Below are 87,212 nucleotides of genomic sequence, written 5' to 3'. Positions count from 1 at the left end.
CGCCACACGCAGGACACCACCACGGCGGATCACGCGCCACACGCAGGACACCACCACGGCGGATCACGCGCCACACGCAGGACACCACCACGGCGGATCACGCGCCACACGCAGGACACCACCACGGCGGATCACGCGCCACACGCAGGACACCACCACGGCGGGCGCTACCCGCCCGGCGTAACGCGTGTGGCGGCGTCCCCCTGCCAGACCCCCGCTTGCGACGGCGCGCTCGCCGAATGCCGATCTCCCACCCGGTCCCCGGCCGAGGCCGGGTTCCACGACGCTTCGCCTGCCACGGTCCCGAGCCACCGCGGGCAGGCCGTAGCTTCGCGATCCGCCGATCCCCCTCATCGGCCACCGCCCGGCGCCGGAGCTGAGCGATGTGGACTTCGCCGAGTCCCTCACCCCTCGGCGTGGGAAACCGGCTCCGCCCGTAGGGGATCGCACCGATGCCGCCATCGCGGCCCATCGGCTCCAGTGCTGGATCGCGAGCCTGAGGACCCCACGTCGGCACCAAAGCCGACCCGCGCTCGGTCCTCAGGCGATGCGGTCGATGATCAAAGGCGACTCGGTGAACGCCTCGCCGACCTCGTACGCGCCCTCCAGGGCATCCAGGGCCCGGCCGAAACGGTCCGCCGTGTCCGCGTGCAGGGTCAGCAGCGGCTCGCCCTCGCGGACGCGGTCGCCTGGTTTCGCGTGCAGGGTGATGCCCGCCGCGTGCGACACCGGGTCCTCCTTGCGTGCGCGGCCGGCGCCCAGGCGCCACGCCGCCACGCCCACTCCGTACGCGTCCAGGCGGGTCAGTACGCCCGTCGCCGGGGCCGCCACCTGGCAGGTCTCGTTCGCCACCGGCAGTGCGGCGTCCGGGTCGCCGCCCTGGGCGCTGATCATCTGACGCCAGGCGTCCATCGCCGAGCCGTCGCGCAACGCCTCGGCCGGGTCCTTCGCGCCGGTCAGGCCCGCCGCGGCGAGCATCTCGCGGGCCAGTGCCACGGTCAGTTCGACCACGTCCGCCGGGCCGCCGCCGCTCAGGACCTCCACCGACTCCGCCACCTCCACCGCGTTGCCCACGGTGAGGCCGAGCGGCGTCTCCATCGCGGTCAGCAGGGCGACGGTGTTCAGCCCGTGGTCGCTGCCGATGTCGACCATGGTCCGGGCCAGTTCCCGCGCGTCGTCGGCGTTCTTCATGAACGCGCCCGAGCCCGCCTTCACGTCCAGCACCAGCGCGCCCGTGCCTTCGGCGATCTTCTTGGACATGATCGAGCTGGCGATCAGCGGGATCGACTCGACCGTGCCGGTGACGTCGCGCAGGGCGTACAGCTTGCGGTCGGCCGGGGCCAGGCCCGAGCCGGCGGCGCACACCACCGCTCCCGCCTTGCCCAGGACGTCCAGCATCTCCTCGTTCGACAGTGACGCCCGCCAGCCCGGGATCGACTCCAGCTTGTCGAGGGTTCCGCCGGTGTGGCCCAGGCCGCGCCCGGACAGCTGCGGGACGGCCGCGCCGCAGGCGGCGACCGTCGGGGCCAGCGGGAGGGTGATCTTGTCGCCGACGCCGCCGGTTGAGTGCTTGTCGGTGGTCGGCCGGTCGAGCCGGGACCAGTCCATCCGCTCGCCCGAGCGGATCATGGCCTCGGTCCACCGCGCGACCTCGGCCCGGGTCATCCCGCGCAGGAGGATCGCCATCGCCAGAGCGGCCATCTGCTCCTCGGCGATCTCGCCGCGGGTGTACGCGGCGACGGCCCAGTCGATCTGCTCCGGGCTCAGCGAACCGCCGTCGCGCTTGGTGCGGATGACATCGACCGCGTCGAAACTCATGGTCGCGCTCCCCTCCTCACTCGCTCCACGGCCGACTCGTCCCTCGCCGGCCACTCCGCTCGCTCGTCGGCTCGCCGCTCCGTATTCATGGTCGCGCTCCCCTCCTCACTCGCTCCACGGCCGACTCGTCCCTCGCCGGCCACTCCGCTCGCTCGTCGGCTCGCCGCTCCGTATTCATGATCATCTCTCCAGGTCGTGCGGGCCGAACGCGTCCGGTAGTACCTCGCTCATCGGCTGTATGCCGCGCGTGGTCTCCAGCAGCATCGACGGCCCGCCGTGCTCCCACAGCAGCTGGCGGCAGCGTCCGCACGGCATCACCGGGTCGCCGTGGCCCTCGACGACCGACACCGCGACGAGGCGTCCGCCACCGGTGCCGTGCAGCGCCGAGACCAGGCCGCACTCCGCGCAGAGCCCGACCCCGTACGAGGCGTTCTCCACGTTGCAGCCGGTCACGATCCGGCCGTCGTCGGTCAGGCCCGCGGCGCCGACCGGATAGTCGGAGTACGGCGCGTACGCGCGGCTCATCGCCGAACGGGCCGCCTCCCGCAGCGCGGGCCAGTCGATGTCGGCCATCAGTGTCCTCCCCCTCGCCGGTAGCGCATGCCGTCGGCGGCGGGCATCCGCAGCCGCTGCGCGGCGAACGCCAGGACGAGCAGGGTCGTGATGTGCGGGCTGTACGTGACGATCTCCCGCGGCAGCGCGTCGGTCAGGAAGAACCACACGAGCACGCCAGCGCCGACCACGGCCGAGACCGCCGCCGCGACGACCCGCCGCCGGTAGCCGCGCCACACCGCCAGCGCCAGCAGCCCGATGCCGATCAGCAGCAGCATGGCGTGCACCGCGCCGGCGCCGCCGCGCAGCTGCAGCGCGTCGGTGTACCCGAACAGGCCGGCGCCGCCGGCGACCATCCCCGGCCTCCAGTTGCCGAAGATCATCGCGGCGAGGCCGATGTAACCGCGGCCGTTGACCTGCCCCTCCTGGTAGTTCGAGGACGCCACCATGGCCAGGAACACCCCGCCGATGCCGGCGAGCGCACCCGAGATGACCACGGCGGAGTACTTCATCCGGTACACCTTCACGCCGAGCGACTCGGCGGCGACCGGATTCTCCCCGCAGGAGCGCAGCCGCAACCCGAACGCGGTGTGCCAGAGCAGGTAGTACGAGACCGGCACGAGCAGGATGCCGAGGAGCGTGATCGGCGAGAGGTTCGTCAGCACGCCGCGGACCAGGCCCGCCAGGTCCGAGATGAGGATCCAGTGGTGCTTCTCCAGCGAGCCGAGCGGCTTGCCGACCCCGGGCACGCTCCACGTCGGGAAGCTCGGCAGCGGCGGCGACTGCGTCGCCCCGCCGCCCTTCTCGTCGGTGAACAGCAGGTCCGACAGGTAGCGCGTCACGCCGGGCGCCAGGATGTTGAGCGCGACACCGGACACGATGTGGTCGACGCCGAACGTCACCGTCGCGACCGCGTGCAGCAGCCCGCCGACGGCTCCCGCGACGATGCCGCCGAGCAGCCCCAGCCACGGGTTGCCGCTGAAGTAGGACGCGAAGGCGGCACCCCACGTACCGAAGGTCATCATGCCTTCGAGGCCGATGTTGACGACGCCCGAGCGTTCGGACCACATGCCGCCGAGCGCGGCCATGCCGATCGGCACCGCGAGGGCCAGCGTCGCGCCCATGGTGCCGCTGGAGGTGATGTCGGACTCACCGGTGATCAGCCGCAGCAGGATCAGCGCGATGAAGATGCCGCCGCCGACGGCCAGCATCCGGGTCCGGCGCCGCTCGCGGTCGCCGGTGCGCGGCGCCGGAGTCCGGATCTCCTGCTCGATCATGCGGCGACCTCTCCGAGCTGGGCGGCGACATGCCGCTGGTCGATGCGCTGGCCGACCCGGCTGACGACCTCGTAGACGACGACCACCGACAGGAGCACCGCGGCCTGGGTGATCGCCACGATCTCCTTGGGGATGTCGTTGAAGTCCAGGATCTGCGATGACACGTCCAGGAACGCCCACAGCAGGGACGCGAACGCGATGCCGACCGGGCCGTTGCGGCCGAGCAGCGCGATGCCGATCCCGGTGAGCCCGATGCCGGTCGGGAAGTTCAGGGAGTAGGTGTAGGACTCGCCGAGCAGCTGCGGCATGCCGATCAGGCCCGCGATCGCGCCGGAGATGACCATGGCCATGACGACCATGCGCCTGGCGTCGACCCCGCTGGCCACGGCCGCGCTCTGGGAGAGGCCGGTCGCCCGCAGGTCGAAACCGAACCTCGTGCGGTTGATCATGAACCAGAACCCGATGCCGGCCAGGATGGCGATCACCAGGAGGCTGTAGAGCTTCAGGTCGGTGCCGGGGAAGGGCGTACCGGGTACCCGGCCGGAACGGGAGATCGTCTTGGTGCCGATGTTGTTCGGGCCGAGCTGCACCGCGAGCCGGCCCGGATTCAGCAGATAGGCGATGATCCCGGTGGCGATGAAGTTCAACATGATCGTCGAGATGACCTCGCTCACGCCGCGGGTCACCTTCAGCAGGGCGGGGACGGCCGCCCACAGGCCGCCGACCAGCACCGCGACGATGATGATCACGAGCTGGTGGAGCACGGGGGGCAGGGACCACGCGCCGCCCGCCGCCGCGGCGAGCATCGCCGCGAGCCGGTACTGCCCGTCCACGCCGATGTTGAACAGGTTCATCCGGAACCCGACCGCCACGGCGAGCGCGGACAGGTAGTAGCCGGCCGCCTTGTTCAGCGTGTTGACGATGCTGTCCGGCTCCTTGCCGAACTCGAACATCGCCTGGAACGTCGACGGCGGGTTGAACCCGCTGATCGACAGCACGATCGAGGTGATCGCGATCGAGAAGACCAGCGCGACGAACGCCGCGACGAGAGTGCGGGTCCAGGACCTCGCGAACAGACGGTGGATCACGCGGCGCTTTCCTCTCCGGCGCCGGTCATGAGGGAGCCGAGCTGGTCCGGTGTGATGGTGGCGGGATCGGCCTCGCCGACGAGCCGGCCGCGCAGGATCACCCGCAGCGTGTCCGACATGCCGATCAGCTCGTCGAGGTCGGCCGAGATGAGCAGCACGGCGAGGCCCTCGGCTCTGGCGTGCCGCAGGTGGTCCCAGATCGCCGACTGCGCGCCCACGTCGACGCCGCGCGTCGGGTGGGCGGCGATGAGCAGCTTGGGATCGCCGGACATCTCCCGGCCGACGATCAGCTTCTGCTGGTTGCCGCCGGACAGCGAGGCGGCGGTGACGTCGATGTTCGGCGTCCGTACGTCGTAGTCGCGGACGATCCGCTCGGTGTCGTTCCGCGCGCCCTGCCGGTCGATCAGCCCGCCTTTGACGTTCGGCGGGCGGGTCTGGTGGCCGAGGATGCGGTTCTCCCACAACGGGGACTCCAGCAGCAGGCCGTGCCGGTGCCGGTCCTCGGGGATGAAGCCGATGCCGGCCTCCCGGCGCCGCCGGGTCGCCATGCCGGTCAGGTCGGTGTCGCCGAGCCGTACGACGCCGGCGGCGAGCGGCAGCATGCCCATGATCGCCTCGACCAGCTCCGCCTGGCCGTTGCCCTCGACTCCGGCGATGCCGAGGATCTCACCCTCGTGGATGGTCAGGGAGACGTCGTCGACGACCGCGCGGCCGGTGGCGTCGCGTACGGTGACGCCGTCCATGGTCAGGACGGGGACGTCGGTCACGGTCGACTCGCGCAGCTCCGGCACGGGCAGTTCGCTGCCGACCATGAGCTCGGCGAGCTGCCGGGCGGTGACGTCACCGGGCCGCACGGTGTCGACCGTGGTGCCCCGCCGGATGACCGTGATCGTGTCGGCCACCGACAGCACCTCGTCGAGCTTGTGCGAGATGAAGATGACGGTGAGGCCCTCGCGCTTGAGGTCGCGCAGGTTGCCGAACAGCTCCTCGACCTCCTGGGGCACCAGCACCGCGGTGGGCTCGTCCAGGATGAGGATCTTCGCGCCGCGGTACAGCACCTTGAGGATCTCCACGCGCTGGCGGGCGCCGACGCCGAGTTGCTCCACGAGGCGGTCGGGCTCGACGCCGAGGCCGTACTGGTGGGAGATCTCCTCGATCCGCCGCCGGGCCTTCCCGCCGATGCCGTGGAGTCTCTCCGCGCCGAGGACGACGTTCTCCAGAACGCTGAGGTTGTCGGCGAGCATGAAGTGCTGGTGCACCATGCCGATGCCGCGGGCGATGGCGTCGGACGGGCTGTGGAGGGCGACCTCCACACCATCCACCTTGATCGTCCCCTCGTCCGGCCGCTGCATGCCGTAGAGGATCTTCATCAGGGTGGACTTGCCGGCGCCGTTCTCCCCGACGATGGCGTGCACCGTACCGGCCGCGACCTCGATGTCGATGTCGTGGTTGGCCACGACACCGGGAAAACGCTTGGTGATGCCGTGCAGCTCGACCGCCGGCTCAGTGGTGGACATGGGCTGCTCCTACGCCAGTGAGCCCGGGAGGACGGCCGAGCCGGCCGGCCTCCCGGGCCCGAGCACCGAACGCCGTCACTTCTCGGGCGGCGTGATCTTTCCGGAGATGATCTGCTGCTTGAGGTCGTTCAGCGTGGTCGTCATGTCGCCCAGCGCCGACGGGTTGGACGTGGCGTAGTCGATGCCGTCGTTCTTGAGGCTGAAGCGGAGGTCGCCCTTCTGCACGGTGCCGTCGCCGACGCTCTTGACGAAGTTGAACACCGCGGTGTCCACACGCTTGAGCATCGAGGTCAGCACGTACGGCTTCTCCGCCGCCGACGCCGTCTGCCACTGGTCGGAGTCGACGCCGATGAACCACTTCTTCGCCGACGCCGCCGCCTCAAGGGACCCGCTGCCGGACAGACCCGCAGCGACGTACACCACGTCCGCGCCCTGGTCGTACATGCCCTGAGCGATCGTCTTGCCCTTGGCCGGGTCCTTGAAGCCGCTGAAGTCCGGCGGCTGGGAGATGTACTTGATCTGAATCTTGATCTTCGGGTTGATCTTCTTGGCGCCCGCGACGTACCCGGCCTCGAACTTCTTGATCAGCGGGGTCTGCACGCCGCCGACGAAGCCGATGTTGCCGGTCTGGGACTTCTTGGCGGCCGCCGCGCCCACGAGGTAGGAGCCCTCCTGCTCGGCGAAGAGCAGGTCGGTCACGTTCGGCTGCTGGATCGTGTTGTCGTCGACGATGGCGAACTTGGTGTTCGGGTACTTCGGCGCGACCTTGCCGAGCGCCGTGGCGTACACGAAGCCGACCGCGACCACCGGGTTGTAGCCCGACTTGGCCAGCAGCTCGAGCCGCTGGATCTTGTCGTTGTCGCTCTCGCCCTCTTTGGCCTCGAGGTCCTTGACGTCGAGCTTGAGCTCCTGCTGGACCTTCTGCAGGCCGGCGTACGCGGCGTCGTTGAACGACTTGTCACCCCGGCCGCCGACGTCGTAGGCGAGGCCGACCTTCAGGGTCTTCTTGCCGTCGCCGCCGCCACCACCACCGGTGGTCGCCTTCTTTCCGCCACACCCGGCGGCGCTGAGCGCCATGACCGCGCTCGCCGCGACGGCGACTATCTTCACTCCACGGCGCAAGGTAGCTCCTCCGTTAGTACCGGCCCCGCCCGAAATATGCCACTGGCATGAATCTTTTGGACCCTATTGGGCCCCGGGGACCGGACGGAACAAAGCTACCGTGTCGCAACGTGTCCGTTATCAAGGCGAAAGCGCATCGTCACAGGTCAAGCCATATAAACGCGAGTCAGGCAGGCTCACCGACCGGCTCGGTGGCTCCCGCGCGGCGGCTCTCCCACAGCGCGGTGAGCGCGGTGGCCACCATCACGCGGACGCCGACGGCGATGCAGTGCTCGTCGACGTCGAACGTGCCCCGGTGGAGGTCGTACGCACCCGCCATGCCGGGCGCCGACACACCGAGCCGGGCCAGCGCGCCCGGAATCGACTCCAGGTACCAGCCGAAGTCCTCGCCGCCGAGGCTCTGCGGAGTGGTCGTCACCGCGCCGTCGCCCAGCACGCTGATGACCGCGGCGCGGAACATGTCCACGCTGGTCTTCTCGTTGACGGTGGGGGGAACGCCACGGACGTAGTCGAGCTCGGCCTTGACGTCGTACGCGGTGGCCACGGAGTCGAGCAGGGCCTTCATCAGGTCGGGAGCCGAGTGCCACGCCTCGTCGTCGAGGCAGCGCACGGTGCCCTGGGCGACGCCGTCGTCGGGAATGGCGTTGGCCACCGAGCCGGCCGCGATCTGCCCCCAGACCAGGCTGAGGCTGGAACGCGGGTCGACGCGGCGCGAGAGCGCGGCGGGCAGCTCGGTCACGATCTTGGCCAGGGCGTAGACCAGGTCGGCGGTCAGGTGCGGCCGCGCGGTGTGGCCGCCCGGACCGGTGACGCGAACGTTGACCTTGTCGCACGCGGCGGTGATCGGGCCGACCCGCAGGCCGACCTGCCCGACCTCCACGCGGGGGTCGCAGTGGAGGGCGAAGACGCGGTCGACGCCGGCGATGCCGCCGGCCGCCATGACGTCGAGGGCGCCGCCGGGGTTCTCCTCGGCCGGCTGGAAGATCAGCCGCACGCGGCCGGGCACCTGCCCGGCCTCCGCCTGCTGGGCGAAGAACCGTGCGACGCCCAGCATGATCGTGGTGTGGACGTCGTGCCCGCAGGCGTGCGCGACGCCCGGCACCGTCGAACGGTAGGGGACGTCCTTCTCGTCCGGCAGGGGCAGCGCGTCGATGTCGGCGCGCAGCGCCACGACCGGTCCGTCTCCGCAGCCGACCTCGCAGATGAGGCCCGTGCCCTTGGGGAGCGGCACCGGGCGCAGCCCGGCCGCGGTCAGCTCCTCCGCGATGCGGGCGGTCGTGCGGTGCTCGGCGTAGCCGAGCTCGGGGTGCATGTGGATGTCGCGCCGGAAGGCGATCAGCCGGTCTTCCTGACTGGTGAGGTAGGAGTCGAGCTGCGCCCGCAGCCCTCCCGTCCCCGGCTCGTCCGTGGGCTCACCGCCGGGGAGTTCAGATCCCCGCATGTGTCACCTCCCGTGGATTCACGAATCTGTCCTCCCGGAACTCTGTGATGCTGGCGCCGACGACGTCCTCGATCGAGCCGCCGGCGGCGATGATGCCGCGCTGACGCTCGTACGGGGCGCCGTGGTCGAGCACCTCCGAGACGACCTTCAGGTCTTCGGCGCAGCCGAGCCGGTCCGCGATGGGCTCCAGCTCGTGCACCAGTTCGTACAGCTCGTCGCGGAGCGGAGCCGTCGTGCCCTGGTCATCGGTGATGACGATGGCGTCCAGGCCGTACCGCGTCGCACGCCACTTGTTGTCGCGTACGACCCACGCGGCCGGGCTCGGCAGGGTGTAGCCCCGGTCGAGCTGGTGGTCGAAGAGCTCGACGAGCGACTGGCACAGCGCCGCCGCCATGCCGACCTCGCGAAGAGTCGGGATGCCGTCGAACATCCGGATCTCGATGGTGCCGAAGTCCGGATGCGGGCGGATGTCCCACCACACCTCTTTGATGCTGCGGATCGTGCCGGCCCGCAGCAGGGTCTCCATGTAGTCCTCGAACTCGCCCCAGTCGGCGAGCAGGTGCGGCGGCCCGGCCGTGGGGAGCTGGCCGAACACGATCGCCCGGCTCGACGCGAGCCCGGTGTCGCTGCCGCTCCAGAAGGGGCTGGAGGCGGTCAGCGCGAGGAAGTGCGGCAGGTAGGCCGACAGCGCGTTCACCATCGGCACGGCCTTCTCCGCCGAGCGCACGCCGACGTGGACGTGAACGCCGTAGGTCTGGATGCGCCGGGCGAGCCACTGCATCTGTTCGACGAGCTCGGCGTAGCGCTGGACCGGCGCCATGACGGCGTCGCGCCAGTCACTGATCGGGTGGGTGCCGGTGCAGGCGAGCGCGGTGCCCCGCGGGTCGGTGACGGTCCGCAGGTCGGCGATTGACGCGGCGAGGTCGGCGCGGGCCTCGGAGACCGTGTCGCAGATGCCGGTGACGATCTCGACGGTCGACTCCATGAGCTCGTGCCGGATCTTGGGCATCTCCTGCGCCTCGCTGAGGCCGGGCACCGCGGCCAGCACCTCGCGCGCGTCCTGGCGCAGGCGCTTGGTCTCGGCGTCGACGAGCTGAAGCTCCCACTCGACGCCGAGGGTCGCCCCTCGTGATGCGTTGAACTCGATGGCCACGGCCAACCTCCGATCTCAATCCTTGCAGGTTAATGCCGCGCACGTGGCACAATCCGGCCAGGACGTCCCGACGTGGCAGCGATCGCGCGCCGCGCCGGACCAGGTGACCATGATGCCGTCGACGGCACGCGACCTCGCGACGTCTTTGCCCCGCGATGAGCGGTTGACTCAAGCTGAGCACCACTCCGGTCGAACACGCCACCCGTTTCGGCTACGCGCACTCCCTACTAATGATCAAATTGACCATGTCAGGGCGTGACCGCCATGCCCGCCAGCACCCGGCGCGCCAGCTCGGGGTCGCCGCCGACCTCCACGTCGGCCGCGTCGCCCGTCACGCGCCCACCGCCGAGCCGGACGAACGTCTCCCACGCCATGCGGAGCCGTACGGTCGGCTCCGCGTCACCGTCGGGGCCGTCGTGAAAGCGTGCCCGGCGGTCGTCGCCGACGACGACGCGCCAGCGGTGCTCCGGCGTCTCGACGACCACCGTCTGCCCGGGCGCGGCCGCGGCGCGCTTGCCCACGACGTACGGCAGGGAGCCTTCGAGCACCAGGCGCGAGCAGTCCGCCCCGGGTCCGTCGAGGTTGCCCGGCCGGCCGGTCGCCCGGCGCACGTCCTGCTCGTGCATCCAGACGTCGAAGGCCCGGTGACGCATGAAGTCGCCGTAGGCCATGGCCGGCCCGAACGGGGTCGTGACGACCTCGGTCAGGTCGACCGCTCCGGAGCGCAACACGGCGACGCGCCGCTCGATGACGTCACGCAGGTCGCCGAGGATCTCACCCGGCGGGTCGGCGCGGCGTGCCTCGACGTCGAGCTCGGTGTTGGCCGAGGTGCGGGTCTCACCGTCGTCGGCGTCGCCGAGCAGCCAGCGTTCGATTCCCAGGATATGTGAGTACTGATCCTTGACCGACCAGCCCGGACACTCCGTCGGGCGGTCCCAGTCGGCCGCGGTGAGTTCGTCCGCGAGCGCGACCATCGACCGCGCCGCCTGCTCGAAGCCGTCGATGTTCGCCCGCCAGGCCGTCTCGCCCATACCCGCCTCCAGTATCCGGTGGTCGCGTACCCATGGTCGCGCTCGCCTCCTCACTCGCTACACGGACGGCTCGTTCCTCACCGGCCGCTCCGCTCGCTCGTCGGCTCGCCGCTCCGGATCAGTAGGCGTCCGGGGGCACGTACACGCCCCAGACGTCGCGTAGAGCGTCGCAGACCTCGCCGACCGTGGCCCGGGCCCGGAGGGCCTCGCGCAGCGGGTACAGGAGGTTGGCGTGGCCGGCGGACACGTCGCCGCCCTCCGCCTGCGCGCCCTCCTTCTCGGCCAGCGCGCGCAGCTCGTCGAGCCGCCGGCGCACCTCGGCGCCGTCGCGCTCCTCGCGCAGCTTCGCCAGCTTCGCGGCCTGCGCCTCGCCGATCGCCGGGTCGACGCGGAGCGGTTCGTACGGCTCGTCGGCGTCGGTGCGGAACTTGTTGACGCCGACGACGACGCGCTCGGCGTTGTCGATCTCCAGCGCGGTGCGGTAGGCGGAGCGTTCGATCTCGGCCTTCTGGAAGCCCTTCTCGATCGCGTTCACCGCGCCGCCGAACTCCTCGACCCGGCCGATCAGCGCTCGCGTGGCCTCTTCGATGTCGTCGGTCATCGACTCGACGGCGTACGAGCCCGCGAACGGGTCGACGGTCCTCGTCAGGTCGGACTCGTTCGCGATCACCTGCTGGGTGCGCAGGGCGAGCCGCGCCGCCTTCTCGGTGGGCAGCGCGATGGCCTCGTCGTAGGAGTTGGTGTGCAGCGACTGCGTGCCGCCCAGGACCGCACCGAGCGCCTGGATGGCGACGCGCACCATGTTGACCTCGGGCTGCTGCGCGGTGAGCTGGACACCGGCCGTCTGGGTGTGGAAGCGCAGCATCTGCGACTTGGGGTTCTTCGCGCCGAACTCGTCGCGCATGATGTGCGCCCAGATCCGGCGGGCCGCGCGGAACTTGGCGACCTCTTCCAGCAGCGTCGTGCGGGCGACGAAGAAGAACGACAGCCGGGGCGCGAAGGAGTCGACGTCGAGGCCGGACTCGACCGCCGCGCGGACGTACTCCTTGGCGTTGGCGAGCGTGAAGGCGATCTCCTGTACGGGCGTCGCGCCCGCCTCGGCCATGTGGTAGCCGGAGATCGAGATGGTGTTCCAGCGCGGGATCTCGTCGCGGCAGTAGCGGAAGGTGTCGGCGACCATCCGCAGGCTCGGCTTGGGCGGGAAGATGTAGGTGCCCCGGGCGATGTACTCCTTGAGGATGTCGTTCTGGATCGTGCCGGTGAGCTTGTCGCCCGCGACGCCCTGCTCCTCGGCGACGAGCTGGTAGAGCAGCAGGAGCACCGCCGCGGGCGCGTTGATCGTCATCGACGTCGACACCTGGTCGAGCGGGATGCCGTCGAACAGCACTCGCATGTCCTCGATGGAGTCGATGGCGACGCCGACCTTGCCGACCTCGCCGTACGCCATCTTCGCGTCGGAGTCGTAGCCCATCTGGGTGGGCAGGTCGAAGGCGACCGACAGGCCGGCGGTGCCGGCCTCGATCAGCTGGTGGTAGCGCCGGTTGGACTCGGCCGCCGTGCCGAACCCGGCATACTGGCGCATCGTCCACGGGCGGCTGGTGTACATCGTGGGGTACACGCCGCGGGTGTAGGGGAAGGCGCCCGGCTCGCCCAGCGCGACGGCAGGGTCCCAGCCGGCCGGTGCTCCCGGGCCGTAGACCGGTTCGATCGGCAGCCCCGATTCGGAGTCCATGCCATCACCCTTCCGCTCGTCTTCCCGGTGCTCATCCGCGCCGCGGGGAGGTCCACGCCCGCCAGCCGATGGCGCCGAGGACGATCGCCAGCACGATGTTCACACACACCAGGATTCCGTGCACCACGTAGTAGGCCGTGGGCCGGGCCGGGCCGCTACCCAGATTCTTCGCGAGCATGAGCCATTCAAAGATCATGAATGCGGCAAGGCCGAGTACAAATCCTGATGCACGCCGAGAGATGTTCATCGGGCACCATTATCGCGGGTAGACCGATGTGGTCACTCAAGTACCGGTCGTCTAGCGATGGGCCGCCATGAGAAAAGTCGTGTCCTTGTTCGCCGTCTGCGGCACTGCGGGGTATCTGTGCGTGTTCTCCGTACCCGCCGATGCGTCGCCCGCCGCCGTTCCTCCCTCCGGGGAGACGATCGGCGGCAGCAGGCTGGCGAGCCACGGTTACATCCGTGACAAGAGCGTGCCGGAGCCGCCGCACATCGAGGCCTCCTCGTACGTCATCGCGGACCTGGAGACCGGCCGCGTGCTGGCGGCCAAGGACCCGCACGGCCACTACCGCCCGGCGAGCACGCTGAAGACGCTCACGGCGATCACGCTGATCCCCCGGCTCGACCCCAAGCAGAAGGTCCGGCCCTCGCTGAACGCCGTGAACGCCTCCGGCTCGGCGGTCGGCCTGGACGAGAAGATGTCCTACACGGTCGACCAGTTGTTCCACGGCCTGCTGATGCAGTCGGGCAACGACGCCGCCGTCGCCCTGGCCGAGGCCGGCGGCGGGATGAAGACCACGCTCGCGGCGATGAACGCCGAGGCGAAGCGGATCCAGGCGAACGACACGGTGGCCCGTACGCCCAACGGCCTCGACGACGACCCGCCGCTCACCCTGACGCAGCAGCACAGCTCCGCGTACGACCTGGCGCTGATCATGAAGCAGGGCCTCACCCTGCCGGACTTCATCAAGTACGTGAAGGCGACGACCTACCACTGGCCGGCGCCGCCGACCAAGGAGGAACGCAAGAAGGGCAAGAAGACCGGCGGCTGGGAGATCGGCACGCACGACCACCTCCTGGTCGGCAACCACTACTCCGGCATGATCGGCGGCAAGAACGGCTGGACGAGCCACGCGCTGGGCAGCTTCGTCGGCGCGGCGAGGCGCAACGGCCACACGATCATCATCTCCCTCATGCACGCCCAGTCCGACTTCTGGCCCGACGCCCGCGCCCTGCTCGACTGGGGCTTCGCCGAGCGCGACAAGGCCGAGCCGGTCGGCACGCTCGTGAACCCGATCCCGCCGCCCCCCAAGCCCACGCCGAAGCCCGTGGCGCACAAGCCGGCCGCCGACGGACGGACCACGTCCTCCGGCGAACTCGCCTGGTGGAAGATCGGGCTGCCCGCGGGCGCGGCCGTCGCGATCATCGCCGGACTGGCCGTGGGCCTGCGGCGCCGCCGTCGTCCGGCCGCCGCGGGACCGGACCCGTCACCCGCGGACGACGCGCCGCCGTACGAGGCGGGCGCGACCGAGAGCCCCGACGCGGACCCGCCGCGCACCCGGCGCACGCCGCCCGGCGACGTGAAGGTGGCCGGCTCGCCCCTGGACTCGGGCGGTCGCGACCGGCCGGACTCCTGGTCGACGATGCCGAACCCGACGCATGGCCCGGCCGGTGAGCCGGAGTCCGCGCCCGGCGAGGACACGGTACGGGACGACGCGGAGAACGGCCGGGGTTCGCGCGGCCCGTTCGAGCCCCTGGGGGGAAACGGCGGAAACGGCGCGGACGATGGGGACCCGACGACGCCCGACGAGCCGCACGGCGACGAACCGGCGCGCCCCTGAGGCGTCAGGAGTCCTTCTCGGGGGGCTTGGTCTGTTCACGCGCCGTGTCCTCTTCCGGTTCCGGGGGGTTGGCGTCCACCGCCAGGATCACCCGGCGGGTCGCCGTCCACGCGGCGGTGAACAGGATGAACCGCGACGAGAGGTTGATCCACACCAGCAGTCCGACGATCACGGCGAACGAGGCGTACACGGGGTTCCTCATGGTGTGCGCGATGAACAGCGCGCCGACGATCTTCAGCGCCTCGAACCCGACGGCGCCGAAGAGGCATCCGCGCAGCAGGTGCCGCCAGGACGCCTTGGTGCCGGCGAGTGTGGTGAACAGGATGAGGAAGATCACACCGTCGGCGACGACCGCGACGGACAGGGCGATGAGCCGCAGGAGGGTGCCGGCGCCGGTCACGTCCGCGAGGCCGAGCCAGCCGAGTACGGCGTGCGTGGTGGCGGAGGCCGCCGAGGACAGGATCACCGAGGCGAGCAGCGCGAGGCCGAGCAGGCACAGCACGCCGAGGTCGCGCAGCCGGTTGACGACCGGGTTGCCCTCGCCTTCGGCGCCCTGCCAGATCGTACGCAGGGACTCGCGCCAGACCCCGATCCAGCCGAGGCCGCTCCACGCGAGCCCGAGGAGGGCGAACACGCTCGCACCGGCCTTGGCCGAGGCGATCTGGTCGACCGGCAGCCGGTGGGACAGCTCGGGCAGGAGCTGGTCCAGTGCCTTGGCGACGGCGTCGCGGGCCTGCGGGCTGATCGCCACGATGTAACCGGTGACGGCGAACGCCAGGGCGACCAGCGGGAAGAACGACAGGAAGCCGTAGAAGGTCAGCGCCGCGGCCATCCGGTCGCCGCGCTGGTCGCGGTACCGGATGTAGGCGCGGCCGAGGTGGTCGACCGTACGCCAGCGGGCGCGCGCCTGACGTAGCACGCGCTTCATGGCCTCTTCGGCCGAGCTGACCCAGTGACGCATGCTGTCCAGGACCGCCGTCATTTCGACGGACTACCCCGGCGGAGCGCAAAGATTCAGAAAACCGAAACCCGACTTTGGAATCACCCTGAAACGCCGGCGCCGAATGCGAAGTCGCGTTGCGGCCGCCAGACTCCGTCGACGCCGTGCTCGTAAAGCGAGAATCCCCAGACCGGAAATTCCGCCTCATATTCGGACAAATCCTTGAAAGCCCGGTCGAGCAGATCGTCGGACAGGTGGTGGGCGACCGTGACGTGCGGGTGGTAGGGGAAGCTCAGCGCGCGGTCGAGCGGGCCACGGCGTACGCGCAGCTCCAGGCGCTCGCACTCGCTGATCCCGGTGGCCGGCGCCACGAACACCACCGGCGAGATCGGCCGGAACGTCCCCGTGCCGCGCAACAGGATCCGGAACGGCCGCTCCTCCGCCGCCACCGCGCGCAGGTGCTCCTCGATCTCCTCCAGCGCCGCCGAGGCGATCCGCAGGGGCGGGACCAGCGTGATGTGCGTCGGGATCGAGCGGGCGAGCGGATCACCGAAGGACGCGCGCGCCTGCTGGAGCTCCCGGCCGTACGGGTCGGGTATCGGGATGGCCACCCCGATGGTCCGCTCCGCCGGGTCAGGCACGGCCCAGGAACCCGACCCGATCGCGGACGGCGTCCATGGTCTGCCGGGCGACCGCGCTCGCGCGGTCGGCGCCGCGGGCCAGCAGGCGATCGAGCTGTGCTTCGTCGGCGAGGAGCTTCTCGGTGCGCTCGCGAATGGGCGTGAAGGTGTCGAGCACGGCCTGGGCGAGATCCTTCTTCAGCGCGCCGTACCCCTGTCCCGCGTAGCGGCGTTCGAGGTCCGGAACAGAGGTCTCGCTCAATGCGGAGTAAATGCGCAGAAGGTTGGTTACGCCGGGTTTGTTCTCTTCGTCCGCGATGATCTCGGTGCCCGTGTCGGTCACCGCGCGCATCACCTTCTTGCGCAGCGGGCCCGGGTCGTCGAGCAGGTCGAGGATGCCCTGCGGCGACGACGAGGACTTGCTCATCTTCGCCGTCGGCTCCTGCAGGTCGGTGATCTTGGCGGTGGCCTCGGGGATGTAGGGCTCCGGCGTCACGAACGTCTCGCCGAACCGGTGGTTGAAGCGCTGCGCGAGCGTGCGGGTCAGCTCCAGGTGCTGCCGTTGGTCCTCGCCCACCGGCACCTGGTCGGCCTGGTAGAGCAGGATGTCGGCGGCCTGGAGCACCGGGTAGGTGAACAGGCCGATCGAGGTCGCGGAGGTGCCCTGCTTGGCCGACTTGTCCTTGAACTGCGTCATCCGGCTCGCCTCGCCGAACCCGGTCAGGCAGCCGAGGATCCACGCCAGCTCGGCGTGCTCGCGCACGTGGCTCTGCACGAACAGCGTGCTGCGCTCGGGGTCGATCCCGATCGCGAACAGCTGCGCGGCCGCCACCCGGGTGCGCCGCCGCAGCACCGCCGGGTCGTGCTGGACCGTGATCGCGTGCAGGTCGACGACGCAGTAGAACGCGTCGTGCGTGTCCTGCAGGGCGACCCACTGGCGCAGCGCGCCGAGGTAGTTGCCGAGGTGGAACGAGTCAGCGGTCGGCTGGATGCCGGACAGGACGCGCGGTCGCACGCCGTCCGGCCGGGTGGACGGCGGATTCGGCTCGGTGGGCATACGTGAATTCTCTCAGGACTCGTCGGGCTCCGGCTCGGGGACCGGGTCGGGGACCGGTGGAGGAGTGACGCGCACCCGCGCCACCCGCCTCCCGTCCACCTCGGTGACAGAGAGACGATGCCCGCCGACCATGGTCATCTCCCCCACCTGGGGCAGATGACCGAGAACGGCCATGAGGTATCCGGCGACCGTCTCGTACGGGCCTTCGGGCAGCTCAACGCCGGTTTCGTCGGCGAAGTCGTCGATGTTCAGCAGGCCGTCGACGTCCAGCGCGCCGCCGTGCAGCCGCTTCGCGTGGGCGTCCTCGACGTCGTACTCGTCGCGGATGTCGCCGATCAGCTCCTCGACGAGGTCCTCCAGGGTCACGATCCCGGCCGTACCGCCGTACTCGTCCACGACGATCGCCAGGTGGTGGCCCTCGCGCCGCATCTCCGACAGCACCGCCAGCACGCGCTTGCCGGCCGGCAGGTAGAGCACGGGCCGTACGACGTCGCCGACGGGCGTCGTGAGGCCGGACTGCTGCGGGTCGAGCAGGTCACGGACGTGGACGAACCCGACCACGTCGTCGTGGGACTCGCGGTAGACCGGGTAGCGCGAGTGCGGGCTGCCGGCGGCGACCTGGGCCGCCTTGCACAGCGGGGTGGCGGCGTCGAGGAACTCCACCTCGGTACGCGGCACCAGCACCTCGCGCAACTGGCGTTCCCCGGCCGCGAACACCTCCTCGATCAGGTTCCGCTCGTCCGGCGCGATCTCGGTGGTGCCCGCGACCAGCGCGCGCACCTCCTCGGCGGTGATCTTCTCGCGGGAGGCCGCCGGGTCGCCGCCCAGCAGCCGCACGACGAGGTTCGTGGACCTGGACAGCAACCAGATGACCGGGCGGGAGATGATCGCCATCCGGTCGAGGAACGGTGCCACGAGCAGCGCCACGCCCTCGGCCCGCTGGAGGGCCAGGCGCTTGGGCGCCAGCTCGCCGATGACCAGCGTGACGTAGGAGATGATCAGCGTGACGCCGACGACGCCCACCAACCCCGCGAGGCCCTCGGACAGCCCCGTGTGCTCGACCAGGGCCTTCTTGGCGGTGTCGGACAGCGTCACGGCACCGTACGCCGAGGAGAGCAGGGCGGTCAGGGTGACGCCGATCTGCACGACCGCCAGGAACCGGTTGGGGTCGCTGACCAGCCGGGCCACGGCGGCGCCGCGACGGCCACGCTCGGCGATCCGCCGGACCTGGCTGTCACGAAGGGAGACGAGAGCGAGCTCGGACGCGACGAACAGCGCCTCGACCAGAATGAGCGCCAAGACGATGGCGGCGCTCGCGAGCGTCCCCGTCATGGGAGACGCCGATGTCTATGTGGGGCGTCCATGTCCTGGTTGGTTGTCGGAAAGACTAGAGCTGTAAGCGTACCCGTTCATGAATACAGGAGGTCCTGATGAAGCTTCTCGTCACGGGGGGCGCCGGCTACATCGGCAGTGTCGTCGCGGCGAAACTGCTGGAGGCCGGGCACGAGGTCGTCGTGCTGGACGACTGCTCGACCGGGCACGGCGACGCCGTCCCGGCGGGTGTTCCGCTGATCCACGCGACGCTCCGTGAGGCGGCCGGCGACGTGCTCGCGGAGGGCTTCGACGGCGTCCTGCACTTCGCGGCCAAGTCCCTCGTGGGCGAGTCGGTGGAAAAGCCCGGTCTGTACTGGGACAAGAACCTCGGCGAGTCGCTCGCCCTGCTGGACGCCATGCGCGTGCACCGGACCCCGCGCATCGTCTTCTCCTCCACGGCGGCGACGTACGGCGAGCCGGAGCGCACCCCGATCCTCGAGACCGACCCGACCCGGCCGACCAACCCGTACGGCGCGTCCAAGCTCGCCATCGACACGACCCTCGCCGAGTACGCCCGCATGTACGGGATCGGCGGGGTCAGCCTGCGCTACTTCAACGTCGCCGGGGCGTACGGCGCGTACGGCGAGCGGCACACCGTCGAGACGCACCTGATCCCGAACGTCCTCGCGGTCCCCCAGGGGAAGCGCGAGTCGGTCTCGATCTTCGGCACCGACTACCCGACCGCCGACGGCACCTGCGTTCGCGACTACATCCACGTCGTGGACCTGGCCGTGGCGCACCTGCTCGCCCTCGACGCCTGCGCGCCCGGCGAACACGAGATCTTCAACCTGGGCAGCGGCTCGGGGTACTCCGTGCGCGAGGTCATCGACGTCTGCCGTGAGGTCACCGGCGAGCCGATCCCGGCGGTCGAGAGCCCTCGGCGACCCGGCGATCCGGCCGTGCTGATCGCCTCCTCCGCCAAGATCACCGACCGGCTGGGCTGGAAGCCCGAGCGCGACCTGCGGGCGATGGTGGCCGACGCGTGGGAGTTCATGCGGTCCTGAGCCCGCTCGTCAGCGGGTCAGCGGGCCCAGCTCGGCCTGGAGCCGCGCCAGGGCCTGCTGGGGGCCGGTGTCGCCGTGCAGGGCGGCGTAGACGTCCTTCTGGATCGCCGCGGTGACGTCGCCGTAGCGGACGACCTGCGGCCGTGGCCGGGCGCCCTGGATCGACTTCAGCATCGTCGGCAGGTACGGCTGTGCCTTGACCAGGTCGGCGTCGGAGTACAGCGCCGTGAGCGACATGGGATAGGCGCTGGTGAGCCCGAAGCTCTTCTCGGCCTCCTTCCCGGTCGCGTACGCCAGGAAGTCCAGGGCCGTCCGCCGGTGCCGGGAGAAGGACGAAACGGCGAGGTTGTTGCCGCCGAGGGTGGAGGTGCCCGGGCCGTTCAGGCCGGGCAGCGGCGCGACCCCGAACCGGCCGGCCACCTTGCTGGCGCCGTCGGTCTTTCCCGCGGTGGAGTACACATAGCCCCAGTTGCGGTGGAACAGCAGCCGCCCGGCCTCGAAGTCGCGGCGGCCGTTCTCCTCCTGGTACCCGATGGCGGCGCGCGGGATCGTGCCGTCCTTGAAGCCGTTCACGAGGAACTCCAGGCCGTGGAGGGCCTCGGGCGTGCCGAGGGCCGGGCGGCCCGAGGCGTCGATGACCTGGCCGCCCGCACTGGCGACCGCCTCGCTGAAGTTCACGGTGAGGCCCTCGTACTTGTCGTACTGCCCGGCGTAGCAGCCGATGTCCTTGGTCCTGCGGACCTCGGCGCAGTCGGCGGTCAGCTCGGCCCAGGTGACCGGAGGCCGGGTGATGTCGGCCTTCTTCAGCAGGTCGGTGCGGTAGTAGAGCAGCCCCGCGCCGGTCAGCCACGGCACGGCGTACAGCCGGCCGCGGTACTCCCCGGTGCGCAGCGACGGTGCGAGGAAGGCGCCGGTGGGCAGCGTCTTCGCGTCGATCGGTTCGACCCAGCGGTTCGCGGCGAACTCGGCGGTCCAGACGGCGTCGAGCGTGACCACGTCGAACGCGTCGGACTTGATCTGGGCGTTCTGGATGAGCTGCTGCCGCTGGGCGTCGGCGGCCTCGGGCAGTTCGACCACCCTGACCTTCTCGCGCGGGCGGGCGCGGTTCCACACATCGACGATCTTCGTCAGCGCCCCGGTCGGTTCCTTGAACATGGCCCAGGTGATCGGCCCGCGGCCGGAGGAGTCCGCCGACGAGCCGGACGAGCAGCCGCCGGCCAGCGTCACGGCCAGTGCCGCGCCCGCCGCGGCCCAGCGTGCAGGGTTCATGGTCACTCCGATCGGGGGGACGGCTCGGTGAGGGTGACGACGGTCCCGGTGCGCCGCGCGCGCTCGGCGGCCCAGACGAGCCGGTGGCTGTCGAGCGAGGTACGCGCGTCGGTGAGCAGCGGCGCCGGGTCGCCGGCGGCGAGCGCCGTGACGAACGCCTCCACCAGCGCCCGGTCGGCGCCGCCGTGGTCACCGTCGAGCGCGGCCTCGTCGTCACCGGTCTCGACGAGTTCGCGCCGCCCGGTGACGAAGTCGTGGACCGTGAGGCCGCGCCCGTCGCCCTCGATCGCGCCGCGCGTGCCGAAGACACGCGTCCGGCGGGAGCTCATGGGGGTGAACGCCGTGACGGTGAGCGAGGCGGTGACGCCGCCCTCGTACTCGATCATGACGACCTGCTGGTCGGCGACGTCGTTGTCACCGCCGTACACGCATCGCCCGTACGGGCCGGTGCGCAGAGCCTCGCGTACGCCCTCCGGCGAGGTGTCCGCGGTGAGCGCGGTGTGCGGCCATCCCCGTCGCTCCGGCTCGCCGGCCAGACGGAAGTAGATGCGCGGGGCGGAGTACGGGCAGTCGGGCTCGACCGCGCAGTCCAGGCAGCGGTCGGCCGCCCCGGCGGGACGGTTCTCCGGCCGGAAGTGGATCAGGCCGCCGAAGGACGACACCCGCCGCGCCGGCCGTCCGATGACGTGGGCGAGCCAGTCGACGTCGTGGCAGCACTTGGCGAGCAGCATCGGCGAGGACAGGCGCTCGCTGCGCCAGTTGCCGCGCACGAACGAATGGGCGAAGTGCCACCAGCCGACCGGCTCCAGGTGCTGGACGTTGACCACGTCGCCGATCCGCCCCTGGTCGAGCAGGTCCTTGAGCGCGCGGGTGTAGGCGGAGTAGCGCATGACGTGGCAGACGGCGAGCATGACCCCGGACCGCTCGACGGCCTCGGCGATCTTTCGCGACCCGGCCTCGGTGGGCGCCATCGGCTTCTCGAGCAGCAGGTGGTAGCCGAGGCCGGCGAAGGCGACCGCGGGCTCGACGTGCTGGGCGTCCTGCGTCGCGACGATCATCGCGTCGGCGAGCCTGGGCCGGGCGGCGAGGTCCCGCCAGTCGGCGAAGACGTTCTCGGACGGCAGCCCGTGCTCGGCGGCGATCGCCGTACGACGACGCTCGTCCGGCTCGGCCACCGCGACCAGCCGGGCGCGCCCGCCCGCCGCGGCGTGGCGCGCGTAGTCCCGGCCGCGGATGCCCGCTCCTGCCACCGCCAATGTGACCGGCATGCCCTGCCCTCACTTATTAAAGGAAGTTCGTTTAATAATGAGCCGGTCGGTGCTCAAGTCAAGGGAGTGCGTCATGGGAGAGGGCGGCACCCCATCGCGTCTGCGCCGGCTGAACTCCGCCGACGTCCTGGCCGCGCTGTACGCGCGGGGGCCGCGGACGCTGAGCGAGGTCAGTGAGGCCACCGGGCTGTCGCGCCCGACTGTGGAGGACGTCGTCGACGACTTCGTCGGCCGCCGCGTCGTACGCGAACTGCCGCCGGAGCCCGGGGGCGCGGGACGCCCGGCCCGGCGCTTCCGGTTCGCCGCCGATGAGGGGTTCGTGGCCGGCGTCGACATCGGCGTCCACACGATCCTCGTCATGCTGGCCGACCTGGAGGGTGAGGTACGCCACGTCCTCCGTACCGAGGTGAGTCCCTCGCAGGACGCCGGCGGGCGGCTCTCGGCGACCCGCCGGACCCTGGAACGGTGCCTGACGTCGAGCGGGGTGCCCGCCGGCCGCCTTCGCGCCGTCGGGATCGGCACGCCCGGTGTCGTGCGCGACGGCACGGTGACCCTGTGCACGGTGCTGCCCGGCTGGACGGGCCTGAACCTGCCGCGCGCCCTTGGAGCGGTCGCGGAGAACGTCGTCGTGGGGAACGACGCCAATCTGGCGACCGTCGCCGAGCACTGGCGCGGCGCGTCCCGGCATGTGAGCGACGCCGTGTGCCTGCTCGCGGGCAACCGGATCGCCGCCGGCATCCTGATCGGCGGCCGGCTCCACCGAGGCCACCGGGGCGGGGCCGGCGAGCTGGGACTGCTCCCGGTCCTGCGCTGGGAGGGCGCCCCGGACCGGCTGCTGGCGGCCGTGTCCTCGGCCGGCGACCTGGCGTCGGTGTTCGCCGCGGCGCGCGACGGCGAGCCGGAGGCGGTCGCGGCCGTGGAGACCTTCACCGACGACCTGGCGACGGGCGCGGCGGCGCTGCTGCTGGCGGTCGACCCCGCGCTGGTCGTCGTGGGCGGCGGCCTGTCGCGCGCCGGCGACCTGATCATCACCGGGCTACGCGAACGTCTCTCCTCGCTCTGCCCGCACACGCCGGAGATCGTCGCCGGGGAGCTCGGCGACGAGGCGGTCGCGACCGGCGCCGTGTGCATCGCGCTGGAGCGGGCCACCGAGCCGCTGTTCCCCTCCGGCCTGCCGATATGATCGCTGCTCGATTCGAGGAGCGGCGACATGGGCTTCCAGGAGACCTACGGGCGCGAGCCGGACGGGGTCTGGCACGCGCCGGGCCGGGTCAACCTGATCGGTGAGCACACCGACTACAACGACGGTTTCGTGCTGCCGTTCGCGCTGCGCCAGGGCGTCACGGTGGCCGCCGCCCGGCGCGATGACGGGGTGTTCGAGCTGCGTTCGCTGCAGTCGCGCTCGACCACCGAGGTGACGGACCCGACGCCGGGCTCGGTGGACGGCTGGGCCGCGTACGCCGCCGGCGTCGTGTGGTCGCTACGCGAGGCCGGATACCAGGTCGGCGGGGCGTCGCTGCTGATCGACGCGGACCTGCCGCAGGGCGCGGGCCTGTCGTCCTCGGCGGCGCTGGAGTGCGCGGTCGCGGTGGCGCTGTGCGACCTGTACGGCATCGAGGTGCCGCGGCCGGCACTCGCCCGCATCGCCCAGCGCGCGGAGAACGACTTCGTCGGCGTGCCGTGCGGGATCATGGACCAGTCGGCGTCGCTGCTGTGCACCGAGGACCACGCGCTGTTCCTCGACTGCCGCAGCGGCCTGTCGGCACAGGCACCGCTCGACCTGACCGGGCTGACGCTGCTGGTCATCGACACGCGAGCCGAACACGAGCTGGTGGACGGCGGGTACGCCGACCGCCGCACGGCCTGCGAGAAGGCGGCCGAACTCCTGGGCGTACCGGCCCTGCGCGACGTCACCGACCTGGCCGAGGCCCTGTCCCGGCTCGGCGACCCGGTGCTGCGCCGCCGCACCCAGCACGTGGTGACCGAGAACCACCGCGTGGAGGCCACGGTCGGCCTGCTGCGCGCGGGCGCGGCCGGGGAGGTCGGGGCGCTGCTGACGGCGTCACACCTGTCCCTGCGCGACCAGTTCGAGGTCTCGTGGCCGGAGGCCGACGTGGCGGTCGAGGAGTCGGTACGCGCGGGCGCCCGCGGCGCCCGCATGGTCGGCGGCGGCTTCGGCGGCTCGGTCATCGCCCTGGTGCCCACCGCCCGCGCCGAGCGCGTACGCGAGGCCGTGACGGAGGCCTACGCGCGTCGCGGCTGGGCCGAACCACGCTTCCTGGACGCGACCCCGTCCGCCGGAGCCCGCCGCCTACGCTGACTCGCCGCGGATCAGCGTTCCACAGGCCGAGTTCGGCATCGACGTCGGTTCTGAGCCGCGTGGCCATCTGCGCCGACGCCTCCGTGATCTTGGCGGCGGCGGTGACCTGCGTCGGACCGAACGCGGCCCCGCACGTCGAAGGTTCGCGGCGCCCCTGTGGACAACCGCCCGATCTTCGCGTCGGCGGATCATCGAAATCGGCATGACCCGCGCCCTGGAACCGCCATGCTGGGACGCATGCGGCGGTATGACGCGTTGACGGTGTTCCTTCTCCTCGTCGGAGGGGTGATCGTTCCGGTGGCCGGGTGGGTGGCCGGGGCGGTCATGCTTCTCGTCTCCCGGCGGTGGACGTTGCGGGACAAGCTCGTCGGGCTGCTCATCTGGCCCGGTGGGCTCGCCGTCGCGGTCGGGCTCATCGCCTTCTCGCCGACCCGTACCTGCGTCTATGTCGACGACTCGTCCGGACACCACGGACAGTGCACCGGCACGACGATCCCCGGCTGGGTCGGGATTCCCCTGCTCGTGCTGGCGATCGCCGGCCCGCTCGTCACCGCCGTCCACCTCCTGCGCCGCGCGCGGCGGGCCAGGTCGGCTCAGGCCGAATGAACGCGAACGGCCGCCGGGGCGTGCACCCCGGCGGCCGTCGTCCGGTCAGCGTCAGATGAGGCCGAGCTCGCGCACGGCGTCGCGCTCCTCCTCCAGCTCGCGCACCGAGGCGTCGATGCGCTCGCGGGAGAACTGGTTGATGTCCAGGCCCTGGACGATCTCCCACTTGCCGTCCTTGCAGACGACCGGGAAGGAGGACACGAGGCCCTCCGGCACGCCGTACGAGCCGTCCGAGACGACCGCCATCGACGTCCAGTCGCCCTCGGGGGTGCCGTGGATCCAGGTGTGCACGTGGTCGATCGCGGCCGACGCGGCGGAGGCCGCCGACGAGGCGCCCCGCGCCTCGATGATCGCCGCGCCGCGCTTGGCGACGGTCGGGATGAACGTGTCGCGCAGCCACTCGGCGTCGTTCAGCGCCTGGGCGGCGTTCTGCCCGCGGACCTCGGCGTGGAAGACGTCCGGGTACTGCGTCGCGGAGTGGTTGCCCCAGATCGTCATCTTCTTGACGTCGGCGACCGCGGCGTCGAGCCGCTTGGACAGCTGCGCGATCGCGCGGTTGTGGTCGAGGCGGGTCATCGCGGTGAAGCGCTCGGCCGGCACGTCCGGGGCGTGGGAGCGTGCGATCAGGGCGTTGGTGTTGGCCGGGTTGCCGACCACCAGGACGCGCACGTCGCTCGCGGCGCCGGAGTTGATCGCCTCACCCTGCGGCTTGAAGATGCCGCCGTTGGCCTCGAGCAGGTCGCCGCGCTCCATGCCCTTCGTACGCGGGCGGGCGCCGACGAGCAGCGCGACGTTGGTGCCGTCGAAGGCGTGCTTGGCGTCGTCGGTGACGTCGATGCCCTCCAGCAGCGGGAACGCGCTGTCGTCCAGTTCCATCGCCGTGCCCTCGGCGGCCTTGACGGCCGCGGGGATCTCCAGCAGGCGCAGCCGTACGGGAGTGTCGGGGCCCAGAAGCTGCCCCGAGGCGATGCGGAAGAGCAGGGCGTAGCCGATCTGGCCGGCGGCGCCGGTCACGGTCACATTGACGGTCATCGTTGGTTTCTCCTGCGGTACGAGGTCCTCGCCGAGCGCAGAAACTCCGTGGAGGTCTCTCGCCGTCGAGACATTCCACCGGCCAGGCTACCGTGCGGCCTTTCCGGCGGTCTCCGTGGGTACGCGAACGGGGACGCCGCGGCGCGCCGCGACGTCCCCGTCAGTGCGAGAAGCCGGGTCAGGCCAGCTTCTTCTGGAGGTTCTCGTCCAGCGCGGTGAGGAACTCCTGGGTGGTCAGCCAGCCCTGGTCGCCGCCGACGAGCAGCGCCAGGTCCTTGGTCATCTGGCCGCCCTCGACGGTCTCGACGCAGACCTTCTCCAGCGTGTTGGCGAACTCGGTCACCGCGGGGGTGTTGTCGAGCTTGCCGCGGTGGGACAGGCCCCGGCTCCAGGCGAAGATCGACGCGATCGGGTTGGTCGACGTCGGCTTGCCCTGCTGGTGCTGGCGGTAGTGCCGGGTGACGGTGCCGTGGGCGGCCTCCGCCTCGACCGTACGGCCGTCGGGGGTCATCAGCACGGACGTCATCAGGCCCAGCGAGCCGAAGCCCTGCGCGACGACGTCGGACTGCACGTCGCCGTCGTAGTTCTTCGTCGCCCAGACGAAGCCGCCGTCCCACTTGAGGGCCTGGGCGACCATGTCGTCGATGAGGCGGTGCTCGTAGGTGATGCCCGCGGCCTCGAAGTCGGCCTTGAACTCGCTCTCGAAGACCTCGGCGAACAGGTCCTTGAAGCGGCCGTCGTAGGCCTTGAGGATCGTGTTCTTGGTGGAGAGGTACAGCGGGAACTTGCGGTCGAGGGCGTACCGCATGGTCGCGCGGGCGAAGTCGCGGATGGAGGAGTCGAAGTTGTACATCCCCATCGCGATGCCGCCGCCGGGGAACTCGGCGACCTGGAACTCCATCGGCTCCGAGCCGTCGGCGGGCTCGAAGGCGATCGTCAGCTTGCCGGGGCCGGGGGTGACGAAGTCGGTGGCGCGGTACTGGTCGCCGTGGGCGTGACGGCCGATGATGATCGGCCTGGTCCAGCCGGGCACCAGCCGGGGGATGTTGGAGACGACGATCGGCTCACGGAAGACGACGCCGCCGAGGATGTTGCGGATGGTGCCGTTCGGCGACCGCCACATCTTCTTCAGGCCGAACTCCTCGACCCGGGCCTCGTCGGGGGTGATGGTGGCGCACTTGACGCCGACACCGTGCTCCTTGATGGCGTTGGCGGCGTCGACCGTGACCTGGTCGTCGGTCGCGTCGCGGTGCTCCATCCCCAGGTCGTAGTACCGCAGGTCGACGTCCAGGTAGGGCAGGATCAACTGGTCCTTGATGAATTGCCAGATGATCCGCGTCATCTCGTCGCCGTCGAGTTCGACGACGGGGCCCGCTACCTTGATCTTGGGCATGCTGTAGCTGTCCCTTCTTACGCCGTGGTAGCGAGGGCACGATCGGCTCTTGCGCTCCACACTGGTCAGCAGTCCTTCGTTGGGCTCGCTGATGAGGCTATCGGAGCGCCGGCGTAATTCAGCCGCTGGTCCCCTTCGCGACAAATGCGACAAGCGTGATACCGACCGCGGCGGCCGTCATGAGGAACACGTCGAGCCACCTGCGCCGCACCGCCAGCATGCCCACCTGGCTCTCCGGCAGCACCAGCCGCGCGAGCGCCGCGATGAACACCGAGGCGGCGATGAGCATGCTTCCCCGCCGGAAGTGATTAGTGGCCACGACGATGAGGCCGGCCGCCACCCCGCACAGCACGAAGGCGTACGGGAGCCGGCTGAGCCAGCGCGGCACCGCCGGACGTGGCCGCGCCCGGTCACCCCCGCGCGCGGCCGGCGGGGTCGAGGGACCCGGCTTCGGGTGCGGGCCGGCCGGATCCCCCACCGGCCCGGGGGAGTCGGCCGCCCCCGAGCGCGGCTCCGGGACGTAGGGCTGCTGGGTCGACCCGCCCGGCTCAGGCGGACCGTACGGCTCTGACATGGCTCCTATCTTGGCAGCGCGGGACGCGCGGCGTCCGGGGCCCGGCCCTGACAATACGGTCGAGAAGTCCTGTCTCGGTTGTCACGATGGTGTCAATGCGGCCGTGACTTACCGGTCCAAAATGCTCGTCATGCCCCAAGATTCCCGTCGTACTCGTACCTACCGATGAGTAGGATGGTGTGACCATGGCCGGTCCGGGTAACCCGCCAGACAGGGGTCGCTAACTAACTGGGAGGGACCGCCGTGGAGGGCCCGTTCATACGGATCGAGGAGAGCGGCACCGTACTGCCGCTGCGACCCGAGGTGACCACGATCGGGCGGGGGCGGGGTGTCGACATCCGGCTCGACGAGCCCAGCGTCTCCCGGCTGCACGCGGAGTTGATCCGGCGTGGCCCGTACGTCTACGTGGTGGACCTCGGACTCTCACGCAACGGCACACGAGTCAACGGACGGCCGATCGCCCGGCGCGTCCTCGAGGACGCCGACGTCGTCAGCTTCGGCGCCGCCCGCTGCCGGATGGGCGGCATCCCGCGCGAAGACGTCGATCCCGACGTCGAGCTGCGCCGGGCCGTCGCGCCCGACCTGACGCGGCGGGAGATCGACGTGCTCACGTCGCTGTGCCGGCCGGCACTGTCCGACGAGGCGTTCGTGGCGCCCGCCACGGCGCGCGAGATCGCGACCGACCTGGTCGTGACCGAGGCCGCGGTCAAGCAGCACCTGCTGCGCCTCTACCAGAAGTTCCGCATCCCGGAGGGCGCCAACCGGCGCACTCGGCTGGCCAACGAGGTCATCGCACTCGGCCTCGTACGCCCCCTGCCACCGGTGCACGTGCCGCCCCAGGGCGGCCGTACGCCGGAGACCGCCCGGCGCCCGGACGGTCCCCGGCCTGGCGGTGGCGCCGGCGCGGTGGGCGGAGCACCGGGAGCCCCACGTCAGCCCGGCCCGCGGCGTCCGGCCGCACCGGGCGCACCGAACCGCCGCGCGGCGAGCTGACCCGCCCAGCGGCGCTACGCGGCCTTCTCGGCGGCCTCCACGACGTTCGTGAGCAGCATGGCGCGGGTCATCGGGCCCACGCCTCCGGGCATCGGCGCGAGCCAGCCCGCGACCTCGCGGACGCCGGGGTCCACGTCGCCGGTCAGTCCCGCGTCCGTACGGGTGATGCCGACGTCGAGCACGGCCGCGCCGGGCTTGATCATGTCGGGCTTGATGAGACCGGGCACGCCCGCGGCCACCACGACGATGTCGGCGCCGCGGGTGTGCGCGGCGAGGTCCTTGGTGCCCGTGTGGCAGGTCGTCACGGTGGCGTTCTCGGTGCGGCGGCCGAGCAGCAGGCCGAGCGCCCGGCCGACGGTGACGCCGCGGCCGATCACGGTGACGTCGGCGCCGCGGATGGGCACGTCGAAGCGGCGCAGCAGTTCGACGATGCCGCGCGGCGTGCACGGCAGCGCGCCCGGCTGCATCAGCACGAGCCGGCCGAGGTTGACCGGGTGCAGGCCGTCGGCGTCCTTGGCCGGGTCGATCCGCTCCAGCACGCGCTGCTCGTCCAGCCCCTTGGGCAGCGGAAGCTGCACGATGTAGCCGGTGCAGGTCGGGTCCGCGTTCAGCTCGTCGACGACGGCCTCGACGTCCGCCTGCGTCGCCGTCGCGGGCAGGTCGCGCCGGATGCTCGCGATGCCGACCTCCGCGCAGTCACGGTGCTTGCCCGCGACGTACGCGTGGCTGCCGGGGTCGTCGCCGACGAGCACCGTGCCCAGCCCCGGGACGATGCCGCGCTCACGCAGGGCCGCGACACGCTCCTTGAGCCGCGTACGGATCTCCGCCGCGGTCGCCTTGCCGTCCAGTATCTGTGCGGTCACGTGCGCCATTGTCTCAGGCGGCGATCAGCTTCCGAACGACCACCTGCGGCGGCGACGCGGTGGAGGGGGCAGATCGAGGGGATGGGGCGGAGGGGGCTCGACCGGCAGCGGCTCCCCGTCGGGCCCGACGCGGCTCATCGCCTCCATCCGGCCCGCCGCCAGATCGGCGTGCGGGATCATGAAGTCGCCGTTCGGCAGGTCGCCCGCGAAGGTCCGGCCGACGATCGCGGCGGGCAGGAAGGGGCCCACCGGACCGGTCCGGTCATGATCCGGCCAGTCCATCGCGGCCGACTCCCAGCCCCAGGAGCCCGAGGACACCGGCACCGGCTCGTCCGTACCGAGGATCACCCAGTGGTCGGTCCACACCGGCGCGCCGATCCGCGGGACGCCGCCGGTGTGGCAGTCGACGGCGGGCAGTTCGAGGCGGTCGGGGTGGCGCGGGACGTACCAGAGCAGGAGCGGGTCCGACAGGGTCGCGTCGCGGTTGTCGAAGCAGCACAGCGCGATCGCGTGGTCGGGATAGCTCTGGGCGTAGAAGTCGAACAGCGGGCGGTTGGCCGGGATCCGGCGGTGCTCGGGCACGAGACGGAGCGCGTCGGGGATCAGCGAGGCGTTCGTCGCGAGCACGACGGTGTAGATGTCGTGCTCGAACACCTGCACGGGCGGCGGCGCCGCGCCCGCCGGCGCGCCGCCCGGCGCCGGCATGCCGTATCCCACCGAACGCGGCGTGAGCGCGTCGGCCATCTCCCGCAGGATGTGGCGAGCGCCGCTCGTGTCCACGAAGTTGTCCTGCGTCATGCCGACTCCGGGCAGGTGGAGCAGCATGGCGTTCGGGCCGGTGGCGTGGTTGGCCGCGACGTTCTGGTACCCGAGCACGTGCACGAGCCCGTGCTCGGGGTGCCGGACGCGGCCGTGATACAGGATCGTGTCAGCGAACCGCGCCGGCGCCGCCGAGACGCACATCAGTGGAAGAAGTGCCGGACACCGGTGAAGTACAGCGTGACCCCGGCCTTCTCCGCGGCCTCGATCACGTCGGCGTCGCGTACCGAACCGCCGGGCTCGACGATGGCGCGCACGCCCGCCTCGGTGAGCACCTCCAGCCCGTCCGCGAACGGGAAGAACGCGTCGGACGCGCCGACCGAGCCCGACGCCCGGTCCCCCGCCCGCGCGACCGCGAGCCGTGCGGAGTCGACCCGGTTGACCTGGCCCATGCCGACGCCGACGGTCGCGCCGTCGGCCGCCAGCAGGATCGCGTTGGACTTCACCGAACGGCACGCCCGCCACGCGAACGCCAGGTCGCGCAGCGTCGCCTCGTCGGCCGCGGCGCCCGCCTTCAGCTCCCAGGCGGCGGGGTCGTCGCCGGCCGCGTCGATCCGGTCCGTGCTCTGGGTCAGCAGGCCGCCGTCGATGCGCCGGAACTCCGTGACCCCCGCCGGACCCTCCGGGCAGACGAGCAGCCGGATGTTCTTCTTCACGGTGAGCAGCGAGAGCGCCTCCTCGTCGAAGGCGGGCGCGACCAGCACCTCGGTGAAGATGTCGGCGACCTGACGCGCCATCTCCGCCGAGACGGGCCGGTTGGTGGCGATCACGCCGCCGTACGCGGACAGGGAGTCGCAGGCGTGCGCCTTGCGGTGCGCCTCGGCGATGTCGGCGCCCACGGCGATGCCGCAGGGGTTGGCGTGCTTGATGATCGCCACGCACGGCTCGGCGAAGTCGTACGCCGCGCGGCGTGCGGCGTCGGCGTCGACGTAGTTGTTGTAGGACATCTCCTTGCCGTGGAGCTGGTCGGCCTCGGCCAGCCCGCCGGCGTGGGAGGTGTACAGCGCGGCGCGCTGGTGGGGGTTCTCGCCGTAGCGGAGGACGGCCTTGCGGTCCCACACGCTCGCGACGATCGGCGCCCAGCCGCTCTCCTCGCCGACCTCGTCGGGCGCGTAGGAGTTCGCGAACCAGGAGGCGACTGCGGCGTCGTAGGCGGCGGTGTGCGCGTACGCCGCCGCGGCGAGCCGCTTGCGCTCCTCCGCCTCGAACCCGCCGCGCTGTACGGCGTCCAGGACCGCGCCGTACGAGGCGGGGTCGACGACGACGGCGACGCTCTGGTGGTTCTTGGCGGCGCCGCGGACCATCGCGGGCCCGCCGATGTCGATCTGCTCCACGATCTCGTCGGGGCCGGCGCCGGAGGCGACCGTCTCCGCGAAGGGGTAGAGGTTGGAGACCAGCAGGTCGAAGGGCTCGACGTGCAGGTCCTCCAGCTGCTGGACGTGGTCGGGGTTGCGCCGGTCGGCGAGCAGCCCGGCGTGCACCTTCGGGTGCAGCGTCTTGACCCGGCCGTCGAGGCACTCGGGGAAGCCGGTGAGCTTCTCCACCTTCATGACCGGTACGCCCGCGTCGGCGATGCGGGCCGCGGTCGACCCCGTGGAGACGATCTCGACACCCGCCCGGTGCAGGCCGGTGGCCAGCTCCTCCAGGCCGGACTTGTCATAGACGCTGATCAGCGCACGCTTGATCGCGATCCGGGTCACCCGATCCTCACTCTCCTGCTGCTCTCGATGGTCCATCCTTCGCGGACCAGACGGCCCACGGTCCGCACGAGCAGCGGACGCTCGACGTCCTTGATCCGCTCGTGCAGCGCGTCTTCGTCATCGTCGTCGAGCACCGGCACCGCCTCCTGGGCGATGATCGGGCCGGTGTCGACGCCGGAGTCCACGAAATGGGCGGTGCAGCCCGTCACCTTCACGCCGTGTTCGAGAGCGTCGCGCGCGGCCTGCGTGCCCGGGAAGGCGGGCAGCAGCGCGGGATGGGTGTTGATCACCCGGCCGCCGAAGCGGTCGAGGAAACGCGCGCCGAGGATCTTCATGAAACCGGCCGAGACGACCAGGTCTGGGTCGTACTTGTCGACCGCCTCGGTGAGAGCGGCGTCCCACCGGTCGCGCGTCTCGTGGTCCTTGACCCGCTCGACGAACGTCGGCACTCCGGCGCGGTCGGCTCTCGCCAGACCCTCGATGCCGTCACGGTCGGCGCCGACGGCGACGACGCGGGCCCCGTAGGCTGGATCGGCACACGCGTCGAGCAGCGCCTGTAGGTTGGTCCCCGCACCGGAGACGAGGACGACGAGCCGGGCGGACACCGTGACTCCCAGGAGATACGGACGGATTGGCGGGCCGTACCAGCCTATCGGCCGGCGCTCGGCCAGGTTCAGCCGACACCAGGAGGCAGCAGCCGTGATCGAGGTGGCGCCCTCCTCCCGCGCCGCGCGCCGCCCCGTACGGGACACCCGTCCGCAGGCCATAGCGTGACCCCCAAGAGCAGCCGGACCGAACCAGGAGACATCGTGAGCGACGCCCAAGGACCGGGCGAGAGCGGACCGCAGACGCAGCTTCCCGGCCCGCCACCTTCCGCACCCCCGCCCCCGCTGCCGCCCACCCCGGTGGAGCGCGGCGGGATGCGCGCGCTGTCGCTGAGCGTCATCGGCCTGCTGTTGCTGTTCCTGCCGATCCCGGGGCTCGCCCTGCTCGGCCTGGGGCTGCTGGTCGCGGGCGTGGTCACCGGCGTACGGGCCCGCCGCCGCGCCAAGCGCGTCCTCACCCGCGCGCCGGGCGCCATCGGCGGCATCGTCGTCGGCGCGATCGGGCTGTGCTTCGCCGTCGCCGGCATCGCGATCGGCGCGGTGGTCGCGACGGAGTTCAGCGACTACGAGAACTGCCGCTCCTCCGCGCTGACCATCACCGACAAGCAGACCTGCCAGGACCGCTACTTCCCCAAGATCGAGCGCAAGCTGCACCTGCCGGCGGGCTCGATGGACCGCTACCGCTCGATGTTCTGACGCCGTCAGCGGGGGCGGTCGCGCGGCGGGCGCTTGCGCAGCGGGGAGACCGAGCCGGGGTCGGCCTCCTTGCGCGGGCGCGGGACTCCGGGCAGCCGCTTCCGCTCGCCGATCGGCGTCACTCCGTCGGGCAGCGGCGGCGGGATCTCCACCGTGGCCAGCACCGGCTCCGGGTCCTCGAACTGCACCTTGTCGGCAGCCTTGGCGGGCGCGGCGGGCGCCGGCTCGGGTGTGTCGTCCTCGGCCGGTGGCATGCGGCGCAGCAGATGCCAGTTCGCCGCCCAGGCGGCGATGGCGGCCGAGACACCGACCTCCAGCGCCGCCATCAGGCCGGTCTGCCAGGCGGAGGGACCCATGACGGCCATGCGGTGACCGCCGACGGGCCCGCCGGACAGCGCCGCCAGGAACGCCATCACACCGCCCGTCACCACGCCGCAGACGAAGCCCCACAGCGGCGCCGCCTCGCCCACCGCGCTCGGCAGGGCCCGGATGGTCAGCACACCTCCGGTGACGCCCGCGACGAACGGCACGACCAGGGCGAGCAGCGACACCAGCGGCGCGGGCCCGGGCGACGGCAGCGCCGCGAGCGGCGGGAACGAGGGGATCATGCCGACGAAGACCCCGGACGGCGCCACGCTCGTACCCGCACCGACCGCGAACCCGGGCCCGACGGCGTACGACACGGCCCAGATCGCGGCGTTCGGCAGGTAGGCGATCGACACGATGGTCAGCAGAACGCCGCCGACGATGCCGGTGCCGAGCACGCCGTAGATGTCGGCCAGCTCCGAGACGTGGAAGAGCAGCGAGACCAGGAAGATCAGCAACCCGGACGCGATGAGCACGGTCATCGCGCCGGTGACCCCGGCGGCGAGCGACCGCGCGCGGTGCGGCAGCAGCATGAAGATCGCCACCCAGGGCGAGCGCTTCGTGGTCGAGGCGACCAGGGCCCGCGCCGCGCCGAGCCCGCCGGCGACGAGAGCGAGCAGGAAGCACGCCAGGAGCGCCTGCCAGGCCGACGGCGAGACCACGCTGGACCGGGCGAGGAGGGCGAGCAGGAAGGCCAGCACGGCGTAGGGGACGGCGAGCGCGAGCGCGGCGTGCACGACACCGATGCGGTACCGCCCGCGAACCCGGCCGGTGCGGGTGATCCACCCGCCGCCGCGGAACAGCAGCGCGCCCGGCAGCACGGTCAGACCGAGGGGAAGCAGCCCCACCCGGCCGTGCGGCACCGAGAAGCCGGCGTGGTGGGAGACGAGCCAGAAGTTCACCGCGGTACGGAACACGCCCGGCAGACCGGTGCCGAGCGCCGTACGCGGGGCGGCGATCCAGCCGATCAGCGTGACCGTGGTGAGCGTGGTCAGACCGAGCCCGGCACACCAGACGGCGGCGACGATCCCGGAGACGGCGAGCGGCCGTACCGCTGGCTCGGCCGAGAGCTCGACCGAGCCGGCCTCGTCACCGACATCCTCGCCGGACGCGCGTGCCCGTACGTCGCTCATTGGATCGTCACCGCTCCTCGACTGGCTGCGCACAGACCGCCACCATGCTCGCAGCCAAGAGCCCAGCACCGAAGCCAAGCCACCCGGCGTGTCGCGGGATCGCAGCCGCCCCCAAGCCCAGCCCCGCCCGCACAGTCCCCGCCCGCACAGTCCCCGCCCGCACAGTCCCCGCCCGCACAGTCCCCGCCCGCACAGTCCCCGCCCGCCCGGGGGGCCGATCCCACTTCCATTGTCCAGCGCGACACAGCAACGCAGGTAGGCCCGCAGACGCCTGTGGACAACGCACCAGCCCGAGAACGCGAAGGCCCCGGTACCGCCGTGGGATGGCGGCCGGGGCCCTCTGCGTGCGCGTCAGCGCGACATGATCTCGCGCATGAGGCGGGCGGTTTCGCTGGGGGTCTTGCCGACCCGGACACCGACCTTCTCCAACGCCTCCTTCTTCGCCTCGGCCGTCCCCGACGAGCCCGAAACGATCGCGCCGGCATGCCCCATGGTCTTGCCCTCCGGGGCGGTGAACCCCGCGACATACCCGACCACCGGCTTGGTCACGTTCGCCTCGATGTAGGCCGCCGCACGCTCCTCCGCGTCCCCGCCGATCTCCCCGATCATCACGATCGCATCGGTCTCCGGATCGGCCTGGAACGCCTCCAAAGCATCGATGTGAGTGGTCCCGATCACCGGGTCACCACCGATCCCGATACAGGTGGAGAACCCGATGTCCCGCAGCTCGTACATCATCTGGTACGTCAGCGTCCCCGACTTCGACACCAACCCGATCCGCCCCGGGCTGGTGATGTCGGCCGGAATGATCCCCGCGTTCGACTTACCCGGCGAGGCCACCCCCGGACAGTTCGGGCCGATGATCCGGGTCTTGTTGCCCTTGGCCACCGCATGCGCCCACACCACCGTCGAGTCATGCACCGGGATCCCCTCAGTGATCACGATGCACAGGCCGATCTCCGCATCGATCGCCTCGATCACCGCGTCCTTGGAGAACCTCGGCGGCACGAACGCCACCGACACATCCGCCCCGGTCTGGGCCATCGCCTCAGCGACCGAGCCGAACACCGGCAGATCCCGGCCCTCACTCCTGACCGTCTGCCCCGCCTTACGCGCGTTCACCCCACCCACGACGTTCGTGCCGGCCCGCAGCATCCGCGCGGTGTGCTTGGTTCCCTCCGAGCCGGTCATCCCCTGCACGATGACCTTGCTGTCCTCGGTCAGCCAGACCGCCATCTCAAACTCCCTGCGAAGCCAGCTCGGCGGCGCGCCGCGCCGCCTCATCCATCGTCTCGACCTGCTCGATCACCGAGATCGCGGCCTCATTGAGAATCCGGCGGCCCTCCTCGGCGTTGTTGCCGTCCAACCGCACCACGATCGGCCGATCCACCGTCTCACCCCGATCGCCCAGCAGCTTGACCGCCTGAACGATCCCGTTCGCGACCGCGTCACCGGAGGTGATCCCGCCGAACACGTTGATGAACACGCTCTTCACGCTCGGGTCGCCCAGCACGATCTCCATGCCGTTGGCCATCACCTCAGCCGACGCGCCCCCACCGATGTCCAGGAAGTTCGCCGGCTTCTGCCCCCCGTATCGCTCACCGGCGTAAGCGACCACGTCCAGGGTCGACATCACCAGACCCGCGCCGTTACCGATGATCCCGACCGAACCATCCAGCTTGACGTAGTTCAGGTCCTTCGCCTTGGCCTTGGCCTCCAGCGGATCCGCCGACGCCGCATCCTCCAGCGCCTCATGCTCGGGCTGGCGGAACGCCGCGTTCCCATCCAGGGTGACCTTGCCGTCCAGGGCCTTGACCTGACCATCAGCGGTCAGGATCAACGGGTTCACCTCGACCAGCGTGGCGTCCTCATCGACGAACGCGGCCCACAGCCGCTCGATGAGCTCGGCGGCGCCGTCCAGCGCCTCGGCCGGCAGCCGCCCGGCGGTCGCGATCTCCCGCGCCTTGGCCCGGTCGACCCCGGTCAGCGCGTTGATCGGGACCTGCGCGACGGCCTCGGGCTTGGTCGCGGCGACCTCCTCGATCTCCATACCGCCCTCGACCGAACAGATCGACAGGAACGTGCGGTTGGCGCGGTCGAGCAGGAACGAGAAGTAGAACTCCGAAGCGATCGCGCTCGCCTCTTCGACCAACACCTTGTGGACCGTGTGGCCCTTGATGTCCATGCCGAGAATCTGCCGCGCCTTCTCCTCGGCATCGGCAGGCGAGTCCGCCAGCTTCACACCACCGGCCTTACCGCGGCCACCGGTCTTCACCTGGGCCTTCACCACGACACGCGAGGTACCGGCCGCGGCGAACTCCTCAGCGATCGCCCGAGCCTCCTCCGGCGTCGTAGCGATCTTGCCGGCGGGAACCGGGACGCCGTACTCCGCGAAGAGCTCCTTCGCCTGATGTTCGAACAGGTCCACGGGGGTCCGTCCTTAACGGGATCGACAGGGTTGCGACCGCGTCCAGCGGTCCGCTCCGACCAGGCAGCCTAGTCGCTATGGCGTAAGAGACCGACCTCCGGGTCCCAAGGAGTGCTTCGCATCGGTGACACTCGGGTAATGACGACGTGAACTACAGGTGTTTACCGGTCTTTGGTGTACTGGATGCCGTGAATTTCGGGAGTTGCCGGTGAGCAGGAACATGCCACGGGATGTTCGCCGTGTCGCATCTCTCCTGCTTGTCGGGGCGCTCACCGCGACGCTCGCCGCGTCCATGCCGGACGACGGGCGGCCCGACTGGCGCAGCCCGGGTCTCATCGGCAACGGCGGCTGGCCGTTCTCCCGCGCCGCGGTTCCACAGGAAGAGGCGGAGGGCGCCTCGTACATCCCGGACAGTTCCGTTCTCGCCCTGCCGGGCGGCAAGGCGCGCCTGATCCCGTTCGGGTTGGACGACCCGGTGACACTGCCGCGCGACGACCCGCGCGTGGCCGAGGCCGTACGCGCCGACCAGGCGTGGCTCGCGGAGGGCGTCGTCCCCGGCATGACGGCGGCCGAACGCGAGGCCGCCGGCCGCGCCCTGCTCGACCTGCGCATGCTGACGCTTCCGAACGGCGCGTCGACCGCCTCCTGGTACGGCTCGTGGAACTACATGTGGCCGCGCGATGGGGCCTTCACCGCGGCGGCGTTCGCGGTCACCGGACACGGCGACGACGCCCAGCGCGTGCTGTACTTCCTGGCCCGCGCCCAGGACCGCAGCGGCCTGTGGGCGGCACGCTACCGGCCGGACGGTACGGCCGTCGCGGACGGTCGGCAGGTCCAGCTCGACAGTCTCGGCTGGGTGCTGTGGGCCACCTGGTTCCTGCACCAGACCGCCCCGCAGGCGGCGAACCTGGACACTCTGTGGCCGATGGTGCGCCGCGCCGCCGACCGGGCGGCCGATTCCCTGCGCTCCGACGGCCTGCCCCCGCCGTCGCCGGACTACTGGGAACGCAGCACGTCACACGAGCAGGCGCCGCACGTGGCCACTCTCGGCGTGTGCGCGCCGCTGCTGGCCGGCCTGCGCGCCGCCGCGTCGCTCGCGGCCGCACGAGGCGACAACGACGAAGCGCAGCGCTGGCACCGCGACGCCGAACGTCTGGCGCAGGGCATCGAACGCCGCTTCGGCCCGTACGGATATCCGCGATCGCCGATCGCCGGGGGGCAACTGGACTCGTCGGTGACGTTCATGGCGCCGCCGTTCGCGCCGTCATCCCCCGCCGTGCTGGCCGCGGTGACGAAGACGGGCGACCGCCTGCGGCTGCCGACCGGCGGCGTGGTGCCGGGCGAGGGCTACGGCGCGAGCGCCGCGTGGACCCCCGAGACCGGCCTGTTCGCCTTGGCGGCCGCGGCGTCGGGTGACCTCACGGCGGCCAAGGGCTGGCTGGACTGGCTGATCGCCAACCGGTCGACGCTGGGTTCGTTCCCGGAGAAGGTCGACGACGACGGAGACCAGGCCGGCGTCGCCCCGCTGGGCTGGACCTCCGCCCTGGTCGTCCTCGCCCTGACCGCGAACCAGACCGTGCTGCCGACCCCGCCGGCGTAGAACGGGGTCCTCAGCTCTCCGCGACGGCCTCGCGGGCGTCCTCGCCCACGTTGGCACGGACCCATTCGACGATCTCCTGGGTCGTGGCGCCCGGGGTGAAGACGCGGGCCACGCCGAGCTTCTCCAGTTCGGGAATGTCGGCGTCCGGGATGATGCCGCCCACGAAGACCGGGATGTCGAGCGCGTCCCGTTCTTTCAGCAGGTCGAGGACGCTCGCGCACAGGGTCATGTGGGCGCCGGACAGGATGGACAGGCCGATGCCGTCGGCGTCCTCCTGCAGGGCCGCCTCGACGATCTGCTCGGGCGTCTGGTGCAGCCCGGTGTAGATGACCTCCATGCCGGCGTCGCGCAGTGCCCTGGCGACCACCTTCGCGCCTCGGTCATGACCGTCCAGACCGGGTTTGGCGACGACGACGCGGATCGGACCAGCCATTCCTGCCTCCTACCGGGTGCTCAGCCTCTTCGCAGAGTAGCCGTACCCACGAAGACGCCGGGCGGGTGGCCCTCGCCCGAAACGTTCGCGGAGCGCGGGCCACCCCCGGGCGGATCAGCTCACCTCGTCCGGCTGACCTCGTTGAGCTCGCCGGTCTTGACGTCGTAGACGAAGCCGCGGATCGCGGACTTGTCCGGGATGAACGGGCTCGCCGTGATGCGCGCGATCGACTGCCGTACGTCGGCGTCGAGGTCGGGGAACGCCTCCGCCGCCCACTCGGGCCGGACGCCCGTGTCCGCCTCCACCTGCGCGCGGAAGTCGTCGTCGGTGAAGGTCAGCATCCCGCAGTCCGTGTGATGGATCAGCACGATCTCGCGGGTGCCGAGAAGCCGCTGACTGATCGCCAGGGACCGGATCACGTCGGCGGTGACCACCCCGCCGGCGTTGCGGATGACGTGCGCGTCGCCCTCGGACAGGCCGAGCACGCCGTACGGGTTCAGCCGGGCGTCCATGCAGGCGACGACCGCGACGCCCTTACCGGGCGGCAGCGGCAGGTCGGCCTTGTCGAACCCGGACGCGTAACGCCGGGCGTTCTCCAGGAGTTCGTCCGTGACGGACATTCGACCTCCTTCTCATGATGAGTGAGGGGGGACCGGGGCGGGCCACAGGCCTGCAGGCGCCGGCCTGCGACCCGGCGGACAGAGCTGGTCGAACAGGTGGAGGCGACGGCTCACCCAGAAGACATCGAGAAGAATGCCGGGCCCGTCCGCCATAGGACGATCTCAACACGGAACGCACTCCGTGGCCAGACCCCGACGGCGCGTCAACTTCTCAGAGCAGGCTTGCGAGCAGCCGTTCGCGGAAGGTCTCGACGTCGACGCTCACGGCGACCTTCACCGCGGGGCGGTCGTCCTTCTCGGCGTGCAGGCGGCGGTCCCACAGGGTCGTTCCGCGGGTGCGTTCGCCGCGCAGTTCGACACGGACCGGGCGGCTCGTGTACTCCCCGAGCTCCGGGTCCAGGGCCAGCATCGCGGCGAGCGCGTCGTGGATGACGACGCCGCACCGGCCCAGCTGCCGCCGGTAGACCTCGGCGTAGAACGCCAGGATCCGCGTTGCCAGCCGCGCCTGGTCGGTGTCCCCCGCGGCCAGCCGGTCGAGCCACTCGCCGTCGAGTACGGCCGCGTGGGTGACGTCGAGGGGCACGAGGGTGATCGGCCACCCGGCCGCGAAGACCAGTTCGGCCGCCTCCGGGTCGTGCCAGATGTTCGCCTCGGCGTGGCTGGTGACGTTGCCCTGGTGGCCGAACGCGCCGCCCATGATGACGACCTCGCGGAACAGCTCGGGCAGCGCGGGTTCGAGCAGGAGCGCGATGGCGAGGTTGGTCAGCGGCCCGGTCGCCAGGAGGGTCAGCTCGCCGGGGTGCTCGCGGGCCAGCCGGACGATCTGCTCGGGCGCGGAGAACCCGACCGGGCGGCCCTCCGGATCGCCCAGGCCGATCTCGCCGAGCCCGTCGGACCCGTGCACGTCGGCGGCGAGGCTCACCGCCTGGGCCATCGGCCGGGCCGCGCCGACCGCGACCGGCACGTCGCGCACGCCCGCGTCCTCGAGCACGCGCAAGGTGTTGAGCGCGCCGACCTCCGCCGCGACGTTGCCGTGGACCGTACCGGCCGCGACGAGGTCGACCTCGCCGGTCTTGATCAGGGGCGCGAGGTACAGCAGGGCCAGCGCGTCGTCGATGCCCGTGTCGCAGTCGAGCAGGATCCGCCGTTTCACCAGGCCTCCTGGGGGGTTCACTGAGCCGGGATGATCGTGAAGACCTCGGCCAGGCGGCCCTCGGGCAGGCCGCCCCGCGCGGCGTTGGCGGACAGGAAGCCGCGCAGAAAGGTGTCGAGCTCGTCGTTGCCGGCCACCTGGCTGGCGTGCGAGCGCAGCGCCGCGAGCTTGCGGTCGAACACGTCGGTGACGTCGACGAGATGGTCCTCCGCCAGGCCGCCGCCGGAGATCCACACCTCGCGGGCGGTCCAGGCCTCCAGGCCCTCGGCGCGCAGTTCGGGGAAGGCGTACGGGTTGCGTGCGTCCGGGTAGATCGCGTCGAGCGCCGCGGAGCCGACCGCCCGGTGGTCGGGGTGGCTCGGGGCCATGCGCCGGTAGTTGCGCTCCGGGCTCGGCACCAGCACGCGGTCGGGCCGTACCTGCCGGATGACCCGGGCGATGTCACGCCGCAGGTCGAGAGTGGCCTCCACGCGGCCGTCCGGATACCCGAGGAAGCGGACGTCGGTGACGCCCACGCACTTGGCGGCGGCGAGCTGCTCCGCGCGGCGCAACGGCGCCATCTCCTCGCGCGGCACGTCGTCGTCGAAGCCGCCCGCGTCGCCGTCGGTGACGAGGAGATAGGTGACCTCGGTGCCGGCGTCGGTCCACGTCGCGACGGTGCCCGCCGCGGCGAAGTCGACGTCATCCGGGTGGGCCATCACCACGAGCGCGCGCGTCACGTCTTCGATCACCGTCACATCTTAGGGCGATCGACTACACCTGCGCCTTTACGCCCCGTCTCCGTACAACTCTGGCGTTTTGCGTGGCCACGGGGTATCCCGGACGAATGAAGAAACTGATCGATGCCGTTGACGACGTCGTCCTCGACGCGATGCGCGGCATGGCCGCGGCCCATCCCTCCCTGCGCGTGGACCTGGAGCAGCGCGTGATCGTACGGTCCGACGCGCCGCGTACGGGCAAGGTCGGGCTGGTCTCGGGCGGGGGTTCCGGGCACGAGCCGCTGCACGGAGGGTTCGTGGGGTACGGGATGCTCGACGCGGCGTGTCCGGGCGAGGTGTTCACCTCACCGGTGCCCGACCAGATCCTCGCCGCGACGACCGCGGTCTCCGGCGGTGCGGGCGTCGTGCACATCGTGAAGAACTACACCGGCGACGTGCTCAACTTCCAGATGGCCGCCGAGCTGGCCGAGGACGAGGACATCGAGGTCGTCCCGGTGGTGATCGACGATGACGTCGCGGTGCAGGACAGCACGTTCACGGCCGGCCGCCGCGGCACCGGCGCCACCGTCTTCGCCGAGAAGATCGCGGGCGCTCTGGCGGAGTCGGGCGGCGCGCTGGCCGACGTGGCGGGCGTGGCCAAGGAGGTCAACGAGCGGAGCCGGTCGTTCGGCGTCGCACTGACGGCCTGTACGGTCCCGGCCGCGGGCCGGCCGACGTTCGAGCTGGGCGAGGACGAGATCGAGCTGGGCATCGGCATCCACGGCGAGCCCGGCCGCGAACGGGTGAGGCTGCGGACCGCCACCGAGATCGTCGACGCCGCGCTGTCGGCGATCGACGAGGACATGCCGCTGTCCGGGTCCGAGGTGCTCGTTATGGTCAACGGCATGGGCGGTACCCCGCTGATGGAGCTGTACGGCGCGTACGCCGCGGCGGAGAAGTGGCTGGCCGGGCACGGCGCGACCGTCTCCCGCCGGCTGGTCGGCAACTATGTGACGAGCCTGGAGATGGCGGGCTGCATGATCTCGGTCTGCCGGCTCACGCCCCGGCTGACCGAGCTGTGGGACGCGCCGGTCGAGACCCCGGGCCTGCGGTGGGGGCGCTGATGGACACGTACGCGTGGATGGTCCGGTTCGCCGAACTGGTGAGCGCCGACGCCGAGCGGCTCACCCGGCTCGACTCGGCGATCGGCGACGGTGACCACGGCTCGAACCTCGACCGCGGCATGCGCGCCGCCGCCGAGGCGCTGAGCGCGGACCTGCCGCCGGGCAAGGTGCTGATGACGGCCGGACGGACGCTGGTGTCCAAGACCGGCGGCGCGTCGGGCCCGCTGTACGGGACCGCGCTGCGGCGCGCCGGGAAGGCCCTGGGAGACGCCTCCGAGGTCGGCGCGGCGGAGCTGGGCGCGGCCCTGCGCGCCGCGTTGGAGGGCGTCCAGGAGCTGGGCAAGGCCGAAGAAGGCGACAAGACCATGGTCGACGCCCTGGCACCCGCGGTGACGGCGTACGAGGCGGCGGCCGGTGAGGGTCTCGCAACGGCCGCCCGCGCGGCGCTGGACGCGGCCGAGAAGGGCGCCGAGGCGACCGTGCCGCTGCAGGCCCGCAAAGGCCGGGCGAGCTATCTGGGCCCGCGCAGCGTGGGCCATCAGGACCCGGGCGCGGCCTCGACCGTGCTGCTGTTCCGTGCCCTGGCCGAGACGGCGGCGTCATCGTGACGGCGCATGTGGGGATCGTGCTGATCTCGCACAGCCGCGCCCTGGCCGAGGGCGCGGCGGAACTGGCCCGCCAGATGGGCGTGGGAGAGGTCGAGGTGCGCGCCGCGGGCGGCGCGGAGGACGGCGGGCTGGGCACGAGCCTGGACCTGCTGGAGACCGCAGTGTCAGAGGCCGACCAGGGTGCGGGTGTGGTGGTGATCGCCGATCTGGGCAGCTCGGTGCTGACGACGCGCACGCTCCTGGAGGATCGCGAGGAGGGCGGGACGGAGGTGGTCCTGGCCGACGCTCCGTTCGTGGAGGGCGCGGTCGCCGCCGCATCGGCCGCCGCGGGCGGCGCGGATGTGGCGGCGGTGACGAGAGCCGCGAGCGAGGCGTGGGACTTCCGCAAGACGTGACCCGCGGGACGGGTTCCCGAGTCGTATCAGGGGCAGCGCGCGAGAGGTGTTCGGTTCTTTTGAGGAATGGCGCGTCCGGCCGTTCCTCAACCGCCCCCTCCGGCCTGCGAGGACGTGCTCGGTATCGTCGGCTCGCCGCGCGCTGTCGGCCGTAGGCCGTAGGCTTATTTGAGTGTCCACGCTCGTAAGCCATCCCCTGCTCGACGGTCTCAACGACGCCCAGCGCGCGGCGGTCGTGCATCGAGGCGGTCCCCTGCTGATCGTGGCCGGGGCCGGTTCGGGCAAGACCCGTGTGCTCACCCACCGCATCGCCTATCTCCTCGGCGAGCGCGGCGCGCAGCCCGGTGAGATCCTCGCGATCACCTTCACCAACAAGGCCGCCGGTGAGATGCGGGAGCGCGTCGAGGCCCTCGTCGGCAACCGCGCCCGGGCGATGTGGGTGATGACGTTCCACTCCGCCTGCGTGCGCATCCTGCGCCGTGAGGCCAAGCGGCTGGGCTTCCCGAGCGGGTTCTCCATCTACGACCAGGCCGACTCGCAGCGGCTGATGGCGCTGGTCTGCCGCGAGCTGGACCTGGACCCCAAGCGCTACCCGCCGCGCGGATTCTCCGCTCAGGTCTCCAACCTGAAGAACGAGCTGATCGACTACGAGACCTTCAAGTCCCACGCGTCGACCCATCTGGAAAAGACGCTCGCGGAGGCGTACGAGACCTACCAGGCACGGCTTCAGCAGGCCGGTGCGCTCGACTTCGACGACCTGATCATGACGACGGTCAACCTGCTGCAGGCGTTCCCCGACGTCGCCGAGCACTACCGGCGGCGGTTCCGGCACGTGCTCGTGGACGAATACCAGGACACCAACCACGCCCAGTACATCCTGGTACGCGAGCTGGTCGGGCAGCAGGGCGACGACAGCGAGCTCACCCCGGCCGAGCTGTGCGTGGTCGGTGACGCCGACCAGTCGATCTACGCCTTCCGCGGCGCGACGATCCGCAACATCCTGGAGTTCGAGCGCGACTACCCGGACGCGAACGTCATCCTCCTGGAGCAGAACTACCGCTCGACGCAGACGATCCTGTCCGCGGCGAACGCCGTGATCGAGCGCAACGCCGACCGCAAGCCCAAGCGGCTGTGGTCCGACCAGGGCGACGGGCCCAAGGTCTCCGGCTACGTCGCCGACAACGAGCACGACGAGGCCGCGTTCGTCGCGCAGGAGATCGACCGGCTCAGCGACGACGAGGACGTCAAGCCCGGCGACGTCGCGGTCTTCTACCGCACCAACGCGCAGTCGCGTGTCTTCGAAGAGGTCTTCATCCGCGTCGGCCTGCCGTACAAGGTCGTCGGGGGCGTCCGCTTCTACGAGCGCAAGGAGATCCGCGACCTCCTGGCGTACCTCCGTGTCCTCGGCAACCCCGAGGACACCGTCAGCCTGCGGCGCATCCTCAACGTCCCCAAGCGCGGCATCGGCGACCGGGCCGAGGCCTGTGTCGAGGCGCTGGCCGGCCGGGAGCGCATCTCGTTCTGGCAGGCGCTGCGGCGGGCCGACGAGGCGCCCGCCATCGCCACCCGCTCGCTCAACCAGATCAAGGACTTCGTCGCGCTGCTCGACGAGCTGGGCGAGATGGTGGAGACGTCGACTCCGACCGAGCTGGTCGAGGCGATCCTGACCAAGAGCGGCTACCTCGCCGAGCTGGAGGCCTCCCGCGATCCGCAGGACGAGACCCGCATCGAGAACCTCCGCGAGCTCGAGTCCGTGGCGGCCGAGTTCGAGGAGCGCCTCGCGACGGGCATGCTCGGCGACGAGGGCCCGCAGACCGACGAGCGTCCCGCCGAGGGCCGGCTGGTGGAGTTCCTGGAGCAGGTCGCGCTCGTCGCGGACGCCGACCAGATCCCCGGCGGCAGCAACGGCGTCGTCCCCCCGGGCGAGCGGGCGCACGAGGGCGTCGTGACGCTGATGACGCTGCACACCGCGAAGGGCCTGGAGTTCCCCGTGGTGTTCCTCACCGGCATGGAGGACGGCGTCTTCCCGCACCTGCGCTCGCTCGGCGACCCCAAGCAGCTGGAGGAGGAGCGGCGGCTCGCGTACGTCGGGATCACCCGCGCCCGCCGGCGGCTCTACGTCTCCCGCGCGACGATGCGCAGCTCGTGGGGCGCGCCGTCCTACAACCCCGCGTCACGTTTCCTCACCGAGATCCCCGAGACGCTGGTCGAGTGGGAGCGGTCCGAGAGCGCGAGCGCCCCGGCGATGGCGTCGGTCGCCCAGCGGCCCGGCGTGCGCTCGCCCGGCAACCGCGCGGTGCCCGCCCTGGCGACCGGCGATCGCGTGGTCCACGACGCCTTCGGGCTCGGCACCGTCGTGACCGTGGACGGAGCGGGCGAGAAGGCCGCCGCCACGGTTGACTTCGGCGGTGACTATGGTGTCAAGCGCTTCGTGCTTCGGTACGCGCCGATCCAGAAACTCTGACCAGGTTGCATGGTTCGGATGGCCGAAAGCGGGCGTCGACATGTTCCCGGTGGCCCTGCATGATGCACGTGGGAGCATCCTGCGGCCCTGTATGGGAGGAAAATGGGGCGGTTCGTGCGGCGTTTTCTCGCCGCGATCGTCTTCACCGTGACCACCGTCTGGTTCGCCTCGTCGGCTTGGGCCGCTGAAGCGGGCACGGTCACGCCTCTGACCGCCGCCGGGACGACCACGTCGGCTCCCGGCACCGTCCCCGCCTACCGCCCGGCGGCCGCCTCGCCGCGCCTGGTCGTCTGCCGTACCGGCGCCTCGCTGACCGGCCTGGCCCGCGAGCTCGCGGCCGAGTGCCGGTACCACGAGATCCAGGCCGCCGTCGACGCCGTACGCTCACCGGGCACCACGATCTACGTGCTGCCCGGCACCTACCACGAGCCGTCCTCGCTCCGCGCGCCGAAGGGCCGGTGCGCCTCGTTGGACGACGCCACGCCCCTGTCGTACGACGACCAGCGCGCCTGCCCCCACCTGCAGAGCCTGATCAGCGTCACCGGCCAGCCCGGCCTGCAGATCGAAGGCGTCGGCGGTTCGGTGATCATCGAGGGCAAGAAGCAGGTCGGCGTCCGCGCCGAGCGGGCGAACGGCTTCTACCTGCGCGGCGTGACCGTCCGCGGCTTCACCGAAGACGGCGTGAGTGTCAGCGAGACCGACGGGTTCACCCTCGACCACGTCACCGGCCTGGCCAACGGCGGGCACGGGCTCGCGGCCTACACCTCCGACCACGGGTTGATCACCGACTGCTCGGCGTCCGGCAACGGCGACGCCGGCATCGCCACGGCGTCGGCCGCCGACCAGCGGGGCGGCCGGCTGTCCGTCGAGATCCGGCGCTGCGCGTCGTACGGCAACCTGATCGGCTACTCCGGCACGGCCGGCGACTCGGTGTACGTCCACGACAACACCTTCAACGGCAACTCCACCGGGGCGATGCTGGACAGCAGCGTGCAGGCCGTCGGCATGCCGCAGAACCACGCGATGTTCGTGGCCAACCGGGTCTTCGGCAACAACGCGGACTTCTACCACGACTGCCACGCGCGCTGCCCGCGCCGCGCGGTCCCGGTGGGCACCGGCATGCTGCTCGCGGGCGGTGACGAGAACACCTACGCGAGCAACATGGTCTACGACAACTGGCGGTACGGCTTCGCCCAGTACTGGATCCCGGCGAGCCGCCGGGGCGAGACCGACCCGGCCAAGGCGCGCGACACCTCCCACGGCAACCGCTACGTCGGCAACCTCACGGGCGTCACGCCGGAGGGCACCGCCGCCCCGAACGGCGTCGACTTCTGGTGGGACGAGCAGGGCGACCGCAACTGCTGGCAGAGCAACGCCTCGTCGCGGGGCTACCCGCGCAGCGACCCGGCGTCCCTGCCGACCTGCGACCACCCGTCGGCGGGCGGCCCGTACGCCCAGCAGGGCAACCCGGCCAAGACCGCCGTCGTGACGGCCTGCGCGGCGTACAGGCCGGGCCGGCCGGTCCCGAAGGGCTGCGACTGGCTGGCGACCCCGGCCCGACCCGCCCCCTGAGCCGTACTCAGCCGATCGTCACGACGACTGACGTGCCGTGCCCGGTCGGGCTGGTGATCTGCAGGATGCCGCCCAGCGCCTCGACACGGTCGCGGAGACCGGTGAGGCCGGAGCCCCGCGTGGGATCGGCTCCTCCGACGCCGTCGTCGCGGACCGCCAAGCGGACCTGGCTGTCCTGTTTGGCGAGGTCGACGCTCACCGTCGACGCGTTCGCGTGTTTCAGCACGTTCGTCAGCGCCTCGGACACCACGTAGTACAGGCTCACCTCGATCTCCTCGTCGAGCCGCCGGTCGGCGTCGATGTGGAGCTCGACGGGCACCGGGGACCGGGCCACGAGCTGCGTGAGCGCCGCGTCCAGTCCACGTGCCGCCAGCGTCGGCGGGCGCAGGCCCACGGACACTTCGCGGAGCTCGTCGATGGTGCCCGTCAGGTCCTGGACGGCCTCGGACAGCCGCCGCCGGAGTTCTTCGTTCCCCGGCGGCACGCTCTCCTCCGCCTCGCGGAGCCGGAGCGCGAGGGAGATCAGGTGCTGTTGGGCTCCGTCGTGCAGGTCGCGCTCGATCCGGCGCCGGGTCGCGTCGGCGCTGGTGACAAGGCGGGCGCGGGAGGCGATGAGCTCGCAGCGCGTCTTGGCCTGGATGATCGCGCAGTTGAGGAGCTCGACGAACTTGCCCATGCGCTCCTCGACGTCGCCCTTCGGCGGCTCGGCGCCGAGGTACAGGGCCGTCATCGTGCCCCAGAGGTGATCGTCGACGATGACGGGGCAGGCCACGACGTGACCGATCCGGTGCTCCCGGTGCCAGCCGCCGATGTCGCTGTTGATCGTCGCGCTCGCGCGGCTGCTCGGCCGGTGCCCCCGCAGCACCGCGGCCGACGGGGTGTCGTCACCGAGCGTCCAGCGCCCGCCGAAGGGCGGCCCGATGTCGGGCGTGCCGGGAGCGCGCCAGAACGCCATGATCGACATCGTCCGGTCGCCCTCGTACCGGTTGATCGCGGTGTAGTCGGCCTTGATCAGGCCGCCGAGCGCGCAGGCGGCCGCGTTGAAGATCACCGACGGCGAGGCGCCCCGCGCGACCAGAGTCGCGACATGTTGCAGCGCACCCCGCTCTTCGGCGAGCCGCCGCACCTCACCACAGTTGGAGTGGTCGGTGACGCTCATGCCCACCCCTCTGCCTGTCGGTGCCGGTTCGGTCGCACGAATGGCCTCACTCTAGGAACGATTTCGCTGTGTAGACAAGTCGGGCACAGTGAGTGATCATCGCAGGCCGGTCGATGTACCGCGGACGCGGTATACGGGGTGGCCCGGCGGGCTGACGTGCCGCCGGAAGCGGGCGTTTACCGTGTGCTCGGTGCCGGGCCCGGGTGCGTACGGTGAGGTGGTGAGCGTGGGAGGCGACCAGGCGTGGTGGCGGCGGTACCCCCGGGTCGTCGACGTGGCCGTGGTGCTCGTCGCGTTGTTCCTGACCCTGGGGATGATGCGGTTCGCCGGCCGCCCGCCGACCAGACGGGTGCTGGGACCGGTGGACTACGGGTACGCCGCGGCGGCCTGTGCCGTGCTGCTCGTGCGGCGACGGTGGCCGGTGGGCGTGCTGGTCGTCACCGTGCTGCTGGCGGTGGCGCACGGCGCGATGAGGGAGCACGGGCCGCAGTTCCTGCCCGGGCAGGTCGCTCTCTACACGATCGCCGTCGCGCGGGGCGGCCGGGCGGGCCTGGTGGCGAGACCGTACGGTCGGTGGAGCGGACGCGGAGTCCGCGGGAGGTGTTGACCACCACGGCGGGCGCCCCGCCGACCTCGGCCACCTCGATGCGGGGCGTGGCGAACCACCGCTCGTACCCGATCGACAGGAACCCGCCGTCCTGGCCGTCGGACAGGCGGTACACATCGGTGTCGTCGCAGGTGAGCCCCGTGGAGTAGGAGAGCTCCTCGGTGACCGCCACCCGGACGGGGTCACCGGGAAGAACCGCGGTCGCGCCGGCCAGGACCGGGGCCTCGCCCGGTGCGTCGCGAAGATCGCGCTGCCAGAGCGTACGCCAGTGCATTTCTCAGGCAGCCGGAGCCGGCTTCAGGGTAAAGGGTGCCACCCCTTGGTGCACGGCCCCCTCCGCGATCTCGAAGTTGCCCTGGACCTTGTAGGCGCCATGGACCCACGAAAAACCGCTCCAGGCGGCGCTCTCCGGCAGAATCTCGACCAGGATGGCGGCGCATTTGTCGCTGGTCGGTTCCTCTCCCGCCGCCAGCTTCTCGGTGCAACTCGTCCACAAAGTGAAGGTCGCGCCGTCTTCCGCATGGGACGCGTCGTACGGTTGACCTTGCCCGTCCTGAGGAACGATGGCCTCGTCCAGGTCCGCCAGGATGTACACCCTCTTGCCATTGTTGGCTTCGAGGAACTTCTGGAACTTCTGGCCGGGACCCCAGTTCGCGATCGGTTCGCGATACGAGGGCCTGGGCTGACTTGTCACCACCGTTCTCGTCGCGGCCGGCGGCTTCGGCGATCCCTTGCCGTTCGGGCGCAGGGCGACGATGGCGAGGATGACGACGGCGACCATCGCCACCGCGGACAGGGGAATGACGATCGCCGACCGTCTCCGGCCGTTACGGCGAACCGGCGCGGCAGGTGGAGCCGGCGCGGCGTTAGCCGGGAAGAACGAGGTCGGCCCCGCCGGCGCCGCCATCGTGCCGAGGACCGTGTTCGCGTCGGGCCGGGCTTCGGCGGCCGGGGCGAGCGCGGCCGACAGCAGGGGACGCAGTTCGTCCGGCACGCCGTCGAGGTCGGCCGCTCCCCGGTAGGTTCGCAGGGCGACCGCCTGCACTCCGCCCCCGCCGAAGGCCGGTCGCCCGGTCGCCGCGTAGGCCACGGTCGCGCCCCAGGCGAAGATGTCGGCGGGTGGGCCCGCCGTTCCGCCTTCGAGCACTTCCGGCGCCATGTAGCCGAGCGTCCCGATGGCACCGCCGTCCTGCGTGATGCGGGTCGCGTCGTGCTCCTGGGCGATCCCGAAATCGATCACGACCGGGTCGTCGTCGACCACCATCACATTGGCCGGCTTGAGATCACGGTGGACGTGGCCGGCGGCATGGATCGCGACGAGGGCCTCGGCGACTCCGCGCGCTATTCGCCGCAGTCTGTCTCCCCGCAAAGGACCGTCCGACTTGACGACGTCGTGCAGGGTCCGGCCCTGCACATAGCCGGTGACCAGGTACGGGGGAACAACGTCCAAATCCGCGTCGATGAGCTGCGCCACCCGCGGACTGCGAATTCGCCGCATCGCCGCGACCTCGCGCCGAAGCCGCTCCCGCATGCCGTCGTCATAGGCGATGGAAGGGTGGAGTTGTTTGAGTGCGACAGTCCGTCCTTCGGGGTCGAGGGCGAGGAAGACCCGGCCCATCCCGCCGGCGGCCAGATGGGACTGCGGACGGTACTTTCCGATGGCCTCCGGCAAATCTTCGCTGCGCAATTCCACACTCCCCACTCGGTGCCGCGACTATATTGATCGCAGACCGGACCGGGCGCAACGCAGAACTCCCCCGGTGAAAATCGATGGTGGAGGCCGCGTGTCCCCATTCCGACCGGCCGTCCTGGTCGCCGTGGTGACCCTCGCCTGCCTGTCGACCGCCTGCCGGTCCGGGGACGAGAGCGCGAAGGCGGACACTCCCGCTCGGCCGACCGCCACCGCCCCGACCCGGGCGCCCGCCTCCCCGACCGCCGTGGCGTCGCCCACCTGCCCGTCGCGCGCCGAGATCGCCGACGCCGTCTCGTCGGCGGACCATTCCACCGGCGTCATCGTCTCCACCAAGGTGGTGTGCCAGGACGGCTGGGCGACCGTTCCCATGCGATATCCGGGGTCCGACCCGGCGCGTGCCGTGGTCCGCATGCAGAACGGCGAACTGCGCCTCGTGACCTACGGGACCGACGGCCTGTGCGGCAACCCGAAGATGAAGAACGCGCCCGCCGAGATCAAGAAGGCCCTGGGCCCCTACTGCTGAGCGGACGGCTCTCAGACGAGGCGGCGGGCGGCGGCCCAGCGGGAGAGCTCGTGCCGGTTGGACAGCTGGAGTTTGCGCAGCACGCTGCTCACATGGGTCTCGACGGTCTTGACCGAGATGAACAGCTCCTTGGCGATCTCCTTGTACGCATAGCCGCGGGCGATCAGGCGCAGCACCTCGCGTTCGCGCTGGGTGAGCTGGTCCAGCTCCGGGTCGATGGCCGGCACGTCGGCGGCGGCGAAGGCGTCCAGGACGAAGCCCGCCAGCCGCGGCGAGAACACCGCGTCGCCCTCGGCCACCCGCTCGATCGCCTGGGTCAGCTCGCCCCCGGATATCGTCTTGGTGACATAGCCGCGGGCGCCGCCGCGTACGACGCCGATGACGTCCTCGGCGGCGTCGGACACCGACAGGGCGAGGAACCGCGTCTCCGACGGCAGCACCCGGCGGAGCACCTCGACGCCACCGCCGCCGGGCAGGTGCACGTCCAGCAGGACGACGTCCGGCTCCGCCGCCTTGATCACTTCGACCGCCTCGTCGACGTCGCCGGCCTCACCGACGATCTCCACGGACTCGCCCAGCTCGGCCTTTACCCCGCTCCGGAACATCTGATGGTCATCGACCAGTACCACGCGCGTCATCGAGTCTCTCGCTTCACCTAGGGTTACGCCGCATCTCAAGTCGGACCTCCGTGCCGTCGCCCGGGGCCGTACGGATCTCGGCCTTGCCGCCGTTGCGCTCCATCCGGCCGATGATGGACTCTCTCAGGCCCATCCGGTCGTGCGGGATGGCGTCCAGGTCGAAGCCGCGGCCCCGGTCCCGTACGAAGATCGACACATCGTCGCCGGCCACCTCGGCGTAGACCGACACCGACGACGTACGGCCCTGGTCGCCCGGCTCTCCGTCCGCGTACTTGGCGGCATTGACCATGGCCTCGCGTGCGGCCTGGAGCATCGCGCCCAGGCGGTCGTCCAGAGGGCAGTCGCCCACGCACACCACCTCGATCGGCATGCCGTGGTGGTCCTCGACCTCGGCGGCGGCCTTGCGCACGGCGGCGGCCAGGTGCTGTTCGGCGTCGGCCTTGGGCTCGTACAGCCAGGCGCGCAGGTCGCGTTCCTGCGACCGCGCCAGCCGCTGCACCTCCCGCGGGTCGTTCGCACTGCGCTGGATCAGCGTGAGGGTGTGCAGGACGGAGTCGTGCACGTGCGCGGCGACCTCGGCGCGCTCCTGCGAGCGGATGCGTTCGCGGCGCTCGGCGTCCAGGTCGCGCCACATCCGCAGCAGCCACGGCGCGACGACGACGGCGACACCGGCCAGGACGACGGTGGAGCCGAGCAGCACCTGCCCGGCCTGTCCGGGGTGGATCTTCTCGGCGAGGAACGCGACGAGCCCGGCGATCACCAGCAGCGTCCCGATGACGCTGCGCAGCCACATCGACTCGGAGCTGCGGACCCACCGGCGCCGGCGTTCCGGGTCGGCCTGCTGCCAGATGATCCCGACACCGATGCCGCCCGCGACGATCGGCCACACGGCCCAGTTCAGCGCGCCCGCACCCCACGTGAACAGGCACAGCCCCACGACCAGCGCCGCGTACGCGAAGAGCTGCCCGATGTTGCGTGGGCCCGCGGGCTCGTCGCGCTGCGGCACCAGCAGCCAGAGCGCGACGTAGGCGACGACGCCCACGCCGGCGGCCAGCAGCACGGCGAACGCCACGCGTACGACGATCACCTCCAGGCCGAGATGCCCGGCCAGTCCGGAGCACACGCCACCGACGAGCCGCTGGCCGACCCGTCGTTCGAGGCGGGCGGGGACCTGCTGCGCGGTCTCCCCGCCGGGCGTTTCGGACACAAGGAGATGGTCACACGTTCCGTGCCGCTCTCGCATCGGGGAGGGCCCTGGGAGATCCCGGAGGTCCTCAGGGACGAGTCAGGGTCCTCCCGGATGGTGGCCGCGACAGAGGCACGAGACGATATAACGCATGAACGAGGACAGCGCCGAGACGCCCGGCTCCCCGCCGCGGCGGCTCCTCCGCTCCCAGGAGGGCCGTCTGATCACGGGAGTGTGCGCCGGCCTCGCTCGTTATACGCGCATCGACGCCATCGTGTTCCGGGTCGGGTTCGCGCTGCTGGTCATCACCACCGGTGTCGGCATCCTGCTCTACATCGCGGCCTTCCTGCTCATGGGAGCCCCCGACGGCGGGCCCTCATGGGTCGAGCGGACCGGCAAACGCCTGTTCGACGGCGACACCGCGCTGGCGCTGCTCGGCGCGGGGCTGGGCGCCGGCATGCTGGTCGGCGTCGTGAACAGCTGGGGGTCCGGCGAGGCGCTGTGCGTCGTCGTGGTGTTCGGCCTGGCGCTGCTCGTGGCCCGGTCGCGCGGCGTCGATCTCGCCCAGACCGCACGAAACCTGCCGGACCGCCTCAAGGGCCACCCGCTGGGCTCCTGGACGCCGCCCCCGTCACCGCCGCCGACGTACGCGATGTCGGACGGCATGATCGACCTCGCCCGCCTCGGCCGCCGCACCGACGGTTACGCGGCCGGCCCGTACGCGCCGCCGGCCCCGGAGAGCACCACCCAGCCGCTCGGCACCGACCGGTTCCCCGCGGGCCCGTACGCCCCCGGCAGCGTCCCGCCGCCGCCTGCTCCGTGCTCCCCGCACCGGCCGTCGTACCTGACGGCGCTCACCCTGCTGACCGCCGCGCTGGTCGCCGCCGCGCTCTACGCCGGTTTCGGTCACCGCCCGCACTTCAGCGGCCTCCAGATCGTCATCGCCGGGGCGCTCATCGTCGTCGCCGTCGGCCTCCTCCTCGGTTCCTGGTTCGGCCGGGTCCGCAAGCTCGTTCTCGTTGGAGCGATCATGTCTCTCGCCCTCGCATCCACCTCGATCGCCGGTAACTCCACGGTCGCGCGCCGCACCCACCACATGGTGTGGCGCCCGGCGGTCGCCTCCCAGGCCGAGCAGACCCACAAGGTCTTCGTCGGGCAGGGCGTGGTCGACCTGACGGACGTGCCGCTGTCGCCGGGCCAGCGGCTCCAGGTCAACGCCGAGGTGACGCTCGGGGTGCTGGCGGTCAAGGTGCCGAGCACGGCCCGCATCGAGGTGGACGGCCACGCCTACCTGGGCGACATCACGGTGGACCGCCAGGTGACGAGCGGCCCGGGCGCCCGCGTCCACCGCGTGCTGGACCCGGAGGGCGGCACCCCCGCGACGGCGACGATCGCGCTGCGCATCCGCAGCAAGGTCGGCGACATGGAGGTCGTGCGTGTTCCGGCATAGGTTCGACCCGTCGTCGCTGGTCGCGGGCCTGCTGTTCCTGACGGTCGCGGGCCGCTACCTGGCCGAGGGCCTCGGCGGCCACCCCGTGTCGTTCCCCTGGGCGGCGCCGTTCGTGCTGGGCTCCATCGTCCTGATCGTCGTCCTGCGCATGATCTTCCGCTCCCGCCGCCGCGAGCAGTGACTGGTAGGACAGTAGCCATGAGTGAATGGCAGCTGTCTGAGACTTTCCGCAGCACGTCGGGTGATGTCCGGTGGGACCACCTCGGAGAGCCCGGCCGGTCTCCGGTCGTGCTGCTCCACGGCACCCCCTTCTCCTCGTACGTCTGGCGCGCCGTCGCCCGCGCGCTCGCCCGCGACTACCAGGTGTTCGTGTGGGACATGCCCGGTTACGGCGCGTCGGAGAAGTTCGCCGGCCAGGATGTGTCTCTGGCCGCCCAGGGCCGGGTCTTCACCGAGATCCTGACGCACTGGGGCATGGAAGAACCGCTGGTGGTCGCCCACGACTTCGGTGGTGCCATCTCCTTGCGGGCGCATCTGCTGCACGGTGTTCGCTACCGCGCGCTCGCTCTGGTCGACCCGGTCGCGCTGGCCCCGTGGGGTTCCCCGTTCTTCCGGCTCGTCGGCTCGCACTCCGAGGTCTTCGAAGCGCTGCCGCCCGCGCTGCACCGCGCCCTCGTGCGCGAGTACGTCAGCTCGGCCAGCAGCCCCGGCCTGCACCCCGCCGTCCTCGACCGGCTCGTCCAGCCCTGGCTCGGCGACCCCGGCCAGGCGGCCTTCTATCGTCAGATCGCCCAGGCCGACCAGCTCCACACCGACGAAGTCCAGGATCAGTACGGGAGGATCGACCTCCCGACGCTGGTGTGCTGGGGCCAAGACGACACCTGGATCCCCGTGGCGAAAGGACCGGAACTCGCCGCCCGCATCCCGGGCGCGCGGCTGGAAACGATCGCCGGCGCGGGGCACCTCGTCCAAGAGGACGCGCCGGCCGAACTCACCGCTGCTCTTGTCGCCTTCCTCCGGCAGCTGAGCTGACCCGGGTACGGCCCCTCACGGAGGAGGGGCCGTAGCGGTGGAGGGAACGTTCAGTCGCGGCTCTCGATGACGGCGACCTCGACGCAGTCGCCGCCGTTCTCACCGCTGCACGCCGACTTACGCCAGTCGAGATTCGTCACGTCCATCTTTCCTCAATCACCTTTTTGATCAGGTCGAGGGACTCCTGCTGCGGAAGGGCGAACGTCCTAATGGCTACTTGCAGCGTCAGCCGAGGCCCTACGGACGCCGCAAGGTGTTCGAGTTGACCGCACGTCGCCTCTTTCCCCCGCGCTCTCGGTAGAGCACCGCCTCATCCAGCACGACGTGCACCATCGGTGGATTTTCCCTGGCAAGGATGTTCCGCCGTTCCATTCGCGCCCGAACGGCCTCCTCATCACCGTTGAGGAGCGCACGCGCGTACTCCGGCGTCTGGAGTAGGCCAGGGACCGACGCCAGTCACCTACAATTTTAATCGGCCCGAGAATGCTCGGAATTAATTCCCGGCAATACTTTTTGGTATGTTCAACCGAGTCCTTGACCGATACGCTGGTGGACGGTCATGTCGAGAGACGGCATGAGGAGAGGGCTGAAGATGAAGTTCGGCATCCTGTTCCGTCCTCAGGACCCGTCCGGCGGGGCGAACCTCGTCGGGCGGTGGCAGGAGATCCTGGCCGCGGCCAGGATCTCCGAACAGGCGGGCTTCGACGGCCTCTTCGTGCCGGAACACCACATGATGCCCGACGGCTACCCGCCCTCACCGTGGGCGGCGCTCGGGGCGCTGGCCGCCATCACCGAGCGCGTCGAGATCGGCACGACGATCCACCTGCTGCCGTTCGAGCACCCGATCCACGTCGCCGAGCACGGGGCGATGGTCGACATCATCTCGGGCGGCCGGCTGCGACTGGGCTGCGGGCTGGGAAACTTCCCGTCCGAGTTCGAGCTGTACGGGATCGACCCCGCCTCCCAGGTGTCGCGCTTCGAGGAGTGCATCGAGATCGTCCAGCGCGCATGGGCCGGGGAGGAGATCGACTTCCACGGTAGGCACTTCGACATCAAGGGCCGGGTGACCCCACGACCGGTGGGCGCGGAGCTTTGGCTGGGCGCGATGTCGGAACCCGGCGTACGCCGAGCGGCCCGCTTCGGCTGCCCCTGGCCGACCGATCCACTGCACAACATCGACGTCATGAGGCACTGGGCGGAGGTGTACCGAAACGCCGGCGAGGAGTACGGCACCTCCCCCGAGCTGGGCGTCAACCTGCTACGCGACGGCTGGGTCGCCGACTCTTTGGCCGACGTCGAACGCACCTGGTGGCCGCACGTCCGCGCCGACCACTGGTTCTACTTCAAGGAGGTCCCGCGCTGGGTGGCCGACCGCGAGCCGTTCCTCCAGGACGTAACGAGAGAGGAAGACTTCAAGTTCGCCCAGCACCGCATCGACCGCCTGATCGTCGGCAACCCGGACGAGTGTGTCGCCTCGATCCGCGCCTTCCAGGAGGCACTCGACCCGAACTACCTCATCATGACCTTCCGCATGGCGTCAGGCCCGAACCACCAGCAGGAACTGGAGTGCATCCGCCGCTTCGGCGCGGAGGTCATCCCCGCGTTCCGACCCTAGATTTCCCCGAGACGAAGTAGGCACCCCCGAGCAGGGCTTACCGGACGGATCAGTCGAATATGTCCGTCACGGAGTTAGCGACGACAGCACGCTTGAGCCACATGTCCAGCTGCTCCATGTCGGTGCAGCTGTGAATACGGGCACGAACGTCTTCGGTCACTTCGATCTGCCGGGCGGCCAAGATCGCCAGGATCGACTTGGCCTCCCCCTTGGCCTCCCCTTCCTGCAGACCGTCGGCTTTACCCCGGCCGTAGTGCTCCTTGGCGAACGGGCTGAAAACAGGCCAATCCGTTGATGCCATGATCTTCCTTAGGATGTTTTGAGCCTCGGGCGTGGCCATAACGTATGCGTATTCAGAGTAATACACACCGTGTTCGCTGTCCTCCACGGCCTTCAGGGCGTACGCGAAGGTCCTGAGTACCTCCTGGTTCCGGCCATGGACCATTACCCCCAGCGCGGCGAGTTCGGGATGGGCGGCGGCCACCTCAAGATCGGTGATTACCGGAACCTGTTTCGGCCCCAGCACCACGGCTCGGAGGACGAAGCCGGGCAGGGTGGTTTCGATCGGCTCGGCATACCAGGCCGCGACGTCCACGTCAGGACAGACGCACAGCACCGTCACAGGGCATCTCAGCATCAGCCACAGTGCCGCGGCGTAGCGAGGTAACTGCCGACGCTTCGCCTCGGTCTTCTCCTGCTGGACTTCCACGATGATCCCGTGCACCGGCTCCTGCGGGGAGCCGACGACGATCACCGTGTCGGGCTGGAAGTCTTTAGAGGGCCGGTCATTGAAGTCGTTGCTCTCCACGCGCACCGGCCGGTCGATCGGCACGTCGACGCCCATCACATCGTGAAGGATGTCGACGGCCAGCCGCGGATGGTCGCGGAAGAGTTGATTGATGATGTCGTGTTGGGGGGATGGAACGTCACAGGACGTTACCTTAAGAGCACCTAACGTGACGACCATTTAGGGAAAAGAACAACACTCCACAGCACCTTTCCCGTGTAATCGCGCAGATTCGCGGTCAATTCGCCCGACTCGCCATTAATGGCGATCTCGCCGAAGAACTATAGCCCTCCAGCGGTGAGGTGTTGGCCTGCGGCGGGGCCCACTGGAACTTCACCGTCGGGGCGGCGAGGGCGCGCAGGTTGTCGTCCAGCAGGTTGTACTTGTGCTGGCCGCGGTACTCCGCGAGGGTCTCGGCGACCTTCGCCTTCTCCGGCGAGGGGTCCGCGGGGCGGTGCCGAACGTGCCGGTGGCCGGGGCCGAGACCAGCGACGCGTGGTGCGGGTCGGCGGCCCGGACGCGGTAGTGGACCTGCGCGCCGGCGGGCACCGGGGCGAGCAGCGGGCCGCGCACCGTCGAGAGATGCCGGAAGTCCGGGCCGGCGCTGACGTCGATCGAGTCCCATAATCAACTCCCGTCTCGAAACCGCACCGATGTGGCGGCTGACGGCGTACGAGACCAGGACCGGAAATGGCCAACCGGTGAACTGTTCCAGGGGCACCGTACGGTTTGAGTGCTTCGTGCCTGGTAGGGGCGCTCGTCCGGCTTGACATGACCCCGTGACGGCTTACAGACTTCTTCCATGCCAGCGCGTACCTTCCTGACCGCCGACGTGGCGTCCCGCCACGCGGTCATCGCGCTGTGTCCTTCGTGTTGTCGCTGACCTGATCTTCGTCGTAGACGTCAGCCCGCGGCGTTCGGCCGCACTCCGAAGGACCCTTGATGAACTTCTCGGCCATTCCCGATCTCACCATGCAGAGCCCCGAGGCCGTCGACGGCCTCACCGTCGGCCGCCTGGCCGGCGTCGTCCGCGAGGTCGCGGCCCGGCCCGCGTACTGGTGGCACCTCGCCCGCTTCGACGGCACGCCCGTGCGGATCGCCGCCGCGAACGACCTGTGGCTGTCGGTCTGGCCGCCCGGCCACCACGCCGACCCGGGCGCCGCCGTGCTCACCGTCCTCGCCGGCGAGCTGTCCGAGCGGACGATCACCGACCAGGGCGTCGCCGAGCGCACGCTGCGGGCCAACCGCATCCGCGTGTACGGCGCCGACAACCCCCGTGAGCTGGTCAACCTCGGTCCCGGCTATGCCCTCAGTCTGCACGCGAACCGTGGATGAGCGTTGAGTGAACTCCACGGAGCAGACCGTGGAAAGCCGACATCGACCCCATAGCGTCGAGTCACATGGCGCGTCCCCTCTCCCTGATCGCCCTGGTGGCGAGCGTCGCCGCGATGTGCGCGACCATGGTGCTCGGCCCGTCGGACGCCGTACCGTTCTTCGGCTCGACCGGCCCGTTCCTCACGCTTCACGCCTCGCCGTCGCACGCGGTCGTGACCGCGCTGACCTGGTTCTCGGCGCTGAGCGCCGGGGCGGGCACGCTGGCCGGCCTGTACGCCCTGCGCCGCGGGCGCCTCGCCGGCCCGGGACGCCTGCTCGCCGCCGGCATCGTCACGGCCTGCGTGTTCGCGCTGCTGCCGCCGGCCGGCTCGGTGGACATCCTGAACTACGCGATCTACGGGCGGATCGCCGACCTCGGCCGTGACCCGTACGTCACGACGCCCTTCCTGCTGGCGCGTACCGGCGACCGGGTCGGCGTGCTGCTGCCGAGCGGCTGGCAGCGGGTGCCGACCGTGTACGGGCCGGTCACGACCGCGATCCAGTGGGCGGCGGCGCACGTCGGCGCCGGCTCGATGGCGCGGATCATCTTCCTGCTCAAGTGGGCGAACGCGGCGGCGTTCGCCGGCACCGCCGTCCTCCTCGACCGCCTCGCGGGTCCGGACCCGGTCCGCCGCGTCCGGGCCTGCATGCTGTGGACGGTCAACCCGATCATGCTGTTCTGGATGGTCGGCAGCGGGCACGCGGACGTGTTCGCGGTGTTCTTCCTGGTGCTGGCCCTGTGGCTGCTGCGCCGCCGGTCACTCTTGGGAATCCTCGGCGGCGCCGCCGGGGGCGCGGCCGTCGCGGTCAAGGCGTCCTTCCTGTTCCCGGCCGCCGCGCTGGTCGCCGTCGCCTGGTTCGGCCCGGCACGGATCAGGCGATCGGTGGCTACCGCGCTGGGCCTCCTGCTCGTCGCGGGTGGCGGCTACCTGCTGGCCGGACCGGCCGCCGTCCACTCGCTGCACACCCGCCTCGGCCGCAAGAAGGACCGGTACCTGCCGGTTCCGGACGTCATTCTCAATCACCACGGCCTGTACGCCGTGTGGATGGCGCTGCTGGCCGTGACGCTGACCGCGTTCCTGTGGTGGCGGTCGGGCCTGCCGTTCGCCCTGTGGCGCCGCGTGCCGGACACCGGCCTCCTGCCCGTCGCGGTGCTGGCGTTCGGCACGACACTCGTCTCGCCCCTGCAGTACCCCTGGTACGACGCGATGCTCCTGCCGCTGCTCGCCGCCCTCCCGCTGCGGCCGTACGCCCGGCTGGACGGGCCGCTCGTGGTCCGCGGCGTGATGCTGGCCGTGATGACGCTGCCCGGAGTGCGGGTGGACGGGTACCAGCACCTCGCCGTCCGCTGGCTGAACCTGGTGTGGCTGCTGGTCTTCGTCGTCACCGTCTGGCACGGCACCCGCCGCCGGCGGCCGAACCGGTGGCCGAGGTTCCGGCGGCGAACTTATCCCGTACCGGTGTCCACCGGCCGGGCGTCGGTGTGCAGGTTGGGTCTCCTCTCCAGGTACGCCTTGAGGTGGCGCAGTGTGGCGGCGATGTTGGCGCCGTTGACCCCGCCGCGGTTGGCGACGCCGGTGAACGCGATGCTGAAGGGGATGAACCAGCGCGGCACGCGCACCCAGCTGGTCTCGGTGACCTTGCAGCCGTCCGCCGTGGCCTCGATGTCGTACTGCCAGCGTGAGACGGGAACGTTGAACGGCGCCGTCACCTCGTAGGCGAAGCGCCGACCCGGATCGGCGTCCGTGATGCTGCAGGTGGTGGCCCAGCGACGCGGCCCGTTGCGGTTGTAGCCACGGAAGCGGGCGCCGACGGCGGGGGCGTTGACGCCGTCCAGCCAGCGGGCGCTGTAGGTCTCCTCGGCGAGGAGGGCCATGGACGGCGGATCGCTGATGACGCTGTACGCCTCGTCCGGTTCCGCCCCGATGGTCACCGTGCCCGTCGCCGCGGGGTCGGGGAATCGTGGTATGCGCATCCGGCCTCCTTCCTCATGTAAGCGGTGATTACATCAGGGCGACCGCCGCCGGTCAAGGTTCCTGACTCAGACCGCGGTGACGGCGGCCCCGAGGCTCGACCTCAATCGACCTTGGCGCACAGGTTGCCGCCGCGGAAGTCCCAGGTGTAGGAGTCGCTGGGGCAGGCGCCGTTGGTGAGCCCGGTGACCTGGAGTATGTAGTTGAATTCCTGCGGGACGGTGCTCTTGCCGCATTCCCACGAGGTCATCAGCCCGAAGGAGTTGATGGCGGGCCTGCCCTTCTTCGAGCCGTGGACCCCCAGGAAGCACTCACCGACGCGAAGCTGGCGTTCGAGGCAGAGGTTGACCGGCTTCCCCGTGCCGCGGTAGCTCCACGTCGCGTTCCCGTCGATGGGCTTGTCGTCGCAGGTGCCGTCCGTCACCCGGGTGACCCGCACGTAGGCGTCCGTACGGTCGCAGTCGACCGCACGCGGCAGGTCCTCGCTCCATTCGTCCCTCGCGTGCGGGTCCATGTACGCGTTCAGGCAGTCGCCGGCCGAGATGGCCGCGAACGCCTGGCCGGTGGGGTCCGGCGTCGGGGTCTCCTCATCGGACGACTGGGACTCGCTCGCCCGCGCGTCGCCCGAACCCGACGCGTCGTTCTTGTCCTGTTGGCTGACGACGAACCAGACGATCGCGGCGAGCAGCACCGCACCCACCAGGGCCGCCACCCCGTACACCGCTTGCTGCCGCGCGGGTTTGTTCGGCGGCGGAGACGAAGGTGGGAAATAGGGAGGGCCCTGCGGCGGAGGCGGGGGTGCGAACTGGGGCGGGACCGGCGGCGGCCCGGGAGCCTTCGCGTTCTCGTGGACGTCATCGGGGACGGTCGCGCCGGTCAGGGCGCTGGTCTCCGCCACCTGGGTGACGATCATCGTGTTGACGGGCTGGGGCAGCGACAGTCCCTCGCCGTCCACCAGCGCGGAGTAGTGGTCGAGGAACTCCCCGACGCCGGGCCGGTCGTCCGGGTCCTTCTCCAGGCCGGCCGCGATCAGGGGCAGCAGCGACGCGGGCACGCCCGTCAGGTCGGGCTCCTCGTTGACGATCCGGTAGCCGAGGGCGTCACCCGGCCCCTCGCCGAACGGTCCCCGGCCGGTGGCGGCGAACGCCAGCACCGCCGCCAGGCAGAACACGTCGCTGGCCGGTCCGACCTCGCGGCCGCGGAACTGCTCGGGCGACATGTACCCGGGCGTGCCGATCAGGGCGCTGCGGGTGGTCTGCGAGGTGGCGTCCAGCGCGCGGGCGATGCCGAAGTCGATGATCCGTGGGCCGTCCGAGGCGAGCAGCACGTTGCCGGGCTTGAGGTCCCGGTGGACCACCTCGCGGGCGTGGATCGCCGTCAGCCCCTCGGCCAGGCCCGCGCCGAGCGCCGCCACCGTCCGCTCGGGCAGCGCCCCGTGCTCGTCGACGGCCTCCTGCAGCGACGGACCGGCGATGTACTCCGTCACGAGCCACGGCGGATCGGCGTCGGTGTCGGCGTCCACCACCTGCGCGGTATGGAACCCGCCGACGCGCCGGGCCGCCGCGACCTCCTGCGTGAACCGCCGCCGGAACCGCATGTCGTCGGCGAAGTTGGGATGGACGATCTTGACCGCGACCGTACGGCCGCCCTGCGAGCGGCCCAGGTAGACCCGGCCCATCCCGCCGGCTCCGAGCCGTGCGAGCAGGAGGTACTGACCGACCCGCTGCGGATCACCCGGCTTGAGCGGTAGCAGCCTGCCGCTGGACACTCCGCGCACCCTCGCCTTCACACCAAGATCAGAGTCTTGACTCTCTCATGACGAGAAGACGGGAGAAAGCAGAACGGGCTACGCGTCGCCTCCGCGACCGCACCCCGTGACCGACGGCCCGAACGCGTTCAGCACCTGCTCGGCCAGCCCCTCCCCCTCGGACCGCGGCAGATAGCCATCGATGATCATCTGGGACAGCCCGTAGACCAGCGCCTGACCCGCGATGGCGATCATGATGGGGTCGCCGTCCGGGAGTTCGCCCGCCCGCTGGCCCGCCACGACGATGTCGCCCAGGGTCTGCTCCAGGCGGGACAGCCGGCCCCGGAGCTCGTCCGGCTGTTCGGCGCCGAAGACCCTCGATTTGATCAGCTCGAAACGGTGCGGATGCCGGATCGCGTACCGCACGAACCCCAGACCGTAGGCGTGCATCGCCGGACCCTGGGCGCTCGCGAGCGCCGCGGACTGCCATTCCTCGAAGTCGGCCAGGATCCGGTCCGTCACCGCCGTCAGCAGCGCCTGCCGGTCGCTGAAGTGCCGGAACGGGGCCCCCGGCGACACGCCGGCTCGGCGCGCGACCTCGCGCACGCTCACCTTGTCGAGCCCGCGTTCGTCCAGGAGGTCGAGCGCCGCCGCGACGAGAGCCGAGGGCAGGGAGCCGTGGTGGTAACCGGCGCGCTGACCGCTCTTGTCGTCCATGCGTGCAGTGCTACCACAGCCGGAACGAACGACAAGCCCGCGCCCGAATCGAAACGCCTCGTGGCGCCGCGGGACGGTCAAGTGAACGAGAGTGGTCGGTGATGATCCGGTGGCGACGTTGCGCCAGCTCTGGTCTACAGGGGGTGTTGAGGCTTACGTTGGCACCACCAGCCTCCTTGCCACAGGAGTTCGTGATGCCGCGTAGCCGCACCAGACGCATCCGCAAAGCCTCCGCGCGTATCCGCCGCAAGCATCGTTCCGGCGCACGCCGTACCCACAAGGTGGTCCTGCCCGAGCAGCCCGCCAAGGGCTGACCACCACCGCGACGCACTCCTCGTACGAAAGAGCGCCACCGCGACGCTCCCCTCTGCCACTTTCCTTCGACGAAGAAGGCAACGTCATGTGGCCGGCGCACAGACGCACCCGCGGACCTCCTGGATGCCTGGCACGCCCAGGTTCGCAAACAGTTCATCCAGGGAGGACGAATGCCGCGCGTGTCCATAGAGGTCGACGGAGTCAAATACGACGATGACGTCGAGCCGCGTCTTCTACTCGCCCACTATCTCCGTGACCGCCTCGGCAAGGTCGGGACGCCCATCGGCTGCGACACATCCAACTGCGGCGCGTGCACCGTCCTCCTCGACGGCATGAGCGTCAAGAGCTGCTCCGTCCTCGCCGTCCAGGCCGACGGGCAGGACGTCACCACCATCGAGGGTCTCGGCGACGGCCAGGGGCTGCACCCGCTCCAGCGCGCCTTCCACCAGGAGCACGCCCTCCAGTGCGGCTACTGCACCCCCGGCATGATCATGGCCGCGCTCGACCTGCTGCGGGAGAACCCCGACCCCTCCGACGAGGAGGTACGCGAGGGGCTCGAAGGCAATCTGTGCCGCTGTACGGGCTACCAGAACATCGTGCGAGCGGTGAGGCGAGCCGCCGGCGACCTCAGCCCGAAGCCGGCGCAGCAGGAGGCCACCCGATGACCGCCGCCCCCGAGATCGGCAGCGCCCGCCTGCGCTCCGAAGACGCCCGGCTGATCACCGGACGGACCAACTGGACCGACAACATCCAGCTGCCGGGCCTGCTCCACGCGGCGTTCCTGCGCAGCCCGGTCGCGCACGCGCGCATCACCGCGATCGACGTGAGCGAGGCCCGCGAGCGGCCCGGCGTGATCGCGGTCTTCACCGGCGCGGACCTGGCCGACGAGCAGGGCAGCCTGCCGTGCGCGTGGCCGGTCACCGAGGACATGGTGCTGCCGGACCATCCGCCGATCGCGGTGAGCGAGGTCCGGTACGTCGGCGAGCCGGTGGCCGTCGTGGTGGCCCGCGACCGGTACGCCGCCGCGGACGCGCTCGAGGCGATCGACGTCGACTACGAGTCCCTGCCCGCCGTGCTGGACATGGAGTCGGCGGTCAGGGAGGGCGCCGACCTCGTCCACGCCGACAAGGGCACGAACAAGTCCTACGAGTGGGTCTTCGAGGCGGGTGACATCGACGCGGCCTTCCGTGACGCGCCGGTCGTCATCGAACGCCGGTACGTCCAGCAGCGGCTGATCCCGACCGCGATGGAGCCGCGCGCGGTGGTCTGCTCGGCCGTGGGCGACGAGTACACCCTGTGGTCGGCGACGCAGATCCCGCACATCCTGCGGCTGATGCTGGCCACCGTGACCGGCATCCCCGAGCACCGGCTCCGGGTCGTCGCGCCGGACGTCGGCGGCGGTTTCGGCTCCAAGCTCCAGGTGTACGGCGAGGAGGTGGCCTGCCTCCTGCTGACGAAACGGCTCGGCCGCCCGATCAAGTGGACCGAGTCGCGCAGCGAGGGCAACGCGACCGTCCACCACGGCCGCGACCAGATCCAGCGGCTGTCGCTGGCGGCCGACTCGGACGGGCGGATCCGCGGGCTCAAGGTCGACCTGCTCGCCGACATGGGCGCCTACCTGATGCTGGTCACGCCGGGCATCCCGCTGCTGGGCGCGTTCATGTTCAACGGCATCTACAAGATGGACGCCTACCACTTCAAGTGCGCCGGGATCTTCACCACCAAGACCCCGACCGACGCGTACCGGGGCGCCGGCCGGCCGGAGGCCACGTACGCGATCGAGCGGCTGATGGACGAGCTGGCCGGCGAGCTGTCCCTCGACCCGCTGGAGGTGCGCCGCCGTAACTGGATCAAGCACGAGGAGTTCCCGTACGAGACGATCGCCGGGCTGACCTATGACTCCGGCAACTACGAGGCCGCGACGGACAAGGCGCGGCAGCTGTTCCACTATGACGAGCTGCGCGCCGAACAGGCCGACCGGCGCGACCGCGGGGATCCCGTGCAGCTCGGCATCGGCGTCTCGACGTTCACCGAGATGTGCGGTCTCGCGCCGTCGCGGGTGCTCGGCTCGCTGTCGTACGGCGCGGGCGGCTGGGAGCACGCGTCCGTACGGGTGCTGCCGTCCGGCAAGGTCGAGGTGGTGACCGGCTCGTCGGCGCACGGGCAGGGGCACGAGACGGCGTGGGCGCAGATCACCGCCGACCGGCTGGGCGTGCCGTTCGAGGACGTACGCGTGCTGCACGGCGACACCGCCGTCTCGCCCAAGGGCATGGACACCTACGGCTCGCGGTCCCTCGCCGTCGGCGGCGTGGCGCTGTACAACGCCTGCGACAAGGTGATCGACAAGGCCCGCCGGATGGCCGCGCACCTGCTGGAGGCCGACGAGAAGGACATCGATTTCGAAGGAGGCGCGTTCTCCGTACGCGGCGTGCCCGACCAGTCGCGGACGCTGCAGGAGGTGTCGCTGGCCGCCTTCGCGGCGCACGACCTGCCCGAGGGCTTCGAGCCGTCGCTCGACTCCGACGCCACGCACGATCCGGACAACTTCTCCTTCCCGCACGGCACGCACCTGTGCGCCGCCGAGGTGGACACCGAGACCGGGTACGTCAAGATCCGCTCGTACGTCGCGGTGGACGACGTCGGCAAGGTGGTCAATCCGCTGATCGTCGAGGGCCAGGTGCACGGCGGCCTGGCGCAGGGCATCGCCCAGGCGCTGTACGAGGAGGCGGTCTACGACGCCGACGGCAACCTGACGACCACGACGATGGCCGACTACCTGCTCCCGGCGGCCTCGGACCTGCCGACGTTCACCACCGACCGCACCGAGACGCCGGCGACCACGAACCCGCTGGGCGTCAAGGGCGTCGGCGAGGCCGGCACGATCGCCTCCACGCCCGCCGTGGTGAACGCGATCGTCGACGCCCTCCGCCCGTACGGGGTGGACGACGTGCCGATGCCGTGCACGCCCGAACGCGTGTGGCGGGCCTTGCGCGGGGGTGGACCGGAACACTCGACGCGGCCCGGTGCGGGCGGCGGGCTCGGATCGGCCACCGAGGACAGCAGGAGTGAGGCATGATTCCCGGATCGTTCGACTATGTCCGGCCGTCGTCGCTGGATGAGGCGGTCTCGGCGCTGCGCGACGCCGGCGACGAGGGCAAGGTGATCGCGGGCGGGCAGAGCCTGCTGCCGCTGCTGCGCCTGCGGCTGGCGTTCCCCGAGGTGCTGATCGACGTCGCCTCGGTGCCGGAGCTGCACGGTGTGCGCGACGAGGGCTCCTCACTGCTGGTGGGCGCCATGACGACGCACTACGACGTGCTGCGCGATCCGCTGATCCGCGAGCACGCGCCCCTGGTCGCGGCGGCCACCTCGACCGTCGCCGACCCGGCCGTACGCCACCGGGGCACCTTCGGCGGCTCGCTCGCGCACGCGGACCCGGCGGGCGACCTGCCGGCGGTCGTGCTGGCGATGGACGGGGTGTTCGTCACGTCGTCGCGGGAGATCCCGGCGGCCGAGTTCTTCGCCGACTACCTGACCTCGACGCTCGAACCCGACGAGGTCCTGGTCGGCGTCCGCCTGCCGAAGGCCTTCGCCGGCTGGGGCTTCCACTACGAGAAGTTCCACCGGACGGCGCAGGCCTGGGCCATCGTCGGCGTCGCGTGCCTCGTCGACCGCTCGGGCGGCGAGGTCGCCGGAGCCCGGATCGGCCTGACCAACATGGGTTCGACGCCGGTACGCGCGTCAGCGGTGGAGGCGGCGGTCCGGGGCGGCGCGGCCGACCGGGAGGCGTTCCGCGCGGCGGCCGCAAGCGCCGCCGAGGGCACCAGCCCACCCAGCGACCTGCACGGATCCTCCGACTACCGCCGGCACCTCGCGACGGTCCTGACCGCACGTGCGCTGTCGGCGGCGGCCGGCGTCTAGAACTCGTCGCATGTTGGCTCCGCCGGCGCGGGGTATGCAGTCGTGCATACCCCGCGTCAGCGGAGCTTGGGGGCCCTCATAGGCTCCATCTGGGAGGATGTCCATGGAACTCGATCATGAATTCACCGTTCCCGTGCCCGTGGACCAGGCGTGGGCGGTCCTGCTCGACATCGAGCGGATCGCTCCGTGCATGCCCGGCGCGACACTCGACTCGGTCGACGGCGACGACTTCACGGGCCGGCTCAAGGTGAAGCTCGGGGCGATGACGATCACGTACAAGGGCTCGGCCCGCATCGCCGCGCGCGACGAGGACACCCACACGGTGTCCATCGAGGGCACCGGCAAGGAGGCGCGCGGCGCCGGAACGGCCAGCGCGAACGTCCAGGCACAGCTGCACGGCGAGGGCGACAGCACCCGGGTCACGGTGCACACCAAGCTCAACATCACCGGGCGTCCGGCGCAGTTCGGCCGCAACATCATGTCCGAGGTCGGCGGCAAGCTGGTCGGGCGGTTCGCGGACAACCTCGCCGAGGAGATCACACGGCCCGCAGAAGGCGCAGAGGCGCCCGAGGCCGCTCCGGCGGAGCCGCAGGCCGAGCCCGCGCCGAGCGGTGACGGCGCTCCGCAGCCCGCCGAGGCCGCGGAACCGCAGGCCGCACCCGCCGAGACCCCGCCGCAGCCGGCGGCGCAGCGGCCCGTCGCGGCGCGCGCGTCCAACGACGAGGCGATCAACCTGCTGGAGTTCGCGGGCCCCTCGATCGCCAAGCGGCTGGCACCCGTGGCGCTCGCCCTCGTGGGTCTGGTGGGCCTGTGGCGGATCGTTCGGCGCGTCCGGCGCAAGTGATCAGCTGAGTTGGCCGCCCGCGCCGGGCGGGGGCATCGGAGCCGGTGGCCGTCGGCTCGGCTACGCGGCCGCGCTCCGGCGGAATCGGGCCGGGGGCGATCCGCTCGCGAGACGGAAGGCCCGGCCGAAGGCCGACTCGGAGTGGTACCCGACGTTGGCGGCGACCGCGGCCACGGTGAGGTCGGTATCGGTGAGCAGATCGGCCGCGATCATCATGCGGATGTGGGTGAGGAAGGCGCCGACGGTCATCCCCGTGCGATGGGAGAAATGCCGGACGAACGTGGCCCGCGACATGCCGGCGATCTGCGCGAGATGTGCGATCGACCAGTCGGCGCCGGGCTCGCGGAGCAGGACGTCGATGACGCCACGGATCCGCTCGTCGTCGGCCGCGGTCCACAGTGCCGTGTCGGCCGGCCGCCGGTTCGACTTCCGTAGCACCATCGCGAGCAGGGCGCCGCAGAGGTAGGAGAGGATGGCGGCCGTGCCGGGCCCGTCGTTCTGCGCCTCGCGGCGCATGATCGTGCTCAGCATCCGCACGACCTCGGTCGCCTCGCCGGATTCGGCGAAGGAGACATGGATCGGGTCGGGGAGGCTCCGGAAGAGCATCGTGCCCGCGCCGGAACCGTACGAGTAATGTCCGCAGAACAGGTCGATCATCTCCTCGCCGGCCGGGCTGCGGATGGTGTCGAACGTCTCGCCCGGCGTCTCGACCGCTCTCTGAGCCCGTCCGGCGCCGGCCGTGCGGATGCGGTGGGGTTCGGCTCGCGGAAGCAGGACGACGTCACCGGGCCGTAGCTCGAGACGCCGGCCGGGGAGTTCGAGTGTGCAGGTGCCGTCAAGCAGCACGTGGAAGGGCACCTCGCCCTCGGCGTACTCGGACACGTCCATGACGGTCGTGCCGGCGAGGAGGCAACGCTTGTCCAGGCTCGCCTGAAGTCTCGCCATCTGGATAAGCCGACTGACAGTGTCCATGAGACGCTCGCGCGGGAAATTGAGACTCATACGCCTTGTTCGCTCAATCTTAGGCGACGAGGCTCGAGGTCATGGATGACAACCGACACCAGGGTCAAGAGCTCGCACCACAACTCGTGACCGAGCTGTCGCATGCGCTGCGCACACCCCTGACCTCGATACTCGTCTATGCCTGGCTGCTGGCCGACAACCCGCGCAAGAACCTCTCCGCCGAAGAGGTCGGCTTCGCCACCGGCATTCATCACGCCGGCTCCGCCATTCTCCATCAAATCGACCACATCCTCGATCGTGAAGCGCGCCGCCGTCACCGCCGGCCACGCCTTCGCCCTGGCACCGCCCCCGCTTGAACGGGAGGTCCGGGCGACACGCCCGGCCGAGGACCGTGCAAGGAGAACGTCGTGCTGAACGAGGACTCTGTCTTCGACGTGATCGTGCTCGGTGCGGGCCCGGCACGCCCGTCCGGCGGGTACCCGAGCGGCTCATCGTGATCGGCGGCGGCCCGTCGCCTGTGAGATGTCGCAGGCACTGCACGCCCTCGGCGCCAAGGAGACCACCGTCGCATGCGGGCGACCGAGGTGCCTGACGGCCGGCTGTACGCCGTCGGGGACGTCAACGGACGCAACCTGCTCACCCACATGGGCAAGCACCAGGCCCGCGTCTGCGGCGACGTGATCGTCGCCCGCGTCGGCGGCCGGCCCGACGACGGTCGACCTCCTGCCCGGAGCCATCATCGCGGTGACCGCCGAGGTCGCCCTGGATCGGCTCTGGCACGCCGTTCCGTCCTTCCCGGCCACGAGCGAGATCTGGCTGAACCTCCTGCAGGACTACGGCATGTGACGCCCGAGCTCATCGTGATCAGCTGAGAGAGTCGATCCAGCGCTCCAGCCGGCGGCCTTCGGCGGCCATCAGCTCCGGGTCCCGGAAGGTGTTGGTGAGCAGGGAGATCCCCTGATACGCGGCGAACAGGGCGACGGCGAGCTCCCGCGCGTCGTCGCGCCCCATCGCCGTGAACTGGCCCTCGATCCAGTCGATCAGCCGCCGCATGACGGCGGCGACCGTACGGTCGAGGCCGTCGGCGCGCTTGTCCAGTTCGGCGGCGAGGCTGCCCGTGGGGCAGCCGAACCGAGCGGCGACGTCGCGGCCGTCGACCCAGCCGCGTACGAGCGCCTTGAGCCGCTCCTCGGGCGAGGGCAGCCGGTCGAGTGCGGCGATCGTCTTCCGCAGGTGGTCCGCCTGCGTGTCGATCGCGGCCTCGACCAGTTGGTCCTTGGTCTTGAAGTAGTAGTAGACGTTGCCCACCGGGACGTCGGCCGCCTGCGCGATGTCCGCGAGCGTGGTCCGCTCGACGCCCTGCTCGTGCAGCACCCGGGCCGCCGCGCCCGCGAGCCGCTCCCGCTTGCCGGGCCCCCGCCCGGTTTTTGAGTCAGTCACCCGACTAACTGTAGACGCGACCGGCCGGAGTCGGCTACGGTCTCAGTTAGTTGACTGACTAAGGAGCGATTCGATGATCGTGGTGACAGGGGCGACCGGAAACGTCGGCGCGGAGCTCGTACGGACGCTGGCCGCCGCCGGCGAACAGGTGAGGGCGGTCTCGCGCCGCCCCGCGGAGGTGCCCGGCGGCGTCCGGCACCAGGCGGCCGACCTCGCCGAACCCACCAGCCTGAAGACCGCCTTGGATGGCGCCGACGCCCTGTTCCTGCTCGTCGCCGGGGAGGATCCGCGGGGCGTGCTCGAGGTCGCCGCGGCGGGCGGCGTACGGCGGGTGGTCCTGCTGTCCTCTCAGGGCGCGGGCACCCGGCCGGGCGGCTACCGCCACCCGGTGACCTTCGAGACGGCCGTACGCGCGTCGGGCCTCGAATGGACGATCCTGCGGCCGGGCGCATTCCACTCCAACGCGTACGCGTGGGCCGAGCCGATCCGCACGAACCGGGTCGCCGCCGCGCCGTTCGCGGACGTCGGCCTGCCGAGCATCGATCCGGCCGACATCGCCGAGGTCGCCGCCGCGGTCCTGCGGGAGCCGGGCCACGAGGGCCGCACCTACGTGCTCACCGGCCCGGCCGCGATCACTCCACGCGAACGGGCGGCGGCGATCGCCGAGGCGCTGGGCGAGCCGGTGCGGTTCGTCGAGCAGACCCGCGACGAGGCCCGCGCGCAGATGCTGGGGTTCATGCCCGAGCCGGTCGTCGAGCCGACGCTCACCATCCTCGGCGATCCGACCGCCGCCGAGCAGGAGGTGAGCCCGGCCGTCGAGCAGATCCTCGGCCGCCCGCCGCGCACCTTCGCCGACTGGGCGCGGCGGAACGTCGCGGCCTTCCGGTGACCCGCGACCCGCTGGAGGACTTCCTCGCCCGGCCGCACGTCGCCACCTTGACGACGCTGCGGCCCGGCGGGTCGCCCCATGTGGTGGCCGTCCGCTTCACCTGGGACGGCGCCGCGCGCATGGCCCGCGTCCTGACGGTGGGGTCCTCGCGCAAGGCCCGCAACCTGGTGGCGGGCGGCCGCGCCGCCCTCTGCCAGGTGGCCGGTTTCCGCTGGGTCACTCTCGAAGGCACCGCCACCGTGTCGGCGGCCCCGGCGCGGGTGGCCGAGGGCGTACGCCGCTACGCCGAACGCTACGGATCGCCGCCGCCCGACCCGCCCGGCCGGGTCGTGATCGAGATCGCGGTCGACCACGTGATGAGACTCAACCTTTGAAAGGCCCTCATGCCCATCCAGCGAGTACTCGACTCCACGATCTTCTATCGGGACACAGGCGACGGCGCGCCCGTCGTCTTCCTGCACGGCAACCCCACCTCCTCCCACCTGTGGCGCGACGTCATCCCGGCCGTGCCGGGGCGGCGGCTCGCGCCCGACCTGATCGGCATGGGCGAGTCCGGCAAGCCCGCCATCGGCTACTCCTTCGCCGACCACGCGCGGTACCTGGACGCCTGGTTCGACGCGCTCGCCCTCGACGAGGTGATCCTGGTCGGGCACGACTGGGGCGGCGCGCTCGCCTTCGACTGGGCCGCCCGGCATCCGGAGCGGGTGCGCGGCATCGCGGTCACCGAGACCATCGTCAAGCCCATGGCCTGGGAGGAGTTCCCCGAGGCCGGCCGGGCGCTGTTCGAGGCGATCAAGAGCGACCGGGGCGAGGTCATGATGCTCGACGACAACGCCTTCATCGAGATGCTCCCCGGCAGCGTCGCCACCCCGCTCGCCGAGGACGACATCGCCGCCTACCGCGCGCCGTACCCCACGCGCGAGAGCCGTCTCCCGCTGCTGCGCTGGGCACGGTCGATGCCGCTCGGCGGCGAACCGGCGGACGTCGTGGCCCGGGTCGAGGCGTACGACGCGTGGCTCGCGGCCAGCCCGGACGTGCCCAAGCTACTGATCACGTTCGCCCCCGGGCCCGGCGCGATGATGACCCCCGAGATGATCGACTGGTGTGAGCGCCACCTGGCCGGCCTGGAGGTCGAACGGTACGACGCGGTCGCCGGCCACCACACGCCCGAGGACCGCCCCGACCTGATCGCCGCCGCCGTCGTGAGCTGGCGGGGCCGACACCGGATCTAGACCGCAACCGGTGAGCGAGCTTCGGGATAGAGGAGGGTGTCAGCACTCCTAGAGCAAAGGACACCTTCTGTGAAGGGACATCCCGGCTCATGGCCATGGTGAGTCATACCAGGGATGACCGCGACGACTCGAGAATCGTCGCGGCTTCTCTTGAGGACGCCGAGGCGTTCGGTGAGTTGTTCCGCCGCCATGCGCCACGGCTGCACGCCTACATCAGTCGACGGCTGGGACGCACCCTCGCCGACGACCTGGTGTCGGAGACGTTCACGACCGCGTTCCGGCGACGGGACAGATTCGACGGCCGGACGGACTTCGGTGCGTGGCTGTGGGGCATCGCCAGCAACCTGATCGCCAGGCATCATCGGCAGGAGACCCGCATGTACCGGGCGTTCGCCCGGACCGGTGTCGACCCCGCCGAAGACGCCGTCGCCGAGCGGGCCAGCGACCGGGCGTCGGCCGCGGCGCTCGGTCCCCGCCTGGCCAAGGCGCTCGCCTCACTGCGCCCCCAGGACCGCAACGCCGTCCTGCTGCTCGCCTGGGGCGAGATGTCGTACGCCGAGATCGCCGCGGCTCTGGACCTCCCTCTCGGCACCGTCAAGGCCAAGATCCACCGGGCCCGGATCAAGCTCCGCAGCGCCCTTCCCAAGGAGCACAACGATGGATGAGATGGACGCCCTGCGCCAGATGCGGACCGCGCTGGCCCAGGAGGAACACCCGGACCGGCTCGCCCTGCGCACCGCCTGGCGGTCCGACCCGGCACCGCGTCGCCGGCGGCGCGGTTTCACGATCCCGCTGGTGAGCGTGGCGGCGACGGCCGCCGCGGCCGTGACCGCGGTCGCCGTACTCGCGCCCGGTGGTTCGGGCGACGGTGTCGCCCCTGGCCATGGCGGCCGGGGCGCGGCCTCCGGCAACGTGCTGCTGGCGGCCGCGACGAGCGCGGAGAAGGCACCGACCGGCCGATACTGGCACACCGAGACGGTCATAGGGCAGATCTACGGGGTCGGCAAGAGCGCGGCGAACAGCTACGAGGTCGATGCGAGGCAGCGCAGCATCACCTGGGTCGGCCAGGACGGCAAAGGGAGCCTCGCGATCGTGGATGAGCTCGGCCACCCGGTGGCGGCCAAGGACATGATCAAGTGGCGGCAGGCAGGATCCCCCGAAATGGTGGACGTGCCCAATCCCGACGGCACCGGGGTGGTGACGCAGGTGGAGATGAGCACGCAAGCGTCCCGCTCCCCGCGTACGACTCCGGCGCGCCCGTTCGACGGTGACTACTTCGGCCTGTCGGCCGAGCAGGTCGCCCAGTTGCCCACCGACGCCAAGGCGCTCGAGAACACTCTGTTGAACCTCAGGGGCAACTGGCACGCCGTTTCCTCCACGCCCGAGAAGCAACCCATCCGGAGCCTGCGGGGTGCCGAACGCACACGGGCGCTGAGCGAGGTGGCCTCGACCCTGTTGTCGAAGGCGCCCGCCCCGCCGCGAGTGCGGGCGGCGGCGTTCCGGATGCTCGCCACCCTGCCGGGCGTCAAGGTCGGGGGCACGGCGACCGACCCGATGGGCCGCACCGGAGGCGTGGTCTCCATGCCGATGGTGACGACCATGCCGCTCGGTCTGTACACCGCGCCCAAGCAACTGGGCACCTACGAGCGTCAGTGGATCATCGATCCGGCCGGTGGGCGGCTCCTGGCGATCCGCGACCTGGTGGCCACGCCGCCGCACGGCAGCCGGGCACTTCCGCCGGGTGACGACGGCAGGCCCCGCCGCCTGAGGGCCACGGACATGCCGGACCGCTTCCTCAAGACCGGTGAGGTGGCCTCGTACCAGGTGTTCGCCGTGGCGGAGTGGACGAACACCGCACCGAGGTAGCCCGCACTGCACGAGCCGCCGTGCCCGCCTCGCCGGGCACGGCGGCTCCCGGTCGTAAGGGCCGGCGCCCGATCTAGAGTGAGCGGCATGACCGACACGTCCCGGGAGTACGCGGCCGCGCTGGACGCCGACGATCCGCTCGCCTCGCTGCGGGACGCCTTCGTGCGCGACGATCCCGAGCTGATCTACCTCGACGGCAACTCCCTCGGGCGGCTGCCGAAGGCGACCGCCGAGCGGATCGCGAGTGTCGTACGGGACGAATGGGGCGCCGACCTGATCCGGTCGTGGAGTCACTGGGCGGACGTGCCGTACCGGGTCGGTGACCTGATCGGCGAGACCCTCCTCGGCGCGGCCGGCGGCCAGGTGATCGTCTCCGACTCCACCACGGTCAACCTCTACAAGCTCGCCGTCGCCGCCCTCGACGCGCGCCGGGACCGGAACGTGATCGTCACCGACGACGACAACTTCCCCACCGACCGGTACGTCCTGGAGGGGCTGGCCGCCCAGCGCGGCCTCGAACTGCGGGTGCTGCACACCGACCTCGACGAGGGCCTGGACCTCGATGCCCTCCGAGAGGCCGTGGGCCCGGACACCGCGCTGGTCAGCCTGTCGCACGTCGCGTACCGCTCCGGCGCGCTGCTCGATCTGGCCGCCGTGACCGAGATCGTCCACGAGGCCGGCGCGCTCGTGCTGTGGGACCTGTGCCACTCCGCGGGGTCGGTGCCCGTACGGCTCGACGCGAGCGGCGCGGACCTCGCGGTGGGCTGCACCTACAAGTACCTGAACGGCGGCCCCGGCTCCCCTGCCTTCCTGTACGTCCGGAAGGAGCTGCAGGATCTGCGGCAGCCGATCTGGGGCTGGTTCGGGCAGCGCGACCAGTTCGCGATGGGCCCGGCGTACGACCCGGCGTCCGGGATCGGCCGGTTCCTCGTCGGCACTCCGCCGATCATGGCGATCGCCGCGGTCGAGGAGGGCGTACGGCTGCTGGCCGAGGCCGGGATCGACCGGCTGCGGGCCAAGGGCGAGGCGCTCACCGGCTACCTGATCGACCTGGCCGCGGCCTGGCTGCCGGACCTCGCCCTGGCCACCCCCGCCGACCCGAAGCGGCGCGGCTCACACGTCGCGCTGCGCCACCCCGAGGCCTGGCGCATGGCGCAGGCCATGATCGCCGACAGGGTGATCCCCGACTACCGGACGCCCGACCGGCTCCGGCTCGGCCCCGCACCGATCAGCACGAGCTTCACCGAGGTGTGGGACGGCCTCGACCGCCTGCGCACGATCGTGGCCGACCGGACGTACGAACGCTTCTCCAGCGAGCCGGCGCGGGTGACCTGAGGGTCACTCCCACTCGATGGTGCCGGGCGGCTTGCTCGTGATGTCCACGACGACCCGGTTGATCTCGGCGACCTCGTTGGTGATGCGCGTGGAGATGCGCTGCAGGACCTCGTTCGGCAGCCGTGCCCAGTCGGCGGTCATCGCGTCTTCGCTGGTCACCGGGCGCAGGACCACCGGGTGACCGTACGTGCGGCCGTCGCCCTGCACGCCCACGGAGCGCACGTCCGCGAGCAGCACGACCGGGAACTGCCAGATGTCGCGGTCGAGACCGGCCCGGGTGAGCTCCTCCCGGGCGATCGCGTCGGCCTCGCGGAGCAGGTCGAGCCGCTCGCGCGTGACGGCGCCGATGATCCGGATGCCGAGGCCGGGGCCCGGGAAGGGCTGCCGCCAGACGATCTCCGAGGGCAGGCCGAGCTCCTCGCCGAGCCGGCGCACCTCGTCCTTGAACAGCGTGCGCAACGGCTCGACCAGGGAGAACTTCAGGTCTTCGGGCAGCCCGCCGACGTTGTGGTGGGACTTGATGTTGGCCGCGCCGGTGCCGCCGCCGGACTCGACCACGTCCGGGTAGAGCGTGCCCTGCACGAGGAACTCCACCGCCTCGCCGTGAGCGTCGACGATCTCGCGGGCGGACTCCTCGAAGACCCGGATGAACTCCCGGCCGATGATCTTGCGCTTCTCCTCGGGGTCGGTGACCCCGTCGAGCGCGGACAGGAACCGGCTGGAGGCGTCGACGACCTTGAGGTCGACGCCGGTCGCGGCGACGAAGTCCTTCTCGACCTGGAGCGCCTCGCCCTTGCGCAGCAGCCCGTGGTCGACGAAGACGCAGGTCAGCTGGGATCCGATGGCCCGCTGGACGAGCGCGGCGGCCACCGCGGAGTCGACCCCGCCGGACAGCGCGCAGATCGCCCGCTTGTCGCCGACCTGGGAGCGGACGGCCTCGACCGACTCCTCGACGATGTTGACCATGGTCCACGACGGGCGGCAGCCGGCCGCGGCGAGGAAGTGCCGCAGCACGGTCAGCCCGTGCTCGGTGTGCATGACCTCGGGGTGGAACTGCACCCCGTAGAGGCGGCGCGCCGGGTCCTCCATCGCGGCGACCGGGGCGCTCGCGGTACGGGCGGTCACCATGAACCCGGCGGGCGGCGCGCTGCAGGTCACCCGGTGCGACATCCACACCGACTGCTCGGCGGGCAGGCCGGCGAGGAGCGTCCCCTCGTCCACCACGGTCAGGTCGGTACGGCCGTACTCGGCGATGTCGGAGTTGGCCACCATGCCGCCCAGCTCCCGCGCCATCGCCTGGAAGCCGTAGCAGATGCCCAGGGTCGGCACCCCGGCCTTGAACAGGCCGTCGGGGACCGGCGGCGCACCGGGCTCGTACACCGACGCGGGCCCGCCGGACAGGATGATCGCCTTGGGCCGCTTGGCCAGCATCTCGGCGACCGGCATGGTCGAGGGCACGATCTCGCTGAACACGTGGCACTCACGCACACGCCTGGCGATGAGCTGCGCGTACTGCGCCCCGAAGTCGACAACGAGGACCGTGTCGAAGGACTGCTCGACTGACTCGACGGACACCAAGAACGCCTTTCGGAGTCGCGGGATAGCCACAGTCTAGTGGTGAAACGACGAACGTTTTCCCTCGTAGGAGCCCATACTGATCGGGTGATCACGGCGGAGGACATCGAGGCGCAGCTGGGCGAACTCGCCGACCCGGCCCGCGCCGTACAGGAAAAACGCTATCTGAAAAGCGACCTGCGCCACCTGGGAGTACGGGTTCCCGCCCTCAGGAAGCTCGCGATCGCCGCCGCCACCGATCTCACCCGCGAGGAGATCCTCACTCTGGCCGAGGAGCTGTGGAGCGCCCCGGTACACGAACGCCGGATGGTCGCGATCGAGGTGCTGAGACGGGGCGTCCCGCTGCTGATCGCCGACGATCTCTCCTTCGCCGAACGGCTGATCCGTGACTCGCTCAGCTGGGCATACGTGGACACGCTCGCCGAAAAGATCGCGGGCGGCCTGGTCACCCGGCATCCGCAGCTGGCCGGCACGCTCGACCGGTGGGTCGGCGACGACGACTTCTGGATCCGGCGCAGCGCCCTGCTCGCGCTGCTCCCGGGCATCCGCTCCGGCTCCGCCGACCTGGAGCGCCTCGCCCGGTACGGCGACGCGCTCGTCGCGGAGCGCGAGTTCTTCATCCGCAAGGCCCTCGGCTGGGTGCTGCGCGAGCTGGCCAAGTCCGACCCGGCCTGGGTGCGGGCCTGGGTCCGCGACCACGTCACCGTGGTGTCGGGCGTGACCATCCGCGAGGCCGTCCGCCACCTCCCGGACAGCGACCGCGAGGCCCTGCTCGCCGCCTACCGGCGCTAGGGCCGGCTCTAGGGCTCGTAGCGCACTCTGGCCGCGCCGGAGCTCGTGGCCACGTCGATCCGGCGGCTCGAACCGTCGTCGCGGAGGCCCTCGTCGACTCGTACGTCCCCGGACGATGACGTGCCGTGCACCCGGTAACGGAAGCCGCGGGGCAGGGCGACGGTGACGGATCCGGAGCGGGCCGTGGCCTTCACCTGCTGTGGAGCGTCGGCGAAGCCGAGCCCCACGACCCCGGAGGTGGTTCCGACGTCCACCTGCGGCGAGGACAGGTCGGTGCCGTTGATCGCGCCGGAGTTCGCCCGCGCCCAGACGGGGCCGCGCGTCCGCTCGACGTTCACCGTTCCCGAGTGCGCCTGGAGACGGACGGCACCGGTGAGCCCCTGAGCCGTGATGGTCCCCGAGCTCACCGTGGCCCGCACGGTGACACCCGCCGGAACCCGTACATCCAGGTCGACGTCGCATCCGGAGCCGGAGAACAGGATCTCGCGCCCGCCGCAGTCCGTCTTGAGGACCAGTGTGTCGCCCTTCCAGGACAGTCCGACGTTCGGCCTGCCCATCGTCCATCGCAGTGTCCGCCCGACGGTCACCCGGCCGGGCGGCCCGGCGCCGACCGTCACCGAACCGCTGCCGGCCTCGATCTCGAGGGCGCTGATCGCGTGCCCGTACGAGACGGCCGGGAGCCTCTCGGTCTGGCGGAGGAGGCGACCCCAGAACTTCTCGCCGACGGGCACGATCACCGTGAAGGCCGTGACCGCGGCGACGGCGATCCAGACGCCCCGGCGGCGCGGCCGCTCGGCGCCGGTCATGAACCCTCCTTCGTCGGAGGGAGTGACCACCGGACCGTGCCTTCGATTCCCTCGCTCTGCTCGGTCATGAACCCACGCCCAGGAAGCGCAGCACGGCGAGGACGCGGCGGTGGTCGGCGTCGGCGGCCGGCAGGTCCAGCTTGGTGAAGATGTTGTTGATGTGCTTGGCGACGGCGCTGTCGCTGACCACGAGCGCCTCGGCGATGCCGCTGTTGGAGCGTCCCTCGGCCATGAGGGCCAGTACGTCGCGCTCGCGTGGCGTCAGGCGGTCCAGCGGGTCGCTGCGCCGCCGCAGGAGGAGCTGGGCCACGACCTCCGGGTCGAGCGCGGTCTCCCCGGCCGCCACCCGGCGCAGCGCGTCGATGAACGCCGAGACGTCGGCGACCCTGTCCTTGAGCAGGTAGCCGACCCGGCTGGTGTTCGCCGCGAGCAGGTCCGCGGCGTACCGCTCCTCGACGTACTGCGACAGCAGCAGCACCGCGGTGTCCGGCCACTGCCGCCGGATCACGAGCGCGGCTCGCACGCCCTCGTCGCTGTGGCCGGGAGGCATCCGCACGTCCGCGACGACGGCGTCGGGCCGATGCTCCTCGACCGCGGCGAGCAGCGCCTCGGCGTCGCCGACCGCGGCCGCCACCTCGAATCCCGAGGTCTCCAGCAGCTTGATCAGCCCGGCCCGGAGCAGGACCGAGTCCTCGGCGATCACAACGCGCACGGCAACTCCACGGTGAGGACGGTCGGCCCGCCGGCCGGGCTGTTGATCCGGAACGTACCGTCGACCGACCCGACGCGCTGACGCAGGCCGGTCAGGCCCGTGCCCTTCGACGGCTCCGCACCGCCGATCCCGTCGTCGGTGATGACCATCCGCAGGACGTCTCCGTCGCGGGCCGCGACGATCCGCACCTGCTCGGCCCGCGCGTGCCGGACCGCGTTGGTGAGCGCCTCGGAGGCGACGAAGTAGGCGACAGCCTCGACCGTCGGTGAGGGGCGTTCGGGCACGTCGACCTGCAGCCGCACGGGGAGGGGCGCTCGCGCGGCGATGCCGGACAGCGCGGCGTCCAGCCCGCGGTCGTCGAGGACGGCCGGGTGCAGGCCACGGACGACGTTGCGCAGGTCGGTCAGGGCCTCCTTGGCCTCCCGGTGCGCTTCGGCGATCACCTCCATGGCGTCGTCGGGTACGCCGGTGAGGGTCTCGCGGGCCAGCCCGAGGTTCATGGCGAGCGCGACCAGCCGCTGCTGTACGCCGTCGTGCAGGTCGCGTTCGATGCGCCGGCGTTCGGCGTCCGCGGCGTCGACGACGCCGGCGCGGCTCTCCGCGAGGTCCTCGACCCGGCGTTCGAGCTCGTCCGCCCGGCTGGGCCCCAAGAGGGCGAGCGCGACCCGCGTGTCCAGCCGGACGATCGCGCCGGCCAGCCCCGGGGCGATCAGCAGCAGAACGACGCCGCCCGCGTTGAGGAGGCCGTCGGTCACCGCGTGCCCGGTCAGCGCGAGCGGGCTGGACGGGCGGAGCGCCCACGAATAGGTGTTGAGCAGCGCCAGGGGAAGACCGGTCGCCCACATGGCGACGACCAGCAGCCCACCGGTGGCGATGACGGGCCCCACCAGGAGGTGGTACGCGAGCTGCCGCCAGGTCGTGGGCGAGCGGACCATCGCCGCGACGGCCCCGCGGCCGAGACGTTCGCGGGGGACGGCGGGCACGTCCAGGCCGAGCAGGGCCCAGAACCGGTGTCGCTGGACGGCGGTCAGCGGCCGGAGCGCGGCCATCGGCAGCCCGACCGAGATCACGAGCGCGAGCAGGACCCCGGTCGTCGAGACCGCGAACAGCCACGGCACCGAGAAGATCGCCAGCGCGGTGAAGTGGACGGGCACCCCGGCCGTGACGAACGTCGTGTTCCGCCACGCCCAGGGTGACCACGGAGCGTGCGCGTTCCCCCAGTGGAACGCTCGCCGCGCCGGGAGCGTGATCGCCATGCCAGGACCCTAGTTTCCGCACTTTGTCGGCTGCAATGTCGTTTCTCGCAGTTTTCATGGTGAAGCTAGCACTACCCCCACGTCGGATATCTCCGTTACTGACGGTGATGGCGGCGACCGGCACATTGGTGATCGTCCCGGAACGGCCGGGTTCAGAAGGAGACCGCACCAATGATCACCTGCGTCAGGCCCGCGCCCGTGTCCTCCGAGACGCCCGTTGACCTGCCGTCATCCGCACGGTGGCGCGGCCGGGTGCGCTGGGTGGGGCTCGGCCTGATCGGTTCGGGACTCGCGCTGATCCCGTGGCTGGTCGTGCTGGCCGTCGGACTCCCCGCCAGTACGACCGCCGCGCACTGGTCGACCGCGTGGGTGGGGCTGGACGGCCTGGAGGCGATCGGCCTGATCACGACGGGAGTGCTGCTGAACCGGCGCGACCCCCGCCGCTGCCTGGCGGCGGCGGTCACCGCGACCCTGCTGACCGTCGACGCGTGGTTCGACGTCACCACCGCGGCGCCGGGCGCCGACCAGGCGACGGCGATCGCGATGGCCGCGTGCCTGGAGATCCCGCTGGCCGTCCTTTGCGCCGTACTGGCCGCCCGCACGGTCCCGCGCGCGTGAGACCGTCACGGGGTGACGATGTCGAAGTCACGATCGGCGTCGTCGAGGAACCCCAGCAGGGTGGTGAGGGCCTGGCGGTCGCCAGAGGTCTGGACGTCGTCGTGCAGGCTTCCGGAGGCGACCAGTGCGAGCAACCGCGGCTTGGTCAGGGTCACCGTGAGGTCGGCCGGGGTCACCTCATGCGGCCGGGTCTGGGTGAGGACCCCGTTGACCAGGCTGATCCTGATCTCTTCGTCGAGGTCGGTGAGGTTCCAGTCGATGGTCAGGCGGGCGTCCCAGGCGGCGGGGCCGTTGACGCGGACGGCCAGGGAGTCGAAGATCTGCTCGACGCTCAGCGCGCCGGCGACGTCGGGGCCGGCGCCGTCGAGGGGGTTCGCCGGCTTGCCTCCGCGCAGTTCGGCGGCGCCTTGCAGGTAGAAGTTCCGCCACGTGCCGTTCTCGCTGCCCTGGCCGAGCCTGTCGTAGACCTTCGCCAGGAGTTCCCTCGCGGCGTCGTGGGCCGGGTCGGCGAACACCACGTAGTTGAGGATCTGGGCGGCCCACCGCCATTCGCCGGCCTCGAAGGCCTCCTCTGCCCTGGGCAGGATGTTCTCCGGGCCGCCCATCAGTTCCACGTGCCTGCGCGCCGACTCCTGCGGCGGGAGCTCCCACAGGTGCGCGGGGTTACCGTCGAACCAGCCCATGTAGCGCTGGTAGACGGCCTTGACGTTGTGGGACACCGAGCCGTAGTAACCGCGGGTGTGCCACACCCGGTCCAGCGCCGGCGGAAGCTCGAACATCTCGGCGATCTCCGGGCCGGTGAAGCCCTGGTTGAGCAGCCGCAGCGTCTGATCGTGCAGATAGCCGTACAGGTCACGCTGCTGGGAGAGGAACACGGTGAGCTCGCGGGTGCCCCACGTCGGCCAGTGGTGCGGTGGCGCTCTTGGGCAGCGCGGAGCCGTACATGAAGATCGCCCGCCGGTTCATCGCGGTCCCGGCGTAGACGTTCTCGGACACGGCATGCTCCAGCGGCGGCATGACACTCATGGCGATCTCCTCGGAAACGAGCCAGCGATCAGTGCGCTGCTCTGCCGATTTCCGGCATCGCCTCGGCTCAGAGCCACCAGAAGGTAACGAGGCGCCTCAGGCGCCGACGGCGACTCTCCTGCGGTGCAACCGGTTTACACCTGGGTGGGTAGCTTTTCCGGCGTACGGGCGGTACTCAGTTGATCATGGCTTCTGATCATGTACCGCAACGGGAGATCGCGAGATTAATACGGCTCGCCGGAGGTGTCGTGCTGCTCGCCGGAGCGTTCGTGCCCGGCCTGGCCGGGGCCGCCGGAGCCCAGCCGATCCACCGGGCCGCGACCTGCTCCAGTACGAGCCCGTCGGACTTCAACGGTGACGGGTTCACCGACGTGGCCGTCGGCGAACCCGGAGCGAACGTCGGCGCCGCCGCCCAGGCCGGCGTCGTCCACGTCAGGTACGGCGTCGCCGGGAAGACCGGGGGCGGCGAGGACACAACGGTCACGCAGGCGGACACGGGTGAGACCGCCGAGGCCGGGGACCGGTTCGGTTCGGTCCTCGCCGTCGGGTACGTCGACGGCGACGGGTGTGCCGACCTGGTCGTCGGCGTACCGGATGAGGACGTGGGCTCGGCCGCGGACGCGGGCGTCGTCCAGGTGATCTACGGATCGCCGGACGGGCTCGGCCGTGGGGAGCCGTCGCGGGTCATCCGGCCGGGCGCGGACGGGGTACCGGGGACGGCGGCGGCCGGCGACCGGTTCGGCGCCGCGGTCGACGTGACCGGACCGGGTTTCGTCGCACACGCGATGGTCGTGGGCGCCCCGGGCCGCGACATCGGCACGGCCACCGACGCCGGGCAGGTGACCTATGTTCCCTTCGTGTCCGGGCACCCGGGCACCGCGGCCGCGATCAGCCAGGACAGCCCGGGAGTCGCCGGTGCCGCGGAGTCCGGTGACCACTTCGGCGCCGCGGTGGCGCTGAGCGGGGTGAAGGGATCCAGCACCGGCATCGCGGTGGGCGCACCGGACGAGGACATCGGCACGGACCAGGACGCCGGTTCGGTGACGGCGATCCCGGACCCGGCCGACGCCACGATGACCAGCTACGCCTACAACCAGGACAGCGCGGGCTTCAGCGGCGCCGTGGAACCGGGCGACCGGTTCGGCGCGAGCCTCTCCTCGGCCTTCCCGTCGACGGACGGGCCGTTGCTGGCCATCGGCGTACCCGGGGAGGACATCGGCACGATCGCGGACGCCGGCATGGTGCACGTCCTGTTGACGAAGGCCTTCACCGAGGTGGCCGCGCTCAGCCAGGACACCCCCGAGGTGCTGGACCAGGCCGAGGCGGGCGACCGGTTCGGCGCCGTCGTGGCACTCGGCCGCGAGCAGGCCTTCGCCCGTCTCCTCGTCGGCATTCCCGGAGAGGACCACGGCGGCGTCGCGGACTCCGGCGCCGTTCAGGAGTTCTCGGTCGGCGACCCGACCGAGAACGCTTTCATCGAGCAGGAGACCTTCGGCGGCGTGTCCGAACCGGGCGACCACTTCGGTGCCGCGGTCGCGTACGCCGGCTCCCGCTACCTGCCCACGATGATCATCGGCGTCCCCGACGACCGTACGGAGCCGGCCGGCGTCGTCTACACCGCCCCGAGCAAGGTGGACGGTGACGTCGATCCTCCGCCGCCGACCGATCCGCAGCAGAAGTGGACGGCGACGGACGGCACCGGCTACGGCGCCGCCATCGGAGCGACCGTCTCCTGACCGGACGGGCCGGCCGGGCTGCGTGCCCGGCCGGCCGCGTTGCTCCTGGTCAGGCGGGTGAGATGGGCAGGCGCAGTGCCGCCGGAGCGTCGGCGGGCACGACGGCGGCCTTCGGGGCGACCGGGGCCAGCCGCTCGTACGCGGCGCCGAGCTCCGGGCGCGGGTCCTCCTCGCCCTGGTTCGGCCAGAACGCCATGGCGCGCTCGGCCTGGGCGGTGATGGTCAGCGAGGGGTTGACGCCCAGGTTGGCCGACACGGCCGAGCCGTCCACGATGTGCAGGCCCGGGTGGCCGTACACCCGGTGGTAGGGGTCGATCACGCCCTCTTCCGGCGAGGCTCCGATCGTGCAGCCGCCGATGAAGTGCGCCGTCGTCGGGATGTTGAACAGGTCCAGCCACGTGCCGCCGGGCATGCCGCCCATCTCCTCGGCCAGCATCCGTACGGCGCGGTGGGCCTCCGGGATCCACGTCGGGCTCGGCTCGCCGTGGCCGCGTCGGGCGCGCATGCCGCGGCCGGACGGCGACGGCACGACGGTGATCGAGTTGTCTCGGGTCTGCATGACCAGGGCCACGATCGTCCGGCGCGACCAGTCGCGGAGGTTCGGCAGGCGGACGAGCTGGTGGGGGTGGGTCACCGCCTGACCGACGAACTTGGCCCATCGGGGCGTACGGCCCCCGCCGTCGATCAGCAGCGACCGGAGCGCGCCCATGGCGTTCGAGCCGGGCCCGTAGCGGGTCGGCTCGATGTGGGTGTGGTCGTCCGGGTGGAACGAGGAGGTGATCGCGACGCCGCGCGAGTGGTCGTCGCCCTTGCGGCCGAACCGCTCGACGCCCAGGATCGCCTCGGAGTTGGTCCGGGTGCGGACGCCGAGCCGGTCGGACAGATGGGGCAGCGCGCCGACCGTCCTCATCCGGTGCAGCAGGCGCTGCGTGCCGTACGTCCCGCCGGCCAGCACGACGTGCTCGGCGGTGAGCGTGCGCCGCCACCGGCGCGACCGCCGGCCCGTGCGCGTCACCTCGACCGTGTAGCCGCCCTCCGCCCGCGGGCGTACGGCCGTCACCGTGGTCATCGGCAGGACCTTCGCGCCCG

The 87,212-nt window shown here is 71.2% G+C and carries 84 protein-coding genes and 1 pseudogene (1 of these 85 cut by a window edge); 35 read left to right on the top strand and 50 right to left on the bottom strand.

Features of this window, described 5'->3' with window-relative positions:
- Window positions 1–540 precede the first annotated feature (540 nt).
- The 11 genes from QSK37_RS25045 to QSK37_RS24995 all read right to left on the bottom strand — a co-directional run bounded on the left by QSK37_RS25045 (window position 541) and on the right by QSK37_RS24995 (window position 12,978).
- A complete protein-coding gene (locus QSK37_RS25045) occupies window positions 541–1,818 on the bottom strand; it encodes a thymidine phosphorylase (RefSeq protein ID WP_285625445.1) in 1,278 nt (425 codons plus the stop codon).
- A 180-nt stretch (window positions 1,819–1,998) separates the two neighbouring features.
- On the bottom strand, window positions 1,999–2,391 hold the full coding sequence (locus QSK37_RS25040; protein WP_285625442.1) for a cytidine deaminase: 393 nt from the start codon (window positions 2,389–2,391) through the stop codon (window positions 1,999–2,001).
- Window positions 2,391–3,644 (bottom strand): ABC transporter permease, encoded by a 1,254-nt coding sequence (locus QSK37_RS25035; RefSeq protein WP_432705603.1) that lies wholly within the window; start codon window positions 3,642–3,644, stop codon window positions 2,391–2,393. The genes QSK37_RS25040 and QSK37_RS25035 overlap by 1 nt, the downstream gene beginning before the upstream one ends.
- The gene (locus QSK37_RS25030; RefSeq protein ID WP_285625439.1) at window positions 3,644–4,735 is read right to left on the bottom strand and encodes an ABC transporter permease; all 1,092 of its coding nucleotides are present in this window, start codon (window positions 4,733–4,735) and stop codon (window positions 3,644–3,646) included. The genes QSK37_RS25035 and QSK37_RS25030 overlap by 1 nt, the downstream gene beginning before the upstream one ends.
- Window positions 4,732–6,252 carry an ABC transporter ATP-binding protein gene (locus QSK37_RS25025; protein ID WP_285625437.1) on the bottom strand — a complete coding sequence of 507 codons (1,521 nt, stop codon included), beginning with the start codon at window positions 6,250–6,252 and terminating at the stop codon, window positions 4,732–4,734. Before QSK37_RS25025 ends, QSK37_RS25030 begins: the two co-directional genes overlap by 4 nt.
- 75 nt (window positions 6,253–6,327) lie before the next feature.
- A complete protein-coding gene (locus QSK37_RS25020) occupies window positions 6,328–7,374 on the bottom strand; it encodes a BMP family lipoprotein (RefSeq protein ID WP_285625435.1) in 1,047 nt (348 codons plus the stop codon).
- Window positions 7,375–7,540: 166 nt separating this feature from the next.
- Window positions 7,541–8,815, bottom strand: coding sequence for an amidohydrolase (locus QSK37_RS25015; RefSeq protein WP_285625433.1), 1,275 nt, complete (start codon window positions 8,813–8,815; stop codon window positions 7,541–7,543).
- The gene (locus QSK37_RS25010; protein WP_285625431.1) at window positions 8,802–9,968 is read right to left on the bottom strand and encodes a glutamate--cysteine ligase; all 1,167 of its coding nucleotides are present in this window, start codon (window positions 9,966–9,968) and stop codon (window positions 8,802–8,804) included. The genes QSK37_RS25015 and QSK37_RS25010 overlap by 14 nt, the downstream gene beginning before the upstream one ends.
- Before the next feature lie 248 nt (window positions 9,969–10,216).
- A complete protein-coding gene (locus QSK37_RS25005; protein WP_285625429.1) occupies window positions 10,217–10,999 on the bottom strand; it encodes a maleylpyruvate isomerase family mycothiol-dependent enzyme in 783 nt (260 codons plus the stop codon).
- A 118-nt stretch (window positions 11,000–11,117) separates the two neighbouring features.
- The gene (locus QSK37_RS25000; RefSeq protein WP_285625427.1) at window positions 11,118–12,731 is read right to left on the bottom strand and encodes an acyl-CoA mutase large subunit family protein; all 1,614 of its coding nucleotides are present in this window, start codon (window positions 12,729–12,731) and stop codon (window positions 11,118–11,120) included.
- A 31-nt stretch (window positions 12,732–12,762) separates the two neighbouring features.
- Window positions 12,763–12,978, bottom strand: coding sequence for an SCO4848 family membrane protein (locus QSK37_RS24995; protein ID WP_285579434.1), 216 nt, complete (start codon window positions 12,976–12,978; stop codon window positions 12,763–12,765).
- Between the two features lie 79 nt (window positions 12,979–13,057).
- On the opposite strand from QSK37_RS24995, the gene QSK37_RS24990 reads away from it, so the two are divergent.
- Window positions 13,058–14,572 (top strand): D-alanyl-D-alanine carboxypeptidase family protein, encoded by a 1,515-nt coding sequence (locus QSK37_RS24990; RefSeq protein ID WP_285625425.1) that lies wholly within the window; start codon window positions 13,058–13,060, stop codon window positions 14,570–14,572.
- Window positions 14,573–14,576: 4 nt separating this feature from the next.
- Here QSK37_RS24990 and QSK37_RS24985 read toward each other — a convergent pair whose 3' ends face one another.
- The 4 genes from QSK37_RS24985 to QSK37_RS24970 are packed head-to-tail and all read right to left on the bottom strand — an operon-like array spanning window position 14,577 to window position 18,521.
- Window positions 14,577–15,554 carry a YihY/virulence factor BrkB family protein gene (locus QSK37_RS24985; protein ID WP_285625423.1) on the bottom strand — a complete coding sequence of 326 codons (978 nt, stop codon included), beginning with the start codon at window positions 15,552–15,554 and terminating at the stop codon, window positions 14,577–14,579.
- 59 nt (window positions 15,555–15,613) lie between these two features.
- Window positions 15,614–16,153, bottom strand: a complete 540-nt coding sequence (locus QSK37_RS24980) for a 2'-5' RNA ligase family protein (RefSeq protein WP_285625421.1) — start codon at window positions 16,151–16,153, stop codon at window positions 15,614–15,616.
- Window positions 16,146–17,189, bottom strand: coding sequence for a tryptophan--tRNA ligase (trpS, locus tag QSK37_RS24975; RefSeq protein ID WP_285579441.1), 1,044 nt, complete (start codon window positions 17,187–17,189; stop codon window positions 16,146–16,148). The genes QSK37_RS24980 and trpS overlap by 8 nt, the downstream gene beginning before the upstream one ends.
- Before the next feature lie 12 nt (window positions 17,190–17,201).
- On the bottom strand, window positions 17,202–18,521 hold the full coding sequence (locus QSK37_RS24970) for a hemolysin family protein (protein ID WP_285625419.1): 1,320 nt from the start codon (window positions 18,519–18,521) through the stop codon (window positions 17,202–17,204).
- 98 nt (window positions 18,522–18,619) lie between these two features.
- Between QSK37_RS24970 and galE the strand changes: the two genes are divergently transcribed.
- Window positions 18,620–19,567 (top strand): UDP-glucose 4-epimerase GalE, encoded by a 948-nt coding sequence (galE, locus tag QSK37_RS24965; RefSeq protein ID WP_285625417.1) that lies wholly within the window; start codon window positions 18,620–18,622, stop codon window positions 19,565–19,567.
- A 9-nt stretch (window positions 19,568–19,576) separates the two neighbouring features.
- Here galE and QSK37_RS24960 read toward each other — a convergent pair whose 3' ends face one another.
- Window positions 19,577–20,836, bottom strand: a complete 1,260-nt coding sequence (locus QSK37_RS24960) for an ABC transporter substrate-binding protein (protein ID WP_285625415.1) — start codon at window positions 20,834–20,836, stop codon at window positions 19,577–19,579.
- 2 nt (window positions 20,837–20,838) lie between these two features.
- Window positions 20,839–22,104, bottom strand: a complete 1,266-nt coding sequence (locus QSK37_RS24955) for a Gfo/Idh/MocA family protein (protein WP_285625413.1) — start codon at window positions 22,102–22,104, stop codon at window positions 20,839–20,841.
- Between the two features lie 49 nt (window positions 22,105–22,153).
- Here QSK37_RS24955 and QSK37_RS24950 point away from each other — a divergent pair, with 49 nt between their 5' ends.
- From QSK37_RS24950 to QSK37_RS24940, 3 genes are all read left to right on the top strand, one after another.
- Window positions 22,154–23,287, top strand: coding sequence for an ROK family transcriptional regulator (locus QSK37_RS24950; RefSeq protein ID WP_285625411.1), 1,134 nt, complete (start codon window positions 22,154–22,156; stop codon window positions 23,285–23,287).
- A 27-nt stretch (window positions 23,288–23,314) separates the two neighbouring features.
- Window positions 23,315–24,424 carry a galactokinase gene (gene galK, locus QSK37_RS24945; protein ID WP_285625409.1) on the top strand — a complete coding sequence of 370 codons (1,110 nt, stop codon included), beginning with the start codon at window positions 23,315–23,317 and terminating at the stop codon, window positions 24,422–24,424.
- A gap of 237 nt (window positions 24,425–24,661) precedes the next feature.
- Window positions 24,662–25,030 (top strand): hypothetical protein, encoded by a 369-nt coding sequence (locus QSK37_RS24940; protein ID WP_285625407.1) that lies wholly within the window; start codon window positions 24,662–24,664, stop codon window positions 25,028–25,030.
- 51 nt (window positions 25,031–25,081) lie between these two features.
- Here the strand turns inward: QSK37_RS24940 and QSK37_RS24935 are convergent, their stop codons facing one another.
- From QSK37_RS24935 to QSK37_RS24925, 3 genes are all read right to left on the bottom strand, one after another.
- The gene (locus QSK37_RS24935) at window positions 25,082–26,062 is read right to left on the bottom strand and encodes a malate dehydrogenase (protein ID WP_285579452.1); all 981 of its coding nucleotides are present in this window, start codon (window positions 26,060–26,062) and stop codon (window positions 25,082–25,084) included.
- A gap of 178 nt (window positions 26,063–26,240) precedes the next feature.
- Window positions 26,241–27,455, bottom strand: a complete 1,215-nt coding sequence (locus tag QSK37_RS24930; RefSeq protein WP_285579453.1) for an NADP-dependent isocitrate dehydrogenase — start codon at window positions 27,453–27,455, stop codon at window positions 26,241–26,243.
- A 118-nt stretch (window positions 27,456–27,573) separates the two neighbouring features.
- Window positions 27,574–28,029 (bottom strand): DUF3017 domain-containing protein, encoded by a 456-nt coding sequence (locus QSK37_RS24925; RefSeq protein WP_285625405.1) that lies wholly within the window; start codon window positions 28,027–28,029, stop codon window positions 27,574–27,576.
- A gap of 243 nt (window positions 28,030–28,272) precedes the next feature.
- Here QSK37_RS24925 and QSK37_RS24920 point away from each other — a divergent pair, with 243 nt between their 5' ends.
- Window positions 28,273–29,022 carry an FHA domain-containing protein gene (locus QSK37_RS24920; protein WP_285625404.1) on the top strand — a complete coding sequence of 250 codons (750 nt, stop codon included), beginning with the start codon at window positions 28,273–28,275 and terminating at the stop codon, window positions 29,020–29,022.
- A gap of 14 nt (window positions 29,023–29,036) precedes the next feature.
- On the opposite strand, the gene QSK37_RS24915 is transcribed toward QSK37_RS24920, so the two are convergent.
- The 4 genes from QSK37_RS24915 to purN are packed head-to-tail and all read right to left on the bottom strand — an operon-like array spanning window position 29,037 to window position 33,009.
- A complete protein-coding gene (locus QSK37_RS24915) occupies window positions 29,037–29,885 on the bottom strand; it encodes a bifunctional methylenetetrahydrofolate dehydrogenase/methenyltetrahydrofolate cyclohydrolase (protein WP_285579456.1) in 849 nt (282 codons plus the stop codon).
- Window positions 29,886–29,909: 24 nt separating this feature from the next.
- Window positions 29,910–30,848 carry a hypothetical protein gene (locus QSK37_RS24910; RefSeq protein WP_285625402.1) on the bottom strand — a complete coding sequence of 313 codons (939 nt, stop codon included), beginning with the start codon at window positions 30,846–30,848 and terminating at the stop codon, window positions 29,910–29,912.
- Window positions 30,848–32,404 (bottom strand): bifunctional phosphoribosylaminoimidazolecarboxamide formyltransferase/IMP cyclohydrolase, encoded by a 1,557-nt coding sequence (gene purH, locus QSK37_RS24905; RefSeq protein ID WP_285625400.1) that lies wholly within the window; start codon window positions 32,402–32,404, stop codon window positions 30,848–30,850. The genes QSK37_RS24910 and purH overlap by 1 nt, the downstream gene beginning before the upstream one ends.
- Entirely contained in the window at window positions 32,401–33,009 is a 609-nt protein-coding gene (gene purN, locus QSK37_RS24900) for a phosphoribosylglycinamide formyltransferase (protein ID WP_285579459.1), read from the bottom strand. Before purN ends, purH begins: the two co-directional genes overlap by 4 nt.
- A 204-nt stretch (window positions 33,010–33,213) precedes the next feature.
- Here purN and QSK37_RS24895 point away from each other — a divergent pair, with 204 nt between their 5' ends.
- The gene (locus tag QSK37_RS24895; RefSeq protein WP_285579460.1) at window positions 33,214–33,705 is read left to right on the top strand and encodes a hypothetical protein; all 492 of its coding nucleotides are present in this window, start codon (window positions 33,214–33,216) and stop codon (window positions 33,703–33,705) included.
- 5 nt (window positions 33,706–33,710) lie between these two features.
- On the opposite strand, the gene QSK37_RS24890 is transcribed toward QSK37_RS24895, so the two are convergent.
- The 3 genes from QSK37_RS24890 to sucC form a co-directional block, all read right to left on the bottom strand.
- Window positions 33,711–35,204 (bottom strand): cell division protein PerM, encoded by a 1,494-nt coding sequence (locus QSK37_RS24890; RefSeq protein WP_285625398.1) that lies wholly within the window; start codon window positions 35,202–35,204, stop codon window positions 33,711–33,713.
- Window positions 35,205–35,555: 351 nt separating this feature from the next.
- Entirely contained in the window at window positions 35,556–36,440 is an 885-nt protein-coding gene (sucD, locus tag QSK37_RS24885) for a succinate--CoA ligase subunit alpha (protein ID WP_285625396.1), read from the bottom strand.
- A 1-nt stretch (window position 36,441) separates the two neighbouring features.
- A complete protein-coding gene (gene sucC / locus QSK37_RS24880) occupies window positions 36,442–37,632 on the bottom strand; it encodes an ADP-forming succinate--CoA ligase subunit beta (protein WP_285625394.1) in 1,191 nt (396 codons plus the stop codon).
- Between the two features lie 220 nt (window positions 37,633–37,852).
- Between sucC and QSK37_RS24875 the strand changes: the two genes are divergently transcribed.
- Window positions 37,853–39,232: a glycoside hydrolase family 15 protein gene (locus tag QSK37_RS24875; protein WP_285625392.1), complete on the top strand. Its 1,380-nt coding sequence runs from the start codon at window positions 37,853–37,855 to the stop codon at window positions 39,230–39,232.
- 10 nt (window positions 39,233–39,242) lie between these two features.
- Here the strand turns inward: QSK37_RS24875 and icmB are convergent, their stop codons facing one another.
- The 4 genes from icmB to QSK37_RS24855 form a co-directional block, all read right to left on the bottom strand.
- The gene (gene icmB / locus QSK37_RS24870) at window positions 39,243–39,665 is read right to left on the bottom strand and encodes a coenzyme B12-dependent isobutyryl CoA mutase small subunit (protein WP_285582471.1); all 423 of its coding nucleotides are present in this window, start codon (window positions 39,663–39,665) and stop codon (window positions 39,243–39,245) included.
- A 119-nt stretch (window positions 39,666–39,784) separates the two neighbouring features.
- A complete protein-coding gene (locus tag QSK37_RS24865) occupies window positions 39,785–40,285 on the bottom strand; it encodes a beta-class carbonic anhydrase (protein WP_285582472.1) in 501 nt (166 codons plus the stop codon).
- A 211-nt stretch (window positions 40,286–40,496) separates the two neighbouring features.
- The gene (locus tag QSK37_RS24860; RefSeq protein WP_285625390.1) at window positions 40,497–41,438 is read right to left on the bottom strand and encodes a nucleoside hydrolase; all 942 of its coding nucleotides are present in this window, start codon (window positions 41,436–41,438) and stop codon (window positions 40,497–40,499) included.
- 17 nt (window positions 41,439–41,455) lie between these two features.
- A complete protein-coding gene (locus tag QSK37_RS24855) occupies window positions 41,456–42,136 on the bottom strand; it encodes a PIG-L deacetylase family protein (RefSeq protein ID WP_285582883.1) in 681 nt (226 codons plus the stop codon).
- 128 nt (window positions 42,137–42,264) lie between these two features.
- Here QSK37_RS24855 and dhaK point away from each other — a divergent pair, with 128 nt between their 5' ends.
- The 5 genes from dhaK to QSK37_RS24830 all read left to right on the top strand — a co-directional run bounded on the left by dhaK (window position 42,265) and on the right by QSK37_RS24830 (window position 48,299).
- Complete coding sequence (gene dhaK / locus QSK37_RS24850; RefSeq protein ID WP_285625388.1) at window positions 42,265–43,260, top strand: dihydroxyacetone kinase subunit DhaK; 996 nt, start codon at window positions 42,265–42,267, stop codon at window positions 43,258–43,260.
- Window positions 43,260–43,868: a dihydroxyacetone kinase subunit DhaL gene (gene dhaL, locus QSK37_RS24845; protein WP_285625386.1), complete on the top strand. Its 609-nt coding sequence runs from the start codon at window positions 43,260–43,262 to the stop codon at window positions 43,866–43,868. Before dhaK ends, dhaL begins: the two co-directional genes overlap by 1 nt.
- Complete coding sequence (gene dhaM, locus QSK37_RS24840; protein WP_285625384.1) at window positions 43,865–44,263, top strand: dihydroxyacetone kinase phosphoryl donor subunit DhaM; 399 nt, start codon at window positions 43,865–43,867, stop codon at window positions 44,261–44,263. Before dhaL ends, dhaM begins: the two co-directional genes overlap by 4 nt.
- Window positions 44,264–44,435: 172 nt before the next feature.
- The gene (gene pcrA / locus QSK37_RS24835; RefSeq protein ID WP_285625381.1) at window positions 44,436–46,727 is read left to right on the top strand and encodes a DNA helicase PcrA; all 2,292 of its coding nucleotides are present in this window, start codon (window positions 44,436–44,438) and stop codon (window positions 46,725–46,727) included.
- 102 nt (window positions 46,728–46,829) lie between these two features.
- The gene (locus QSK37_RS24830; RefSeq protein WP_285625379.1) at window positions 46,830–48,299 is read left to right on the top strand and encodes a right-handed parallel beta-helix repeat-containing protein; all 1,470 of its coding nucleotides are present in this window, start codon (window positions 46,830–46,832) and stop codon (window positions 48,297–48,299) included.
- Between the two features lie 7 nt (window positions 48,300–48,306).
- On the opposite strand, the gene QSK37_RS24825 is transcribed toward QSK37_RS24830, so the two are convergent.
- A complete protein-coding gene (locus tag QSK37_RS24825) occupies window positions 48,307–49,458 on the bottom strand; it encodes a sensor histidine kinase (RefSeq protein ID WP_285625376.1) in 1,152 nt (383 codons plus the stop codon).
- A 190-nt stretch (window positions 49,459–49,648) separates the two neighbouring features.
- Here QSK37_RS24825 and QSK37_RS24820 point away from each other — a divergent pair, with 190 nt between their 5' ends.
- Window positions 49,649–50,065 (top strand): DUF7134 domain-containing protein, encoded by a 417-nt coding sequence (locus QSK37_RS24820; protein ID WP_285625373.1) that lies wholly within the window; start codon window positions 49,649–49,651, stop codon window positions 50,063–50,065.
- 277 nt (window positions 50,066–50,342) lie between these two features.
- Here QSK37_RS24820 and QSK37_RS24815 read toward each other — a convergent pair whose 3' ends face one another.
- The gene (locus QSK37_RS24815) at window positions 50,343–51,758 is read right to left on the bottom strand and encodes a serine/threonine-protein kinase (protein ID WP_285625371.1); all 1,416 of its coding nucleotides are present in this window, start codon (window positions 51,756–51,758) and stop codon (window positions 50,343–50,345) included.
- 91 nt (window positions 51,759–51,849) lie between these two features.
- Here QSK37_RS24815 and QSK37_RS24810 point away from each other — a divergent pair, with 91 nt between their 5' ends.
- The gene (locus tag QSK37_RS24810) at window positions 51,850–52,281 is read left to right on the top strand and encodes a hypothetical protein (protein ID WP_285625368.1); all 432 of its coding nucleotides are present in this window, start codon (window positions 51,850–51,852) and stop codon (window positions 52,279–52,281) included.
- An 11-nt stretch (window positions 52,282–52,292) separates the two neighbouring features.
- Here QSK37_RS24810 and QSK37_RS24805 read toward each other — a convergent pair whose 3' ends face one another.
- Window positions 52,293–52,919 carry a LuxR C-terminal-related transcriptional regulator gene (locus tag QSK37_RS24805; RefSeq protein ID WP_285582502.1) on the bottom strand — a complete coding sequence of 209 codons (627 nt, stop codon included), beginning with the start codon at window positions 52,917–52,919 and terminating at the stop codon, window positions 52,293–52,295.
- A 13-nt stretch (window positions 52,920–52,932) separates the two neighbouring features.
- The gene (locus QSK37_RS24800; protein ID WP_285625365.1) at window positions 52,933–54,126 is read right to left on the bottom strand and encodes an ATP-binding protein; all 1,194 of its coding nucleotides are present in this window, start codon (window positions 54,124–54,126) and stop codon (window positions 52,933–52,935) included.
- A gap of 130 nt (window positions 54,127–54,256) precedes the next feature.
- On the opposite strand from QSK37_RS24800, the gene QSK37_RS24795 reads away from it, so the two are divergent.
- The 3 genes from QSK37_RS24795 to QSK37_RS24785 are packed head-to-tail and all read left to right on the top strand — an operon-like array spanning window position 54,257 to window position 56,587.
- Window positions 54,257–55,555 (top strand): PspC domain-containing protein, encoded by a 1,299-nt coding sequence (locus tag QSK37_RS24795; protein ID WP_285625362.1) that lies wholly within the window; start codon window positions 54,257–54,259, stop codon window positions 55,553–55,555.
- Window positions 55,542–55,736 carry a hypothetical protein gene (locus QSK37_RS24790; protein WP_285625359.1) on the top strand — a complete coding sequence of 65 codons (195 nt, stop codon included), beginning with the start codon at window positions 55,542–55,544 and terminating at the stop codon, window positions 55,734–55,736. The genes QSK37_RS24795 and QSK37_RS24790 overlap by 14 nt, the downstream gene beginning before the upstream one ends.
- Before the next feature lie 17 nt (window positions 55,737–55,753).
- Window positions 55,754–56,587: an alpha/beta fold hydrolase gene (locus tag QSK37_RS24785; RefSeq protein ID WP_285625357.1), complete on the top strand. Its 834-nt coding sequence runs from the start codon at window positions 55,754–55,756 to the stop codon at window positions 56,585–56,587.
- A gap of 50 nt (window positions 56,588–56,637) precedes the next feature.
- Here the strand turns inward: QSK37_RS24785 and QSK37_RS24780 are convergent, their stop codons facing one another.
- Both QSK37_RS24780 and QSK37_RS24775 read right to left on the bottom strand, forming a co-directional pair.
- Complete coding sequence (locus QSK37_RS24780) at window positions 56,638–56,733, bottom strand: DUF397 domain-containing protein (RefSeq protein WP_285625354.1); 96 nt, start codon at window positions 56,731–56,733, stop codon at window positions 56,638–56,640.
- 91 nt (window positions 56,734–56,824) lie between these two features.
- Window positions 56,825–57,043 carry a Scr1 family TA system antitoxin-like transcriptional regulator gene (locus QSK37_RS24775; protein ID WP_285626155.1) on the bottom strand — a complete coding sequence of 73 codons (219 nt, stop codon included), beginning with the start codon at window positions 57,041–57,043 and terminating at the stop codon, window positions 56,825–56,827.
- 136 nt (window positions 57,044–57,179) lie between these two features.
- Here QSK37_RS24775 and QSK37_RS24770 point away from each other — a divergent pair, with 136 nt between their 5' ends.
- Window positions 57,180–58,202, top strand: coding sequence for an LLM class flavin-dependent oxidoreductase (locus tag QSK37_RS24770; protein WP_285625353.1), 1,023 nt, complete (start codon window positions 57,180–57,182; stop codon window positions 58,200–58,202).
- A gap of 49 nt (window positions 58,203–58,251) precedes the next feature.
- Here the strand turns inward: QSK37_RS24770 and QSK37_RS24765 are convergent, their stop codons facing one another.
- On the bottom strand, window positions 58,252–59,169 hold the full coding sequence (locus QSK37_RS24765) for a hypothetical protein (RefSeq protein WP_285625350.1): 918 nt from the start codon (window positions 59,167–59,169) through the stop codon (window positions 58,252–58,254).
- A gap of 762 nt (window positions 59,170–59,931) precedes the next feature.
- Here QSK37_RS24765 and QSK37_RS24760 point away from each other — a divergent pair.
- Window positions 59,932–60,324, top strand: coding sequence for a cupin domain-containing protein (locus QSK37_RS24760; protein ID WP_285625347.1), 393 nt, complete (start codon window positions 59,932–59,934; stop codon window positions 60,322–60,324).
- A 65-nt stretch (window positions 60,325–60,389) separates the two neighbouring features.
- A pseudogene (locus tag QSK37_RS52070) lies at window positions 60,390–61,208 on the top strand (MptA/MptB family glycosyltransferase); the annotation flags it as partial.
- 602 nt (window positions 61,209–61,810) lie between these two features.
- Here the strand turns inward: QSK37_RS52070 and QSK37_RS24755 are convergent.
- The 3 genes from QSK37_RS24755 to QSK37_RS24745 all read right to left on the bottom strand — a co-directional run bounded on the left by QSK37_RS24755 (window position 61,811) and on the right by QSK37_RS24745 (window position 64,800).
- A complete protein-coding gene (locus tag QSK37_RS24755) occupies window positions 61,811–62,338 on the bottom strand; it encodes an SRPBCC family protein (protein ID WP_285625344.1) in 528 nt (175 codons plus the stop codon).
- A gap of 101 nt (window positions 62,339–62,439) precedes the next feature.
- The gene (locus QSK37_RS24750) at window positions 62,440–64,104 is read right to left on the bottom strand and encodes a serine/threonine-protein kinase (protein WP_285625341.1); all 1,665 of its coding nucleotides are present in this window, start codon (window positions 64,102–64,104) and stop codon (window positions 62,440–62,442) included.
- A gap of 78 nt (window positions 64,105–64,182) precedes the next feature.
- On the bottom strand, window positions 64,183–64,800 hold the full coding sequence (locus QSK37_RS24745; protein ID WP_285625338.1) for a TetR/AcrR family transcriptional regulator: 618 nt from the start codon (window positions 64,798–64,800) through the stop codon (window positions 64,183–64,185).
- 485 nt (window positions 64,801–65,285) lie between these two features.
- Between QSK37_RS24745 and QSK37_RS24740 the strand changes: the two genes are divergently transcribed.
- From QSK37_RS24740 to QSK37_RS24725, 4 genes are all read left to right on the top strand, one after another.
- Window positions 65,286–65,780: a (2Fe-2S)-binding protein gene (locus tag QSK37_RS24740; RefSeq protein ID WP_285625336.1), complete on the top strand. Its 495-nt coding sequence runs from the start codon at window positions 65,286–65,288 to the stop codon at window positions 65,778–65,780.
- A complete protein-coding gene (locus QSK37_RS24735) occupies window positions 65,777–68,191 on the top strand; it encodes a xanthine dehydrogenase family protein molybdopterin-binding subunit (RefSeq protein WP_285625333.1) in 2,415 nt (804 codons plus the stop codon). The genes QSK37_RS24740 and QSK37_RS24735 overlap by 4 nt, the downstream gene beginning before the upstream one ends.
- Window positions 68,188–69,033, top strand: a complete 846-nt coding sequence (locus tag QSK37_RS24730; protein WP_285625331.1) for an FAD binding domain-containing protein — start codon at window positions 68,188–68,190, stop codon at window positions 69,031–69,033. Before QSK37_RS24735 ends, QSK37_RS24730 begins: the two co-directional genes overlap by 4 nt.
- A gap of 103 nt (window positions 69,034–69,136) precedes the next feature.
- The gene (locus QSK37_RS24725) at window positions 69,137–69,877 is read left to right on the top strand and encodes an SRPBCC family protein (RefSeq protein WP_349497986.1); all 741 of its coding nucleotides are present in this window, start codon (window positions 69,137–69,139) and stop codon (window positions 69,875–69,877) included.
- A gap of 60 nt (window positions 69,878–69,937) precedes the next feature.
- Here QSK37_RS24725 and QSK37_RS24720 read toward each other — a convergent pair whose 3' ends face one another.
- The gene (locus QSK37_RS24720) at window positions 69,938–70,849 is read right to left on the bottom strand and encodes a cupin domain-containing protein (RefSeq protein WP_285625325.1); all 912 of its coding nucleotides are present in this window, start codon (window positions 70,847–70,849) and stop codon (window positions 69,938–69,940) included.
- 71 nt (window positions 70,850–70,920) lie between these two features.
- On the opposite strand from QSK37_RS24720, the gene QSK37_RS24715 reads away from it, so the two are divergent.
- Window positions 70,921–71,196, top strand: a complete 276-nt coding sequence (locus QSK37_RS24715; protein ID WP_285625322.1) for a histidine kinase dimerization/phospho-acceptor domain-containing protein — start codon at window positions 70,921–70,923, stop codon at window positions 71,194–71,196.
- A 508-nt stretch (window positions 71,197–71,704) separates the two neighbouring features.
- On the opposite strand, the gene QSK37_RS24710 is transcribed toward QSK37_RS24715, so the two are convergent.
- Window positions 71,705–72,280 carry a TetR/AcrR family transcriptional regulator gene (locus QSK37_RS24710; RefSeq protein ID WP_285625320.1) on the bottom strand — a complete coding sequence of 192 codons (576 nt, stop codon included), beginning with the start codon at window positions 72,278–72,280 and terminating at the stop codon, window positions 71,705–71,707.
- Window positions 72,281–72,353: 73 nt separating this feature from the next.
- On the opposite strand from QSK37_RS24710, the gene QSK37_RS24705 reads away from it, so the two are divergent.
- The 6 genes from QSK37_RS24705 to kynU all read left to right on the top strand — a co-directional run bounded on the left by QSK37_RS24705 (window position 72,354) and on the right by kynU (window position 77,602).
- The gene (locus QSK37_RS24705) at window positions 72,354–73,169 is read left to right on the top strand and encodes an NAD(P)H-binding protein (protein ID WP_285625317.1); all 816 of its coding nucleotides are present in this window, start codon (window positions 72,354–72,356) and stop codon (window positions 73,167–73,169) included.
- Window positions 73,166–73,543 (top strand): pyridoxamine 5'-phosphate oxidase family protein, encoded by a 378-nt coding sequence (locus QSK37_RS24700; protein ID WP_285625314.1) that lies wholly within the window; start codon window positions 73,166–73,168, stop codon window positions 73,541–73,543. The genes QSK37_RS24705 and QSK37_RS24700 overlap by 4 nt, the downstream gene beginning before the upstream one ends.
- A gap of 9 nt (window positions 73,544–73,552) precedes the next feature.
- Complete coding sequence (locus tag QSK37_RS24695) at window positions 73,553–74,401, top strand: haloalkane dehalogenase (protein ID WP_285625311.1); 849 nt, start codon at window positions 73,553–73,555, stop codon at window positions 74,399–74,401.
- 98 nt (window positions 74,402–74,499) lie between these two features.
- On the top strand, window positions 74,500–75,066 hold the full coding sequence (locus QSK37_RS24690) for an RNA polymerase sigma factor (protein ID WP_432705595.1): 567 nt from the start codon (window positions 74,500–74,502) through the stop codon (window positions 75,064–75,066).
- On the top strand, window positions 75,059–76,267 hold the full coding sequence (locus QSK37_RS24685; RefSeq protein WP_285625309.1) for a CU044_5270 family protein: 1,209 nt from the start codon (window positions 75,059–75,061) through the stop codon (window positions 76,265–76,267). Before QSK37_RS24690 ends, QSK37_RS24685 begins: the two co-directional genes overlap by 8 nt.
- An 87-nt stretch (window positions 76,268–76,354) precedes the next feature.
- A complete protein-coding gene (gene kynU / locus QSK37_RS24680) occupies window positions 76,355–77,602 on the top strand; it encodes a kynureninase (protein ID WP_285625307.1) in 1,248 nt (415 codons plus the stop codon).
- 3 nt (window positions 77,603–77,605) lie between these two features.
- Here the strand turns inward: kynU and guaA are convergent, their stop codons facing one another.
- On the bottom strand, window positions 77,606–79,177 hold the full coding sequence (guaA, locus tag QSK37_RS24675; RefSeq protein WP_285582546.1) for a glutamine-hydrolyzing GMP synthase: 1,572 nt from the start codon (window positions 79,175–79,177) through the stop codon (window positions 77,606–77,608).
- Between the two features lie 87 nt (window positions 79,178–79,264).
- On the opposite strand from guaA, the gene QSK37_RS24670 reads away from it, so the two are divergent.
- Entirely contained in the window at window positions 79,265–79,969 is a 705-nt protein-coding gene (locus tag QSK37_RS24670; protein WP_285625305.1) for a DNA alkylation repair protein, read from the top strand.
- An 8-nt stretch (window positions 79,970–79,977) separates the two neighbouring features.
- Here the strand turns inward: QSK37_RS24670 and QSK37_RS24665 are convergent, their stop codons facing one another.
- The 3 genes from QSK37_RS24665 to QSK37_RS24655 all read right to left on the bottom strand — a co-directional run bounded on the left by QSK37_RS24665 (window position 79,978) and on the right by QSK37_RS24655 (window position 82,743).
- Window positions 79,978–80,775, bottom strand: coding sequence for a DUF4097 family beta strand repeat-containing protein (locus QSK37_RS24665; protein ID WP_285625303.1), 798 nt, complete (start codon window positions 80,773–80,775; stop codon window positions 79,978–79,980).
- Between the two features lie 64 nt (window positions 80,776–80,839).
- A complete protein-coding gene (locus QSK37_RS24660) occupies window positions 80,840–81,487 on the bottom strand; it encodes a response regulator (protein WP_285625300.1) in 648 nt (215 codons plus the stop codon).
- On the bottom strand, window positions 81,475–82,743 hold the full coding sequence (locus QSK37_RS24655) for a sensor histidine kinase (protein WP_285625298.1): 1,269 nt from the start codon (window positions 82,741–82,743) through the stop codon (window positions 81,475–81,477). Before QSK37_RS24655 ends, QSK37_RS24660 begins: the two co-directional genes overlap by 13 nt.
- 171 nt (window positions 82,744–82,914) lie before the next feature.
- Between QSK37_RS24655 and QSK37_RS24650 the strand changes: the two genes are divergently transcribed.
- Window positions 82,915–83,361: a hypothetical protein gene (locus QSK37_RS24650; protein ID WP_285625296.1), complete on the top strand. Its 447-nt coding sequence runs from the start codon at window positions 82,915–82,917 to the stop codon at window positions 83,359–83,361.
- 5 nt (window positions 83,362–83,366) lie between these two features.
- On the opposite strand, the gene QSK37_RS24645 is transcribed toward QSK37_RS24650, so the two are convergent.
- Together QSK37_RS24645 and QSK37_RS24640 are read right to left on the bottom strand one after the other, a co-directional pair.
- Window positions 83,367–84,236 carry an alkyl sulfatase dimerization domain-containing protein gene (locus QSK37_RS24645; RefSeq protein ID WP_285625294.1) on the bottom strand — a complete coding sequence of 290 codons (870 nt, stop codon included), beginning with the start codon at window positions 84,234–84,236 and terminating at the stop codon, window positions 83,367–83,369.
- Window positions 84,214–84,387, bottom strand: coding sequence for a hypothetical protein (locus QSK37_RS24640; RefSeq protein WP_285625291.1), 174 nt, complete (start codon window positions 84,385–84,387; stop codon window positions 84,214–84,216). The genes QSK37_RS24645 and QSK37_RS24640 overlap by 23 nt, the downstream gene beginning before the upstream one ends.
- A gap of 185 nt (window positions 84,388–84,572) precedes the next feature.
- Between QSK37_RS24640 and QSK37_RS24635 the strand changes: the two genes are divergently transcribed.
- Window positions 84,573–86,123, top strand: coding sequence for an FG-GAP repeat domain-containing protein (locus QSK37_RS24635; RefSeq protein WP_285625288.1), 1,551 nt, complete (start codon window positions 84,573–84,575; stop codon window positions 86,121–86,123).
- 49 nt (window positions 86,124–86,172) lie between these two features.
- Here the strand turns inward: QSK37_RS24635 and QSK37_RS24630 are convergent, their stop codons facing one another.
- Window positions 86,173–87,212, bottom strand: partial view of a GMC oxidoreductase gene (locus QSK37_RS24630; protein WP_285625285.1) — the 3' portion only. 682 nt of this gene lie beyond the right edge of the window; 1,040 of the gene's 1,722 nt are visible here — the last part of the coding sequence; the start codon falls outside the window, past its right edge; it ends in the stop codon at window positions 86,173–86,175.

The organism is Actinoallomurus iriomotensis (assembly GCF_030269445.1).
Taxonomy (GTDB): domain Bacteria; phylum Actinomycetota; class Actinomycetes; order Streptosporangiales; family Streptosporangiaceae; genus Actinoallomurus; species Actinoallomurus iriomotensis.
This window is presented reverse-complemented; position numbering and strand designations above follow the sequence as displayed.

What these genes read in the sequence shown, in the direction of transcription:
- QSK37_RS25045 (WP_285625445.1), bottom strand. Translation starts at nt 1,818, where the DNA reads ATGAGTTTCGACGCGGTCGATGTCATCCGCACCAAGCGCGACGGCGGT.
- QSK37_RS25040 (WP_285625442.1), bottom strand. Translation starts at nt 2,391, where the DNA reads ATGGCCGACATCGACTGGCCCGCGCTGCGGGAGGCGGCCCGTTCGGCG.
- QSK37_RS25025 (WP_285625437.1), bottom strand. Translation starts at nt 6,252, where the DNA reads ATGTCCACCACTGAGCCGGCGGTCGAGCTGCACGGCATCACCAAGCGT.
- QSK37_RS25015 (WP_285625433.1), bottom strand. Translation starts at nt 8,815, where the DNA reads ATGCGGGGATCTGAACTCCCCGGCGGTGAGCCCACGGACGAGCCGGGG.
- QSK37_RS25005 (WP_285625429.1), bottom strand. Translation starts at nt 10,999, where the DNA reads ATGGGCGAGACGGCCTGGCGGGCGAACATCGACGGCTTCGAGCAGGCG.
- QSK37_RS25000 (WP_285625427.1), bottom strand. Translation starts at nt 12,731, where the DNA reads ATGGACTCCGAATCGGGGCTGCCGATCGAACCGGTCTACGGCCCGGGA.
- QSK37_RS24995 (WP_285579434.1), bottom strand. Translation starts at nt 12,978, where the DNA reads ATGAACATCTCTCGGCGTGCATCAGGATTTGTACTCGGCCTTGCCGCA.
- QSK37_RS24985 (WP_285625423.1), bottom strand. Translation starts at nt 15,554, where the DNA reads ATGACGGCGGTCCTGGACAGCATGCGTCACTGGGTCAGCTCGGCCGAA.
- trpS (WP_285579441.1), bottom strand. Translation starts at nt 17,189, where the DNA reads ATGCCCACCGAGCCGAATCCGCCGTCCACCCGGCCGGACGGCGTGCGA.
- QSK37_RS24970 (WP_285625419.1), bottom strand. Translation starts at nt 18,521, where the DNA reads ATGACGGGGACGCTCGCGAGCGCCGCCATCGTCTTGGCGCTCATTCTG.
- galE (WP_285625417.1), top strand. Translation starts at nt 18,620, where the DNA reads ATGAAGCTTCTCGTCACGGGGGGCGCCGGCTACATCGGCAGTGTCGTC.
- QSK37_RS24960 (WP_285625415.1), bottom strand. Translation starts at nt 20,836, where the DNA reads ATGAACCCTGCACGCTGGGCCGCGGCGGGCGCGGCACTGGCCGTGACG.
- QSK37_RS24955 (WP_285625413.1), bottom strand. Translation starts at nt 22,104, where the DNA reads ATGCCGGTCACATTGGCGGTGGCAGGAGCGGGCATCCGCGGCCGGGAC.
- galK (WP_285625409.1), top strand. Translation starts at nt 23,315, where the DNA reads ATGGGCTTCCAGGAGACCTACGGGCGCGAGCCGGACGGGGTCTGGCAC.
- QSK37_RS24940 (WP_285625407.1), top strand. Translation starts at nt 24,662, where the DNA reads ATGCGGCGGTATGACGCGTTGACGGTGTTCCTTCTCCTCGTCGGAGGG.
- QSK37_RS24935 (WP_285579452.1), bottom strand. Translation starts at nt 26,062, where the DNA reads ATGACCGTCAATGTGACCGTGACCGGCGCCGCCGGCCAGATCGGCTAC.
- QSK37_RS24930 (WP_285579453.1), bottom strand. Translation starts at nt 27,455, where the DNA reads ATGCCCAAGATCAAGGTAGCGGGCCCCGTCGTCGAACTCGACGGCGAC.
- QSK37_RS24925 (WP_285625405.1), bottom strand. Translation starts at nt 28,029, where the DNA reads ATGTCAGAGCCGTACGGTCCGCCTGAGCCGGGCGGGTCGACCCAGCAG.
- QSK37_RS24910 (WP_285625402.1), bottom strand. Translation starts at nt 30,848, where the DNA reads ATGTGCGTCTCGGCGGCGCCGGCGCGGTTCGCTGACACGATCCTGTAT.
- QSK37_RS24890 (WP_285625398.1), bottom strand. Translation starts at nt 35,204, where the DNA reads ATGAGCGACGTACGGGCACGCGCGTCCGGCGAGGATGTCGGTGACGAG.
- sucD (WP_285625396.1), bottom strand. Translation starts at nt 36,440, where the DNA reads ATGGCGGTCTGGCTGACCGAGGACAGCAAGGTCATCGTGCAGGGGATG.
- QSK37_RS24875 (WP_285625392.1), top strand. Translation starts at nt 37,853, where the DNA reads ATGCCACGGGATGTTCGCCGTGTCGCATCTCTCCTGCTTGTCGGGGCG.
- icmB (WP_285582471.1), bottom strand. Translation starts at nt 39,665, where the DNA reads ATGGCTGGTCCGATCCGCGTCGTCGTCGCCAAACCCGGTCTGGACGGT.
- QSK37_RS24865 (WP_285582472.1), bottom strand. Translation starts at nt 40,285, where the DNA reads ATGTCCGTCACGGACGAACTCCTGGAGAACGCCCGGCGTTACGCGTCC.
- QSK37_RS24855 (WP_285582883.1), bottom strand. Translation starts at nt 42,136, where the DNA reads ATGGCCCACCCGGATGACGTCGACTTCGCCGCGGCGGGCACCGTCGCG.
- dhaK (WP_285625388.1), top strand. Translation starts at nt 42,265, where the DNA reads ATGAAGAAACTGATCGATGCCGTTGACGACGTCGTCCTCGACGCGATG.
- dhaL (WP_285625386.1), top strand. Translation starts at nt 43,260, where the DNA reads ATGGACACGTACGCGTGGATGGTCCGGTTCGCCGAACTGGTGAGCGCC.
- QSK37_RS24830 (WP_285625379.1), top strand. Translation starts at nt 46,830, where the DNA reads ATGGGGCGGTTCGTGCGGCGTTTTCTCGCCGCGATCGTCTTCACCGTG.
- QSK37_RS24825 (WP_285625376.1), bottom strand. Translation starts at nt 49,458, where the DNA reads ATGAGCGTCACCGACCACTCCAACTGTGGTGAGGTGCGGCGGCTCGCC.
- QSK37_RS24805 (WP_285582502.1), bottom strand. Translation starts at nt 52,919, where the DNA reads ATGACGCGCGTGGTACTGGTCGATGACCATCAGATGTTCCGGAGCGGG.
- QSK37_RS24795 (WP_285625362.1), top strand. Translation starts at nt 54,257, where the DNA reads ATGAACGAGGACAGCGCCGAGACGCCCGGCTCCCCGCCGCGGCGGCTC.
- QSK37_RS24785 (WP_285625357.1), top strand. Translation starts at nt 55,754, where the DNA reads ATGAGTGAATGGCAGCTGTCTGAGACTTTCCGCAGCACGTCGGGTGAT.
- QSK37_RS24780 (WP_285625354.1), bottom strand. Translation starts at nt 56,733, where the DNA reads ATGGACGTGACGAATCTCGACTGGCGTAAGTCGGCGTGCAGCGGTGAG.
- QSK37_RS24770 (WP_285625353.1), top strand. Translation starts at nt 57,180, where the DNA reads ATGAAGTTCGGCATCCTGTTCCGTCCTCAGGACCCGTCCGGCGGGGCG.
- QSK37_RS24765 (WP_285625350.1), bottom strand. Translation starts at nt 59,169, where the DNA reads ATGGTCGTCACGTTAGGTGCTCTTAAGGTAACGTCCTGTGACGTTCCA.
- QSK37_RS24760 (WP_285625347.1), top strand. Translation starts at nt 59,932, where the DNA reads ATGAACTTCTCGGCCATTCCCGATCTCACCATGCAGAGCCCCGAGGCC.
- QSK37_RS24755 (WP_285625344.1), bottom strand. Translation starts at nt 62,338, where the DNA reads ATGCGCATACCACGATTCCCCGACCCCGCGGCGACGGGCACGGTGACC.
- QSK37_RS24745 (WP_285625338.1), bottom strand. Translation starts at nt 64,800, where the DNA reads ATGGACGACAAGAGCGGTCAGCGCGCCGGTTACCACCACGGCTCCCTG.
- QSK37_RS24740 (WP_285625336.1), top strand. Translation starts at nt 65,286, where the DNA reads ATGCCGCGCGTGTCCATAGAGGTCGACGGAGTCAAATACGACGATGAC.
- QSK37_RS24735 (WP_285625333.1), top strand. Translation starts at nt 65,777, where the DNA reads ATGACCGCCGCCCCCGAGATCGGCAGCGCCCGCCTGCGCTCCGAAGAC.
- QSK37_RS24730 (WP_285625331.1), top strand. Translation starts at nt 68,188, where the DNA reads ATGATTCCCGGATCGTTCGACTATGTCCGGCCGTCGTCGCTGGATGAG.
- QSK37_RS24725 (WP_349497986.1), top strand. Translation starts at nt 69,137, where the DNA reads ATGGAACTCGATCATGAATTCACCGTTCCCGTGCCCGTGGACCAGGCG.
- QSK37_RS24720 (WP_285625325.1), bottom strand. Translation starts at nt 70,849, where the DNA reads ATGGACACTGTCAGTCGGCTTATCCAGATGGCGAGACTTCAGGCGAGC.
- QSK37_RS24715 (WP_285625322.1), top strand. Translation starts at nt 70,921, where the DNA reads ATGGATGACAACCGACACCAGGGTCAAGAGCTCGCACCACAACTCGTG.
- QSK37_RS24705 (WP_285625317.1), top strand. Translation starts at nt 72,354, where the DNA reads ATGATCGTGGTGACAGGGGCGACCGGAAACGTCGGCGCGGAGCTCGTA.
- QSK37_RS24695 (WP_285625311.1), top strand. Translation starts at nt 73,553, where the DNA reads ATGCCCATCCAGCGAGTACTCGACTCCACGATCTTCTATCGGGACACA.
- QSK37_RS24685 (WP_285625309.1), top strand. Translation starts at nt 75,059, where the DNA reads ATGGATGAGATGGACGCCCTGCGCCAGATGCGGACCGCGCTGGCCCAG.
- kynU (WP_285625307.1), top strand. Translation starts at nt 76,355, where the DNA reads ATGACCGACACGTCCCGGGAGTACGCGGCCGCGCTGGACGCCGACGAT.
- QSK37_RS24665 (WP_285625303.1), bottom strand. Translation starts at nt 80,775, where the DNA reads ATGACCGGCGCCGAGCGGCCGCGCCGCCGGGGCGTCTGGATCGCCGTC.
- QSK37_RS24655 (WP_285625298.1), bottom strand. Translation starts at nt 82,743, where the DNA reads ATGGCGATCACGCTCCCGGCGCGGCGAGCGTTCCACTGGGGGAACGCG.
- QSK37_RS24650 (WP_285625296.1), top strand. Translation starts at nt 82,915, where the DNA reads ATGATCACCTGCGTCAGGCCCGCGCCCGTGTCCTCCGAGACGCCCGTT.
- QSK37_RS24640 (WP_285625291.1), bottom strand. Translation starts at nt 84,387, where the DNA reads ATGAGTGTCATGCCGCCGCTGGAGCATGCCGTGTCCGAGAACGTCTAC.
- QSK37_RS24635 (WP_285625288.1), top strand. Translation starts at nt 84,573, where the DNA reads ATGGCTTCTGATCATGTACCGCAACGGGAGATCGCGAGATTAATACGG.